Here is a 114,566-nt window from a genome sequence, read left to right as displayed (position 1 = left end):
GCCATGTCCCCGCGCACTTCATCATGGACCAGCGCTTCCGCGACAGGTACCTGTTCCTCGGCACCTTCCCGAAGCAGGCCATCCCGCAGAAGTATTACGACTCCGGGATCATCAAGAAGGCCGACACCCTCGCCGAACTCGCGGACAAGATCGGCGTGCCTGCCGACACGTTGACCGCGACCGTCAACCGGTTCAACAGTTTTGCGCGCGCCGGTCGAGACGAGGACTTCCATCGCGGCGAATCCGCCTACGACCGGTACTACGGCGACCCCACCGTCAAGCCCAACCCGTGCCTGGCCGCGATCGACCAGGGGCCGTTCTACGCGGTCGAAATGGTTCCCGGTGACTTGGGCACCAAGGGCGGGCTCGTCACCGACGAGCACTCCCGAGTGCTGCGCGCCGACGGTGCCCCAGTCGCGGGACTGTATGCGGCAGGCAACAATTCGGCCGCCGTGATGGGTAACAGCTACGCCGGGGCCGGCGCGACGATCGGCCCGGCCATGGTGTTCGGCTACATCGCCGCCAACCATCTTGCCGACGCCGCACCGAAGCACCACTGATGCCACCGACGTTCGAACTATCCCGCCGATTCGGCCGAACAGGAGCATGACATGGACAGAGTGAATGGCAAGACGGTGATCGTGTCCGGTGGCGCGCGCGGCATGGGCGCAGCGTTCGCCCGACGCCTCGTCGCCGAGGGCGCGACTGTCGTGGTCGCGGATGTCCTGCTCGAGGAGGGCAAGGCGGTCGCCGCCGAGCTGGGCGACCGGGCACTGTTCGTTCCGCTGGACGTTACCGACGAAGCCGCGTGGCACGCTGTCGTCGCCGAGGCCGAACGTGCCTTCGGCCCGGTCTCCGGACTCGTCAACAACGCGGGCATCGTGCACGTCGACCCCATCGAGAAGCTCGCCGAGGCCGACTACCGCCGCGTGATCGACGTGAACCAGGTCGGCGTGTTCCTCGGCATGAAAGCCGTCGTGCCGTCGATGCGCCGCGCAGGCGGCGGCTCGATCGTCAACATCTCCTCGATCGGCGGCATCATCGCCTTCAGCAACATCCTGGGCTACGTCGCCTCCAAGTGGGCGGTGCGCGGCATGACCAAGGCCGCGGCGCAGGAGTTCGGCGTCGACGGCATCCGGGTCAATTCCGTGCATCCCGGGGTTGTCGCCACCGAGATGACCGCCACCTCCGAGCGCTCCAACTCGATGGTGCACGACTTGCCGCTGCCGCGTGCCGCCGCGCCCGATGAGCTGGCCAGCCTGGTGCTGTTCCTGATCTCCGACGAGGCAGGCTACTGCACCGGCTCCGAATTCGTCGCCGACGGCGGCTACACCACCAAATGAAGGACACACCCCTGTGAAGAACTTTCAGGACAAGGTCGCCGTCATCACCGGCGCGGGCGCGGGCATCGGGCGGGCCCTGGCAGTGGAGCTGGCTCGCCAAGGCGCGAAACTGGCATTGTCCGGCCGAAATCTGGCCAATGTCACCGAGACTGCCGCGCTGTGCGAGCAGGCGGGCGCCAAGGCCCGCGCTTACAAGCTCGACGTGACCGACCGCGCCGCGTTCTATCAGCACGCCGACGAGGTGCAGGCGGACTTCGGCCCGGCCAACCTGCTGGTCAACAATGCAGGCGTCTCGCTCACCGCCAATGTCGAGGAGCTGAGCTGGGAAGACTTCGAGTGGATCGTCAATATCAACTTCTGGGGCGTGATGTACGGCACCAAAGCCTTTCTGCCGCAGGTCATCGCCTCCGGTGACGGCCACATCGCCAATGTCTCCAGCATGTTCGGCCTCGCGGCCTGCCCCAGTCAAGGCGCTTACAACGCCACGAAGTTCGGTATTCGCGGCTTCACCGACGCGCTGCGCCAGGAAATGAAGATCGCCGGCTACCCGGTGAGCGTGAGCAGTGTCCACCCTGGCATGATCAAGACCGAAATCGCCTGGAAGGCCCGCGCCGGCGGCGACCGCGACCGCGATGCGCTGGCCGCGAACTTCGACAAACTGGCGAAAACAACTCCCGAATCCGCGGCAACCACCATCCTGCGCGGTATCCGCAAGGACAAGGCCAAGATCCTCATCGGTGCCGATGCTCGCGTAATCGACTTGCTGCCAAGGATTTTCGGCTCCGGCTATCAGCGCATCCTCACCGCTCAGATGAAGAAGGAAGTCTCGTAACATCCATGGCGCGCGGCGGTGCGGGTGCGATCAGCGACCGGCACTCCACAGCTGATCTCGACCACAGTGCCGTCCCTTCATCGGAAAACTCGGTTGGTGGATACCGACGCGCATGAGAACTCCGTTGTCCTCGGAAGTCGCCATTGACTCCCCGCAACACAGATTCTGCGCGTCGCCCTGCTGGTTTCCCTGAGTAGTGGACTACCTGTCTTGCACGGCATCAGTGCTGGTCAGAGCATTGCCGCTGCGGCCGCACAGGTAGTTTGACATCACCGGTGCGCGCATGCTGGCTACTCGGCATCTCCCGCCGCGCGTAGGAGCTTGCGACCGAGGTCACGCACCATTTCCACCATCGCCCGCGGCTCTCGCACCTCGAATTCCACACCGAGATGCGCGATCCGCACCGTAGTCCATTCCAGCGAGTCGGCGCCGGTGCGCCGCAGGCAGCTGTGGTCGTCGAGCGTTTCCACTTCCTCGGCTCGGACGCGGAAACGCTCGATCAGCTCCGCCGCCGAAACGTGCGCGATAAACACCACGCGGCGCATCGGACGGAAATGCGCCAGTACGCGAGTGACGAACGCGGCCGAGTCCTCGGCGGGCAATTCTCGCGGCGCGCATTGCACACCGATCGGCTGCGGTCGCTCGATGCGATCCAGTCGGAAGATTCGCCAATCTGCCCGATCGACATCCCAAGCGACCGGACACCAGCGAAATCGGCTGCCGCCGAAGCTACTTTGCACTTCCCGACAGCTTCAGGATGCTGGAGCCGACTTCAGCCGCACAGCCGCCGCTCGCAGCGAGGTGCTCGCCGACCGGCACCGGTTCGTTGTCACTAGCCGCAATGGGACATAGGGGATGTCCACGAATCGCGCACGTCCCCTCCTCCGTTGGTGCCAGGAGGTAAAATCCCGCCACCCCACTGGATGCATTGACCCTTCGCTGAGAGCTTTGCTGGGCCCGCATAGTATGCATACTGTTTCTCGTCCTGGCTGATATTGCTAGGGCTGGTCAACACATATGCATTTGTCAGCGAGGGAGTCCCCACATACGAGGTCTTCCAGGTCACAACACAATTAACGCTACCGTTGTACATCAGGTGGATCGTGCCGTAGCGCAGGGCGTGCTGGTCGATTTCGTGGAATCCCGAACCGCACGCTCCCTCCGGGGTCGTCGCCGCATGTGCGGGTGATTGCGCGACCAGCGACACGGCGGCAGCCGCTATAGCGGTCAGCGCCGCTCGGCTCGCGATCCTGATTGGGGTCATAGCACGTCATCCTTTCCAACGTGGCCCCAGCGTGTCACATATCACGCATACTTCCCAACGGTGGCGATGAGGCCCGATATCGAGTCCACCCGCAAGTAGAGCCGGGTTGTATTTGATCCAGTTTCAGCGCATCGGGCCGCACGGCACCGGGCTGACCGGGCTCGCCGAACCGGCCGACGTCACCAAACAGAACACAGGTTTCCTGGTTGACCAGCTCGAACGCGCGGGCCATGCACGACGCGTCCCAGACCCCGCCGACGGCCGCGCCCGCCTGGTCCGCCGCACCCGTCGCGACACCGAGGCCCACCGGGGTGGGCCCGCGCACGTCTTGCTCACCGGGACGTTCGGTACGCCGATGCCGCCGCAGCGGGCAGGCTGAATTCGCGCCGCCCCGCGATTGTGTCGCGCATCGCAGGGAGCCGCGTCATTCGCCGGGCGATCGGCGGCCGGGATAGTGCCCGGCGGACCGATGGCTGCCCCGAGCTGCCCGCCGAACGTGCGGTGGCTGCCGAGAACGTGCTGACCCAAAGGAGTGACATGACGACCGGAGTGGAGCCTGTGGAGCGACCGGAACTCGCCGCTTTGGAGCGCAACGCACCATCGGTCGCCGACCTCGACGGCGCCTGCACCTTGTCGCGGGAGCGGATCGGTGGGAAGGCGTGGAGCGTGAATCACATGCGGGCGCTCGGTCTTCCGGTGCCGCCTGCCTTCGCGCTCACCACCGATGCATGGGCCGACTTCTCGGTGAGCGGCGTGCTCGACGCGCAGATCTGGGCGGGCGTACGCGCCGGAATCGCGGCACTGGAACGAGGCACGGGCCGAGAGTTCGGCTCCACCGAGCGCCCGCTGTTGGTGTCGGTGCGCTCCGGCGCCGCGGTGAGCATGCCCGGAATGATGGACACGGTGCTCAATCTCGGCATGAACACCGAGGTCGAGCAGGCGCTGACCGCGCAGACGCGAAACCCCGGGTACGCGAGCGATACGCACCGCCGCTTCCTGGCCCAGTACCGCGAGATCGTGCTCGGTGACCCGAACGGCCTGGTGCCCCAGAACCCATGGGAGCAGCTGCGCGGTGCGATCACCGCGGTATTCCGTTCCTGGGATTCCGCGCGCGCCAAGACCTATCGGCGCACCCGCGGCGTATCCGACGAGCTCGGGACCGCGGTCACTGTGCAAGCCATGGTGTTCGGCAATCTCGACGCACTCTCCGGTACCGGCGTGCTGTTCAGCAGAAACCCGAACACCGGCGAGCGGCCGGTCTTCGGCGAGTGGCTGATCGGTGGGCAGGGCGAAGACGTCGTCTCCGGCCGTACCACCCCGCGACCGCTCGACGAGCTGGCGAGCACGCTGCCCGAGGTGCACGCTCAGCTCATCGCGGCAGCCGAACTGCTGGAGCGCGAGGGTCGCGATATCCAGGACATCGAGTTCACCGTCGAGTCCGGCAGGCTCTGGCTGTTGCAGGCGCGGCCCGCAAAACGCTCTGCGCGCGCGGCAGTTCGCGCCGCCGTCGCCATGGCCGACGAGGGGCTGATCGAACCCGCCGAGTCGTTGCGCCGAGTGACCACCGAGCAGTTGCGCACCGTTCTGCGCCCCGCCTCCAGCGACAATGCCGGGCTGCGGCCACTGGCCACCGGCGAGTCCGCTTGTCCTGGGCTCGCATCCGGTGTCGTGGTGACCGATCCCGACGATGCCGAGGCACGGGCCGCTGCGGGTGAGCACGTCATTCTCGTCCGCCCCACCACCAGCCCGGACGACCTGCACGGCATGATCGCCGCGCTGGCCATCGTCACCGAGCTCGGCGGCGCCACCTCCCATGCCGCCCTGGTCAGCCGGGAACTCGGTCGTCCATGCGTAGTCGGTTGCGGCCCAGGCGTTGTCGACTCGCTCGTCGGACGCGTCGTCACCGTCGACGGCGGAGCCGGAACCGTCTGGCCGGGGCAAGTCACCGGCAAGCCGGTCGACGACTCGGTATTCGCGGATGTTGCGCGCCTTGCCGAATGGGCGGGTGTAGAACCGGATCGGCTGCCAGCATTCTTCTCGGGTGAAACCGCAGCTGCCGATGAAACGAACACGGTGACACTGCATTCCGTTGACACCCGGCGCGTATCGGAACTCGGCCTACTGCGCCTGATCGGTATCAAAGGCCGGGTGAAGCCGGAGGCCATCGCGTCCAGCCTCGGCCTCGTCGACGCCGAAGCCGCCTCGCGCAGTGCGGATTTCGTGGCACGCGGGCTATGTGCGGACACACCCGTCGGCGCGCGCCTGACCCCCGAAGGTCGCGAACATCTCACCCAGCTCCTCGAACAAGAGCGGGCCGAGGTGGATCAGAATGTCATCGCCGCGGCCTACGATGAATTCTGCGAATTCAACGCCGAGCTGAAAGAGGTCATTACCGCTTGGCAGATGAAAGACGCGAACACAGTGAACGATCACTCCGACACTGCTTATGACGCAGCGGTATTGGACCAGCTCGTCACCATGCACCGACGCGTCGCTCCCCTGGTCGGACGGATCGGGGCCACGGCACCCCGCCTGATGCGCTACGTCGATCGCCTCGAGCTGGCGGTCGAGCGGATCAACGGTGGCGACCACGCGTGGGTCGCAAGGCCGATCATGGACAGCTACCACACCGTGTGGTTCGAGCTGCACGAAGACCTGATCGGCCTGTGCGGTCTCAGCCGTGCCGACGAGGCCGCGGCGGGCCGCGCCCATTAGCCGACGCGGGGTCGACTCAACCAGCCCGACGCCGGCCGAGCGCACTAGCGAGGATTCGATGTATACCGACAGCGCACAACGGCGATGGGTGGAATTCGCCGAGATCGACAATGTCCGCGATCTCGGCGGGCTTCCGGTGGCGGGCGGTGGCACCACCCGGTTCGGCGTCGTGTTCCGCTCCAGCACGCCACAGCATCTCACCGAGCACGACCTCGGCAGATTGATCGGTCCGGTCGGGCTACGCACGCTGATCGACCTACGACTACCCGACGAGATCGAACGGGAAGGGTACGGCCGACTCGCGGGCGCTGCGGTGCGCCTGGTCAATCTCCCGGTGCGCAAGCAGACCCAGACCAGCGCCACCCCGACCGATCTCGTCCCGGACGGTCGCGAGTACGACCTCGTCGCGCTTTATCGCGAACTGCTCGCAGGCAGTATCGAATCCGTCGTCGCGGCCGCCCGACTGATCGCCGACACCGACCAGCATTCCGTCGTCTTCCATTGCGCCGCAGGCAAAGACCGCACCGGCGTACTCGCCGCCGTCCTGCTCGACGCGGTGGGCGTCCCCGCCGAGGCCATCGCCGCCGACTACGCGCTCACCGGCGAACGCCTCGAGCGCATCCGCGAACGTCTCGACACCCTCCCCTCCTATCACGGTCTGCCCCCGGTGCGCACCGGCATCCTCGCCGTCGACCCGCAGGTGATCACCCGATTCCTGGAGGACCTGCACGCCGGCCACGGCGGCGCCGCGGGGTGGCTGCAAGCCAACGGTTTCACGGACGCGGAACTGACCCGGCTGCGGGCGGTGCTCGTCGAGTCGCGGTGATGGCGGTCGATCTGGCACATCGACCGGGTTGCGGGTGTCGCCGTGCTGTCCGCCGGTGTGGTGGGCCTCGGCCTGGACAGCACGCATTTCACCGGCTCGAACGTCAGCCAGTCGTGGCTGTGGCGCAAGCAGCAACGCGAGCAGCAGCCAGTACAAAATCCTGACTCGCGGGCCGCAAATTTCCCTACCGGGCCGCACCGGGCCGTTCGACGGCATCATGAGGTCTATGGCGACACGCGAAGTGGTGAAGGCGGGCGTGTTCGCGAGGGTGTACGACCCTGGAGCCGGCGAGCCGGCGGCGTGGTACATCAACGACCACACCGTGGTTCGGGACGACGCAGGGCGCTGGCACCTGTTCGGCATCACCCACCCGGAACCCGCGGATCCCTGGCACGAGGTCGAGTTCGCCCACGCCACCGCGCCTGCGCTACACGGGCCGTGGACCAAACATCGACCGGCGCTGACCGTCGATCCGAAGTACGGCGAGACGCATCTGTGGGCGCCGTATGTCGTCGCGGTGCGCGGCAAATATTTCATGTTCTATGCCGGTGGGGGCACCGATCGCACCACGGCCGCGATAAATCTGGCCACCTCGACCGACCTGTTCCACTGGACCCGCGATCCCCGCGGTCCGCTCTTCCGCGACGGCTACGACGCCCGCGATCCGATGGTGCTCCGGGTCGGCGAGAAGTGGATCATGTACTACTGCGCGACGAGTGCACCCGCGGGCGGCCATCACGTGGTCGCCTACCGCACCAGCGGCGACCTCCTGCACTGGAGTGCGCGCCACATCGCCTACACCGACCCCACCAGTGGCACCGAGGCGGGCAACACCGAATCTCCGTTCGTGGTGCCGCACGGCGGTTCGTGGTATCTGTTCATCGGCCCGCGTCCCCACTATGTCGGCACCGACGTGTTCCATAGCGACAATCCCTTCCGCTTCCACATCGGCGGCAAGGTCGGCCACGTCGCGGCCCATGCCGCCGAACTCGTCGCCGACGAGGGCCGCTGGTGGATCACCAGCGCCGGGTGGGCACAGGGTGGCGTGCACCTCGCGCCGGTCACCTTCCCGAGCCCACGCGCGATCAGCGACGTGCCTAGATAACGACCATGGCGAGAGGCCCACTCGGCGACCCTCCAGCATGGATAATCCGATCTGGGCGGGCCTGCGGATATGGAGGCGATCTGAATGGCGCGTATCGGGGTACTCAGCATTTCCGACGGTCGGCCCTATGTGCACGGCGGCATCGCCGAGTTCATCGCGGCAGCCGAGGACCGGCTCGTCTCCGGGCTCACCACGGCCGGGCACGAGGTCATCCGGGGTTCGGAAACGATCAGCACCAATGCGCTCGCCGGGTCGGTGGCGCGTGAGGTCGGCTCCGCCGGGGTGGACCTGACGGTGCTGCACTACGCGGTCTGGGCGTTCCCGCATTTCACCATGTTGGCCGCGGCCGCCACCTCGGGCCCGCTGCTGCTGCTGTCCAATATCGACCCGGTCCAGCCGGGGATGGTCGGGATGTTGGCCGCGGGCGGGGCGTTGGACCAAGTCGGTCGCGCCCACACCCGACTGTGGGGTGATCCGACCGACCCGACGCTGATCGAGGCGATCAGCGTGCAGGCCACCGCGGCGGCCGCGGTGTCCAGTCTGCGCGGGGCGACGTTCGGCCGCTTCGGCGGACGACCGATGGGGATGAACACCGCGGTGGCCAATACCGATCAGTGGCAGCGGCTGTTCGGCATCGACGTCGAAGAGATCGATCAGTGGGAGATCGTGCGACGCGCGGAGCTCGCCGACGCGGGTGAGGCAAAAGCCGCGCGGGAATGGCTGGAGCACCACACCGCAGGTGTGCACTACGACGGCGTGAAGCTGACGCCCGAACTGCTGGAGCGCCAGATCCGCTCGTATCTCGCCGTGCGTGAGCTGATCGACGAGTGGCGGCTGGACTTTTCGGGGATCAAGGGACAACCGGAACTCACGCAATATTTCGCCACCATGGATATCACCGAGGCATTCCTCAACGACCCGTACGACTGGAACGGCCCCAAACAGCCACACGTCTGTGCCACCGAGGCCGATATGGACGGCGCGCTGACCATGCAATTGCTCAAGCAAATAACTGCAGGTCCGGCACTTTTCGCCGATGTGCGGCACTACCACGCCGACCGCGATATCTGGGATCTGTGCAATTCCGGGCAGCACGCCACCTGGTTCGCCGCGCGCAGCGACGACCCGGCCGAAAACCTGGCCAAGGTGCACCTGTACCCCGAGGTGTTCTTCTTCCCTGCGGGCGGCGCCTCGGTGCACCACCTCGCGGCACCCGGTCGAATGACCCTCGCCCGCCTCACGCGCAATAACGGCGACTATCGAATGCAGTTGATGCTCGGCGAGTTCGAGAACTACGACGACGCCACCAACGAGGCCCTCATGAAGCAGTCCACGTGGGAATGGCCACATGCGTTCGCCCGCTTGGACGCGAAGGCCGAGGACTTCCTTTCCCGCTTCGGCGCCAACCACATTCATGCCGTTCCCGGCGATCATCGCGCTACGGTCCGCGCTGCTTGCACGCTGCTCGATATCACTGTCGACGAGTTCACCCGCTGAGCAGCCGTGGACCCGCAGGTTCTCCCCCGCGAGAGGCGGTAGCGCATGTATCTGGGTATCGATATCGGGACCTCCAGCTCCAAAGGGGTGCTGGTGGAACGTGATGGCACCGTGATTGCCAGAGCCGAACGAGCACACGATATTTCGTCGCCGCGCCCGGGTTGGTTCGAGCACGATGCCGAGACCGTGTGGTGGGCTGACTTCGTCGCCATCGCCGGCGAGCTGATGGACATCGCCCATCGCCTCTTCGGCAGCGACAGTCCCCCGGGCAGCCGGACCGGCGTGCACCTGCTCGATGCGCTGGCGGTCAGCGGGATCGGGCCATGCTTGCTGCCGGCCGACGCCGACGGACGTCCACTGCGACCGGCCATTCTGTATGGTGTCGACACCAGGGCAACGGCCGAGATCGCCGAGCTGAATACCGAATTCGGTGCGCAGGCGGTGATGGAGCGGGCGGGCGCACCACTGACGAGTCAAGCCGTCGGCCCGAAGCTGCGCTGGCTGGCCAGGCACGAGCCCGACATCGCGAGCCGCACCGGCATGCTGCTCATGGCGAGTTCTTTTCTCGTGCATCGGCTTACCGGCCGATACGTGCTCGATCACCAATCCGCCAGCCAATGCGTCCCGATGTACGACCTGGGCAAACGCGAGTGGGCGGCCGATTGGGCCGAGGTGGTCGCACCGGGCCTGACGCTGCCCGAACTCGCCTGGCCCACCGAGATCATCGGCCGGGTCTCCACCGCCGCGGCAGCCGCCACCGGCCTGCCCGCAGGTCTACCCGTCACCACCGGCACCATCGACGCCTGGGCCGAAGCCGCCAGCGTCGGTGTCCGGGCACCGGGCGATGCCATGATCATGTACGGCACCACCATGTTCCTGGTGCAAGTGCTCGCCGACCCGCACCCGCACCCAGGCTTGTGGGGCACCTGCGGAACCTGGCCCGGCACTTACACTCTGGCCGCCGGGATGGCGACCTCCGGCGCGGTGACCGACTGGCTGCGCCGCCTGCTCGGCGGTGATTTCGCCGACCTGGTCGCGGCTGCCGCGGAGGTGCCCGCGGGCAGTCGTGGCCTGCTCGTGCTGCCCTACTTCGCGGGTGAACGCACGCCGCTGTTCGATCCGGATGCCAGGGGCGTCATCGCAGGCCTCACCCTCGGGCACGGCCGCGCCGAGCTGTACCGGGCGGCCCTGGAAGGCATCGCCTACGGCGTTCGGCACAACCTGGAGGCAATGGTCGAGGCAGGCGGGCAGGCGCGGCGTTTGGTCGCCGTCGGAGGCGGCACCAAGGGCGGGCTCTGGACGCAGATCGTCGCGGACGTGACCGGTCTGCCACAACAACTCCCGGCCGATACGGTCGGCGCCGCGCTCGGCGATGCGCTGCTCGCGGCGGAAGCCTCGGGCACCGACACCTCCGAGTGGAATCCCGTGATCGGCGTGGTCGAACCCGATCCGGATCGCCACACTACCTACACGTCCTACTATCATCGCTACCGCGAAATGTATGAATCCACCGTGGACATCGCGCACTTCCTCGCGGACGAACAACACCGTGCCGTCCGTCACTCGTAGAACCACCGCACGTGCGAGGACACCATGCCGACACTGACACTCACCCAAGACAATTTCCACAGCACCGTCGCAGGCCATCCCATTGTGCTTGTCGACTGGTGGGCGGGCTGGTGCGGGCCGTGCCGCCAATTCGCGCCGGTCTACGAGGCTTCCTCCAACGTGCATCCCGAAATCGTGCACGGCAAGGTCGACACCGAGTCCGAGCAAGCGCTGACCGCATTGGCGAACGTCGACCGCTTCCCGACGTTGATGGGATTTCGCGAAGGGCTGCTGGTGTTCTCGCAGGCCGGTTTTCTGGCCGCGGCCGGGCTCGAAGAGGTGGTGCAACAGATCCGATGGCTGGACATGGATCAGTTCCGGGCCGCCGCCAACGCGGCGAGTCCCGTTGCCACCGCCGAGCGAATGGCAGGCCACGCGGCCGGCCCCGTCCGATACGGCTGGCCAGGTCTGTGACCTCGCCGGGGTCCGAGCTCTGGCGGCTCGACGCCGCACGCACCCGCTCGATCAGCGCGGAGAATCCGACCGGAGCACCCGGGGCAGGCGCTCGCGCGGTCGAGGGCACCGGAGCCGCCGCGGCCCGGCTGCTCGGCCCCGGCTGGAAGATCTCGCCGTCGATCGAGCTCGCGGTGGACGAAACCGCCACGCTCGCAGAGGTTTCCGGCCCCGGCGTGTTTCGCCACCTGTGGCTGACCACCGAGCGCACCGTGCTTCGGCAACTGATCCTGCGCATGTACTGGGACAACGCACCGGAGCCCGCGATCGAACTGCCGCTGGGCGACTTCTTCTGCAATGGCTGGGACGAGCTGGCACTGGTGAGTTCGGAGATGGTGGTAGTAGCGCCAGCGGGCGGACTGAACAGCTTCTGGCCCATGCCTTTTCGCCACAGCGCGCGCATCACGCTGTACAACGGCAGCGAGCGCTCGGTGCCGTTGTACTACCAGGCCACCTACACCGAGGAAGACGTCCCGAACTCGGCGGGCTATCTGAATGCCCAATGGCGGCACAGTAATCCGCTCGGCGACCCGGCCGTCCACCCGATCCTCGACACCGTATCGGGCCCCGGCCGCTACGTGGGCACCTACCTCGCCATCCAACCCGGCTCGCCCGGCTGGTGGGGCGAAGGAGAACTCAAGTTCTACCTCGACGGTGACACCACCCATCCGACCCTCTGTGGCACCGGCACCGAGGACTACTTCGGCGGCGCCTGGAATTTCGATCTCGATGGCGGCTACCGCTGCTACTCCACGCCCTACCTCGGTCTGCATCAAGTCCTGCCTCCGGACGAGATCTACCAACCGGACCAGCAGTTCGGCATGTACCGCTGGCACGTGCGGGACCCGATCTGCTTCCACCACGACTTACGCGTCACGCTGCAGGCACTCGGCTGGAGCGACGACAAGACCTATCTCCCACTCACGAAAGCGCGGATAGCCAGCACCGCCCTGTGGTACCAGAGCCCTCGAATCGGCTGACGCACCGAACGGTGGCGTCCGCGAGCCGCGGGACGGTTCACCCGAGCGGCGTCTGCGGCCCGGTTCCTAATCGATGTCGTCGATCGACAGATCAGGGATGTCCATCGCCAGCAGCTCGTCTGCCCGCGCAAGCGCCAGGTCCATGCTGGATTGGATGTCGTCGAGGACACCGAAGCCATCGAGCAGACCCTCCAGTTCACGCCGGGTGGTCTCCAGTTCCGCGATCGCGGGGTCGACCGGGAACCACGCGACGCCATCGCGCCACCAGGAGTTGCCGTCGATCCAGGCCCACATGACGTCGCGAACCAGGGCCGCATCGGGGGTGTACAGCTGGCCGAGCTCCTCCCGCGCGCCCGCGCGATGTTCGAGCTCGTAGACGCCGTCGGGCAGCAGCCGCGTCTGGATGTAGTCGTTCTCGCCGCGGCTGACGACGATGAAGGGGCATTCCGGATCGGGCGGGGCGCTGAGCAGGTCGTCCAGCAGCGGGTCCGTCAGCTGCGGCACCGTGGTCCCGTCACCGGTCCGGACGTGCACGTCGGCGTGTATGTCCGGGTCGTCGCTCACTCGCGACAGTCTGCCTCATGCCCGAGATCGGCAGCCCGACCGGACGCGGAAATCGAATGCCCGAAATCCACCGAGCGACGGCAGATCGGGGGCAGAGTATTCGGGATGGCCAAGGTCGCGGGGGTGGACAGCTCCACCCAATCATGCAAGGTCGTCGTCTGCGACGCGGATACCGGCGAGATACTGGTGCAAGCGCACGCACGGCACCCGGCGGGCACGGAAGTGCCCGCCGAATCCTGGTGGCAGGCACTGTGCGCGGCTGGAGACGGCCTCATAGATGACGTCGACGCCATTGCCGTCGCCGGTCAACAACATGGTCTTGTCGCGCTGGATTCCGATGGGCTGCCGATCCGGGATGCGCTGCTGTGGAACGACACCCGATCCGCGGACGCGGCCGAGGACTTGGTCGCCGAACTCGGCGGACCGCAGGCATGGGCCGACGCCGTCGGTAGTGTGCCGCTCGCCGCGTTCACCGTCACAAAGCTGCGCTGGATGGCCGATCACGAACCGGATCTGGCCGACCGAACGCGCCGGATCATGCTTCCGCACGACTATCTGACCTGGCGGCTACACGGCGGGCCCGGCGCGCCGGGGAACGAGCCGACCACCGATCGAGCAGACGCCTCCGGCACCGGCTACTGGTCGCCCGCGACACAGCGCTATCGCGAAGACCTTCTCGCCCTCGCCTTCCGGGGCCGGACACCCGAGGTTCCGCGCGTCGCAGGACCCGCCGAAGCCGTCGGGCGCACGCCCGGCGGTGCGCTGATCGCAGCAGGCACCGGCGACAATGCGGGCGCAGCACTCGGATTGGGTATCGAGGATGGCGACATCGTCATCTCCCTCGGTACCAGCGGCACCGCCTACACCCGTTCCCCCCGTCCCAGTGCCGATGCCACCGGCGCAATCGCCGGATTCGCCGACGCCACCGGCGCTTTCCTCCCGCTGGTGTGCACGCTCAACGCCGCCATGGTCCTCGGGTCCACTGCCGAAATGCTCGGTGTCGACCTCGCCGAACTGGAAAGTCTTGCGCGACAGGCGCCGCAGGGCGCCGAGGGCGTTGTGCTGCTGCCCTACCTGTCCGGCGAACGCACACCGAACCTCCCGCACGCGACAGGCAGCCTGCACGGACTCCGAACGCATTCCATGCGACCGAGTACGATCGCCCGCGCGGCCTTCGAGGGGATGCTCTGCAATATGGCCGAGGCGCTCGACCACCTCCGCGCCTCCGGTGTCCCGGTCCGACGCGTCCTGCTCATCGGCGGGGCCACTCGCTCCCCCCTGGTCGCCGACATCGCAGCCCAGATCTTCGGCGTCACTGTCACGGTTCCCGAACCCACCGAATACGTCGCACTCGGCGCAGCCCGTCAGGCAGCCTGGGCGCTCAGCGGCACAGCGCAGGCCCCGCGCTGGCCCGCGCGCTCGATTGCCGAGATTGCCGCACCCGACAACGGCGACTCCACCGGGGCCCTTATCCGAGCGGAGTATCAGCGAACTCGAGAATCCATATACGGCCGGTAAGCCGATGCGAACCAAGACAAGCCAGTCGGCAGGCGGTGCAGCGCCGTGGCACCGCATCCTGCCGGCCTGTCCTCCACAGCCAAAGACAGTGCACCCAAGTCGGAACACCACGGCGGATCCGATCTGGGTCCCACCAACCGAACCGGATACTTGGGCAGGATGGACCGACGGAGTCGGAGACCACTCGACGTCGTGGCGAACGCTGTCGGTGCGAACCTCAGGTGGCGGCGGTACCGGTCATCGTCGTATCACTGTCACCGTCACGGTGTCCTGTCCGGGGCTGGTGGTGAGTTGAAGTAGCCGGGCATCGGGTACCGACACGACGTCGCCGCCTTGGATTTCGACCTGGTAGCCGTCGGGGTAGTTGCTCTGCGGCAGATAAACCTCGGTGCGGGCTTCACGGGCGAACGGTTGACCGGAATCGGCGCGGCGGGCACTGTATCGGACGGTGAACGTCCCAGTCTCGCTGTCGTAGTGCCATTGCTGCGGGGTGCCTGCGATTGCCTGTGGATATGGCCTGACGAGCGCCGGGTCCATCAGGTTGGGGCCGGTCGGTGGCTCCTGGGGATGGCCAGGTGTCTGATCCTGTGGTTGGGACCAAAACAGCCAGGAAGCCATGTTGTCGTCGAATCTATCGGCGAGACGAGTCAGCCTCGCCCAATCTTTGATCGCGCCGAACTCGGTCACCAGCCCGACAACGCCCTCGGCGGCGGCGCGATCCAATCCGTTGCTCACGCAGGTGTCGATCGGGCCGAAGCAGTAGTCGTGGAAGCTCATCCCCGCGTTCGGATCGCCGGTCGGATTCGGCATCCAGTTCGGTGTACCTAAATCGTTGGTCACCGACGGCTCGTAGAACAGCAGGTGTTTCGGGTCGGCTCGGCGGATGGCGTTCATCACTTTTGCTTGGAACATCGCGAGCGCACCCCTTTCGAACTGGGGGCAGCCCTGTGGAAAGCAGGTCGGGTATTCCCAACCGGGCCACGGCTCATTGATCAGGTCGTAGCCCAGCACGTACGGTTCGTCTGCGAAGCTTTGCGCGACATGCGCCCACATAGCCGCATAGTGTTCCTGCAGTCCGACGCCATCGGGCGCGGCGTGGTCGTGCCAGAAGTTCGCCCACGTTTGATTTTGTGCGGGGCTCGTAAAGTAGACCAACGGAAAGCCGGGGTCGGGCTGCACCGGGAGCCCGTCGGTGAACGTCGCCCAGTCGGGGAACCCGCTCCAACTCGCGCCCACCGATTCGTTGAACGCGTCCTGATGGGAATCGACCAGGCTGTAGATGTTGTACCGGGCCAGCAGCTGCTGGGTTTGCTTGATCTGCGCGATGTAGTTGTCGTCGTAAACGCCGGGCTGCGGCTCGACCGCCTTCCACGCGAAACCCAGCCGCACCGCGTTGAAACCGTTCGCCGCCAGGAACTGTGCGTCATTCTCGCCGAAACCTCCGGCTGCGGGGAAGTACGGCGGATTCTTGTAGACCATATTCACCCCGTGCAAGGTGACCACCCGGCCCAGGTCGTCGGTGAGCCAGCGACCCACGTGCCCCAACTCCGGAGCCGTCGGTGTCGCCGCAGCCGGTGTGGTCAATCCCAGCAGCAGTATGACGAGCCCGAGACACCGTGCTGTCGAGGACATCATGGTCATCGCGCAAACCTTTCGACGAGTATGCGCCGACGACACTTCTCCGGCGCGGACGACTACAGCGAGAAACGCTTCATACACGGCGGCCTTACCGACCGGTCCGCAAGATGTCAGCGCCCGGAGTCGAACCGTCCTGCCGGTATGTCCCGGTACATCTGGTGCGGCAGGACCGGCTGTTTACCCACAGGCATGCCTTGGTCCTGGTGCAGTGGATCAATCCGAACAACACGATGATCGAGACCACGGCGCTGATGCGGAAATGCTATATATCGTCGGCCGGATTCGATCACGACACTCCGCTGCACCGCGACGCGGTCGCATGCCTCGACCAGTGCTCGTCACTACGTGATCCATGGTCACGCCGTCACCGTCGGTCTGGGCCTCCCCCGAACTGTTCGCGGGAGCGGATGGGGGTGGTGCTCGGCGCGCATTCCACTGCGTCAAGTCCCTTCGGTGTCGATCTCGACAACATCGAATTGCGTTCCGACGATAGGGATTTCAGCTATGGCTCCGGTTCGCTCCCGGCGGGCTCGCCAGATCCACGGCTGGTGCCGTGCAGGTGGACGCTGCCTGCAGGGAGCCTGCGTGGCGATACACGCAGCGTTTGCCGCGGATCGATAGACACGAGATGCCGGTGCCAGGCCAAGTGGCCCGACACCGGCATCTCGTGCTTCGACGGCTCAGACTCCAGTGTCTGTACCGCACAGCCGCCCAGCGTGGCTAGCTCAACAGCTTGGTCTTCAGTGCCGCGACGGTTGCCTCGTCGACACCGAGCCCGTCGCTGAGGAAGCTCTCGAACGAGCCGTAGGACTGACGCACCTCGTCGAACGCCGCATCCAGATAGTCACGCTGCACGCCGACAATGGGCTCCCACAATGCACGATCGGCAACCAGCCCCTGTGCGACCAGCGCATCCAGCAGTGCCTTGTTGCCCGCGGCCAGATTGTCGTTGGACTCGAGGAAGTCGTTGTAGATCTGCCCCTTCGGGACATCGAGTGCACTCATCAGGATCGCGGTCATCCAGCCGGTGCGATCCTTGCCCGCGGTGCAGTGATAGAGCACCCCATCCTGCGCAGTGGCGATGTCCTTGAAAGCCGCGGCGAACTGGGCCCGCGCGGTCGGATTCGTGACAAACCAGCGGTAGTAGGTACGCATGATCTCGGCGCCCTTACCGTCACCGAGCGCGTCCTGCTGGGCGGCTGGTCCGGCCTGGATCAGCCGCGACACCATCACGAAGAAGTCGTTGGCCGGATCATAGACAGGCTGCTCGGTGCGGCGAATCGACGCGGGCAGGCGGTCGGGATCGCGGCCGGCCTCGATGGGGCTGCGGAAGTCGATCACCTGACCGATCTTCAGCGAGACCAGCTTCTGCTGTTCGCCGTCATCCAGTTTGGCCAGTGCATCGGTGCGGAAGACGACACCAGTGCGCAGCTTGCTGCCGCCCTTGGCCGGGTAGCCGCCGATGTCCCTGGCATTGGGCGCGTGCGGGAGCCCGAGCGAGCGGTCGTGCTTGCCGGGCGACTGCAGCATCGGGGCCGCTGCGGCCGGAGCCGACAGCACCGGGACCGCGGTGGCCGGGAAAATACCGACCACCGTGGCGGCGGTTGCCACCAGGGCACCGCGTAAGACGCGCGAGAGTGTCACGAGGGGTGTTCCTTTCCACAATGAGCCGGAGAGAATGTTTCCGGCCCAAGCTCTACTGCGCGGCCGCGAGCAGCGTCACGGTGCCTGCGGCACCGTCGACACGAACAAGCTGGCCGTCGGACAGGCTGGTGGTGGCGGTCTTGGTGTCCACCACGCACGGGATGCCGAATTCGCGGGCCACGATCGCGGCATGGGAGGCCGAGCCGCCGATATCGGTGATCACCGCGGCGGCGTAGGCGAACATCGCGGTATGCCCGGTGTCGGTCACCGAGGCCACCAGGATGTCGCCGGGTTCGATGTCGTCGTCGAGCGACAGCACCAGCTTCACCCGGCCCTCCACCACACCCGCGCACACCCCGATACCGGTCAGGCTCTCGTCGGTGCCGAGTGCACCGCCGTCCGCGGCCGGTTCCCAGTGTCCGGCAATGACGTCCGGCATCCGCAGGCCCTGCAGTCTGATGCGTTCGGCGCGCCTGCGCGCGACCTTCTCGGCGACATCGGCCGGGGGGCAGAAGATTTCGTCCAGCGTCAGGTAGCAGACGTCGTCGGTCTCCCGCAATCGCCCGGCGCGGACGAGGCGGTCCGCGCGCTCGCGCACCACGAGTCGCAAGCAATGGGTGATCCGCACGACGCCGTCGCGGGCGCGTTCCCGTGCGACAGTAGCTCCCGCAGCCATCTTCGCGGTGCGACTCGGCGCGGCATCGACGGGTGCGCGTGTGGGCGCGGGCATTTGTGCCGCGCGGGCCGCCGCACTCACCAACAGGGCAGGCCGGTCCCCGAAGGTCGGGTTGATCAGTTCGCATTCACCGGGACCGCGGTGCCCGATCTTCCCGAGTTCCGCATCGAGAGCGGCGGCGAAATCAGGCGAAATCGCCCGTGCCGCTGCGATATCGCCGGCTCGGGCCGCCTCGTAGAGGTCGACATCGACACGGCACAGCTGCGCGAGCCGTTCGACCGCGAGCATGGGCTTCGCCGACTCCAGGCGGTTCAGATCAATGGGCACCTCGCCCGCGTCCTTGCCTCGGGCATGCACGGCGGTGGCAGCGCCGGTCATCATCACCCCGATCGAGGCGGCCTGCCAGGCTTGATGCAGCCGGTCACGCCACAGCAGCGCGCGCACGTGCAGCTGCTCATCGGTCAGTTCACGAATCTGTTCGGCGCTCAACGCCTCTGCATGCGAGGCCGCATTGATCACTTCCGCGGACTTCCGGAAGCGGGTCGCGGTGGTCAGAACGCGGGCGGTCGCGCGCAAGGTCGCCACGGTGCTCGCGAAGCCGGTGGGCATCGGCGGCTTGCCGTGGGGCTGCAAGGCGATCTCGGCGGGGATATTGCCGTAGGCGTCGCGGCGAATGCTCTCCTCGTCCCAGCCCGGCATGTTCTCGGCGGCGAGTACGCCGATCGAGGCGTTGATGTAGACATGATGACCGAGCACGGTGGTGACGCGACTCGTCCAGTGCTCCAAGGCGATTCCGTCGAGGGCGATCATGGTGCCCATGGCCTCGTTGGCGAGGCGGATCGCGCCTGTGTGCAGGTCGATCGTCAGCGGGGTCATCGGGCCGGGCAGCGCTTCGGAGGTATTGGTCGCGGTGTGCACCGGGTAGCGCTCGTCGACCCGATCGTCGAACTCGCCCTCGAGACCCTCGGGTGCGATAGTGGCCAGCCGATGGTTGTCCGAGGTCGCGGCACGTGACGGAATGACGTGTGACGGCAAGGGAATCGCCCCGCGCCGGGTGCGGAATCCACCGCCATCGGGCTTGCGGCCGACCAGCCCGCGCACCAGGTCGGCGATGACCTCGCGAGCGGTCCAGCCGCAGCGGAAGCCCCACTGTTCTTGTGCCGCGGTCGGATCGAGCAGCTCCCGACGGGCCGACCAGCCCGGCACCCAGGCGGAGTAGCGCACGCCCGCCGCGCGCATCATGCCGTGTACTTCGTTCTTCGTGACAACACCGGAGGCGGCGAGCTCCACGATCTCCAGACCCTCGACCCGCAGCCGGTTCGGCAGGGTAGTGGCGGCGATGACCAGGAATCGATCCAGGTCATCGCTGTGTAGCACTTGGAATCCGTCGTCGGATCGCGACCCGAGAATCGGCTCGAGTGCCCGCCGGGTCTCGGACCCGATCCGGCGACCGGCGACCGGCGCGATGCGCACCAGCAGCCCGTCGGCGCCCGATGTCCGCAGGGTCGTCGACACCTCATGCTCCGACATCCGCGCCGAGCGCGCGCCCGTGACAGCCGGAATCACCACGCGCGCATCAGCTTTGCGTGCCGCGGCGGCTATCTGCGCCACCCCCTTGTCGGCCAGATGCACAATGGCCGCACATCCTTCGACGGCTCGGGCACAATCTCCGGCATCGGCAGGATCGCCGGCGATGAACTGCACCCGGGGATCGACGTGGCGATGCCACCGGCGGTCCAGGCCGACCACTTCGTGCCCGGCGGCCAACAGCATGCGCGCCACCCCGCGACCGCTCGGCTCGGTGATTCCGGTGACCAGGACCCGCATCGATATCCTCTCCTCATCGGCGTCGGGATACACAACGTGACGCCGTTCACACACCATCACCAGTGCGCCGCCGGAGGACCGGATTCAGTCCCACTGACCGGGAGGGCCGAGTCGGCTACCGAGATGGTCGATACCGTCGCCCGCCCTGCGGCCGGAAATGTCGGGCCGATGACGGTCCGGAATTCGGTGGCGCCGCGCGCCACCGCTGAGGTGAACCACTACGACATCGAGACCGACGTACTGGTCGTCGGCTACGGCTGTGCCGGTGCGTCAGCGGCGTTCGAGGCGGCGCACACCGGCGCCGACGTGCTGGTGCTCGACCGGGCGGGTGGTGCGGGCGGGGCATCGGCCATGTCCGGCGGTGAGATCTACCTCGGCGGCGGCACTCCGATCCAGCAGGCCTGCGGATTCGACGACAGCCCCGAACAGATGGCGGCCTTCCTGCTTGCCGCGCTCGGGCCGGGCGCCGACGAGCAGAAGATCACGCACTACAGCGAGCACAGCGTGGCGCATTTCCATTGGCTGGTCGATCGTGGCGTGCCGTTCACACCTCGCTTGTGGGATTCGCCCGCGTGGGTGCCGCCCACTGACGACGGACTGATGTGGCTCGGCGAGAACAGCTGGCCGTTCACCGAAATCGCCACCCCGGCACCGCGCGGCCACCGGCCGACGGCGAACGACTTCGGTGGCAGGCTGCTGATGGACACCCTGGTCGATGCGGCCGAATCTGCTGGCGCGACAGCACAATACGACACCTACGTCACCAATCTGATTATCGGCGCGGACGGCGGCGTCGTCGGTGCGGTGGCACGCCGCTACGGCAAAGAGCTCACCATCCGGGCTCGGCGCGGATGCGTGCTGACCACAGGTGGTTTCGTCGACAACGACGACATGCTCGCCGCCAACGCACCACGCTTGCTCGGACACACCAAGGTCAGTGCGGGCACCGACGACGGCAGCGGGATCCGACTGGCGCAGGCTGCGGGCGCTGCGGTTCGGCACATGGCGGCCGGGCAGGTCGGCATCTCACTCGTTCCCGCCTTCGCCGCGCGTGGGATGATCGTCAACGAGCACGGCAGCCGATTCATCAACGAAGACACCTATCCCGGACGCATCGGCCAGGCGGCACTGTTCCGGCAGGACATGAAGGTGTGGGTGGTGCTCGACGAGCAGGGCTACGACGAGGTGCCGGAACGGGAACGCTGGGGCGTTCGTCCGACACATGTCGCCGAATCGGCGGCCGAGCTGGACGACCTGCTCGGCCTGGCACCGGGCGCGCTGACCACCCAGATCCAGCGATACAACGACTTCGCCGCACGCGGCGCAGATCCCGATTTCCACAAGTCCGAACGCTGGCTGCGTCCACTCACCCCGCCGCTGGCCGCGATCGATATCAAAGCCGGCGTCCGCCCACCCGCGGAATCCGGCAACCGCCGCGGCACGGGCGCTTCTGTGTTCACCCTCGGCGGCCTGCATACCACCATCGACGGCCAGGTGCTCGATCTCGACGGTGCACCCATCCCCGGCCTGTTCGCCGCGGGCCGCGCGAGCTCCGGTCTGCACGGCGAGGGCTACATCAGCGGCACCTCCCTCGGCGACGGCACCTTCTTCGGCCGCAAAGCCGGAACAGCCGCGGCCGCGAACATCTGACCGGCCGACACGGTTCCGATCACCGGGACTGTCGCCGTTGCACCGCCCCGGACGCACATAGCGTCAGAGCATGGCGCTTTTCGCGTCGCAGCCAGAACCACAGGAGGACACCCGTCATGACCAACAAGGTGCTCGATCGGGTCCGGGATCTGCTTCCGGCGATCCGGGAGCGAGCCGCGGATACCGACGCGCAGCGGCGCGTTCCCGTGGCGAGCATCAAAGAGCTGACCGAGGCCGGGGTGTACCGGATGTTGCAGCCATCGCGCTTCGGCGGCGACGAGGTCTCGCCCGTCGCGTTCTACGAGGTCATTCGTGCGATCGCCTCCGCGTGCCCGTCCACCGGGTGGGTCTCCTCGGTGCTCGGCGTGCATCCGTGGCAGCTCGCACTGTTCCCGTTGCAGGCACAGGAAGAGGTGTGGGGCGCGGATTCCGACACCTTGATCTCGTCGTCCTACGCCCCGACCGGGCGGCTCACTCCCGTCGAGGGCGGCTACGAGGTCAGCGGCCGGTGGAGTTTCTCCTCCGGATGTGACCACGCGCAATGGGCTTTCCTCGGCGCGCTCGCGCCGGACGAGAACGGCAATCCCCGTGACTACTTGACGATTCTGGTACCGCGCGCGGACTACCTGATCGATGATGTGTGGCATGTCGTCGGCCTGTCCGGCACCGGCAGCAACGACATCGTGATCGAAAAGGCGTTCGTGCCTCACCACCGTGCGTACAGCGCCACCGAGCAGTCTCAGCTGCGCGGACCGGGCCAAGAGGCCAATCCTGCTGCGCTGTACAAGATTCCGTTCGCCGGGGTGTTCTCCAACACCATCACCGCGCCGATCATCGGCGCCGCACAGGGCGCCTATCAGGCGCACATCGAGATGATGCGGGAGCGGGTGCGGCTGTCCTACGGCGGGCAGAAGGTCGCCGAAGACGGTTTCGCGCATGTGCGGGTCGCCCGCGCCGGCTCCGAGATCGATGCCGCGATCCTGCAGATGGAGCGCAATATCTCCGAGCAATTGCGCTATGCCGAAGCGGGCGAGGAGATTCCGGACGAGGTGCGCCTACGCACCCGCCGTGACCAGGTGCGTGGCACCGAACGCGCGATCGCGGCGATCGAGCTGCTGTTCGATAATTCCGGCGGCCATTCGATTCGCAAACCCAATACGATCGAACGGCATTGGCGCGACGCCCATGCGGGCAGCGTGCACGTGATCAACGACGTGGAGCGCGCTTTGGCGATGTTCGGCCGCGGCGAGTTCGGGCTGCCGGTCGAAGATCGGATGGTGTGATGCTCAGCGCCGAGGTGACCAGTCGCCACATCACCGTAGACGGGTTGAAACTCCGCTACCACGAGGCAGGGTCGGGTCCGCCACTGTTGCTGCTGCACGGCTCCGGACCCGGCGTGTCCGGGTGGGCGAACTTCGGCGGCAATCTGCCCGTGCTCGCCGAGCACTTCCGCTGCCTGATCCTCGATCAGCCCGGCTTCGGCGCCAGCGAGCGACCGGAGGTGTACGAGCGCAACTATCTGCGCATTTCCGCCGATGCGGTGATCGGCATGTTGGATCAACTGGAGTTGCCCCGGGTGCACCTGCTCGGCAATTCCATGGGCGGCGCGGTAGCGACGCTGATCGCGCTCGAGCATCCCGATCGCGTCGAGCGCCTCGTCCTCATGGCCCCCGGCGGCGTCGGGGTCAATGTGCTCGGACCCGAGCCGTCGGAGGGAATTCGGAGACTGCTGGAGTTCACCGCGGATCCCACCCGCGAGCGGGTGCTGAGCTGGCTGCGCACCATGGTTTTCGACGAGGCGGTGCTCACCGACGAACTGGTCGACGACCGGCTCGTCGCGGCCTCGGCTCCCGCCGCGATCGCGGCCATCACAGACGCATACCGCACCTTCGCGAACCCGGCGTTCGCCGAACCGATGCCGCTGTGGGCACGGCTGCGGAACCTGCGGCACGAAGTGCTGATGCTATGGGGCCGCGACGACCGGGTCACGCCGGTCGAGGGTGCGCTGCTGCCGTCCCGGCAGCTGCCCAACGCCGACCTGCGGCTGTTCGGCCGGTGCGGGCACTGGGTCCAGATCGAGCGGAAAAAAGCGTTCGAACGCGCGGTCGTCGACTTCCTGAATGCGGGCCTGTAGGCGGCCGTCACCAGCCACGACAGCCGCCACACCGATGCCGCGGCGCCGATCGGCGCCGCGGCATCGGGCCGTTCATTCGCAGGCTGTGTCCGACGGTTTCGGGTTACAGTCGGCCGGTGACGTGGACCGCTCCTGACATCGACCGAGGCAAGACACCACTTATCGCCGATGAGCGTCAGATGCTGCGGGCGTGGCTCGATTTCCACCGTCAGACACTGCTGCTCAAGTGCGCGAGACTCAATTCCGAGCAGCTCAAACAACGGTGTGTCGCACCGTCCTCGCTATCGTTGCTCGGCCTGGTCCGGCACCTGAGCGAGGTGGAAGGCGGATGGTTCCGCACCGGCGCGGGTGGCGAAACGCTGGACTACCTCTACTGCAGCACGGACAATCCTGACGGCGACTTCGACGACATCCTCGAGGCCGACGCTGCCGCGGATTTCGCGGCCTATCATCGTGAAATCGAACTGGCCGATGCCGCTGTCGCCGACCTGCCGCTCGATCACACATTCATTCATCCCCGGCACCCGACCGAGTACAGCCTGCGCTGGGTCTACGTGCACATGATCGAGGAATACGCCCGCCACAACGGCCACGCCGACTTCCTGCGCGAACGTATCGACGGCGCCACCGGCGACTGACCGCGCCGATTCAGCTCGGATTCTGGCTGACCCAGCCCGCGATCTGCGTTCGGGAGGTGAACCCGAGTTTGGTGAGGATGTGGTCGACGTGGCTCTCGGCGGTGCGGATCGAGATGACGAGCTCGCTCGCGATGCCCTTGTTGCTGTAGCCCGCGGCGATCAATCGGGCCACATCCCGCTCCCGTCGGGTGAGCACATCGGCGGCAACGGCTTTCGCCGGCGCGGCGGCCGGTTTGGTCTCGCTGCCCAACGCGTAGTCGATGGCTTCGTCCAGCCCGAGCGCGGCGCCCGCGTCGAAGGCGGTACGGAACTCCTTGTCCCCCATCGCGACACGCACTTGCTCGCGGACCTTGTCCCCGACCGCCTGGGTCATCGCATGCGCTAGCCGCTGGGTGCTGCCGTACCGGACCGTCGACGCCGCGCCCATCAGCCTGGCCGCGCGGATCCGATCACCGTCGGCGGCGGCGACCCACGCCAGTCCGTCGAAGCCGGATGCGGTCCACACGCAACGGTCGAAGAGCCGAAACAGCTCGACCGCCCGCCGCAGCGCACCGATCGCCTTGTCCTGGTTGCCTTTACGCCATTGATCGGTCCCCACCGCCCAGTACCCGAGGCCACCGAGCAGGTGCGAACCGTGCTCGGCGGTCTCGGCGAGGAAGCGCTCCGCGATGGCACCGGCGCGGGCATCTTCGAGCACCAGCGCGCAGACATAGGCGAACGCGAGGCTTTCCATCTCCGCACCGTGATGCGCACATTCGCGGGCCCGATCCGCGGCCGATTCCGCGATATCGAGAGCGCGGCGCGGATCGGCATCAGTGAATGCCAGCAACGCTGACAGCAGCGTGGCCTCCACCAGCACCTCGACCGCATTCAATTCCGTGGCGATCTGGACGCATTCGCCGGCGAATCGCGTTGCCTCGGCAGTGTCGGAGAGCATGGCCGCGATGACCGACGCCGCCGCGAGCGCCCGAGCCCGATCGGTGGTGTGTTCCAGGTCCTTGTCCAGCGCGTCGCGCAGCCAGCGATAGCCCTCGAGCAGGAACCGGTAGTGCTCCCAGAACGGTCGCAGTTCGGTGGCGATCTGCAGCCCGCGATGCGCGCCGTCCGGGTCGGCCAGCGAGAATTGCAGTGCCGCACGCATATTGGCGTGTTCGCGGGTCACATCACGGAACCAGGTGACGTCCTGGCCGCCCCAGTAATCGGTACGTCCGCGTTGGGCGACCCGATAGTAGTAGTCACCATGCCTGATCCGGACCGTGTGCTCATCGCCGTGCGCCGTCAACCGGGCCAACGCGAATTGCCGCAGCGGCTCGAGCATGGTGTACCGGCCGGTGCCGTCACTATCGTGCCGGTGATTGAGCACCGACTTCTCCACCAATCCGGTCAGTGCATCCAGCAGCGCGTCCTGCGGATCGACCAGGCAGACCGCCTCGGCGGCCTCCAGGTCGAAGCCACCGGCGAATACCGCGAGCTGCTCCCACAGGCGCTGCTCATCGGCCGTGCACAGGTCGTAGCTCCACCGAATCGCGGCTTCCAGGGTTTGCTGCCGTTCCGGCGCGGTGCGCAGCCCTGTGGTGAGCAAGCGCATCGCATCGTCCAGCCGCGCGAGCACCTGGTGGGGTGTGAACATTCGCAACCGCAGCGCTGCCAACTCCAGGGCGAGCGGGATCCCCTCCAACCGACGACAGATCGCGGCGAGTGCGCCGCGATTGGCGTCGGTCACCCGGAATTCCGGATTGGCCGCTGCGGCACGTTCGATGAGTAACCGCAGCGCCTCGCTGTCGACAGAACCGGCCTCGACAGCCATATCGGAGCCTTCATCCAGGTCGGGCACCGGCAGCGGAGCCACCGGCATCACCTGTTCCCCGGAAACACCGAGCGGCTCTCGGCTCGTCGCGAGAATCCGCACCTGGGCCGTGGCCGGAATCAGCCGATCGACCAGCGCCGCGCACGCATCGATGAGGTGCTCGCAGTTGTCGAGAATCAGCAGCAGGCTCTTGTCGGCCAGGAACTCCGTCAACCCGGCCAGCGGCACACTCGTGTCATCGCGCAACCCGAGCGCCTGCGCGACGCTGAATGCGACCAGTTCCCCGTCGCTGACGTGCGCCACCTCGACCAGCCACACCCCGTCCGGGAACGCGCGACGCACCGCCTCCCCGACCCGCCTGCTCAGCCGCGTCTTGCCCACCCCGCCCGGCCCGGTCAGCGTGAGCAGCCGCGTGCTGGCCAGCAGCTTCCTGGCCGCGGCAACCTCCGCGGCCCGACCGACGAAGCTCGTCACCTCAGCGGGGAGGTTCCCTGACACGTGCCGCACCACGCTGGATACCTTCGCACGAGCGCCGCCGATATCGGGCATTTTGCCCAAGATGTCGCATACTCGCGACGAGCCTGCAGAGCGTGCGCTCGTCGACTGTGACGGTAGCGGGCGGGGGTCGCCACAGGCCTTCCCGCCCCACGACCGCTACTTCACGCGCCGCCGCGCGAGGATGGCGGCCGCCCGGACAACGGCCGCGAAGGTCGCCTCCAGCACCGAAGCGCTTCTTCCGCAGGACCATTCGGTTCCGCCGTCGACACGGTACTCGAGGTAGGTGATGGCCGTGCCGTCGTTGCCGGAACCGATGGACTGCTGGGTCAGGTTCAGCACCTCGACCCGATGTCCGATGCGCGCAAGCGCCTCGGTGAGAGCCGCCACCGGGCCGATGCCACGATGTTCGGTCCGGTGGATGACATCGCCGACCGCCAGGGTGAATTCGGTGCTCGTGTCAGGACCGTCGCCGCGGGTTCGCCACTCCTTCAGACCGACCGGGCTCGGGTCCACTGCGTCGAGGTAGCTCGCCTCGAACAGGTCATAGAGCTCAGCCGCGGTGATCTCCCGGCCGGTGCCGTCAGTGTGCACCTGCACCCGTCTCGCGAAATCGATCTGCAGACGACGAGGCAGATCCATGCCGTATTCGGCGAGCAGCAGATAGGCGATGCCGCCCTTGCCGGATTGCGAATTGACCCGGATCACGGCGTCGTAGCTGCGGCCGATATCGGCAGGATCGATGGGCAGATAAGGGACCTGCCACTCGAGTTCCCGCTCCGGGACGCCGGTGGCACCCGCCCGCGCGCGATGCTCGGACATCCCCTTCTTGATCGCGTCCTGATGCGTGCCCGAGAACGCGGTGTGCACGAGATCACCCACGTACGGATGCCGTTCATGGACGGGCATCCGGGTGCAGTGCTCGACCGTGCGGCGAACCTCGTCGATATCGGAGAAGTCGATCATCGGATCCACGCCCTGGGCATGCAGATTCAACGCCAGCGTGGCGATGTCGACATTACCGGTGCGCTCGCCGTTGCCGAAGACGCAGCCTTCGACACGTTGCGCCCCGGCCAGCAGGGCCAGTTCGGCGCAGGCGATTGCGGTGCCGCGGTCATTGTGCGGGTGCACCGAAAGAATGACGCTGTCACGCCGCGCCAGATTCCGGTGCATGTACTCGATCTGGTCGGCATACACGTTGGGAGTCGCAGCCTCGACTGTCGCGGGCAGATTCAGGATCACCGGCCGCTGCGGGGTCGCCTCCCACAGCGTGGTCATGCGGTCACAGATGTCGAGCGCGAAGTCGGGTTCGGTCAGGTTGAACACCTCGGGCGAGAACTGGAAACGCACGTTCGGCATGTCGCCCGCGAAGGCGAGTACGTCGCGTCCGCCTGCCAGAATCAACTCCCGCAGTTCGTCACGATCCTTGCCCAGCACCATGTTTCGCCACGTCGGCGCCGTCGCGGTGTACATGTGGACGACCACGTCGTTGCGGATGCCGCGGACCGATTCGACGGTGCGCTCGATCAGATCTCTTCGGGCGGGGGTGAATACGACGATCGCAACGTCCGCCGGTGCGATATCGGTGTCCGCGATCAACCGGACGAAGTCGAAATCGGTCTGCGATGCCGAGGGGTAGCCGACCTCGATCTCCTTGTAGCCCATCGCGACCATCAGTTCGAAGAAGCGCTGCTTGCGAGCCGGATCCATCGGTTCGGCCAGTGCCTGGTTACCGTCACGCAGGTCGACAGGCACCCACAGCGGCGCCTGGGTGAGTCGCGCATTCGGCCATTCACGGTGCGCGAGTGGCACATCCACGCGGTCGTAAACCGTGCGATATCGGTGCGACGGCATCTGGGAATGCCGCTGCCGATTCCACCCGGGGGCAGTAGCGGGCACGTCGCCGGCGGGTGTGGCAATGGTGGGGAAAACGCGGGTACTCATGTTCGGGTCTGCTTCCTGGCTTTCGGCCGTCACACAAAGGAGTGACCGGCCACGACAAAGCCCCACGGCGGGGGGCCGGTCGTTCAGGCCCCGCCGTGGCGGCTAAGGAGAAGCATGGTGCGCGTCATGATGGCTAGACTATACACAACTCCTCAGACAAGTAGAGAGGTTGTGATGGTTACTCCCAGCACGCGGGCGGACGGAGATCCCGGTGCACCGCGCCATCGGACCCCCGATAGTCCGGCCGCTGCGCAGGTGCGACGTCATCCGTTGGCAGCACAGGCCGCTGAACTGCTCCTGGCGCGCATCCGCGACGGCGAGTGGCCGCTCGGTCACCGGTTGCCAGGGGAAACCACCCTCGCCGCCCAACTCGGCGTCGGCCGGTCGACACTGCGTGAGGCCATCCGGGAGCTCGCGGGCAAAGGTGTACTCGACAGCCGCCAAGGCGCGGGTGTCTTCGTCACCGCGCTCGATGTCACCGAGGACTGGGACGTCGTGCTACGCCGCACCACCATCGTCTCGGTGATCGAGGCCCGCATCGCCATCGAGGCCGAGGCCGCCGCACTGGCCGCGCAGCGCCGCACTCCCGCCGATCTGCGCGTGATCCGGCGCGCGCTCGCCGCGCGGGAGACCCGCGGCGGGCCGATCCCCGAGCATGTGGATGCCGATATGGCCTTCCACCGCGCCGTCATCGCCGCCGCGCACAATGACGTACTGACCCAGCTTTTCGATACCTTCCTGCCCCGGCTGCGCACGGCGATGATCGACATGCTCAAGATCCGCCCGGTTGCCTCCGAACCGGCCGACCATGACGCCCACATTCGGCTCACCGATGCGATCGCACACCGAAACTCCACGGCCGCAGCAGCATTCAGCCGCTCCCACCTGTCGACATTGAAGGAGGCGTTCACGTGACCCGCACACCGGTGCTCGAACTGGCGGACGTGACATTCCGCCGCGAGGGCAAACAAATCATCGACGGCATCTCGCTCACCGTGCACGCGGGCGAGCACTGGGCCCTGCTCGGCCCGAACGGCGCGGGCAAGAGCACCCTGCTCGGGTTCTGCGGCGCGGTCACCTTCCCGACTTCCGGCACGGTCCGGGTGCTCGGGGAGCAACTCGGCCGGGTCGAACTGGCGCGCCTGCGCCATGCCATCGGTCACGTCAATCCCCGCCACCCCCTGCAGTACCCGCTCACGATTCGTCAGGTTGTGCTGACCGGCATCACCGCAACCATCGACACCCCGATGCGCTGGACCCCGACCGCTGACGAATTGCGCCGCGCCGACGCCATGATCGACACCATCGGCCTCAAAGGCAAAGCCGAAGACACCTGGCCCACCCTGTCCCAGGGCGAACGCGGTCGCACCCTCATCGCCCGCGCCCTCATCGCGCAGCCGCGCCTGCTGCTGCTCGACGAGCCGTCCACCGGCTTGGACGTGGCGGCCCGCGAACAATTGCTGGAAACCATCGACACCCTCGGCGACACGCACCCCGAGGTCGCCTCGGTGCTGGTCACCCACCACCTCGAGGAACTCCCGAGCACCACCACCCACGCTCTGCTCATCGCGGACGGCCGCACCGTCGCCTACGGCCCCGCCATCGCCACGGTCACCACCGACAACGTCACCGCCGCCTTCGACCACCCGGTCCGAGTCACCTACGACCACGGCCGCTGGACCGCCCGCGCCGCCCACCACACCGGCCCGTGGACAGCGCCGACCGACACCGAGCCCAGCCACTGACGGTCGGCAACCTGCGCCGAACTGGCCGACCGCACCCCGGCTAGTCCGCGAGTGGCAGGATCGGTGCTGTGCCCAGGCCAGCGCAGCGACCGATTCGCGGAAAGTTCCCGGGTGATGTCGATTCCGGCCGTGGCCGTTCGATGCAGTGGAGTGAGGATCGGACGATCCTGACGACGACGAGCAAAGGATGCCGCTATGCGTTACATGATGCTGATCCGCCTCGATAGCTCCACCGCTCCCGCGGAGGTGCCGGACGACGCCATGATGGAAGCCATCGGCAAGGTGATCGAGGACATGACCAAGGCGGGGGCGCTGCTGGACACCGCGGGACTGCACCCGATCGCCGAGGCGACGCGGATCTCGCTGTCCGGCGGAAAGCTCACCGTGCTCGACGGGCCGTTCACCGAGTCCAAAGAGGTGGTCGGCGGATACTTTCTGCTGCAGGCCAAGTCGAAGGCGGAAGCGGTGGAATGGTCGTCGCGCTTCCTCGAGGCCCACGGACCGGACTGGGAGGTCGACGTCGAAATTCGACAGCTCGACGAGCCCGCCTGATCGGACTCCCGCCGATGAGTCGTGAGCAGCCGTCCGGACAGCACCCGGGTCGCGTCGTCGAGGCGGTGTGGCGGATGGAGTGGCCGCGCCTGGTCGCGGGCCTGACGCGCATCGTCGGCGATATCGACACCGCCGAGGAACTGGCACAGGACGCGCTGGTCGCCGCGTTGGAGCAGTGGCCACGCGACGGGGTGCCGCCGAATCCGGGCGGCTGGCTCATGCTCACCGCGAAGCATCGGGCGATCGATCTGGTCCGGCGCAACCAGACCTTCGCGCGCAAGGTCACGCTGCTCGGTCGCGAACTCGCGACCGAGCAGCAGGAGCAGCCGGGCCTGCTGGTGGCGCTGGATCCGGCCCCGGCGATCGAGGACGATCTGCTGCGGATGATCTTCACCGCCTGCCATCCGGTGCTGTCGTCGCAGGCGCGCGTTGCCTTGACGCTGCGCCTGGTCGGCGGCCTGACCACCGAGGAAATCGCGCGGGCGTTCGTGGTCTCGGAATCGACTGTCGCCCAACGCATCGTGCGCGCCAAGCGGACGATCGCCGCACGCCGCATCCCGTATGCGGTACCACACGGTGCAGCGCTGGCCGGCCGCCTCGACTCCGCGCTCGAGGTCATCTATCTGATCTTCAACGAGGGATACTCGGCAACCGCGGGCGCGGATTTGCTCCGCGTCGAGCTGTGCGAAGACGCGCTCCGGTTGGCACGAATGCTCGCCATGCTCATGCCGGAAGAGGCGGAAGCGCACGGTCTCGTCGCGCTGCTGGAACTGCAGGCCTCGCGCTCGCGGGCTCGCATCGGTCCGGCGAAAACCCTGGTCCTGCTGGCAGATCAGGAACGATCCCGCTGGGACCACCTGCTGATCCGCCGCGGCTTCGCCGCCCTCGGCCGCGCCCACGCGATCGATCGGAACCGCGGCCTGCCACCGGGCCGCTACACCCTGCAGGCGGCCATCGCCGCAGTCCACGCCTTGGCGCCCAGCGCCGAGCAGACCGACTGGCGACGTATCGCAGGCTTGTATGCGGTTCTCGCCGAACGGTTCCCATCCCCCATCGTCGAACTCAATCGAGCTGTGGCGGTGAGCAAGGTGCACGGCCCCGCCGCCGGACTCGAACTCGTGGACGCACTGGTCGCGGCCGGCGTGCTCGACAGCTACCACCTGCTGCCCGCCGTCCGGGGCGACCTGCTCGCGCACCTCGGCCGACACCACGAGGCCCGCGCCGAGTTCACCCGCGCCGCAACACTGACCGGCAATGATGCCGAGCGGGCGCTGCTGCTCGGCCGAGTGGCGGAGTGCGAACGGACATCGAGCGAAGGGTCGGATGCCGAGCCGAGCTAGTGCGCCGACATCCCTTTGTGCCGTGCGGCACGCCGGGTGCCGACCACGTCGTGAAACGGGTGGACGGCACCGGCGACAAGGCCGTCTGCACACCTGTCTCGTCTTCGACAGTCCGCCGCGCACGTAAGCCATCGCGGTTCGACACGTCGCGGGGGCGGCTCAGGTCACGCTCGACGAATCGGCTGCCAGGTCCGCGGCGGCTCGGAGGTCAGGAATGCGCCGACTGCGCGGTACACCTCAGCGGGCTTCTCCACGACCAACAGGTGCGAAGCACCGTGCACGACAGCCAGCTCGGAGTTCGGGATCGCGCGGTAGAGCGCGATGGTGTGTTCGAGACTCATCGCGTCATCGTCCGCGACGACGACGAGGGTGCGGCTCGCGATGACCGACAGGTCCTCGACCGTCAGATTCGGCTCCGCGCGCGCCATCCGCTGCAACTTCTCGGCGATAACCCGGAAGTGGGCTTCGCCGTCCGGTGAGACCTCGCCATAGCGGGCCGCGAGGCGCTGCATCGGCTCTTCGTGCGCGAATCCGTCGAGCACGCCGGGCAGCAGGCCGTCGCGATGGAAGTTTCCACTGATCGAGACCAGTTTGCCCACCAGATCGGGGCGCTGTATCGCAACAATAAGTGCGACGATCGCGCCGTCGCTGTAGCCGACCAGATGCGCGGATCGGCCGACGACTTTGTCGAGGAAGGCAATGGTGTCCTGTGCCATCAGCTCGTAGGAGATCGGTCCTTCGACATCCGGCGTCCGCCCATGTCCACGCCGATCCATCCGGTACACGTGGAAGTGTTCGGCGAGGCCTGCCACGGCGGGATCGAACGAGCGTGAGTCCACGAACCCGCCGTGCAGCAGCAACACCGGATCCCCGGCACCGACCTCGTCATACCAGGTCCGAACATCGCCGAGCTGAACAAAATGCGCCATAGCTGGATCATGCCCGAATCTCCCGCCCACCATCCGAGGCGGTCTCGAATCGCGGGCCCCGGCACACCGAGGCCCGCACATCATGCGAGAGCGCGCTGTTCCGCCTCAGCCAGCTTCTTCAACGTCAGCAGCTGCTTGCGCATCATGATCAGGTCACCGAGCGCCAGCGCTCGCGCGACGATCCACGGTGCGCCACAATGCATCCGAACCACGAGACGGGTTCCGCTGCCCTCGGGCCGCACCGCGTAGGTGACGCACACTTTGCCGGTGACCAGCGTGATATGCCTGCCGAGGACGAAGGACACCAGATCGAACTGGGACATGAAACGTTGCCCCACTTCGAGTTCGGTGAGCTCGGGGTCACGGCGGCGCGGGCTGCGGCGGCCCAAGCGGTCGAGCAGATCGTAGCTATAGGGCGCTACGCGAAGCTGACACAGCCAGGCGTAGACCACCTGTGGTGATGCGTCGATGCTGATGGCCCGGTCCGCTTGCACCCCATCGAATTCCAGCGCGTCGCACGGCAGGGGTTGTTCACACTCGGCCTCGGTCGCGCCCCAGACCAACCCGGGGATCATGCTGCCGCCGCTATCTGGCGCAGCAACCGGCGCACGACCACCTGGTGACCGCCGCTCCCGATCACCAGCGCTCGGTAGATCTTGCCGTGCAGGCCGGGGAACTCGCCCCACGACTGCGCCCGGATCCGAGTCCGGCTCGGCCCCTCTTCGTCGAGTTCGAAGATCAGCGCGTAGCGCGAGAACCAGTGCCTGCCCGACAACGCCAGCCGTGCGGGTGCGTCGGCCGCGTCGAGCTGGAATCCCGTCGGCGGATGAGACGGGTCGTCCGGGTCCTTGCACATGACTTTCAGCAGCGCTTTCCATGCCCGATCCCGATTCGCGTCGATCGATCTGGCATGCTCATCAATGTAGGGCAATCGCTCCATATAGAAGGAACGTACTAGTACATGGCGCCACCCCGCAAGCACGACACCGATGTGATCCTCGACGCAGCGCGCACCCTCGTGCTCGCCGACGGCCCCCGAGCGGCCAGTGTCGCGGCGATCGCCGCGGCGAGCGGCGCGCCCGTCGGCACGCTGTACCACCGCTTCGGCAACCGCAACGGCGTTCTCACCGAAGCGTGGTTGCGCGCGCTCACACGCTTTCAGGAGCGCGTTATGGCGGGCGCGGGCGACCGAGACCCGGTCGAGGCAGGGGTGGCGATGGCGGTGGCAGCCGTTCGATTCGGTCGCGAATTGCCGGACGACGCAAAGCTTCTGCTCAACCTGCGTCCGAGCGACCTACTCGACGGCGGCCCCGACGCGGAGTTTCGCGGCCGCCTCGACCGGATGAACGCGCCTTTGTTCGAGCACCTGCGGCGCCTGGCCCGCGACCTCCTCGGCACAGACGGCGACCGGGAGATCGACGCCGTCAGCCGGGCCGTCGTCGATCTCCCCTACGCCGCACTGCGCCGACATGCCCATGCCCGCGAGCTGCCCGATTGGCTCGACACCGACCTCGCCACCGCGGCGCGCACACTGTTGACCTCGTACCGGCGCTGACGCGCAGGAGGAACGATCGCAGCGAAGCCCGGCCCTATCCGGAAACCAGGTCCGGGGTCAGCTCATCGAGCCCACCGATGACATGCGCGGCCAACGCCAGCGCATCCGGCGCGGGCGGGTACTCGGGCCGCGGCGCGGCGATCACCCGCATGCCCGCCGCATGGGCCGCACGCAGTCCGTTGCTCGAATCCTCCACGGCGGCACACTCGGTCGACTTCTGACGCAGAAAGCCCGCGACGGCCACATACACATCCGGTGCGGGCTTGCCCCGATCCACTTCCTCGGTCGAGAACGTGACAGTGAAGAATTCGATCAATCCCGTGCGGCCGAGCACGGTGTCTATGAGGGTGCGCGGCGAGGAACTCGCCACTCCGAGCGGCCAGTGCTCGCTCATCCGCTGCACCGCGGCGACCGCGCCGGGCAGCAATGGCACCTCCTGGTCGTAGTGGCGCGCCATCCGCTCGATCACGTCGTCGGCCACCGTATCGGGTGCCGCACCGACGCCGAGTTCGCCGCTGAGATAGTCCGACCACTCCCCTGTGCTCATGCCCATCAAGCGCTGTTGGGTGTCCGGTAGCCAGCGGCCGCCCTTCTCTGCGACGTACTCGCGCCGCACTTGCTCCCACACCGGCTCGGAATCGATCAGGACGCCGTCCATATCGAAGACAACTGCCGTAATACGCATCGGGACAAAGCCTTTCGCCAGCCACGCCGGAAAGTGGCGATCGAAGAACAATCACCTGACCGACGTCTTTCGGGTTCTTCGGAAGACCTGATGGAGGAGCATCGTAACCGGCAAGCTGAAACACTCGAATTGCGTGCCCCGGAATCGGTGGATCTGCCCACCCCGACGGTACCCGCCGCGGCAGACCCCGCGCGGCGAGCATTCCGCCGGCAACCGATAACGTGTTCTCATGAACGAACAGCAGGCCGGCGACTCGCTACCCGACAAAGAGCATCACGAGGGCGGGTTCCGGCCGATGTCCGAGCTGATCGGCGCACGCGATGAGCAGGATGCCGACATCACCCGGGGCGGCCCGCACTACGGCGAATTCATCGAGCAAGTGCGTAGCCTGATGGATCGCGTGCGGCTGGCCAGCCCGTCCGATGAGCTGGCATTGGAGACGATCGGCGTCCTGAAACAACTCAACGACAAGCTGGACGCGGCCATCGTCGATGAGTGGTCCATACCCGCCTGGACCAGGTTCGATCTGCCCGCCCGCGGAAACATCACGCTCCCGCCTTTCATGATCGACCACGCCGATGCGAGCGGTGTCGACGCCCGTGTCACCTTTCGCACCTTCCACCTCGGCGGCAATAATGCCGCGCACGGCGGGCAAGTGGCCATCGGTTTCGACGATCTGCTCGGCATGGCCGCGGCGGTGCACGCGGGATCGGTGACCAGAACCGCCTCCCTCACCGTGGACTACCGATCCATCACCCCGCTCAACACCGAACTGACGGTCCGGGCCTGGGCCGAGCGCCAGGAGGGCCGCAAGGTTTTCGTACGCGCCACCCTGCACGACGGCGACCGGCTCTGCGCCGAGGCACGCGGCCTGTTCATCGTGCTCAAACCCGGGCAGCCGTGAGCCGATAGTTCGCCGGGTCCGGCTTTGCACACGCGGGCACGCGCCGCAACGGCATCGCGCCGAGACGATGCCGGACCATCTTCCGCGCTACCCGAACACGGACCGAACCGTCGCACGAATCTCGGTGGGACGGAGCAGTATCCGACCCACCGAGTCGCTTACCTGCCGGGGAAGTGCGCGTTGCGATAGTCGGCGAAGCGGGCATCGACCTGATCGGCGGTCAGCCCGAAGTCCGCCAGTGTGTAGCGGTGCGCCGGACGCGCAGCGCCCGAGGTGCTCTCCGAATGCAGCGCCGCCATCGCCGATTCGGCCTCCGCGCTCAATGACAGACCGAAGTGCTGATAGATCGAGCCGACGGTACCGATCGGGTCGGCGACGAAATCGTCGTAGTACACGTCGCAGAACTGCGCGGCATCGTGGTGCTTACGGTCGGCGAGGAACCGGTCCGCCCCCCTGGCCCACAGGTCCAACTGGGTCGCGCCGACGACGGGTCCGCGGAACTTGTCCGACCACCCCGCCGAGGCCTGCTCGTTGAGGCTGCACACCGATCCGATAATGGTGCGCGGATCCCGATGCATCTGGATGACCAGCGCATCCGGGTACGTCGCGAAGATCGCGTCCAGCGCGAACAGATGGCTGGGATTCTTCAACACCCATCGGCGGCCGGCATCCGGCAAGCCGATCAGCTGCAGGTTGCGCCGGTGCCTGCGGTAGGCGCCGGTCCAATCCTGTGTGCGCAACCATTCTGAGTAGCCGGGCAGATAGCCCAGGCATTCGTAGGACACCGACATCGCCGACTGCCGCAGCAACTGCCAGCATTCCTCCACCTGGTCGGCCGAAATATGGTGCACACCCATGAATTCCGGGTGCTCCACGTGATGTTTCTCGAACGCGGCCTCGATCCGCTGGTAGACCGGGTTGTCCGCCCACGTCTCGCGCGGCGGCCGCGGCTGCGGCATCTCGGTCAGCCACATTTCCAGACCCTGGTGCGCCGGGTCCGCGTTGAGCAGCCGGTGCACCGCCGTGGTGCCCGAGCGCGGCAGCCCGGTCACGAAGATGGGCCGTTCGATCGCCACCTCGGCGTGCTCGGGAAACCGCTGCCACGCGGATTCACTGAGCAGTCGTGCGATCAGCGCGCCGCGCAGAAATGCGCGATTCACCTTGTTGCCGAAGGGGGTCAGCTCCGCGTCCTCGGCATAGGACTCGAGCAGTACCTGCAGTCCTTCGCGGTAGCCGTCGTCGCCGAAATCGTCCAGCCCGACGACCTTGGTCGCCGAGGCGTGCAGATCATCGATGGTGCCGACGTCGTCTCTGCCGATCACAGTCATCTCCTCAGAATTGATGCGGGACACCCGCACCGGGTCAGTGGTGGTACTCGCCGCCGTTGACATCCAGGCAGGCTCCGGTGATCGCCCGCGCCAACTGCGAGGCGAAGAACACCACGGCGTCGGCGATCTCATCGGGTTCGGGCAGCTTGCGCAGATCGATGGTTTTCGCCGTCTCGGCGTAGACCTCTTCGGCGGTGATCCCGCGCTGCTCGGCGAGATAGTTGAAATACCACTTCAGGTTGTCGGCCCAGATATAGCCGGGGGCAACGGAATTCACTCGGATACCCTGCGGACCGAGCTCGGTCGCCAGGCTCTGCGCAAGCGCGAGCAGGCTCGCCTTGGCCATCTTGTACGGACCGAAGGTGCGTCGCGAATGCCGCAGCACCGCCGAGTTGATCATCACCACCGACCCCTTCGACTCGGCGAGCGCCGGCACGAACAGACGGGTCAGCCGCAGTGCGGCAAGCACATTCGTCTCGAAGCCGGCCCGAACGTCGTCCAGGTCGACAGTCGCCAGATCGGTGATCGGCGGAATCGCGAATGCGTTGTTCACCAGGGTGTCCACCCGACCGAACGCGCTCTGCGCGGTCTCGACCAGATTGACCACGGCCGCCTCGTCGTTGATGTCGGTCGGCACCACCACCGCGCGCCTGCCGAGTTCGGTGATCTCCTCGGCCACCTCGGTCAGTCGCGACTCGGTGCGCGAGGCGAGCACCACGTCGGCGCCTGCGCGCGCACTCTGCACCGCGATCGCCCGGCCGAGTCCGGGACCGACACCCGAGACCACAACGACCTTGTCCTGCAACAACATCAGCCCAACATCCTTTCCGCCACGGCGACCTGACGCGCCGCGATCCGTGCCCGCCACTGTTGCGGAGTCACCCGCGCCTGTTCGTAGAACGGCAGCCGCTGCGGTAGTTCGTCGAGCGCGACCACCTCCACCGTGGGTCCGTCTTCCGGCTTCATTTCCCGCGCCAGTCGCTGCCAGCGGAACTGTAGGTATCCGCGCGCGTGCCCGGTGCGCTCGATCCAGTTGGCCAGTCCTGGATCCTGTTCGCTGACCACGAGCCGGATCATGCCGTCGGGGTCGACTCGCGCCTGGTCTGCGGTGAGGCTGGTCTGGTGGTTGATGTAGTCCAGCGACAGATACCACATGCTGCCGAGTTGGAAGCCCTGATACGGCGCATCGGATTTCGGCACCGTGATGATCATGACCTGGTCGTCGTCCAGCTCGTAGTGGCCCGCCGAGGAGAATTGCGTCGTGAGGCCGCCCGGGGTGGAACGCGGCTCGGTCATCGTATTGACGGGCAGGTTGAGATAGAACCACTTCGGGAAGGCCAGGAAGGTGTTCAACCGCGACAGCAGCATCTTTCCCGCGACCCCGTAGCGCTTGGTCATCAGATCTTTGGTCAGCGGCGGCGGCGCGTCGCCGATTCGGTCCACCCGCTGGATGCGAACGGTGCCGGGCTTCTCGGTGGCCCAATCGCTGTAGACCTCACGAATCACGAGCATGGCGGAGTCCGGTGCGAGATGCACATAGCCGGGGCACGCCGCACCCGGTCCGAGGCGTAGCTCGTAGGAACCGTCCGCGGCGACCTCGATCGCGCGGTCGTCGAATGCGGTGAGGCTGTCGGGGACCTCGACCGGCGAGTAGTCGCCATTGAGCACCTGGAAACTCAGGTCGCGGGTGCTGCCGCGCTTGCCTGTCACCACATATTCGGCGTCGGGTCGCAGGTAGGAGTGGAAGTAGAGGGTGTCCGGGTTGTCCAGGCCCATTTTCGTGTACGGCCCGGTGGACTGCACGAAGAACGGAAAGTCCCGCTCATAGGCCCAGGCCATCTGGATGGCCGCGCGGATGCTGCCCGCGAGATAGTCGTAGCCCTCGACGAGATCCTGTTCGGTCCGGATGTGTGGTGCGCCGGTGATGATCTGCTCGGCGGCGGCGATGGCGTCCGCGAACGGCTGTGTCAGCAAGTGGCTTCCCGTTGTCTCGAGCGACCGGCGAACAGTCGCTGCTGGTGTTCCAAATATGTACCGGTCTGGTACATTTCTATACGAGCAAGATTAGAACGTGTTCTAGGAGTGGTCAATGGTTGCCCGTAGATCCGCGCCCACCCAGCGGGTGGTCCAAGTGCTGGACTTCTTCGTCGAGCGGCGTGGCAAACGCTTCGGCCTTTCCGAGCTGGCCCGCGAGCTCGACCTGGCGAAACCGACCTGCCTGGGCATTCTCACCGAGCTCAGCGCGGGCGGCTACCTGGTTCGCGACGCGCACACCCGCACCTACGGCCTCGGACCCGCGCTCATCGCGGCGGGCCGGGTCGCCCAGGACAGCTTCGCCATCTCCGCCATCGCGCGCGGCGAGCTGGAGAAACTCACCGCCGAATACCGCACGACCTGCACCGCGTCGGCAGTGGTCGGCGAGCAGATCACGGTACTGGAGAGCACCGGGCCCGGCATGGTCAAGGTCGGCGCCTCCTATCTGTTCGCGCCGCCGGTCGGCCTGATGTACGTGCTATGGGACTCCGACGCGGCCTTCGACGCCTGGCTGGCCAAGCCGCCGACGGTGCCGCTGCAGCAGGATGTGGCCCGGTTGCGCCAGGTCGTCGCGGAGTGCAGGGAGCGCGGATATCTAGTAGAGAGCCTGACCGGCGCGGGTCGCCGCCTGTACTCCCTACTGGCCGGTGTCGCCGCCCGTGACCTGCCCGAAGAGGTGCGCGAACTCGTCGGCGAGCTGGTCACCAGTCTCGGGGAACGAGTCCATCTCGGCACCGATCTGCGACCACGCAAGGAACATCCGGTGAGCTTGCTGGCCGCACCGACCTACGGCGGCGACGGCGGACAGAACATGGTGCTCACCATGTACGTGGGCGCCGCCATTACCGGCGCCGAAATCGTCCGCCGCGGAGCCGCTCTCGTGGCCGCCGCCGATGCGGTGACCGCCGCGTCCGGCGGACGCAAACCCGAGCCGCCCCATTGACCAAGGAGCGAAACGTGTTCTAGTTTTGATTGGTGAGCCAGTACGCAAAGTCGACGGCGAGCACCGAAGTAGGTGCTGCCGGACATAGTCCGTCCGAAACACGCGCACGGCTGGAGCGAACGCGGAGGTACGCCTACGAGCTCCCACATCTGGACGCACTCGAGGCCGAGTCGGCACACATCTTTCGTGAAGTCGCGGCGACGTTCGAGCGGCCGGTGCTGTTGTTCTCCGGCGGCAAGGACTCGGTGGTGATGCTGCACCTCGCGGCCAAAGCCTTCTGGCCCGCGCCGCTGCCGTTCCCTGTCATGCACATCGACACCGGGCACAATTTCGACGAGGTGATCGAATTCCGGGATCGCACGGTCGCGCAACTGGGCCTGCGGCTGGTGGTCGGCAGCGTGCAGGACGACATCGACGCGGGCCGCTCGGTCGAGGAGACCGGGCCGCGCGCTTCTCGCAACCGGCTCCAGACCAACACCCTGCTGCGCTCGATTCGGGAGCACAGATTCGACGCGATATTCGGTGGCGCGCGACGGGATGAGGAGAAGGCCCGCGCCAAGGAGCGTGTGTTCAGCTTCCGCGACGAATACGGTCAGTGGGATCCGCGCAACCAGCGGCCCGAACTGTGGAACCTCTACAACGGGCGCCACCGCCCGGGCGAGCACATCCGGGTGTTCCCGCTGTCGAACTGGACCGAGCTCGATATCTGGCATTACATCGCCGCCGAGCGGATCGAACTGCCGCCGCTGTACTACGCACATCGTCGCTCGGTAGTGCAGCGCGACGGGATGCTCCTCGCGCACACCCGCTTCCTCGAGCTCCTCGACGGCGAGCAGCCCTATGACACCACGGTGCGGTTCCGGACGGTCGGCGACGCGACCTGCACCGGATGCGTGGAATCGACGGCGGCCACCCCCGACGAAGTGGTCGCCGAAGTCGCCGCGACCCGCGTCACCGAGCGCGGCGCCACCCGCGCCGACGATCGCATTTCCGAGGCAGGCATGGAAGACCGCAAACGAGAAGGCTACTTCTGATGACGACGACAACCATGTTGCGCCTCGCCACCGCGGGCAGCGTCGACGACGGCAAATCCACCCTGATCGGGCGGCTGCTCTTCGATTCCAAAACCATCTTCACCGATCAACTCGCCGCCGTGGAGCGCACCAGCCGCGATCGCGGCGACGATTACCCCGATCTGGCACTGCTCACCGACGGCCTGCGCGCCGAACGTGAACAGGGCATCACCATCGATGTGGCGCACCGCTATTTCGCCACGCCCCGACGGAAATTCATCATCGCCGACACACCCGGCCACATCCAGTACACGCGCAATATGGTCACCGGCGCCTCTACCGCGGACCTCGCGTTGATCCTGGTGGATGCCCGCAAGGGCATCGTCGAACAGACCCGACGGCACGCCTTCCTTGCCAGCCTGCTCGGCATTCCGCATCTGGTGCTGTGCGTGAACAAAATGGACCTGGTCGGTTGGTCGCAGGAACGCTACGACGAGATCCACGACGAATTCGCCCAGTTCGCAACCAAACTCGACGTCGCCGACCTCGCCTTCATCCCGATGTCGGCCCTCACCGGCGACAATATCGTGCACCGCAGCACCGCCATGCCGTGGTACGAGGGCTCCCCCCTCTTGCACCACCTGGAAGAGGTCCACATCGCCTCCGATCGCAACCTGATCGATGCGCGTTTCCCCGTGCAGTACGTGACCCGCAGGCATGCCGAGAATTTCCGCGGCTACGCGGGCACCGTCGCGGGCGGGGTGTTCAAACCCGGTGACGAAGTGGCGGTGCTGCCGTCGGGATTCACCAGCACCGTCGCGGCGATCTGGGGGCCGGGCGGCACCCCGGTCGCAGAGGCGTTCCCGCCACAGGCGGTCACCATCCAGCTCACCGACGAAATCGACATCGCGCGTGGCGATCTCATCTGCCGCCCGGCTAACCGGCCGTACGCCGATCGCGACCTCGACGCCATGGTGTGCTGGTTCACCGAGGAGTCCGAGCTGACCCCCGGCGCCACCTACACCATCCGGCACACCACCCGCACCGCCACCGCCGAGATCCGCACCCTCGACTATCGACTCGACGTGAACACGCTGCACCGCGACGAGACAGCGGAGTCCCTGTCGCTCAACGAGATCGGCCGCATTCAGCTGCGCACCCGGCAGCCGCTGTTGTTCGATCCGTACCGCCGCAACCGCACCACCGGCAGTTTCATCCTCGTCGACGAAACCACCAACAACACCGTCGCCGCGGGCATGATCACCGGACCGAGCCTGCCGTCCTCCCGAGTGGTCTGGCACTCCACCGCCGTCGGGCGCGACGAGCGCGCGACCAAGGGCATGACCGTCTGGCTCACCGGGCTCTCCGGCTCCGGGAAGTCCACAGTCGCGGTGGAACTCGAACGCAGGCTGGTCGCGGCGGGCCGCCCCGCCTTCCTGCTGGATGGCGACAATCTGCGTCACGGTCTCAATTCCGACCTGGGTTTCGCCGCGGCGGATCGCGTCGAAAACGTCCGCCGTGTAGGCGAAGTAGCTCGACTGTTCGCCGAAGCCGGTGTGGTGGCGGTGGTTTCCCTGATCAGTCCCTACCAGGCCGATCGCGACAGGGCACGAGCCGCTCATGAAGCCGCGGGCATCGCCTTTGTCGAAGTCTTCGTGGACACGCCGCTGGAGATCTGCGAATCCCGCGATCCGAAGGGGATGTACGCCAAGGCCAGAGCCGGGGAGATCCGCGGCTTCACCGGAATCGACGACCCGTATGACGTACCGGCCGATCCCGAACTGATCTTGCGTCCCGACGACGGGGATCCTGCCGCCATGGCCACCACCATCCTCGCCAAGTTGGCGGATCTGGACTGACGGCCGTATTCCGGTGCCGTTGAGGGGCCGCTACCGGCGGCCTCTCAACGGACGACGCTATCGACGGGGCGATCGCCCTTGCACCACCCAGCTCCAGTCGGGCGCCGAAATCCGCACTGTCCACTCGTGTCGATCACCAACCAACCCCGTGCCTGAACAATCGACGAGGCTAGGCGTCGTACGCCTCCAGTGCGGCGCCGAACCACGCGAACACCGGTGTCAAACTCGGCGGAGGCTGCCAACCGTTGATCGCGGCCAGCAGCTGCCAATAACGCTCGGTCCGAACATCTCCCGCGACGTCGAGGCGCGCTCGCAGCCACTGCCGCAGTGCGGCGTCGTCGGGACGGCCGAACGTTGCGGCATATCGCCGCGCGAGTTCGTCGACGATCGGCTTCGCTTCGTCCGCATCGGGCGCGATGCCCGAGGCGAGGGCTTGCTCGACCCGATCGCGGACCAGCTCGGTCAGTTCGTGATGCAGGCCGGTGGTGTCGCCCTCGGCGCGCTGGGCCGCCTGATACTCGGCCATGCGACGCACGGCAGCACGGAAATCCGTGTCCGTGGTGAGCTCCGCGAGCTCCACCCAGGCTTCGATCTGAGCGGGTTCCGGATCATCGGGCAGTTCCGGCATCGCCGCACGAATCATGTCGACGAACGCCGGATTCGCGTCGACGCTGCCGAAGGTGTCCTCGACGAAATCGCTGATCAGTCGGCGGCGCTCGGCATCGGAGAGCTTGACGAGTTTGTGCATGAGTTCCATCTCCTCGGGGGTCGAGCCCCGCGCGGCAATCGCCTGTAACACCGTGTGCCGCAATCGAAGTGTGCGAATGTGCAGTTCGATCGCCTCGGCATGCGAGGCCGCGACCTCGGGCAGCGACCGCGTCCGATCCAGCACCTGCCGGACCGCCACCAGGTCGACACCCAGATCTCGCAACGTCCGCACCAGCTGTAGTCGGGCCAGCGCGGCAGTGTCGTAGAGCCGATAACCGGCGGGGCTGTGCGTGGTCGGCGGCACGACACCGCTGTCGGAGTAGAACCTGATCGTCTTGACGGAGAGCCCGGTCCGTTCGGCCGTCTCCCCGATCGAGTAAAGCGTGTCGCCGTCCATGCACTCACCTTCACGTCTCCCCCATGTGGAGACTCAAGTCCCACTTTTCGTGGGGAACATGCAACTGTTCGAACGCCTGCCGGTGTTACGCGACAGCCCACCCAACGCACGGGCGAAAGGCAGGCAGCACTCTATGTTGGGCCTGGACCGAGCCGCATAGCGCGGGCCCTGGCGAGATGTCACCATCCCGACGTAGCGGATCTGCGGTTATCGTCGACTGCGCTCGGTAGGGGGTCGTCGTCGGAACAGAACGCTTCGAAGAGCACTGATCATTGCGGATCAGTTCGACGCCTACCCATTGCTCGAACATCCGAACGTTCCTAACACCAAGAGGACCCAATTAGGGGCGATCGAACTCGCCGTCACGAGCTCGAGCGACGAACGCATCCCACTCTCCCGGGGTGAAGACCAGCGCCGGACCTGCCGGGTTCTTGGAGTCACGAACACCGACCATGCCCCCGCCGAGATGGGCGGCCTCGAGACATTCTTGGCCCCCGCCGCTGTGGCTGCTCTTGAACCACTTCGCTCTCGACAGGTCAACGTTCACGGTCAAACTCCCTTGCTATCTCACGTAAGAGATCCCGACTGGGTTGAGCATCCAGCGCGGCTCGGTGGATGATCCCGTGAGCCTCACGGTACCTGTCCAGGTCGGTAAGCCCCTCGAGGAAGATCCCTCCCGTGAACCCTTCCACGAATACGACGCTCGGCTCGGCTGGGTGCCCCTTCTTGTCCAACCCGAAGTCCAGAATCACAAACGGTCCAGTCGACCATCCCACGGGCAAGCCCGCACGAAATCGAAGTATCCGTATTTCGACGTTCTGCCGCGAGCCGAGGTCGGCAAGATGGCGCAGCTGTGCTGCCATTACCTTCGGCGATCCGATCACGGTTCTCGGAACCGACTCGTGTAGCACCGCAGTGAACTTCGCCGGCCGATTGCGCCTCGTAATGATCCCTTGTCGGCGGACGCGAAGCTGGACGCGTCGGTCGATCTCCTCGGATGTATCGTCCGGGAAGTACACCGCGTCCAGACTCCTCGCATAGTCCGCAGTCTGTAACAAGCCAGGAATTACAGATGGCTGGAACATCGCGAGCTCCCATGCAGAGCCTTCCAGACCCATGTAGACGTCGAACGCCGGAGTAATCAACGATCCGAAATCATGCCACCATGATTTCACCGCCGTCTGCTCGGCCAGTGCGAGCAGATCATCCGTTTCGTCCTTGCTGAGCTGGTACTGCTCGCACAGGACCCGGACATCGTGGGTGCGTATCCGTTCGACCTGTCCCGTCTCGAGGCGCTGAAGACCACTCTTGCTCCACTCCATCAGCTTTGCGGCCTCTTCCAACGTCTGCCCGATGGCAAGGCGCGCATCGCGCAAGTGACGGCCGAGCTGGCGGCGCGGCAATGTGCTTCCACGCGCGCTCTTCAGATCCTCTGACATCGATTCCCCCACAGGTCGACCCGAATTCCCAGTCGTAGAAATCGTGCCACCACCAGGGGGCATCATGCTGGGGAATCGCGCAAGTTTTCTGGGATTCCCAGATCCGCCATTCCCACGTTGCACCTGGGTGTGTCCTTTGGTTGCGCCCGCGCAGGAAGGTCTTATCTCCACAACCGGAGCTATCTCACCCCTCAGGGATCGACCACGACTGGGCGCACCCAACTTCACTGCCACGCAAGGATCCCCATGAGCGCGCCCGATGTATCCGAAGACGTTCTGCACCACCTCCACTACCTCAGAACCGTGTGCGGGCTACCGGCCCATGTCGACCGCCGGGGCCGGCTGGCGGTCGTAATCGGCGGCAAGGTCCGTGCGGCGGATATGCCCGAGTATTGGGGATATCGGGTGAAAGCCGCTCTCGCGGAACAAGGTTGGCTCGGACCGGTGCTGTGGCATCCGATGCGTCGGCTGATCTTTCTGACCGGGCCGTATCCGCCCGAGGAGGCCGACAACCATCGCATCAGCTCGGCGCTGTCGAAGACCGGGTCGCTGATCGTCGCCCCGAACGATGTTCTGACGTTGCCTTCGCCAGGTGACGACAGTCGAGGTTGGTTGTCTCCGATTCGAGATCGATTCCGGCCCAACATGATTTCCGTCCTGGCGGCGCTGGTCAAGTGTGATCGCCGGGAGGCACGGTGAGTCCCGTGTTCCTCCTCGAGCCGCAGTGACGACACAGCCTGAGGATCCCGACGTCCAATTGAGGATCGACCTGCACGGCACAATCCTGAACTTCGCCGCCCGCACGACCGCCGCCGAACGATTCCTCGCGGACGAAGCTCGCCACCATTACCTCGATAGCGTGCATGTGCTGCCCAGCGACGGCAGCGACCTACCCCGTCTCCCGTGCGAACGGCTGTACCTCGGGCCGTGAATCCAGCACCGGATTCCCGACTCGAACAGCAAGGGGGGCAACACAACCGAGGCGAGAGAGACTACATGTCATCGGTGCTGCGGCAGCGACCACGCTCGGAAGGAAATCAGGGCCGCCACGTCAGCATGCTGGCCGACGGCGTGCGAACCACGAAAGCCCGCAGCCTCTGCGCTACGGGCCTTCGCCCCGGCCAGGGTCAGCGTGTGAGACTCGCGAAGAACTCGCGGATGTCGCCGATCAGCAGTTCGGGGACCTCGAGGGCCGGGAAGTGGCCGCCGGAGTAGAACTCCGACCAGTGGGTGATGTTGTGTGCCTTCTCGGCGAAGCGACGGATGGCGTAATCGTTGTCTTTGAAGACTGCGACACCGGTGGGGACGGTGCCCTTCGGCTTGGGCGCGAACATCGCGGCGTCGTGGAAGCGCTCGTAGTAGAAATTGGCGACGCTGCGGGCGGTGTCGGTGAACCAGTAGATGCTCACCTCGGTCAGCAGCCGGTCACGGTCGATGGCCTGCTCGGGCAGCTCATGCGACTGATCGACCCACTCCTTGAACTTCTCGATGATCCACCCGAGCTGACCTGCCGGGGAATCGGCGAGCAGCTGCGCGATGGTATTCGGGCGGGAGCCCTTCAGGTTCATGTAGGCCGAGCCGTCGTCCTGGAACTTCTTCATCGCACCGAGCCGCCGCTTCTCCGCGTCGGTGAGCGCCGCCATATCGGCGGGATCACCGGTCGGGAAGGTGACCAGCGCATTGGCATGCACACCGAGTACATGTTCGGCATCGACACGGCCGAGCTGCGGACCGATGAAGGCGCCGTGGTCGCCACCCTGCACGCCGTAGCGGTCGTAGCCGAGCCTGGCCATCAGTTCGGCAAGCGCGGCAGCGATCCGGCCGTCGTTCCAGCCGGCCTCGGTGATCGGCCCGGAGAAACCGTGGCCCGGCAGTGAAGGGATGACCAGGTGGAAGGCGGTCGCATCGTGGTTCCCGTACGTCTTCGGATCGGTCAGCGGACCGATCAGGTCGAGGAAGTCGACCATCGAGCTCGGCCAACCGTGGATCAACAGCAGCGGCGTGGCATTCTCGTCCACCGAGCGGATGTGCAGGAAGTGCACGTTCTGCCCATCGATAGTGGTGGTGAACTGTGGGTAGGCGTTGAGCGCCGCCTCCTGCGCCCGCCAATCGAACTTCTCCACCCAGTAGCCGGCCAGCTCCTTCAGGTAGGAGACGGGCACGCCGCGCTCCCAGCCGGTGCCCGGCAGGTCGTCGATCCAGCGGGTGCGGACCAGTCGGTCGTGCAGCTCGTCGATGGCGGTCTGCGGGATCTCGATGTGGAAGGGGCGGATGTCGTTGTTCGTCATGCCGATAACTCTGCCCGTAACGAGGGTGGCCACGAATCACGAGAATTCGTTATCTTTCGGTGCGGTGCTGTGGCAACGGGTCGTGGTTGTCACAGGCAGGTTGTATCTGTCACCGGGCAGAACCCGCGCTCAGCGGCATGAGAGTGTGTCCGCGAGCAACGCAAACACCAGCGGTCATCGGGGCTAGAGCACGTGGCCGACCGACAACGATTTCCAGCCATTGCCCTCAGTCGGTGCGATCGGCCCAGCCCGTGACCTTCCGGACCTCGGCGATCATTCTGGCGACCAGTGGCTGCCGGGTCCGGTCGGTCCAGACGAGCGCGAGTTCGGAAGCGGCCGCGTCCTTTACGGGCCGCCACTGGATAGTCGATGCCGGGATCCAGCGGCTCAGGGGCTCCGGGGCCAGCCAGACGCCCTTGCCGCGAGCGACTGCCATCAGGCAGTCCTCGACCGTTGCCAGAACTGGACCGCGTAAGGCGGCCGTGCCGTCGGGCCTGGGATCAGCGATCCAGTGGCACAGATTCTCCTCGGACAGAAATATATCCGGGCGAATGACCGGCTCGTCGGCCAATTCGGCGAGGGTCACCGCGTCCTGCTCGGCTAGCCGGTGCCCCGCCGGCAGGGCCACCGCGCGCGGGTCGCTGCGCACGGCGGCGTGGTGGAAACGGTTGTCGCCGAGCGGGAGCCACATGAAGGCGGCGTCGACCTCGCCCGACAGCAACAGCGCCCGCTCCTCGGGTGGGGTTCGCACCGTGGTCAATTCGACTTCGAGCCCGGGCACCGCGGCCTCCATCGCGTCGGCGACCTCGGTGGCGAACAGGGCAGTGGCGTAAGGGCAGCAGGCAATTCGCAGGGTGCCCAGGCGCCCCCTGTCGGCGGCACGCACCTGTTCGGTGAGCTCACCGATGTCGGAGACCACCGCACTGCCGCCACGTTCCAGTTCGTCACCGGCGGGCGTGAGCAGTACCCCACGTGAGGTCCGGACCAGCAGCGTCACGCCCAGCGTGCGTTCGAGCTGCTGGATTTGGGTCGACAGCGTCTGCTGACTGATGTGCAGCCGGGCCGAGGCACGGGTGATGTTCAGTTCCTGGGCCACCACCAGGAACGACTGTAGTTGGCGAATATCCAGGTCGATCACGCGAATCACCGTAGCCGAAAGTGGTTGTGAGTGGCACCGAGAACACCGGTGGCAGGCACCAGAATCTTGTGTTTCCGCTCGCGCGGCCGGCACAGCAGGCTGGAGGCACTCCACCGACTCCGGAAAGGACCGCTCCCGATGACTTCCACACTCTCGACACGCGATCTCGAGGGCAAGGTTGCGATGGTGATCGGTGGCAGCCGCAACCAGGGCTCGGCCTGTGCCGAACTGTTCGCGGCACGCGGCGCGACCACGGTCGTCAGTTACTCCCAGGGCGAGCATGCCGCGGCCAGGACCTTGACCGCACTGGATCGGCACGGCGTGACCGCGGAAGCGATTCGCTCGGACGCCACCCGATCCGCCGATGTGAACGCCCTGTTCGCGGGTGTGGTCGGCCGCCATGGCCGACTCGACATCGTGGTCCACACCGTGGGTGCGGCGGTGGGAAGATCGCTCGCGGACACCACCGATGCGGATTTCGACCTGCTGATCGACCGCAATACCCGCAGTGCGTTCCACACGCTGCGGGCCGCTGCGCGTCATCTCGCCGATCACGGTCACTACGTGGCGCTGACCAGTGCGCTCGCCGCCGACGTGCCCGAGGGGCTGGGGTTGTATTCGGCGGCGAAGGCCGCCGTCGAGCGGCTGGTGCTGGCGGGCGCGCACGAGCTGGCGGCACGGGATATCACCGTCAATGCGGTCGCGCCCGGCCTGGTGACCGATTCCTTCTGCCCCGGTGTGGATCCCGCGACCCTGGTACCCGGTCATCGACGGGGACGCCTGGGCCAGCCGGAGTACACGGCGCGAGTGGTCATGTGGCTCACCAGCTCTGCCGCCGACTGGGTCTCCGGGCAGGTCATCCGCGTCGACGGCGGCCTGAACTGATCTGAACGCTCATCTATCAACGTAAAGATTCACATCAAGGAGTATCGAATGTCTCACGCCGTCCCAGTAGCCGTCGATTCTGCCCCGGAGCGAGTACCGCTGCGGCGCTGGTTCGCCGTCGCGGCTGTCGCGATGGGCACCTTCGCTGTGGTGACATCCGAACAGCTGCCCGTCGGCGTGCTGTCCTCGGTCGGCGGTGCGCTGCACGTCTCCGATGGCGTGGCCGGCCTGATGGTGACGGTGCCCGGCCTGGTTGCCTCCGCCACCGCACCGCTGCTGCCGGTGGCGATCGGGCGGCTGGATCGTCGCGTCGTGCTGCTCGGCCTCATCACCTTGATGGTCGCGGCAAATCTGTTGTCCGCCTTCGCCCCTAGCTTCGCGATCCTGCTCGCCGCACGCTTCCTGGTCGGGATCGCCATCGGCGGATTCTGGGCGCTCGCCGCCGGGATAGCCGTGCGCATGGTGCCCGAAAAGTATGTCCCGCAAGCCACCGCCATCGCCTTCGGCGGAGCCACCGCCGCGAACGTGCTCGGCGTACCGGCCGGAACACTCATCGGCGAACTCGCCGATTGGCGCATCGCTTTCGGAGTTCTCGGCGGCCTGGGCCTGCTGGTGGTCGTGGCGCTGCTGCTGCTGTTGCCGAACATGCCCGCCACCGAACCGGTCCTGCTACGCACTCTGGGCGAACAGTTCGGCAATCCCATCGTACGGGCCGGTGTCCTGGTCACGTTCCTCCTGGTGAGCGGGCACTTCGCCGCATTCACGTTCGTGAGCCCAATCCTGCAGTCCCACAGCGGCATCGACAAGCAGATGATCGGCCCTGCGCTATTGGCCTTCGGCGTCGCGGGCATCATCGGCAACTTCGTCACCGGCGCGGCCGGCGGTCGCGATATCCGCGCCACCCTCATCACCATCAGCACCCTGCTCGCCACGGTGCTGGCACTGGTCGCACTCGCGGGCGGCACTCCGATCACCGGCGTCGCCCTTCTGCTCGCCTGGGGCGCGGCCTTCGGCGGCATTCCGGTCGGTGTGCAGACCTGGATCCTGCGCGCCGCACCGGATTCCACCGAAGCCGCCACCGCACTGAACACCGCCATGTTCAACCTGGCCATCGCGCTGGGCGCCTTGTTCGGCGGCCTCATCGCCGACAACGTGGCGCTGACCGCGGTGCTGTGGTTCGGCGCCGCCCTCAGCAGCCTTGCGGCCCTGGCGGTTTGGCGCACCCCCGCCATCCGACCCTGATCAACGAGCACTACCTACCGGCTCTTCCTCGATTTCCAGCACGGTGGCACCGTGGATTTACGGTGGAGGCTGATGGACCGGGCCTTCGCGGTGGAAAGTGAAAATGACCCCGAGCGTCGAGAGTATCTCGACCTACTGGACGAACACAGGGTGTGGGATGCCTGGTTGATCAGCTCGGCTGCGCTGGTCCAGCTGGTGACCAGTCGGCGACCCGTTGCTGTGAAACGGTGCCGCAGTTCGTCGGCCGCCGAGCCGACAGGTGGCCATCGGCTCGGCGGGCTGCCTGGTCTCCCGCCCCTTCCGATTGAGGCGGGTTCCGGCCGCGGACTGCATTGTCGAACTCGCTTCGCTCATCGATGCTTCCGTTCCGCACATCCCGAAATCTCGGAATCTCCGATTGTCGTTCCGACGATAGCGGCACGTTCGTCGGAGCCCGCGACCCGCTCGGCGCGACACCGGCCGTCACCTCGAACGTTGAACGCCCCGTGGAGGGAGTGACGGCAGGTAGTAGCGAGATCAAGTGGATCGGAGTGGTCCTCACAGACGCCATCCGCGGTTCAGCGCCTTCGGCTGACTCAGCCCAGCCGGTCCGAACCGCGCGGGTCGCGGCATGAGCGGATAGTTCGGGAGCAGCTGAGGTTGCCTGTATCAGCAACCGGATCCGATGGGGTGCAACTATGCTTGCACGGCACTATTCAGCGACTTCGCCCGTTCAGCGGGCCGATCCACGGCGTCAGCTCGCCATGAAGCTGTCCCCGGCGGAGATGCCACCCCTTGTGGACTGAGGGTGGGGTCCGCGTCGATATTCCTCGAGATAGGCGATGCGCCACTGCGGCCAATCCAGGTACTTGTCGCCGGCCTTTTCCCGGTAGCGCCGATACTGGTACCGCTTTGTCCGTACCAGGGACTTCCGCGTGTCGCGGGCCGCTTTCCGAGCTGCCCGCTCGCCTCGTTTGCGTTCCGCGACTGTGAGTTCCATCGGCGGATCAGCGAAGACTCCCGATCGCATCCAGCGCACAGTGGGCCATCCTCGGAGTGAAATGCTGGGTGTTTCTACCCTGCGACTCTACCCTGCGACCCGCTCGATGGTAGGGACCAAGAAGATCAGCTGCTGTCGGGCAATTGCCCTAATCATGTTGTGGAGCAATGCGGAACGAAGAAGGGGCATGTTGCGGCCGACCAAGGACAGAAACCGTCGCGACCGGTGACGGCCGACGGCATGTCGGGGATCGACACCGCGCTGATCCGATCGTCGAAAGCCTGAATCGTCCTACACCCTCAATTCGGCATTTACGTGCGGGCAGGCCGCGGTCCGATCTGCTCGGCTCGACCCGTCAGCGGCGCACAGATAGCCGGCTAATCGGAGATGATCAGCACCTTTGGGCGGAACACGTGGACCGCTGACTTTCTGATGTCTTCACCTCTGCAGTGATCCTGTGTAACAACCTGTTCCGAGGCGCGATGATGCATTCATGAGTCGTACGACAACGCGATCGATCAGCGTCGCAACGATGGCACTCGGTGCCGCACTGCTGCTTGCCGGATGTGGTCCCGCCTCGAACGACAGCACGTCCGCGCCGAGCACCCCGAACAACACGGTCACCTCGGCCAATGCAGTCACCGCGACCACAGCGGCGCCGACATCGGCTCCAGCCCCGGCGACGACCGTCGCGTCCGAGTCCACGACGGCGGCGCCGACATCGGCTCCAGCCCCGGCAACGTCCGTCGCGTCCGAATCCACCACCGCGGCGCCGGGCACCGACACGGATCGGCCCGCCGGCAGCTGGAACCCTTGTGACACTCCCGATTCCGCGCTCGCGAGTGCGGGCTTGAACGTCGCCAGCGAGCAACCGATCTCGAATCCCGGTTTCCCCACCGAGAAGTCCTGCAAATGGAAGACCGCCGACAACGTGCTCGAGTTCTACGTCACGGCCTACGGCATGCCGGCAGGTGAGCTGCGCCAGACCGGTAAGTACGTCGACTTCAGTTCGGTCACGGTGGCAGGCCGTCAATCTCAGCAATTCCGTGCGGCGCAAGACACTCACAAGCTCGGGTGCTACATCGCGGTACCAGCGTCTTTCGGTGGTGACATTTTGCTCTTGGCGTCACGAATCTGGAACCCTCAGGGCGGCACCGACGGATTCAACTCCTGCGACGATGCCCAGCGCATCGCCAACTCCCTGGTCAACCACATACCCTGACGCACTGACGCTCGGGTCCAATGGTCCTGCTCATCTTTGCCCGAAGCCTCTTCTCGGACACACCGACCCACGCCCCGGCCAGTGCCAGTTCCGCTGCGTGAACCTAGGGATCAAAGGGCCTAGATGACCGCCTCAACCCGCAGGCATTACCGGACGTTCCGCGCGGAAGTCAACGGCCCGAGATAGCCTCGGGCCGTTGATATTCGGACTGTCACATCTGGCCGTCAGCAGGGCCGACAGCATCCTCGATCAGGAAATCCAGCTGGGGACTTCGAATATGCCGCTACTTGACCGAGTTGGCCAACTGATCGGCATATGGGGCAGTGAATTTTCCGACAATGGGAAGCTCTGCGCGGACACCGCCGGTGTTGTTCGTCTGGACCATGGCCATGATCCAGACGACGACTGCGAAGACCGTGACTGCGAGTCCGGCGAGGCTGAAGATGATCCCCAGGACTCCGAGGAGCGAGCCGACGATGCTCAGAACAATATTGACCACCGAGACCGCCCCGAAGAAGACGATCGATTGTGAGGCATGGAATTTCACATCGGGATCGTTCTTCCCCACAAAGAGGAAGATGATTCCGGTGAGCCACCCCAGTGCGTACGACAGGATCGCGCTGGTCTTTTTGTCCAACCCGGCGGACTGTGGTTGGTTCGTGGGAGGTTGAGAAGATGTCATGGGGTGAGTAGATGCTGCGCGCGCCACCTACCGATCCCAGGTTTCAGCACGAACCCACAGGTCGCGGGCCAGTCGGCGGCCGGGATCCTGGACGTGGTTCTCTCGAGGAGATGACTGCCGACGACCTCGAAACGCCTGGGGTGATGGCTCATTACACAATCGAGCATCGGCCTCGAATCGATACAGCCACCTGACGCTCACCTGCCCGCGCCGGCCGGTTCGATCGGCGCGGTATGCGGCACGAGAGTGTGTTGCTAGCCGTGGCAATAGACCCGAACAAGCACTGTGTCTTCGGGCAGTGTCTCCAGGTAGTTTTCGATGCCGCCTGGCGGTATCGGGCAGTCGGGCTCGTCCTCGTAGGACGGGTTCTTGTCCCAATCTTTATGTCGGCAAACGCCGCTCGACTCGACCCACCAACCATCCAGGGTGAGCGTCGCGCCACAACCACCCCTCCTGCAGTACCGACCGCCCCAGGCTACCTCTCGGAATCGACGGACCAGATTCCTGACCACTGTGACCAGTTCGCCAGACGAGTGCCCTGTCATCGGCATGTACCTGCGTTCGGTCGACCGCGGCTCCACTGGCGTAACCAACCCACAAGCGGCATTGCCGGATGTTCACACGGGCGTCTCGGAAAGCACCAGGGCCGTATGGCGCTCTGCCCGTTGATCTTCCGAGATACCGCGCTGGCCGGTTCGCTTACTGGTCCTGACAAATGATCGAGGTGATGGCGTCGGGTGTGTCCGATAGCGGGGACCGCCGCGGGTGAACGGATCTCAGTCGACGAGATAGCGCAGCATCACCACGGTGTTGAAGTGCCTGGTCTCGGCCAATCGGAGCCCGATGCGCTTGTCCAGCGATGGGAACAGCGGTGTGCCGCCGCCGAGCATCACGGGTAAGAGGAACAGCTGGTACTCGTCGATGAGCCCGTGGGGCATCAGCGAGGCCGCGAGGCTCGCGCCGCCGACCTCCATGACGCCATCGCCTCCGGCCTTGAGCCTACGGACCTCCTCGACCGCATTCTCACTGACCAGGGTGCTGTTCCAGTGGACCTTGGTGAGCGTCCGGGAGAAGACGACCTTCGGCTTCTCCATCCAGAGCCTGCCGAACTCACGCTCGATCCGCGGCGCGTCGGCGGGCACGTGCGGCCAGTATTCGGCCATCAGCTCGTAGAGGCGCCGGCCGTGCAGCGAGACCTCGATCTCGCGGTAACGGTCGTTGTGGAATTGGTGCAGTTCCTCGTCCGGGTTGGTCCAGTCGATATCGCCGTCGCGGTCGTTGATGTAGCCGTCCAGGGACACGCTGAACCCGTAGATCAGTTTCCTCATGACCGGGTAGACCTCCTACGCTCTCGAAACTCATCGACGCTCATCGGGCAAACTGGTCCTGACAAAAGGTCGAACATGGCGGTAGCAGTTGACGCGGGTGGCGAGGCCGAGGAACGCTGACAGGCACACACTTGGTGCATGGCCAGACCGTGGAACCAATTGCGGAGCCGAGTCACACTATCCGATCTGCCGGTCGACCGGATGCCTACGCAGACCGATACGCGCTACTTCCCCGTCCCGGGCAGCCTGCGTTTCGGATTCATCTCGTACCTCCTGGGCTGAACTATGAGCCCGACGCCGACCTGTCCGAGGAGGCGATAGCCGCCGCCACCACGGAAGCGGAGACGAAACTACCTGGCATGATGGCGGCCTTCGGCCCCGCTGCGCCCGGCATGCACAGCACCGCGAGCATCGATTTCATTGTCTTGCTCGCCGGCGAAGGGCGAATGCACCTCGGCGACGGTGTCGATGTCTCGCTGCCATCCCTTGACCGACGAGGCCGTTCATGCGATCCGGTACCTGTGCGTCGAGAGCGAGGCCGCCTATATCGTCCTCGCCGGAATCCCGCACTTCGTGACCCGGGCAGTCGATTTACGCTGGCCGCGAATCAACTGGATATCCCTTACCCACGTCGCCGACACACTCGACGTGCTGTCGGATTTCGCCGGTCGGCTGGAGGAATACGGGGAACGCGTCCACCTGATGCCGTTTGGATGGAAGGTCGCCTCGCGCGCCGAAATATCGACGCGGCGATGGGATTTGCCTGCCATCGCCGTATCCGCGTCCAGGGAGGTCCACCGGTTCCGCGGACGTTCGCGGTGACGGCGGCAGCGAGCTTCTTCCCATCTCGGTGGCAGGAGCTCTGCGAAGTTGCCACCGTGGCAGGGCCGGTGCATGATCGCGGGGTGGTGAGCGTTCCCGTCTGTGGTGCCTTTGTCGGGCGGGCCGCCGAAGTGTCGGCGTTGCAGAGCGCCTATGCGGACACATCCACCCACACCGTGCTCATCGCCGGGGAGGCAGGGCTCGGCAAATCACGCCTGGTCAGCGAGTTCACCACCCGGCTGGGCACGGATGCGGTCGTGCTGGTCGGCCGATGCCCCGAGTTCTCCAGAGATGGCGTGCCGTACGCGCCGTTCCTTTCGGTGCTGCGTAGCCTCGTCCGAGAGCTCGGCGTGACCAGGTTGGCCGAGCTGTTGCCGGTGGCCAGGCCCGCGCTGTCACGCTGGCTGCCCGAACTGGCCGCACAAGCCGGATCCGCCGACGCCGAGTCCGATCGGATCCGGCTGTTCGGCGAGATCCTCACCGTGCTCGAGCAGCTGGCGCTGACCCGGCCGGTGGTCGTGGTGCTGGAAGATCTGCACTGGTCCGACGATTCGAGTCGGGAGCTGTTGTCGTTCCTGCTCGCCAATCTCGCGCAGCGCGATCTCCTGCTGGTCGGTACCTATCGGCCCGCCGATTCCGAACCGCTGCGCAGGCTCGTCGGGGGGCTGCGCCGCAATCCCGGTGTCCGCCTACTCGATCCGGCACCGCTGACCAGACACGAGGTGGGCAGACAGCTCGCCGCACTGCTCGGCCGCGAGCCGGAGCCCGGGGCGGTAGCGCGAATCTTCGAGCGCAGCAAGGGCATTCCACTGTTCGTCGAGGCGCTGAGCCGCTCGAGCGACAACACCCCGGCCGAACTGTCCGATCTGCTGCTCGACTATCAGGCGAGTCTGCCCCCGGACGCCGAGGCGTTGTTGCGATTGGCAGCCGTAGCAGGGTCACCCGTCCAGCATGCGTTGCTGGAGTCGGCGACCGAACTCGACGAGGCGGCCCTCGAGCGCGCAGTACGGGAACTGATCGACAGACAACTGCTGTTGGCCACCGAGACCGGATACGAATTCCGTCATGTTCTGATTCGCGACGCCGTCTACGATCACCTGCTGCCGATCGAGCGCAAGCGGCTGCACGCGCGGCTGGCCCTGGCACTGCACGCCCGTCGCGATCCGCGGGACGATGACTGGCCGATCGGGCAACTGGCCCACCACGCCTGCGCGGCAGGTGATCTGCCCAGGGCGATCGAGGCGTCGTGGGGCGCCGCAGCGAACGCGGCGAGCATGGGCGCGCACAGCGACCGGCGGCGCCACCTGGATCGAGTGCTCGAACTCTGGGATCGGGTGCCGGAGGCAGCGGTCCTGGTCGCTGCCGATCGGCTCACCGTATTGGAACAGGTGGTCGAGGCCAGTTACCTCGGTGGCATCGTCGACCGCGGGATCGAAGCCGCCGACGAGGCACTCGGCATGGTCGACCCCGATCGTTCACCGCTGCGCGCCGCCCAGCTCCACTACCACCGGGCCGGTTTGAAAAATCAGAGCAGCAATGGCTGTGACGACGATCTGACCGAGGCCCTTGCCCTGCTGCCGGCCCACACACCAACAGTCCTGCGCGGCGAGGTGCTCGCGGAGCTCGCCGCAACACGTGTCTTCCGCGGCGACACCGGCGGTGCCGAACGCGACGCTCGGGCAGCCGTCGAGGTGGCCGAACAGCTCGGCGCTCAGGCGCTTGCCGCCCGCGGCTACGCCTACCTCGGACTCGCCTGCGCCGCTCGATCCGACACGGCCCTAGCCTATTTCGACAAGGCCCATGCCGCCGCCACCGCCGCGGCGGACCCCCAGACGCTGCTCACCGTGGTGTTGTGGGAGTCGGCGACATTGGTCGCGGCGGGCGAGTACACCGTGGCGATCGAGGCGATCCAGCAGGGCATCCGTGCCGCACACGCCACATTCCGCTTCGTGGAGGCCGGGCCCATTCTGCTGGTCAAGTGGACTCAGGCGCTCACCGCGCTCGGCCGGTGGAGCGAGGCTCTCGATCTCATCGACGAATCACTCACCGAGCAACTGCCCCCGCTGAGCAAGGCCGCGTTACTACTGTGCCACGCCAGAATCGCACTGGCACAGGGCAATGCGGCTGCGGCCGCCAGCAGTGCGGACACTGCGGCGAGCCTGCTGAGCGACGGTCCATGGGCGCGCCGATACCAGGTCCAATTGCGCACCATCCAGGCCGATATCGCGATCACGAGCGGTCAACCGCGCCGCGCGGCCGAGATCCTCACTGCCACGCTCCACGCCGACGACATTACTGTGCACCACCACGAAGTGTGGCCATTGCTCGCAGTAACGGCCCGAATCGGCGATATCGCCATCGACGTCGATTCCTTCGCCGCCGCGCTGCCGGTGACGACACCGGTCGACGTCGCCTATCGCGCTGTCGCCACCGCCGCCCGCAGCGAAAGCGCACCGGCTTGGGACGCGGCCGTCTCATCTTGGCGGGCGGTTCGCCAACCTTACGAACTTGCGCGCAGCCTGCTCGGATCCGCTGGAGCCGAACTCGCGGCAGGCAATCGCGCCACCGCCCACACCGCATTACGGGAGGCCGCGGACCTCGCCGGACAGCTCGCGGCGTCGACACTCGCCGACGCCGCGAGCCAGTTGGCCGACCGCGCCGGGCTCGCCATCGACGGCCCGAGTCGAACCGTCACGGCAGCTGCCGCCCGACCGAGCACCTTCGGCCTCACTCCTCGCGAACTCGACGTCCTACGCCTGGTCGCCAAGGGGCTGAGTAACAGGCAAATCGCCGCCGAACTCTTCATCAGCGGTAATACAGCAGGAGTACACGTCTCCCGCATTTTGACCAAGCTGGGGGCCGCGACCCGTACCGAAGCCGCGGCGGCAGCCCTCCGGCACCGTCTCTTCCCCACCGACGAACACTGACTGGGCGATCTGTCGCAGGTCTGTGCCGCTCGCCTGGACCACATGCTCACCGGACGCCCCTGACCTGGACTTACGGCCGTAGGACGGCCGATCCGGTCCTGCGCCCACTGGCGGCGATAATGGGTCACTATGACGGATTCGTTACTGCACGGACAGTTCCCCGAGCTGGCGGACACACTGCCGTTTCTGCGACTCGGCGGCTCGCCCACTCCGGTCGGGGAGTTGAATCTCGGTACCCGAGTGCCGGTGTGGTGCAAGGACGAGAGCGGTTACGGTTCCGGCGGCTGGGGCGGGAACAAGATTCGCAAACTCGAGTGGTTGCTGCCGGAGGCGCAGCGGCGTGGCGCGCGCACCATCCTCACCGTCGGTGGCACGGGAACCAATTGGGGTCTTGCCACGGCTCTGTACGCGCGCGAGCACGGCATCGAGACCGCGCTCGCGTTGGTCGACCAACCGGAGGACGATCATGTGCGCGAGCAGCTACAGCGCTTGAAGTCCTCCGGCGCCACTTTGCATTTCACGCACAGCAAACTGCGCACCGTGCTCTGTGCCCCATGGTTGGTGGTGCGACATATGCGCGGCCGCGCCCTGCCATATCTGCTGCCCGCGGGTGGGTCGTCGCCGATCGGAACGCTCGGCTACGTCGAGGGCGCGCTGGAGCTGGCCGCGCAGATCAGGTCGGGCACGCTCCCCGAGCCGACGTATCTGGTGACCGCTGTCGGATCCGGCGGCACAGCGGCCGGTCTCACCCTGGGCCTGCGCCTGGCCGGATTGCGGACCCGAGTCCTCGGCGTCGTCGTCAACGACACCCTGCCCTTGGACGCGCAACACCTCGTCGAGCTGGCGAAAAGGAGCGAGAACGTACTCCGTTCGCGCGGTGCACAATTCGCGCCGCTCGGACTGCGCCCCGACGATATGACCATCGTCCGCGACTGGATCGGCCCCGGCTACGGCCACGAGACCCCGGCCGCGGTCGCGGCACAAAAGCTCGGGGCGACGGCTGGTCTCGAGCTGGAAACCGTCTACACCGCGAAGGCTTTGGCAGCACTCATCGATCTCGACGCCCGCGGTGCGCTGGGCGACGGCCCGGTCGTGTTCCTCGACACCTACGGACCACGGCACCGGTGACCCTCAGCGTGGCTCCGGGTCCAGTCCCAGGATGACCACCAGCACGTCACGCAACCGGTCGACGTCGCCTCGGATACCCGTCACCGCGTCCTGATACAGAAATGCCTCGATGAGGCGCACCAGCGCATACGCGAATGTGGGGGTGTCCACCCGATTCTCGTAACCTTCTGCGATGGCGGCATCGATCAGATCCGCGACGGTGGCGACGACCTTCGGTTGCACCGGGCCGTCGCTGGTGGTGATTATCCGGCCCGCGGTGGCCTGTTCGGTGGCAATGAAGTATCGATAGGGTTCGTTGCGCGCGAGCCATCGCGCCACCTGGTCCAGCATCCACAGCACTCGGCGCGCACCAGTTCCCACGCTGCGGCTACGCGCCGCCTCGACCAAGTGGTTGAACTCGGACACCATCACCGCGCCGAGCAGTCCGTCCCGGGATCCGAACCAGCGGTAGATGGTCGCCCGCGACAACCCGAGCTCGGCGGCGATCGCCTGCACATCGACACGCTCGGAGGCCAGGAACTGGGCACTGGCGGCGGCGAGCACCTGCTGTTGAGTCGCGGCAGCGGGCCGCCCCACCGGTCGGGCGGCTCCGGATGTGGCGGTCATCGCAACCCCCACACAAATTCGCGACACATGCGTAGTAACGTACCAAATCAACCCGGGTGCGCTTCGTGCCCACCCGGAGCGGCTGCTTGCGGGTCGCCCGGAATGGCCCGCCTGCACTGTTCGTCGACAGGCGGACGGCTGCGCCGAAGCGAGAGGATGTGGTCGTGCGCTCGACATTGATCTCCCGCAGGGACCTGGATTTCCTGCTCTACGAATGGCTGCGAGTCGAGGATCTCACCGCATTGCCGCGATTCACCGAGCACTCCAAGGACACCTTCGACGGCTTCCTCGACCTCTGCGAGGACCTGGCCACCCGGCATTTCGCTCCACACAACAAGCGGGGCGACGCCAACGAGCCGACGTTCGACGGCGAGCGGGTCACCATCATCCCCGAGGTGAAAGCCGCGGTCGAGGCCTTCACCAAGGCGAATCTGATCGGCGCCGCGATGGACGAGGAGATCGGCGGATTACAGCTGCCCGCCACCGTCGAGGCGGCCGGATTCAGCTGGTTCCAGGCGGCCAACGTGGGTACCACGGGCTACCTGTTCCTCACCGTCGGCAATGCCAATCTCCTTGCCGCGCACGGCACCCCGGACCAAATCGATCGTTTCGTCAAACCGATGGTCGAGGGCAGGTTCACCGGCACCATGTGCCTGTCCGAGCCGCAGGCCGGTTCCTCGCTTGCCGACATCGTGACTCGCGCCGAACCCCGATCCGACGGCACCTATCGGCTTTTCGGCTCGAAGATGTGGATCTCCGGCGGCGATCACGAACTGACCGACAATATCGTGCACCTGGTCCTGGCCAAGATCCCCGGCGGCCCTGCAGGCACCAAGGGTATTTCGCTGTTCATCGTGCCCAAATTCCTCGTCGAGGACGACGGATCACTTGGCGGGCGCAATGACGTGGCGCTGGCCGGCCTGAACCACAAGATGGGCTATCGCGGGACCACCAATACGGTGCTGAATTTCGGTGAAGGTAAGCACACACCGGATGGCGAGCCCGGTGCGGTGGGCTACCTCATCGGCGAGCCCCATCGTGGCCTGTCCTACATGTTCCACATGATGAACGAGGCCCGCCTCGGCGTCGGTCTCGGTGCGGCGGCGCTCGGCTACACCGGATACCTGAAATCCCTCGACTACGCTCGCGAGCGCAGACAGGGCCGTCCGGTCACCGCCAAGGACCCGGCAACGCCGCAGGTTCCGATCATCGAACATGCCGATGTGCGGCGAATGCTGTTGGCGCAGAAAGCTTACGTCGAGGGCGCGCTCGCCTTGCTGCTGTACTGCAACCGGCTCGTCGACCTACGACGCACCGCCACCGATCCACAGACCCAACGCGCCAACACACTGCTGCTGGAGATCCTGACCGGTGTCGCCAAGAGTTGGCCCTCGCAGTGGTGTCTGGAGGCGAACAACCTTGCCATCCAGGTCCACGGCGGCTACGGCTACACCCGTGAGTACGACGTCGAACAGCACTACCGCGACAACCGGCTCAACCCCATCCACGAGGGCACCCACGGTATTCAGGGCCTCGATCTATTGGGCCGCAAGGTAGTCCAGCACGACGGCGCCGGACTGCGGCTACTCGCGGGCCGGATCGAGCAGACCGTGATGGCGGCCGCCGAAGCCGGCGACGAATGGACCGAGTTCGGCGGCCAGCTCGACGCCGCCTGGCAACGCTTGCTCACCGTCACCGGGTGGATGTTCGGCTCTGGCGATATCGCCGCGGCAATGGCGAATTCCAGCGTGTACCTCGAGGCTTTCGGCCACATCGTGGTCGCCTGGATCTGGCTAGAGCAAGCACTCGCCGCGCACGGCCGTGCGGGCGACTTCTACGAGGGCAAACGTGCGGCGGCGCGGTACTTCTTCCGCTACGAACTCCCCAGAACCGGACCACAATTGGACCTGCTCGAACTGATGGACCGAACCACCCTCGACATGCACGACGCCTGGTTCTGACCTGTCGAACACCCATCAGCACCAGCCGGTGCCGCGTTGGGTGCCCGCAGGGGTCGCGCTGTGTCCGTGGCGGACAACGAGCGAATCCCCAGCCGAACGGAAGATTTGGACAGTGGAGTTCCCCGTGGACCGATCTGGATTCCACCCGCTCGCCACCGGTCCGCGAGCCGATCCTGACGATCGGCAACCTCCGCCTGAGTCTCGACTCCGGCGACTGAGGTCGCGAGCCCATCCGGGGCACCGTGGCTCGGAGCTGGTGCCCGGCGGGCCCGCTGCCTGCTATTCGAATCTGTGTGATCGGAATCCACATTCCGGCGACGGACTGGCGCAATGCCTCCTCTGGGACCTGTTTGCCCAGGTCAACGCAAGTGCCTGGCGGCGCAATAACATCCCCTGAATTGCGGCGGATTTGCGGCGGGATCCGGGCTGCCGCAGGCCAACTATCGTCCTGTCCATGCAGGTCAGCGATAGGAAGATGGCGGAGGTTGGAGCCGAACCCGTACCCGTACGACGGTTGCGGGCCGACCAGGCGCGCCGGGTGGCCGACGTGCTGCGCCATCAGGTCCATGCGGGCGCGTTCGATGACGTGCTGCCAAGTGAGCAGCAACTGGTTTCGGAGTTCGACGCTTCGCGCAATACCGTGCGTGAGGCATTGGCACTGCTCAAGGACGAGGGCCTGATCGATCGGGTGCCGAAGGTCGGGACCCGAGTGACCAACCGCAAGTTCGATCACGGGCTCGATGCTCTGCTGGGGCTGCAGGAGACGCTGAAGGGGCACGGCACGGTGCGCAACGAGGTGCGCGCGGCCATGCATGTCACCGCGCCCGCCGCGGTCGCGCGGAAGCTGCGACTCGACCCCGGCGAGCGCGTCGTCTACATCGAGCGGCTGCGTTATCTGGCGGATCTGCCGCTGAGCCTGGACCTGACCTACCTCGCGCCGGATATCGGGACCGAGATCCTGAGTCACGACCTGGAGACCAACGATATTTTCGTGCTCATCGAGCAGATCAGCGGGGGCCCGCTCGGTTCCGCCGATCTCGCTCTCGAGGCGATCACCGCCGATGCGCACACGGCGGCAACGCTCGACGCCCCTGCGGGCGCGGCACTGCTGATGCTCGAACGGTTGACCCGCCTCGACGACGGGCGACCTGTCGATCTGGAGTACATCCGGATGCGCGGGGACCGAATCACCATGCGCGGCAACCTGATCCGCAGCACCCCCGAGTGGAAGGTCATCTGATGGCACTGGCGAATCAACGCACCGATATCCCGGTCACCATCGACGAGTCGCTGTGCATCCAGGGCTGCACGCTGTGCGTGGAGATCTGCCCGCTCGATTCGCTGGCGATCAATCCGGAGAACGGCAAGGCCTTCATGCACGTCGACGAATGCTGGTATTGCGGCCCGTGTGCGGCACGCTGCCCCACCGGTGCCGTCACCGTCAATATGCCCTACCTGCTCCGCTGAACCCTGCGCCCGAATCCGGAAGTCACCATGAAGAAACGCCTCGCGCCTCTCGTCCTCGCACTCGCACTCGCCGCCGCGGGCTGCTCGCTGCAGAGCTCCGACAACACCCCGACCGGTACCGTCAAGGTCGTCGTCGGCTACCAGTCCAAGACCATCAATACCGTCACCGCCGGCACGCTGCTGAAGGCCAAGGGCTACTTGGAGCAGCGGCTACAGCAGATCACCGACCATGGCGGTGCCCAGTACCAGGTGGAGTGGCAGGACTACGACACCGGCGCGCCGATCACCGCGCAGATGCTCGCCGAGAAGATCGATATCGGATCGATGGGCGATTATCCGTTGCTGATCAACGGATCTCGGACGCAGGCCAACGAGCGAGCCACGACGGCATTGGTGTCGGTCACCGGGTATCACCCGCGTGGCGCACTCAACATGGTTGTGGTGCCACAGGATTCAACAGTCACGAGCGTCGGCGAGCTGGCCGGGCAGAAGATTTCGGCCAGCGTCGGTTCCGCCGGGCACGGCACCCTGGTACAGGCCCTGTCGCGCGCCGATGTCGATCCGGCCAAGGGCGTGGAGGTGCTCAACCAGCAGCCGCAGATCGGCGCGACCGCCCTGGAATCGCACCAGGTGGGAGCGCTCGCCCAGTTCGTGGCGTGGCCCGGGTTGCTGGTGTTCCAGAACAAGGCAAAACTGCTCTACGACGGCGCCGAACTCGGCGTGCCGACCTTCCACGGCGTGGTAGCCCGTCGCTCATACACCGCCGACCATCCGGAGGTACTGCAAGCGTTCCTCGCCGCACAGCTCGACGCGACCGCGTTCCTACGGGAGCAGCCTTTCGAGGCCGCCAGGATCGTCGCCGACGGCTCCGGACTTCCGCGGGAGGTCGTGTATCTCTACAACGGCCCCGGCGGCACGTCTTTCGATACCACCATCAAGCCGAGCCTGGTCGATGCGCTGAAAGGCGATGTGCAGTACCTGAAATCGATCGGTGAGTTCGCCGAACTCGACATCGACCGATTCGTCGATCCCGCACCACTGCGCAGGGCGTTCGCCGAGACCGCGCAGGGTGACTACGACAAGGCGGTGGCCGCTACCGCGAACCCGAGCCGGATCACCGGCACAGATCCGATCTGCGGTCGCGCCGTGGACAATTCGCCGCAGGCCGCTGAACTGTGGCTCGACGGCGCCGACCGTCCACAGCCCGCCGCCGACCCCACCTGCCTGCTACGGGCGATCCAGGCGGCGAAGGCGCAGGGCAAGGTGATCCGTGCGGCCTATGTCCCGGATGCCGAGCTGGGCACGAGATGGTTTGCCGACAAGTCGATCTGGTTGCGCGAGGGCGACATCTTCTTGCCGTTCACCACGCACGCTGCTGCGCAGCGCTACCGTCAGACGCACACCACCGCGCTGCCGGTCGCCTACGACCAGGCCGTCACGGAGGTCAGGGGATGAGCGAGCGTGTCATGCGCCGTCGTGCGGCACATCCGATGGTGCCGCGCATGCGCGAGGCGCGCAGATGAGCACGGCGGCGGCGGTCGGCCCCGCTGTGGCCGCGGGCGGTGCGGCCGCCACGCCGCCGAAAACCTCCGTGTGGCGCATCCGCCTGATCCAGATTGCGTCCGTGGTGGCCGCGATCGGCTTGTGGCAGCTACTCACCGCCAACAACGTGCGATTCTGGCTGCGTTTCGACACACTGCCCACCGTCACCGACATCATCGCCGAGTTCGGTCAGCAGTTCCAGAAGGACCAGTACTACGTGGACATCGCGCAGTCGCTGATCAGAATTCTCACCGGGTTCGGGCTGGCGGCGGTGCTCGGTGTCCTCGCGGGCATCGGGCTCGGCCGTTCCGGGCTGCTGGCCGCAGTCTTCGGCCCGCTCACCGAATTGGCGCGCCCGATCCCGGCGATCGCGCTGGTGCCGGTCGCGATCCTGCTGTTCCCCAGCGACGAGTCGGGGATCGTCTTCATCACCTTCACCGCCTCACTGTTCCCGGTGCTGGTCAGCACCAGGCACGCGGTGCGGGCGCTGCCGACCGTCTGGGAGGACGCGCTGCGCACCCTGGGCGCCTCGCGGACCGATGTCCTTGTGCGTGTGGTCTTTCCCGGCATCCTGCCCGGTGTCTTCAGTGGTTTGTCGGTCGGCATGGGTGTGGCATGGATCTGCCTCATCTCGGCGGAGATGATTTCCGGCAGGCTCGGCATCGGCTACCGGACCTGGCAGGCCTACACCATCGTCGACTATCCGGCGGTATTCGTCGGAATGATCACCATCGGCATCCTCGGCTTCGGCACCTCCGGACTCGTCGAACTGGCCGGGCGCCGAATCACCCGCTGGCTGCCACGGGAGGCATCGCAATGACGACCACCACGACACCGGCCACCACGGCCTCGACACCCCCTGTCGCGGGAATGCGGCTGGCACTGGACGCCATTCGGATCTCCTACGGCAGCAAGACCGTGATCGAGCACCTCGATCTCACTATCGCGCCGGGCGAAATCCTCGTCGTTGTCGGCAAGTCCGGGTGTGGCAAGTCGACGCTGCTGCGCGCCATCGCCGGACTGCGCGCACCCGAAGCCGGGAGTATCCTGGCCGACGGCACCACTGTCACCGCCCCCTCCGCAGACCGAGCCCTGGTCTTCCAGGACGACGCACTGTTGCCATGGCGCACTGCGCGACAGAACATCGAACTGGCGCTGCAGCTGCGCCGGGTTCCCCGCGCCGAACGCAAAACCACGGCGCAACGCTGGGTCCAGGAGATCGGTCTCACCGGCTACGCCGATTACCTGCCCCGCGACCTGTCGGGCGGCATGCGCCAACGAGTCCAACTGGCGCGCAGCCTCGCGGGCGAGCCACGCTCGGTGCTGATGGACGAACCCTTCGGCGCACTGGATACCCAGACCCGAGCCACCATGCAGCGCTTGCTGATCAACACCTGGCGCGCCCATCCGACCACCATTGTGTTCGTCACCCACGACCTCGACGAGGCGCTGCTGCTCGGCGACCGCATCGCCGTCCTGGGCGGCGGTGCACTGCGCGCTGTCGTCGAGGTGCAGAATCCGCGCGAGGCCGTCGACCGAAGGTCCGTGAAGGCCGAAATCTTGGAGACATTGTGAGTTCAGGCGACACCGCGAACGCGAAAGGGCCCCTGCGGATTCCGGACCTGTCCGATCGGATTCGAATGGACTGCGACGTGCTGGTCATCGGTGGCGGCACCGCGGGCACCATGGCCGCGCTCACCGCGGCGGAGCATGGCGCGAATGTGCTGCTGCTCGAGAAGGCACACGTGCGGCACTCCGGCGCGCTCGCGATGGGTATGGACGGTGTCAACAACGCGGTCATCCCGGGCAAAGCCGAACCGGAGGACTACGTCGCCGAAATCACCAGGGCCAACGATGGAATCGTCAACCAACGCACCATCTATCAGACCGCGACCCGCGGTTTCGCGATGGTGCAGCGGCTCGAGCGTTACGGCGTGAAGTTCGAGAAGGACGAATACGGCGAGTACGCGGTACGCCGTGTGCACCGGTCCGGCTCGTACGTGCTACCGATGCCCGAGGGCAAGGACGTCAAGAAGGCGCTGTATCGCGTGTTGCGCCAGCGCAAGATGCGCGAAAAGATCCGGATCGAGAATCGGCTGATGCCGGTCCGGGTGCTCACCACCGAGGGCCGTGCGGTCGGCGCGGCCGCATTGAACACGCGCACCGGCGAATTCGTCGCGGTAGGTGCCAAGGCAGTGATTCTTGCGACCGGTCCGTCGGGCAGGCTCGGTCTGCCCGCCTCCGGGTACCTCTACGGCACCTACGAGAACCCGACGAATGCGGGCGACGGCTATTCGATGGCCTACCACGCGGGCGCCGAGCTCAGCGGCATCGAATGCTTCCAGATCAACCCGCTGATCAAGGACTACAACGGTCCGGCCTGCGCCTACGTCGCCAACCCGTTCGGCGGCTATCAGGTCAACGCCGCAGGCGAGCGGTTCGTCGACTCCGACTATTGGTCGGGGCAGATGATGTCGGAGGTGAAGCGCGAGATCGAATCCGCGCGTGGGCCCATCTATCTCAAGGTGTCACATCTGCCCGACGAGACGCTGACCACGCTCGAAGGGATCTTGCACACCACCGAACGCCCCACTCGCGGTACTTTTCACGCCAACCGCGGCCACGACTACCGCACCCACGACATCGAGATGCACATCTCCGAAATCGGTTTGTGCGGTGGACATTCCGCTTCCGGTGTCTGGGTCGATGAGCACGCTGGAACCACCGTCCCCGGCCTGTACGCGGCGGGCGATCTGGCCTGCGTGCCGCACAACTACATGATCGGCGCTTTCGTTTTCGGTGACCTGGCAGGCGCGCACGCCGCCGCCACACTTTCCGAGCTCACGGCGCCCGCCGCACTCCCCGAAGCTCAGCTGGCCGAAGCCCATGAGCTGATCTACCGGCCGCTGCGCCAACCGGACGGCCCACCGCAGCCGCAGGTCGAGTACAAATTGCGCCGCTTCGTGAACGACTATGTGGCCCCGCCGAAGACGGCTGCGAAGCTCTCCATCGCGGTCGAGACCTTCGAGCGTATGCGCGGCGAGATCGCCGAAATCGGTGCTCGCTCGCCGCATGAGCTCATGCGCGCGGTCGAGGTGTCGTTTATCCGCGACTGCGCCGAAATGGCGGCACGCAGTTCGCTCACCCGGACCGAATCACGCTGGGGGCTCTACCACGAACGCGCCGACCTGCCCGACCGCGACGACGCCGAGTGGCGCTACCATCTCAACCTACGCAAGAACTCCGATGGCAGCATGGAGTTCCTCAAGCGTCCGGTCGCGCCGTATCTGGTTCCCGTACCCGGTCTCGACGATCTCCCTTCGGCGGACTCCACCGTTGTCCCGGTCCAGCAGCCGGAGTTGGTCGGTGGTCGTGCGCCCGCAGCTGCCCGCCGCACCGTCCGTGATTCGATCGAGCCGCCCTCACCCCGACTTGTGACCCTGCTGGCCTTGGATTCTCCTACGGTGCAAGAACTCTCGACCTACCTCGCTGACGAGGACGCGGGTGTACGGGTGGCTGCGCTTGCGGTGCTGACCGAGAACACTCCGGACGGTTTCGCCACGATCCTGATCGACGCGCTCGATGACGCCGCGGCCTCGGTACGCCGTGCGGCCACCGCCAGCCTGCGTGAACTCGTCGAGGTGCTGCCCGCGGCGGCAGGTCTGTCGGATCGGCTCGATTCGCCCGATCCCGTCGTGCGCGCGACCGTCATCGACCTGCTACGGGCACTGCGCTCCGGTTCGGTAGCACAATTCATTGCTGCACTGACAGATACGGATCACCGAGTGCGCATCGAGGCGGTCCGGGCATTGGTGTCGCTCGACGACTGGCGCGGTGTCGCCTCGGCCGCCGACGACGAGAATCGTGAAGTCCGCATCGCCGTCGCCCACGGCATCGCGGCCATCGCGCACGAGGGTGTCGACACTGTGCGGTCGCTCGCAGCGGACCCCGATCCCCTGGTGCGCGCCGCAGCACTGGCCGCGTTCGCGAGTCTCGGCGTCGCTCCAGGCGACGACTTCCCGATCCTCACGAACGCACTCCAGCATTCCGCATGGCAGGTCCGAGTAGGCGCCGCCCGCGGACTGGCCGGAGCCGACCCTGCCACCGCGGTGCCCGCACTCACCGACGCCCTGCTCGACCCGCACCTCGACGTCCGCAAAGCCGCCGTGCTCGCACTGAGTACGTGGCCCGACGACGGATCCGCGCACGATGCGCTGAAACAGGCCATCGACGACTCCGACGCCGATGTCCGCGCCTATGCCCGGCGCGCGATCGCACAGCAGGCAGCGCACGATGCGTAGGACAGCCTCGAGTCGAGGCGGGCAACTGGCTCCGCACCTCCATCCATTAGCGTGGCTAACGCTTCGTTGAATGACTCGTCATTGATCTCGGTGTCCACAGCAGCCATCGTTGAGGGGTAAGCCCCGCCGCCCGCGCCCACAGATTGCCGTGCGACGGATCACCTGATCTCGACCCCTGGGCAACACAGGATCCAGCGCACCGCCACCCGACGGATGTGCCGATCCCGCATGCCGACGATCGACCGAGGAGTCACATGAGCGGATACTTCGAGCCGCTGACTATCGGCAAGCTGGACTTGCCCAACCGCCTGGTGATGGCGCCGATGAGCCGCAATCGCGCGCCCGGTGGCGTGGTCCCCGCGTTGACCGCGGAGTATTACGCACAGCGCGCGTCCGCGGGCCTGATCATCTCCGAGGCCATCGCGATCAGCGAGATCGCCCAGGGCTCTCACCAGTCTCCCGGGCTGCACACGGCAGCACAGGTACAGGCATGGCGGCCCGTGACCGAAGCCGTACACGCGGCCGGTGGGCGGATCTTCGCCCAGGTGGTGCACTGCGGCAGGATCGGACACTCGAGCCTCTACACCGACGGAGCCCTCCCACTCGCGCCCTCCGCGATCGCGTCCGGGGAGCAGCTGTTCACCGCTGACGGGGCGCTCGATCGCCCCACGCCTCGCGAAATGACGGTCGCGGACATCGCCGAAACGATGGCCGACTTTGTCACCGCCGCCCGCAACGCCGTCGAGGCGGGCTTCGACGGCGTGGAACTGCACGGAGCGAACGGCTTTCTGTTGCACCAGTTCCTGTCCGACACGACCGACCGGCGGACCGACGGGTATGGCGGATCACTGGAGGCTCGTCTGCGGTTCACCGTTGAGGTCGTGCAGGCCGTCAGTTCCGCGATCGGGCCGGAACGAGTCGGCCTCCGGCTCTCACCCGGCATCACCTTCAACGGTATGGCCGAGAACGACACCGCCGAGCTCTACACCGCACTGGTACGGGCGCTGACGCCGATCCCGCTCGCCTATCTCCACGTATTCGAGATTCTCACCCGAGACATCACCGAGCTCATCCGAGCGCAATGGCCTGGGACACTTGTTCTTTGCGCACACCCGACACCGGATTCCTTCCCGAGCCGTCCAGAGATCGGCGCCGAAGCGCTCGGCGGCGGCATCGCCGACGCTATCGCGATGGCAGAACCGTGGCTTGCCAATCCTGATCTGCCCGAACGCATTCGCGCGGGCGGCTCGTACAACATGGCCGATAGAGCCACCTTTTACGGCGGTGATCACCTCGGTTACACCGACTATCCGACGCTGAACGCCTGACCCTTTCCACCCGGACCCGGACCGCACGGCGGTCCGGGTCCCTGCCGCGCGAAAGCATGTGATGCAAGCCCTCGTTCATGATCCCGATGCCCCACATCAATTGAGCCTCGGTACCGCACCCGACCCGAAACCACGTGACACACAAGCGCTGATCCAGGTCGCCGCGATCTCCTTCAATTTCGGCGAGATCGTCTACCGATCACCGCAGACGCTGCCGGGCTATGTTTCCGGGTGGGACGCGGCGGGTGTCCTCGTCCAAGCCGCCCTCGACGGTTCGGGACCGGCCGTCGGTAGCCGCGTGGTGTCCTTCGGCTGGGGCGGCGCATGGGCGGAATTGCGCGCCGTCGACACCACCGAGCTCGCCGTGGTGCCCGACGGCGTGGATCTCTTTGCGGCCAGCGCACTTCCCGTCGCCGGCGTCACCGCACTGCAGGCCTGCCGCAGGCTCGGCGCGGTACTCGGCCGCCGGGTGCTGATCACCGGAGCCTCGGGCGGTGTCGGCCGATTCGCGGTTCAGCTCGCGGCGCTGGCGGGCGCATATGTCATCGCCTCCGTCGGCAGCCCTGCTCGCGGCGAGGGGCTGCGCGAGCTCGGCGCGGACGAGATCGTGCTCGGACCTGCCGCGCTGACCGAACCGGTGTACGGCGTCATCGACAATGTGGGAGGCGGTCAGCTGGCCGAGGCGTTCGACCGTCTCGAAGACGACGGCGTCGTCCTGGCCATCGGCAAAGCCTCCGGTGAGCCGACCCTCATCGATTTCGAGCAGGCCCGCGTCAACACTGCGCGCGGCAGGCTGGAGAATTTCAACGTGAGCACCCCGTTCGGCAAGGATCTCGCCTACCTATTGCGGCTTCTGGAGTCCGGCAAGCTCGACCCGCAAGTCGGCTGGCGCGGCCCGTGGACCCGTGCGTCCGAAGCAGCCGACGAACTCGTGGCCCGCCGGATCCAGGGCAAAGCTGTACTCGACCTCACGTCGACCTGATCGCGCACCGCACCTGCAGATTTCGAGAACCACCCGGCAATCGTGGATTCTGCTCGACCAGGGTGCTTCTAGCCGCGGTCGGCGTCATTGCGTGCGGCGTCGACCGCGGCCACGAACAGGTGCGCCAATTCCTCGATGTACTCCGCACGCGGTAGATCTATTGCGCCGCTGAGCCATTGCGCCGCCGCGTCCGCCTGCCCGCCGACGATGATGTGGGCGGCAAGCAGTAGCCGCGTGCGCTTGCGGCCGACGAAGGGGCCGTGCACGAGCTCCGCCTGTTCGGCGGTGTACTCGGCGAACCGGCGGACCGAGTCTGCCTTGCGCGGCGCGGCGACCTCGCTGCCGATCGCTTCGGTGAACAATCGCGCCCTGCGTGGGTCACCGGTGAAATAGTCGACGAAAACCTCCATCGCGGCACGAGCGCGCAGGAACAGGTCCTCCGGTTGTGCCTCGACCGCCGCGCGCGCCAGGGCGAAGAACTCCTCGAACATCGTGTCGAACAACGCGACGAGCAGATCTTCCCTGCTGCTGAACTGCTCGTAGAAATAGCGCTGGGTCAGCCCCGCCCGCTCACACACCGATGTCATGGTCAGCTTCACGACGCCGTTCGCGCCCACCTCATCGAAGCCCGCCTCGATCAGATCGGCACGACGTTGCGCGAGCCGATCCTCAGCACTGACCCCCCGGAAGGGACGGACCACCGAAGTCATGACCCAATCTTGACACACAGCCATGTCAAGTTCAGACTTTATGCAAAGTTGACATAGATCACAGTCAGCTTCCCCTCGCAGTGGAGGAACCGATGTCGACCTTCCTGATCAGCCCGCCGACCGCGCCACCGAAGAACAGCGGCCTGAAATCCATCGCCGGATCGCGCGGCATGCCGATCATCGGGGAAAGCTACGCAATGCTGCATCACCCGGAAGCGTGGGCACGCGAACGCTACACCCGCTACGGGCCGGTGTCATGGACGACGGGCTTCGGCCGGCAGGTCGTAATCCTGCTCGGTCCCGACGCCTGGGACATTCCGATGGCCAACCGGGACAAGGCATTCGGCAGCGGTCCGGCCTGGGACTACCTGATCGGACCATTCTTCCGGCGCGGCATCATGCTGCTCGATTTCGAGGAGCATCTCTATCACAAGCGGATCATGATGCAGGCCTTCACCCGCTCCCGCTTGACAGGCTATCTCGACGCCATGAACCCGATCATCGAGCGTGGCCTGGCGGACTGGACAGCGGCGGACGCCTTCCGCGCCTACCCGGCCATCAAACAGGTGACCCTCGACATCGCGACAAGAACCTTCATGGGCGCCGCCCTCGGCGACGAATCCGACAGGGTGAATCAGGCTTTCATCGACTGCGTCCGCGGCGGCACCGCCTATCTGCGCTTCCCGGTACCCGGGCTGCGTTGGTCACGCGGCCTGCACGGCCGCAAGGTACTCGAGCAGATGTTGCGAAAGCAGTTGCCCGCCAAACGCGCCGGCAGCGGCGACGATCTGTTCAGCGCACTGTGTCACGCACGCTCCGACGACGGGCGAAGCTTCACCGATGACGATGTGGTCAGCCACATGATCTTCCTGTTGATGGCCGCGCACGATACAACGACCATCACCCTGTCCACGATGATGTACTACCTGGCTGAACATGCGCAGTGGCAGCAGCGTTGCCGCGCCGAGAGTACGGCACTCGGCACCGATGTGCTCGACTACAGCAGTCAGGAACAGCTGACCTCACTCGATCTCGTCATGAAAGAATCGCTACGTCTGCTCGCTCCCCTGCCGAGCATCCCGCGCGCCGCAGTAGCCGACACCGAGGTGCTCGGCCATTTCATCCCGGCGGGCACCTTTGTCACGGTGATGCCGCAGTTCACCCATCACATGCACGAGTATTGGCCCGAACCAGAGCGTTTCGATCCCGGCCGATTCTCCGAGGAACGACGCGAGGACAAGATCCACAAGCACGCATGGGTTCCCTTCGGGGCAGGCGCGCACAAATGTATCGGCCAATACTTCGGTGGCATGCAGGTCAAGGCATTCATGCATCAACTGCTGCAAAAGTTCGAGTGGTCGGTCGAGCCGGGCTACGAATTGCAGTGGGACAGAACATCTCTCCCGCGCCCGAAGGACGGTTTGCAGGTCCGGCTACAGCGACGCTGACCCGGGTCACGCACAGCGGAAGCGGAATTCGGCGACCGGTGTGACACCGGGAACGACGGCAACCTGAACGTGAGTGGGGTCGGCCAACTGGCAGCCGGACGGCACCGCTGTGACCTCTACTCGGTAGCACCCTTCGGGAAGGCTCCGTGTCACCGTCCCGTCACCGCCGGTCGTCACCGTCGCCGATACCGCACCCGTGGCGCACGGCATGACCCCGACCTCCACACCGGTCACTGGTAGCCGATCCAATCCGGTGACCGCCTGCACCTTCACCGCGCCCTCCCCTGGCACCCGCGCGCCCGCCACCGCGCCGCCCACCATCGCTGCCAGCATCGCAACCCCGACTACCGACCCGACGAACATTGTCCTGCGCACCTGGACTCCTTCCTTCGATGAGGACGCCTGTCGCCTCTGCGCCAATATAGGCGCTGGTCAGCGCGATCCGGGGCAGCCGCGCGCCGAACACGTCCCGATGTTCAGCAGGCTCGACTCGGACGAACATCGGGCCCATGAGCGTTCCGGGCATAACGCTGAGCATTCCAGCCATTGGAACACTCACCCACAGTCCCTAGCGTTGACAGCAGACGAACGACAACCGACGGGACAAGTAATGACAATGCAGATCGGCGTAATCCTGCCGACATCCACACCGGATCCGCTGCAACCGATTCTGGGCGATGTCCGGGCGAGTGCGCGGTTCGCCGAAGAGCTCGGAATCGAATCGGTGTGGTCCACAGACCATCTCATCGCCAGCGCGCCGATGCTGGACAGCACCGTGACCCTGGCGACCGCGGCGGCGGTGACCGATCGGATTCGGATCGGCTACAACGTCTTGCTTTTGGCGTTGCGGCCGACCGCCTGGGCTGCCAAGCAGATCAGCTCGTTGCAGTATGTGTCGGACAATCGGCTCCTGCTCGGTGTCGGCACCGGCAATCCCGCGCACGGCGATGTCGGGTGGCGGGCCGCCGGTCTGTCGTTCGAGGATCGCGGACGCCGGACCGATGCGGCATTGCAGATGCTGCCCGGACTCGTCACCGGGCAGCCGACGATATTGCCCGATGGCCTGGAGGTGACGCTGTCGCCCGGTTCGGCGATGCCGCCGGTCCTGGTGGCGGGCAATGGGAATCGAGCACGACGCCGCGCCGCCGCCTACGGCGACGGATGGATCACGCTCCAGACCGAGCCAGATCGGATAGGCGCGGAAATCACCGAGCTAGGGGAACTCGCCGCACAGCACGGGCGACCGACTCCGGCGGTAACCGTTGTCGCACCCGCCCTGTCGGCCGATCCAGGGCACGCCGCCGAGCAGGTGGCCGCCTATGCCGGCGCGGGAGTGCGACGACTGACCCTCGCCCCGACCGGCCCGGACTGGCGACGGGATTACGAGTTCGCCGCGAAATTGATTACCACGCAATAGATCTGGGCAATCAGTCGGCGACGATCACCACCCCGCTGTCCGCTTCGAGCAGTTCCACCGTCCGCGCGGCCGCGGTATCGATGTGCACCCGCGGCTCGGCAGGCGGTTCGGTCTCGTAATACGTTCCGGGTCCATAGAATTGGCCGTATTCGACAACCACACCGTCCGCAGCGAGCACGGCCGCCTCATGATCGCGAATCACCTCACCGCGTCCGGCGGGTGGCTCCCACGCAATGCTCTGTGCGAGAAACCGTTGTGCGCCCGCGGCCCGCGCCGCAGCGAGCAGGTTGCGCGTCCCCTCGGTCCGGATCCGTGCATTCGCGCCCGCCAGCTCCGGCAACAGCGCGGCATCGTCGGGCAGGTCGGTGAGCTGATGCATCACGAGGTCGGGCCGGAATTCGACAACCGCGGCGGTCAGCGCGGCCAGATCGTAGACATCGCAAACCACCGGCCGCGCGCCGGCGGCGCGCACCTGCTCGGCCTTCGACGGTGAACGGGTCATGCCCGCTACCTCGTGTCCTGCCGCGATCAGCAAGGGCAGCAGCCGCACTCCGATGACACCGGTCGCGCCGGCCAGAAAGATCCGCACACGGTCACCCTATCCAGCTCGGTCGAAGCTTCGAGACGTGCGCCCGGGTCGCCGGTGAATGGGTGGCGCGGCCTCGATCAGCCGCTCGTATGCTCGTTACACAGCGGAGTCGATCGAGATGGAGGATCCAATGGCGGATCGGGAAGTCCTGACCTGGGAATTGTTCGGCTCTGCCAGTCGAGAACTGGCGACCGAGATCGCCGAGGACGGATTCGAGCCCGACCTGATCCTCTCGATCGCCCGTGGCGGCCTGTTCGTCGCGGGCGCGCTGGGCTACGCACTCGCTGTGAAGAACCTGCACGTAATGAACGTCGAGTTCTACACCGGCATCGACCAGCGTCTGGACCTGCCGGTCATGCTGCCGCCGGTACCACAGGCCGTCGACCTCGCGGGTGCGACAGTCCTGGTCGCCGACGATGTCGCCGACACCGGCGCCACCCTGAAGCTGGTGCGCGACTTCTGTGCCGACCACGTGGCCGAGGTCCGCTGCGCGGTGATCTACCAGAAGCCGCACTCGGAGGTCGACTGCGACTATGTCTGGCGGCGCACCGACCGCTGGATCAACTTCCCGTGGTCCACCGAACCTCCGGTGGTCAGGCGTCGGGCACAGGTGCTCGACGCTTGACCGGACAGCTCCGACTACCGCTCCGAACGCGTGGCGACGATGGAGTCGAGTCGCTCGCCGAGTGCGTTGACCTCGTCGCGCAACGCGATGACGGTGTCCAGCGGATAGTCGACAGCGGCCAGCACCGACTCGATCATCTCGCGGGCCTGATGCCGCAGGGCCTGCCCCGCGTCGGTCGCGCGCAGTTCCACCGCTCGGCGATCGTGCGCGCTGCGAATGCTCTCGACCAGGCCGTGCGCCTGTAGCCGCTGGATGAGCGGAGAGACCGTGCCGTAGTCGAGGCGTAGTTGCTCACCCAATTCCTTCATCGTGATGGCAGGTCGTTCCCACAGCGCGAGCAGCGCGAGATATTGCGGGTAGGTCACCCCCATCGCGTCGAGGAAAGGCCGATAGACCGCTGTCATCGACCGGGACGTGGAGTACAGGGCAAAACACAGCTGTGCAGCGAGCGAGAGCAGGTCGTGGTCTTCGGCCGCTTCGACACGCACCACGGGCGTGGGATGCGCTTCATCGGGCATTAGGACACTGTATCCCAGCGAATTCGCTGTTCTCGCTGTGCTGTTACGGCGCAATGACGCATGTCGGTGGTGGTTGCGGCGAAGTGGCGGAATGCGCACAGTGTCGCTGGACGGTGTCATCGCAGGACCAGATGGCGACATCATTCGGTCCGCCTCTGATGCAGGGCAGATGCGCTTCCACATCGAGCAGACCCGCCACATCGCACCGCACCTGTGTGGACGCAGCCTGTATCAGGAAATACTGGGGAGGCAGACCGTCCTCGTCTCCTGTCGCCAGTTGACCATCGACATGTGTTGTGGGACTCGTGTGTTTGTCTGTTGGGTGTGATGTCGAAGTTGGTTCGGGTCGGTGTCGGTGTGCTCGGGTGGACCGCGACACTGGCGGGAGGCGCCGGGGTCGCGTTGCACTTCAGTCGGTCGTGGTCTCGGGTGTTGGTCTTGGCGGCTTCGGGCGCGCCGTATCTGATGGGCGCCGCGCTCATTGGGGTTGTGGCGTTTGTAGCCATGCGCCACTGGGTCAGTGCGGGTGTGGCGGTCGTTGTCGTGACCGCGGCAGTCTGGACTGGAGCTCCGCTGTACGTCCATCGCTCGGGCGGCGGCGAAGGACCCGCCGTGATGGTGATGCAGGCCAACCTTCTGTTCGACGGAGCGGATCCCGGGGCACTGGTCGACCAGGTACGCGCGCGGAACATCGGCGTGCTCACCGTCAACGAACTCACCCCGGCGGCGGTCGAGGGTCTCGGCCGTGCAGGGCTCGACCAGATTTTGCCGTACCGGTATCTCTCTCCGGGAAGGACCGCGGCCGGGACGGGAATCTGGAGCGGCTACCCGCTGTCGGAGACCGTTGAGTATGACGGGTTCGTGCTGAACCAGCTCTCGGCAACCGCAGACATTCCGGGCGCCGGGCCTGTTACGGTGTACGCCTTCCATCCGGTGCCCCCGGTGTTCGGCACCCAGGTGTGGGCAGCCGAGTTGTCCCGTCTGCGCGCGATTCTCGAGCAGTCGCCATCGGATCGGCCGGCGATCGTCGGTGGCGACTTCAACGCGACCTACGATCATTGGCAGTACCGCGCAATGTTGTCAGGACGTTTCGGCGATACCGCCGAACAGGCGGGTGCTGGACATCTGGTCACCTATCCGACCGACAAATGGTGGCCGCCTGTGGTCGGCATCGACCATATCCTCGTCGCGGAGGGCTGCGCGGTCGCGGTGGAGACGGTGGACCTACCAGGCGCCGACCACCGCGCCCTGGTAGCCCAGATCCGCCTGGACCGTGAAAGTCAGTAGGGGCCAGGTGTCGCACTCACGAACAATCGTTCACCGATAAGCAGGTAGCCGAAGCCTGCGAAGGCCGGAGCCGTTCACCGGAACGATTCGCGTCACCCCCTCGACCGCCATCACCGACTTCGCGAGAGCGCCTACGTCACCGACGAATCCGAGCATGAAGTCCTGCCCAGTCCAGGTGCCAGCGCGTTCTGCCAGGTTCAACTCGTCGTACAGGTCGTGAATCGCGGATGTGGGACTCCAAACGAGATCTGGCCACTACTGGCCTCCGGAGTCCGTATCGGCCAGGATCACCGAGGGCACCTTCGCAGGGAAGGGATGGCGGCCCGGCGCATCGACCTCGACCGACTCGACGATCGCGGTCTCACCGTCGACCTCGAGTACCTGGACCACCGAAACTCCACCAGGGTGCCGGCAGCACACGATCTCCCACGTTCACCATTGAGCACCTCTCCCGAGCAACCGATCGGTATGTGGAATTATCGCACGTATGTTCGAGTATTGGAGTGATGAGTTCTCCGAACCGCTCCGGCGAGTTGTCGATCCTCCCAAGCAGGTACTCGTCGACCTGAGCCTCGCGCTCGCACCGCAAGGCGCGTTCCGCAAGGACGAGGTATCGCTGCGCATCAAGCAGGCCGGCCTCGACCTCACCGCCGTCGTACCCGGCTGGCTCTACGCATGGGCGCAGTGCACCGACGGCGCCTGGATCGGGTTGATCGGGTTCGCCATTCCCGCAGGCCAGAAAGGAAAAGGGCGAGTCGAGACGAAGCAGTGGTGCGCGAGCCGAGCGATATCCGAGCGAGACAGCCCGAACCGGCGGCGTCGGTAGTCCGAGCGTCTCGCGGCCGTACCTACTCTGGTATTCGGAGAACTTCTTGCACGACTCTGCCCGATCAGCGCCCGGTCTCGCCGGATCCGGGCCATGCCGGCCCCGCCGCGGTGAGCGCGTCCAGAATCCGGCGGACCGCCGCCGGATCCGCATCCACGATGGCAGCCACATCCTCGGCCGGCCACGGCCCGGACCCGTGCCGGGCGACAATGTCGCGGATCGTACGCGTGACCTCCAGATCATGCGCCTGCTCGGCCATCGGGCGCAGCTCGGCCAGCAGCCGATCGAGCCACTCCGCCTCCGCGCCACTTCTGCCGGGTCGGGCTCGTTCGGCGCGCGACACGAGATCGTCGAGCACCACGGCGATATGTCGAATCAGCTCGCCGCGCACCGCATCGCCCTCGGCCGTACCCACCCTTCGAGTGTGCGCCTCAGCGCTTGTCCGTGGCGATGCCGAATCTGCACCGCCTCGACGGACTGGCACATCGCTGCGCCGCCCGCGACCCGTCTCTTCAGAGAAGAAATTCTCTATCGGGGCATCAGCAGATCTGGCCGCGGGTGGCCACCGTGGCTCGCAGCAGGTCGCGCACGAGGTCGTAGTCGATCCACGCCGGGTTCCAGAAGCGCAGACAGCCTTTGCCCGTGTCGTGGACGGCCAGCCGCTGCGCGAAGGCGTCACGAACATCGACGCGCGCCGAATAGATGGAAGATGCACTACTTCTGGTTCGCGAAGGCGACCTCACCGATGCCGCCACCTGGTTGACCGCCGAATTACGTTCGCGCAGTGAGCGATTCGACGACTGTGGCGTGAAGGCGCACCGGGAACCGGCGCAGTGCCACCAAGACCGTCGATCATCCCGAGCCGGACCGGTGGTGCTCGATCGCAATGCACTGTTCGTACCCGACATCGACCGGGCAGTCGTCTACTCGGCGGCACCTGGCAGCCCGGCGACTTCGGCGCTGGGACTGCTGCGTAGCACGGGAACTCAGCACTTCATCGAGCGGCGTGAGGCTACGCCGAGAACTCGTCGGCGAGGGTGTTCCAGAACATGAGCTCGTAATTCTGGAAGAGCCTGGCGTATAGATGCGCCTCACCCGGCTTCAGCCGCCCGGTGTCGAGTCCGGCTTGGATGGCGGCGAGGGCCCGCTGCTCGACCTCGGAGACCTCGGCGGCGAAGAAGTCGAAGAACGCGCACGCGGGGTCGTCGAAGTCGTAGTGGGTGCGCATCGCCTCGGCCACGGTCTTGCAGTAGCGGCTCCATGCGGCGAAATTCGAGTAAATACCCGCTGCCGCGGCGGCGGGTTCGGCGTGCATCGCCAACCAGGCGACATAGGCCGGATATGCCTGGCAGCCCGCCCTCGGCAGCTCCATGCCCTGGTCGGGTCCCACCGCCGCCACCAGCGCGTCCAGCATGCCGTTCGCCTGGCGGGAGCCCTCCGAAGAAGACACTGGCGTGCGGTTCGTCCGACCGCGCCGCCATCGCGTGGAAACTGCGCCAGTCGCTGCTGGTGATGCGCTGCTCCTCCGCCGCTATCGCCGCGAAGACCGCCAGTGGCGCCTTACCTGCCGTGATCAGCGGGATCAAGCGGTTGTCGTCGTCGTGCGGGCCCAACTCCGCCTGGATACCGTCGAGCAGTGCACGGGCGGAAACAGTCATCGGAACCTCCCTGTCAGACGGCTATTTCTGTCTATTCAACCGCCCCGCGACAACGATCGCGGTCATTCGGTTCCGTCGACGCCGGGGAGACTTCGAGTCGGGCGGCGGGCCGCCAGTCAGCTAGACGGTGTTCGTGGAGCCGACCGGCACACTATCGCCGTTTCCTGCCTATCGCACCGTGGAACAGATCGACCACGCACCGATAATGCCGCGGCGCGTGGTCGACAGCGTCCGGCTCGTCAGCCGATCACCGAATTCATGATCGTGCCCGCACTCGTCGCGACGGCACCGCCCGCCATCGCGCTGGCGATCATCTTCGGCGACTGCAGGCCGCCACCGTTCCACTTCTCCCAGGCGAAGCGGCCGCCACCGTAGGTGATCGCGGTGATACCGGACAGCTGGATGAGCCAGGTGAAGTAGCGACCCATTTGCAACAGCTTGTCCGCCATAGGTGGCGCCTCCGGTGTCGGATTGCCGACCTCTGCGAGAACGGTGTCGTGCAGCGCAGCGAGAATCATGCTCACTTTTCAGGCTCCTTATCGCATGCCGGGGTGATGCTGCAGAAGGAAGAGTCAGAGGTACTCCGAAACGCGATGCGCCGCCGAGAAATGCCTCGAATCACCGGCGCGGCGGCGCTATCTGTGGCCGTCGACGCGGCAGTCGGATGCCCTGTCGCGTCCCACTTTCCGCTCGTTTGCTGAAAGAAAACTCTGTGACCTGATCAATTCAACCTCATCAAGATCACCTAGCTGGGGCGACACACCGATTGTACTGTGACTCACCGCATAACGTGCCGCGTTGACCACCCTGGTGACCACACCAGGCACTTGGTGGCCATCCAGCGCAATCGCGCATGCCAAGCGTTCGCCAGGCATATCCTGAGCGGGGAAAATTCGCGGTGAGGAGTCGCTGCACGACGGCGACTCCGTGGAGGGAAAACACTATGCCGGACCGCCAGGATCAGGCCATTGCCGGATTGCCGACCAAGATCGATACGAACGTCGCACACGAGGCCCGCGTCTACGATTACTGGCTCGGCGGCAAGGACAACTACCCGGCCGACCGAGCCCTCGGGGACGCGATCGCCTCCCACATCCCCGCCATCCGCAGCATGGCCCGCGCCAATCGGGCCTTTCTCGGCCGAGCGGTGCGCTACCTCGTCGGCGAGGCAGGCATCGACCAGTTCCTCGATATCGGGACCGGCATCCCGACCGCGGGCAATACCCACGAAGTCGCACAGCGCCTCGATCCCGCCACACGCGTGGTCTATGTCGACAACGACCCGATCGTCCTCGCACACGCCAGGGCGCTGATGTCGAGCACCCAGGAGGGCAAGACTTCGTTCATCCACGCCGACCTGCACGACCCGACATCAATCCTCGCCGATCCCGCCCGCACCGCGACCCTCGACTTCGACCGCCCGGTCGCGATCATGCTGGTCGCGATCATGATGTATTTCCACGACACCGACGACCCGCACGCAGTGATCGGCGCCCTGCTCGACGCCGTCCCTTCCGGCAGTTACCTCGTCATCACCCACCCCACTGCCGATTTCGATGCCCGGGCCATGGCCCGAGTGGTGCACTCCGCGCAACAGGCGGGCATCACCTTCCACCCGCGCAGCGGCGCCGAAACCGAGGGACTGTTCGCCGGAACCGAACTCATCGAACCAGGGGTGGTTCCCGTCGTCACCTGGCGACCGGAATTGACCGGCCGGCTGCCCACCGGGTCGGCGCGGAAACCCGTCGACCCCGAATCCGCCTGGTACTGGGCCGGTATCGGCCGCAAGCCCTGACATCATGTTCCGATGTGCCTGCCGAACCAATCCGCGGCGGCGCGGTGGAACCGCCGAGCGCGGGCAGCGCCTGCACCGCGGCCCCGAGATCGAGCACGGCCTGTGGGTCGCCGAGCGATCGCCCGCTCAGGTGGGTTGTGATGCGAAGCACTCCCAAATAGGTTGTACACAATATAATTGCCCACTACCGTTGTCGCCATGACCGAGCACCTCACCCTCGACGAGCAGATCTGCTTTCCGCTGTACGCGGCGTCACGGGCGATGACCGCGGTTTACCGCCCACAGCTCGAACGCCTGGGCCTGACCTACCCGCAGTACCTGGTGATGCTGGCATTGTGGGAACGCGACGACCGCAGCGTCGGCGATCTCTGCGATGCACTCGCCCTCGACTCCGGAACCCTGTCACCGCTGCTCAAACGACTGGAGGCGGCAGGGATGGTGGCACGGCGACGGTCTGCCGTCGACGAACGTCGCGTCGATATCCAACTGACCGAGCGTGGCCGCGCGTTGCGGGCCGAGGCCGTCGAGATCCCCGCCTGTATGGCCGAGGCCGCGGGCCTGTCCATGGACGAGCTCGCGACACTGCGCGAAATTTTGCGGCGCATGACCGATTCGCTGCTTTCCCATCTCTGAGCTTTCCCATTCCGATCGAAGGAGAACAGGCATGAAGACCCTCTACACCGCAGAGGCACTGGCTACCGGCGACGGGCGCAACGGGCACGCCCGCAGCACCGACGGCAAGATCGATGTGAACCTGTCGATCCCCAAGGAAATGGGCGGCAACGGCGAGGGCACCAATCCCGAACAGCTGTTCGCTGCGGGCTATGCGGCCTGCTTCCACTCGGCACTGCGCCTTGTCGCCAAGCAGACCGAGGCGAACGTCGAGGACTCCGCGGTCGGCGCGAAGGTGAGTATCGGCCCGAACGAGACGGGTGGCTTCGAGCTCGCGGTCACCCTCGAGATTTCGCTGCCGCACCTGAGCATCGACGAGGCGCAGGCACTGGCCGACAAGGCCCACCAGGTGTGCCCGTACTCCAACGCAACCCGGGGCAATATCGCCGTTGCCGTCGTCGTCGCGGAGGACTGATCATGCGCGCTGTAGTCATCGAGCAGTTCGGCGAACCGAAGGATGTACTGACCGCCGCACAACGACCGACACCGGAACCCGGCGCGGGCGAAGTGCGGCTCGAGCTGATCCTCGCGCCGATTCACAATCACGATCTGGCCATCGTCCGCGGGGTGTACGGCTACAAGCCGACGCTGCCCGCAATCCCTGGTACCGAAGCCGTTGGACGGATCGATGCGCTCGGACCAGGCGTGACCGGCCTCGAAATCGGTCAGCGCGTCAGCGTTTCCGGCATTCACGCGGCATGGGCCGAGTACTTCGTCGCCAGGGCCGCACAGGTGGTCCCACTGCCCGATGGCGTCTCGGACGAAACCGCCGCACAGCTGCTGGCGATGCCACTCAGCGCGTTGATGCTGCTGGAAGATCTGCAGGTGTCGCCCGGCGATTGGATTGCTGTCAACGCCGCCAACGGCGCGGTCGGCCGCCTGATGAATGTGCTTGCGCGGCAACGTGGCGTCCACGTGCTCAATCTGGTGCGCGGGTCCGCGTCGGTGCAGGCGTTGCAGGAGTTGGGTTTCGATCCGGCGGTCGACACCGAGACCGATGACTGGGCCGAGCGCGCCGCCGAATCCACTTCGGGCGCACCGATTGTCCGTGCGGTGGACCAGGTCGGCGGGCGCGCGGCCGACGCACTGTTATCGCTGCTCGCACCGAATGGTGAGCTGATCTCCTTCGGTGCGCTGTCCGGACAGCCGCTGATCATCAACCCTGGCGCGATGATCTTCAAACAGGCCGTGGTCAAAGGCTTTTGGGGTTCCAAGCGGGCCGAGAACACCAGCACGGACGATATGCGCCGACTGATCGGCGAGTTGGTCGGGATGGCGGCAGGCGGCGCACTGCGCCTGAACGTCGAGGCGGTGTATCCACTGGAGGCCGCGGCAGATGCGGCAGCGGCCAGCGAAACCCCTGGACGGCACGCGAAGATCGCATTGTCGCCCGCGTCGGTGTAGTCACTACCCGACTCGCACTACAACCTTGCCGAAGTTGCGGCCCTCGAGCATGCCGATGAACGCTGCAGGAGCATGCTCGAGGCCGTCGACCATGTCCTCGCGATAGCGGACCCGATCGTCGGCGATCCACCCGGACATGTCGCGCAGAAAATCTTTGAACATCTCCTTCACGAACTCGCTCTGGATGAAGCCGCGAACGGTGAGGCTCTTGGTCAGAATTCGGCCGTAGAAGCCGGGCAGCCGATCCGGTCCTTCCGGCACGCCGGATGCGTTGTAGTTGGCGATGAGACCGCAGACCGGCACGCGCGCATAGGTATTCAGCAGGGGATAGACCGCATCGGCTACGGCACCGCCGACATTTTCGAAGTAGACATCGACGCCGTCCGGCACGGCTGCCTGCAGTTGCTCCACGAAGTCCGGCGCCCGGTGGTCGATGGCGGCATCGAAGCCGAGCTCGTCGCGCACATACGTGCACTTCTGCGGCCCACCGGCGATCCCCACCGCACGCGCGCCCTTGATCCGGGCGATCTGCCCGACCGCCGATCCGACCGGCCCGCTCGCGGCGGCGACCACCACAGTCTCCCCCGGCGCCGGCTGACCGATCTTCAACAACCCCGAATACGCCGTGAATCCCGGCATCCCCAACACACCGAGCGCCGTCGAGGCAGGCGCTGCGTCCGGATCCAGCTTGCGTACGCTGCCCGCAGGCGCGACATCATGGGACTGCCAGCCCGAATAGGCAAGCACCACATCACCTTTCGAGAGCGCGGGATCGCGCGACTCAATGACCTCGGCGACCGTGCCGCCAATCATCACCCCGCCGATCTCGACCGGCGGCGCGTAGGATTTCGCCGCACTCATCCGTCCCCGCATATACGGATCAAGCGACAAGTACAGTGTCCGCAACAGCACCTCGCCCGCGCGCGGAGCGGGCAGTTCCATCGTCTCGGTACGGAAGTTCGCCGGGGTCGGTGCACCCACCGGACGGGACGCCAGCACGATTCTCGTCGATTCGACCATGCCGTTCACCCTAGTGGGACACCACCTCGACAAGGCCTGTTCGACGCCCACACCAGCATGTATGGCGGCGAGGCAGCCGTCTGATCGGCACCACAGAGCAGAATCAACCCACGGCTCGGCAGGCCGAGCGAAGTCCGTCGCAACCCATGCAGGAGTCGCTCCATCCAGGCGCGCCCGGTTTCAGATCGGGCGGGTGGATATGGCAGCAAGTGGTACCGCCGGTGCGACGCTCACACCTTTCGGACAGTGACACCCTCGGCGGTCAGCGCTGCGATCTCGGCGGCGTCTGCCGACTCATCGGTGATCACCGCATGCAGGGCCGAGACGGGGGCGACGAAAGCGAGGGCGGTCACGGAAAGTTTGGTGGATTCGGCGACGACAACGACACGGCGCGACGAAGCGATGGCGGCGCGCTTGACCGCCGCGTCGTCGAGGTCGTAGGCGGTCAGGCCGTCGGCAGCGGTCAGGCCGCAGCAGCCGAGAACGGCGGTGTCGAAACGCAATGACGCCAACGAGGCCAGAGCCAGCGGACCGGTCATCGCCAGCTCTCCCTGCCGGGGCTTGCCGCCCGGCACCAACAGGGTCAACAGCGGCGCCGCAGTCAGTGCGTTCACCGCGTGGAGGGACAGCGGCAGCACCGTCAGCCGCCGGTCTTCGAGCACCCGGGCCACCTCGAGACATGTCGTGCCGCTGTCGATCACGACGGATTCACCATCGGCGATCAGCTCGGCGACTTCGGCGGCAATACGCTGCTTTATCGCCAGGCCCTCGCGTGCCCGCAACGCGAAGGGCGGCTCCTCGCCGCGCAGCATGAGACTTCGGGCCCCGCCGCGATAACGCTCCAAGACACCTTGACCTGCCAAAGTCTCCAGGTCACGCCGGATGGTCATTTCGGAGGCGCCGGTGAGTTCGGCCAACTCCACCACCCCGAGCCGGCCGGCGTCGCGCACGGCTTCGGCGATCCGTTGCAGTCGATCGGTGCTGGACACACTCACGATTGAACAGAATTCCTGTTTGAAAGTCAATCTTACGAACATCGAAGCTGTGCGATATGTTCGAAATTGTGCAGAGATCGCTACCGGCCGCGCGGATGGCCACCTTCGTATACTTCGCATTGAACGGGTTCATCATCGGCATGTGGGTCGTCCACATCCCCGCCATCGAGCACCGAGTCGGCATCACGCATGCCGCCCTCGGCTGGCTCCTGCTGCTGCTCGGCGCCGGTGCCTGCGCCGGCATGCAGGTCGCGGGTCCACTCGCCGATCGCTTCGGCGCACGCGTCGTTGTCCCGGTCAGCGCGGCGCTGTGCAGTGCAACCGTGGTCCTGCCGGCGTCGGCCACGAATGCCTGGATCTTGGGAGCGGCGCTGCTGGCGCTCGGGTTCGGCAACGGCTGTCTCGATGTCGCCATGAACGCCCACGCCGTCCAGGTCGAGCACGGCTATGAGCGTCCGGTCATGTCCGCATTCCACGCCACCTACTCACTCGGTGGCGTAGTTGCCGCGCTGATCGGCGCGCGCGCACTCAGCTGGGACCTCCACCCGGCGGCAACCCTCGCGACGGCGGCACTGGTCGGCGGCATCGTCGCCGGGCTGGCCGCTCCCGCACTATTGCGCCCCGAAATCCGTGACATCCCCGAAGCTTTCGTACCGGACATGCCGCACGGCACGCCTCGGCGCATCTGGCTGCTCGCCGTACTCGCCCTCATGCTTATGCTGTGTGAAGGCGTCGCCAACGACTGGAGCGCGCTGCATCTGCGAGACGCTCTTGCCGCACCCGCCGCCACCGCCGCCCTCGCCTACGGCGCGTTCGCGACCGCCATGACCGTCGGCAGGCTGCTCGCCGACCGAGTCGCCGCGCGCTTCGGACCGACGGCCATCCTCCGTGCCGGCGCAGCCGTGGCGGCGGTCGGTCTCGCCGCGGTGGCACTGTCCCCGTGGATTGCGCTGACTCTGGCCGGCTGGACGGTGTTCGGCGCCGGGCTGTCCGGCTGTATCCCCCAACTCTTCAGCGCCGCAGGCCATGCCGACCGAAAGGCGGCCGGCGTCAACGTCGCCCGGGTAGCAGGCCTCGGCTATCTCGGCATACTGGCCGGGCCCGCCATCATCGGTCCACTCACCCACTTCGTGCCGCTCGGACTCGCCTTCTTCCTACCCGTCGCGTTCTGCCTCATTGCCGCCGCCTCGGCCGCAATACTGCGGGCCGAGCCCGCGGTGGGGGCGCCTGCGACTCATGCGCCCATGGCCTCTTTGCAGCGTGACTCCAAGTAGCCGACGAACTTCCAGTAGTCCTCGAACACCGGGTTGTGGGTACCGCCGTCGTGGAAGCGTCGGTATAGCTGCTGGACGATGCCCGCAAGCCGGAAGATGCCGTACACCTCGTAGAAGGTCCAATTGTCTACCGGCAGACCGGTTGCGCGCGAATAGTAGTCGATGATCTCGGCTCGGGTCAGCATGCCGGGCACATGGGTCGGCTGGCGTCGGAGCTGCTGGATGACGTCGTCGTCATCGGCTTGCACCCAGTAGGTCAGCGTGGCGCCCAGCTCCATCAGCGGGTCGCCGAGGGTGGCCATTTCCCAATCAAGGATGCCGAGCACATCCAGATCGTCGTCGAAAACGATGTTGTCGAACCGATAGTCGTTGTGGATCAGACAGGTTCCTACGTCGTCGGGCTGATTGGCCGACAACCAAGCCATGACCTCTTCGCAGTCGGGCACGTTCTCGGTGCGCGCCTTGCGGTAGCGGTCCGACCAGCCCTCGATCTGCCTGCGCACATACCCGGAGCCCTTGCCGAGGTCGGTCAACCCGACGGCCTCGACATCCACCTGGTGCAGCTCGATCAGTTTGTCGATCATGTCGATACACAGGCCACGCAACGCGGCAGGTCCGAGTTCGAGTTCGGCGGGGATGTCACGGCGGAGAATGAGGCCCTCGAGCTTTTCCATCACATAGAAGTCCGAGCCGATGACCGACTCGTCGGCACAGAACGCCACCATGGTCGGTACATACGGGAAAACCGGCTTCAGACCGCTTTGCACGCGAAACTCGCGGCGCATATCGTGCGCCGACGCCGCGCGATGCCCACCCGGCGGCCTGCGCAGGATCAGCTCCCGGTCCGGATAGGAAAGTTGGTAGGTCAAATTCGATGCGCCACCGGGGAATTGGCGCACGGTCGGAGTTCCGACCAAGCCGTCCGCTTGCCGCGAGAGCCAGTCGTGCACAGCCGCGATGTCGAAGGCGTCCTCGTCGCGAACCGCGCCCGCGGTGTCGATGAGCTCCTCTTTCATCGGTCGAGGGTCTTGTACTTCGCGAGCTCGATCCGCGAGACGACGCCGAGGTGCACCTCGTCCGGCCCATCCGCCAGCCGCAGCGATCGCGCGCCCGCGAGTGCTCCAGCCAGTGGGAAGTCGTTGGTCAGCCCGCCGGCGCCGTGCAATTGGATCGCCATATCGATCACCTCGTAGGCCATGCTGGGCACTGACGCCTTGATCTGCGAAAGCTCCGAAAGCGCACCGAAAGCGCCCTCGGTGTCCAGCAGCCAGGCAGTGTGTAGGACCTGCAGTCGCGCCTGATTGATCGCGATCCGCGCGCGGGCGATCCTTTCCCGATTTCCGCCGAGGTTGACCAGGGGCTTGCCGAACGCGGTGCGCTCCATCGCGCGCCGGATGCCGATCTCCAGTGCGCGTTCGGCGAGCCCGATGGTGCGCATGCAGTGATGGATGCGCCCGGGGCCGAGGCGCCCCTGCGCGATCTCGAAACCCTTTCCGAGACCGGCGATCACGTTCGCACGCGGTACGCGCACATTATCGAAGCTGACCTCGCCGTGCCCGTAGGGCTCGTCGTGGTAACCGAACACCTCGAGCATCCGCTCGATTTTCATGCCCGGCGTGCCGACCGGCACGATCACCATGGAGTGCCTGGCATGGCGGTGCGCCTCGGGATCGGTCAGGCCCATGAAGATCACGAACTTGCAGTGCGGATGACCGATGCCGGTAGAGAACCATTTATGGCCGTTGATGATGATGTCGCCGCCGTCCGGCACCGCAGTGGCCGCCATATTGGTGGCGTCGGAGGAGGCCACCTCCGGTTCGGTCATACAGAACGCGGACCGGACCTCCCCCGCCAGTAGCGGATCCAGCCACTCGCGCTGCTGGGCCTCGCTACCGTAGTGCACCAGCACCTCGGCGTTGCCGGTGTCGGGCGCATTGCAGTTGAAGACCTCCGAGGCGATGACATGGCGTCCCATCAACTCGGCCAGCGGCGCGTACTCCACATTGCTGAGCGCCGCGCCCTGTCCGGTTGCCTCGGAGTACGCCTTGGGCAGGAAAAAGTTCCACAGACCCTGTTCACGTGCCTTGGTCTTCAGCTCCTCGATCACGGGAAGGACCACCCATGGGTTGTCCAGCTCCCGCAACGTCCGCAGATACTGCTCCTCGACCGGCTCGATCTCCTTGGCGATGAAGTCGGCCACCTTGCGGTGATAATCGGCCGCGCGCGGCGATGCTGCGAAGTCCATGATCCGACACTATGCACTTACTGACCGCTGTTCAATAGCCCCTCGGACTGCGTCTCGGCGGAACCCCTGCCGAGGCCTTGCGAGTCCGGCATAGGGTTTCCCCATGACGACCAACCCGTTGTTCGAGCCCAGCACGCTTCCTTACCAGCTGCCTCCGTTCGCCGAGATCAGCGAGGAGCACTACTTGCCTGCGTTCGAGTGTGGCATGGTCGAGCAACTGGCCGAGATCGCCGCGATCACCTCCGGCGACGATGCGCCAACATTCACCGATACCATTGTGGCACTGGAGCATTCGGGAGAGTTGCTCACCCGCGTTGCCAATGTCTTCTTCAACATGACCGCCTCGGATTCCAGCGCGGGCACCGACGCCATCGAAGCCGAGATCTCCCCGAAGCTGGCTGCGCACCGCGACGCCGTCTATCTCGACCCCGCGCTGTTCGCCCGGGTCGAATCGCTCTACCAACGCCGCAACGAGCTGAGCCTGGAGGCCGAGGAACAGCGACTGCTGGAGCAGTACCACATCCGGTTCGTTCGGGCAGGCGCTCGACTCGACGCTGCGGGACAGGCGCGGTTGCGTGAACTCAACGCCGAGATCGCATCCGCAGCAACCGAATTCGGCCAGAACAACCTGGCCGCGACCAACGCTGCGGCGCTGATCATCGAGACGGTGGACGAACTGGCCGGGCTCAGCCCTGCGGCGGTGGCCGCCGCCGCGGAGAACGCCGGCTCGCTCGGGCACGCGGGAGCGTGGGCGTTGCGTCTCCAGAACTTTTCCAACCAACCCGTGCTCGCCGAGCTGGCCGACCGGGATGTACGACGCAGGGTGATGGTGGCTTCGCTGGGGCGCGGTGTGGGCGAGGACGATCGAAACGGCCACGTCGCCGTCCGCATCGCCACCCTGCGCGCCGAGCGGGCGGCGCTGCTGGGCTACTCCGACCACGCGGCGTACGCGGTGGAGGATCAGACCGCGAAGACCGCGGAAGCGGTCGAAGAGATGCTCGGACGGCTGATCGAGCCCGCGGTGGCCAACGCGGGGCGAGAGGCGGCGGAACTGGCTACCGCGATGCGGGCGACTGCCGCGGCGGCCGATACCGAACTGCGCTCCTGGGACTGGCAGTATTGGTCGGAAAAGGTTCGGGCCGAACGATTCTCCGTCGACGCCGAAGCTCTGCGCCCCTACTTCGAACTCGATCGGGTGTTGCGCGACGGAGTGTTCTTCGCCGCCGAGCAGGTATACGGAATCACCCTGCGCGAGCGCGACGATCTGGCCGGCTACCACCCGGAGGTCAGAGTCTTCGAAGTATTCGACGCCGACGGCACCGCCCTCGGCCTGTTCCTCGGCGACTTCTTCACCCGTCCGTCCAAACGGGGCGGGGCGTGGATGAACGAACTGGTCAGCCAATCGCGACTGCTCGGCACCAAGCCGGTGGTGGTCAACAACCTCAACATCGCCACACCGCCTGCCGGCGAGCCCGCCCTGCTCACCTGGGACAACGTCCGGACGCTCTTTCACGAATTCGGTCACGCACTGCACGGACTGTTCTCGAATGTGTACTACCCGTTCTTCTCCGGCACCGAGGTGCCGCGCGACTTCGTGGAGTTTCCCTCACAGGTGAACGAGATGTGGATGGCCCACCCGCAAGTACTGGCCAACTACGCCGAACACATCGAGACCGGCGCCCCGATGCCCGTCGACCTGGTCGAACGCATGGCCGCCGCCGAGCGCTTCGGCGAAGGCTTCCGCACCGTCGAGTACCTCGGCGCCGCACTGCTGGACTGGGCATGGCACCGCGCCCCCAACCCCGAGGCACTGGCCGATATCGACGCCGAGACCTTCGAAGCGGAGGCGCTGCGCAAAGCGGGCCTGGCGATAGACGCGATTCCGCCGCGCTACCGGACGGGATACTTCGCCCACATCTTCTCCGGCGGCTACGCGGCGGGCTACTACTCCTACATCTGGAGCGAGGTGCTGGACGCGGACACCGTGGACTGGTTCAACGACGGCTCCGCATCCCTCCGCGCGAAAGGCGAGACGTTCCGGCGCGAGTTGCTCTCCCGGGGTGGGTCGGTGGACCCGATGGAAGCGTTCGAATCGTTCCGCGGCCGTGCGCCCGACATCGAGCCGCTGCTGGTGCGGCGGGGACTGGTCGCATGAAGGCTCGACCGTTGGGCTCACCCGCATCGGCGCACAGGGCGCGCCCGAGGCAAGTTCGCGCGGTGGTCGGCACACGACCCACCGCCGCGCGGCCATCTCACAGCGTTCGGGCGATGATTTCCTTCATGATCTCGTTGGTGCCCGCATAGATCATCTGCACTCGGCTGTCGACCCACATGCGGGAGATGGGATATTCCTGCATATAGCCGTATCCGCCGTGTAGCTGGAGGCATTCGCTGGCTACCGACATAGCGCGGTCGGTGGTCCACCACTTCGCCATGGCCACGGTGGGGATGTCGAGTTCTCCGACAATGTGTTTGGCGATGCAGTCGTCGGTGAAGACGCGGGCAACCTTGGCTTCGGTGGCGATCTCGGCGAGTGTGAACTTGGTGTTCTGGAATCCGAAGATATTGCGGCCGAAAGCTTCTCGTTCTTTGGTGTAGCGCAGTGTGTGCTCCAGCGCGGTTTCCATTCCGGCGACCGCGCCGACGGCGATGATGAGACGTTCCTGCGGGAGCTGCTGCATCAACTGGACGAAGCCCTGACCTTCCGCGGTACCTAGGAGGTTCGTCACGGGGATGCGGACTTCTTCGAAGAAGAGTTCGGAGGTGTCCTGGCCTTTTTGACCGATCTTGTTCAGGACGCGACCGCGGCGGAAGCCGTCCCGGTCGGCTTCGACCAGCACCAGGCTGATTCCGTTGGCACCCTGGCTGACATCGGTCTTGACGACGACGATGATCAGGTCGGCCTGGGCGCCATTGGTGATGAAGGTCTTGGAACCACTGACGACATATTCGTCGCCGTCCCTGACAGCCTTGGCCTTCACATTCTGCAGGTCCGAGCCGGTACCCGGTTCGGTCATGGCGATGGCGCCGACCACTTCGCCGCTGGCCATCTTCGGCAGCCACCGCAGCTTCTGCTCCTCGGTGCCGTAGGCGAGCAGATAGTGCGCGACTATGCCGTTGTGCAGGCTCTGGCCCCACGCGGTGTCGACGACCCTGGCCTGCTCCTCGATCAGCACGGCCTCGTGCGCGAAGGTGCCACCACCGCCGCCGTACTCCTCGGGGATGGACAAGCAGAGTAGACCGAGTTCGCCCGCCTTGTTCCACAGGTCGCGATCAACGTGGTGCTGCTCGATGTACTTGTCGACGTTCGGTGCGACTTCCTTCTCGAAGAAGGCGCGGGCGAGGTCTCGCAGCGCGTCGAGATCATCGTTCATCCAACTCGACCGATAGGCGGGCATCGAGTCTCCTTTGGCTCGGCGAACCGCTGGCATGTATTTGTAACCAGCGTTAACTGCTACATGGTGTCAAGCTATTTACTGGGACGGCAAGTCTCGGTAAATTATCCGTAGAGAGATGTACGCCACACCGAGGAGACACCGATGACGCTGTCAACTTCGTCGCAGACCGGAACCCGCAAGCAGGACTACCGCGAGGTCCTACAGACGCTGTCGGAGGGTTCGGTCACCAAGAATTTCGATCCGTACCTCGATATCGACTGGGAGGGTCCCGACTTCGCGATCGACCCGCAGGACCCGCGGTGGATACTCTCGCCGGAGATCGACCCGCTCGGCGCCACCGCGTGGTATCGACAGCTGCCGCGAGCCAGACAGATCGAGATCGGGAAGTGGCGGGTGGCCAACACGATCAAGGTCGGCGCCGCCTTCGAGAGCATCCTGATCCGCGGCCTGATGCAGTACATCATGAAGCTGCCCAACGGGTCTCCGGAGTTCCGCTACTGCCTGCACGAGATGACCGAAGAGTGCAATCACATCCAGATGTTCCAGGAACTGGTCAATCGCATCGGCGTAGACGTGCCGGGGATGCGGCCGTTTTTCCGGGCACTCTCACCGTTCATCGGTGTCGCGGGCGGCTATGCGCATGTCATCCTGGTCATCGGGATTCTCGGCGGCGAGGAGCCGATCGACCACTATCAGAAGGCGTTGATCCGCCAGGGCGGAAATCTCCCGCCCGCGGTGCTGCGCACGATGGAGATCCACATCGCCGAGGAAGCGCGGCACATCTCCTTCGCCAACGAATTCCTCAAGGCGCACATCGAGAAGTTGAATCCGGCCTCGACCGCGGTCTGCGCAGTGGCCTTCCCCCTCGCCATGCGCTGGCTCGCGGGCGAAATCATGTCTCCCCCAAGGTCTTTCGCGACCACCTTCGATGTTCCACGCGAGGTGATGAAGGAGGCATTCTGGCGTAGCCCGCAGGCACGCACGATCCTCGGCAGCTACTTCGGTGACATGCGTTCGCTTGCCGATGAGCTCGGATTGATGAATCCGGTCACCCGGCGTTTGTGGAAGCTGCTGCACATCGATGGCGCACCCTCGCGCTATCGCAGCGAGCCGGAGCGCAGGGTGGCCCGAGCGGTGCGTGAGCGGGTCACAGATCGACCGCGGACGAGCCCGCGTCGGTGAAACCCGCTATCACCGCGGTCAATTCGTCGTCCGGGTCCACCGCCAGGCCGATCGACCGCGCCGCGCCGTCGAGCACATACCAGGCGAATACGGCCAGATCGGCGACGATCTCGGCCCGCGACCGGCTCGGCTGCGGATCCCGAATCCACGTGGCGAGCACACCCTCGACCATCGTCACCACCGCGAACGGCACCGAGGCGAACGGCGCGGGGTCCGCACCGATGATCCGGCCGATCGAGGCGATGAGTTCCTGCGCGGTCTGCGACATGCGCAGTTTCAGACTGCTGACGGCATCAATGCTCGGATCCCCCGTGTCCGTCGGGCCGGTCCGCGCGAACTCGACCAAGCGTGGGTGATCGGACATCCAGTCCGCGACGGCACGAATCGTGCGGGTGAGAATCTCCCGGATCGAGCCGTTGGTCACGTCGAGCTTGACATCGAGCACCTGCGCGAAATCATCGACCAGATAGGACCGGATTCGGCGTTCCAACTCCTCACGACCACTGAACTGGCGATAGACCACCGATTTGGCCAGGCCGGCCCGCTTCGCGATGAGATGCACCGGCACGTCGGTACCGGCCGGAGTCTCCTCGAGCAGCGCGACGGCGGCCTGCAGAATCAGCGTCTGCCGTTCAGAATTGTGCTGCTCCCAGCGTGTGTCGTAGCCACTGATCGCCCCTGGCGTCCGCGACGGCGACGAAGCGATCGACATGCCCGGCAGTCTACTCAGCGGTCATCGGCCACCAGGCCCGATGACGACATCCGCGGCGGCCAACCCGGCACCATGAAATTGAGCTCGGCTAACGAATCCCCCGTGCACACCGATAGGGGAAGGTCGCCTCTCGGTACTCTGCGGAGGCACCGGTCATGCCACCGACGGTCGCCGAAGATCGAATCGCGTCACACCATTGCTGACCACGCTGGCCGCCATCGACCTGCTCGAGGAGTTTCTTTTGGCACGTCTACCACGCACTCACCGCTCATCCGGAACGCGTAACCGCGGCGCACTGCGCACTGCCGCCACCATCGGCGCACTGTTGACCACCCTCGTCTCCGTCGACACCGCAGGCGCCCGGCCGATCGGCCCGTTCGATGTCGGCGGCGCGATCGAAGTCGAATACGACCGAGCGGGCGGTCCCGCCGTCTTCGGCAATCCGGTCGACCCCGAGTCCGACGCCGGACGCGGTGGCCGCTACCAGGCCTTCGAACGCAACGCCTCCATCTACTGGCATCCCGATGTCGGCGCACACCAGATCGGCGGCAGCATCCGGAACAAATGGGGCAACCTCGGCGGGGAAAACGGCCCGCTCGGCTATCCCGTTACCCGGGAAGAATCCACCCCCACCCGGCCCGGCCGCTACAACCACTTCCAAGGCGGCTCCATCTACTGGTCCCTCGGCACCGACGCACACCAGATCGGCGGCGCTATCCGAGACAAGTGGGGAGCCTACGGATGGGAGAGCAGCCCCCTCGGCTTCCCCATTACCGACGAATCCAAGGGGGCGAAGAACGGCCGGTTCAACCTCTTCGGCGGCGGCGCCATCTACTGGTCCCCCGCCACCGGAGCCCACACCGTGTGGGGCGCGATCCGAAACATCTGGGAAGGCTCCGGTGTGGAAGGCGGCCGCTACGGCTACCCCACCAGCGACGAGTACGACTACGAAGGCGGTAAGGCCCAGGACTTCCAAGGTGGCCGAATTACCTGGCGCCCCTGACCTTCACTCCAGGTCGGCAGCAGGGCCTTCCATCGCTCACCCGGCTTGGGCCTCGGGCTGAAATACAGCCCGCCATTGCCATCCAGCGTCCGCTCGGTGATCCAGCGTGCGTCATCCGAGGCGAAGAAGGCGATCGCGTCGGCGATATCCGCACCTTGCCCAACCTGATCGAGCCGTGGTGATGTCGTCCGATGCCGGAGACTGTGTTTACACTGTCGTGCGCCACGAGTTCATTCCCGTGTCCGCGATGCCGGCGGAGTGCCCGTTACTCATCGCGCTCTCCGAACTGCCGGATCGGAACCCCGAGCCATCGGTATGTGGCTGGCCATGAAAATCTGCGTGCGGGACCAATTCGGGTTTTTGGCAAACGAATTCGTGGAAGCCGCCCCCGCCGGCCGAGCCTTCCCTGCCGACCGGCTCGCGCTCATGATGGAGGGCCTTACGCCACCGCGCAGGCTTTCGGCGCGACGTTCCGGGGCACTCGTGCACGCACATTCGTCGAGGCACTGCTCCCCCAGCCGACCCTGCCACGGCATGTCCACCACGAAAAACCGACCGGCCGGAATATGATTCGCCTATCCGATACTCATCCGGTCGACCCGTGGCTACGAATGCGGTAGGTACCTATCGTCGTTTCGGAATGAGGTCATCTATGGGCACACATCGTCGGGTAACACCTCCCTTCTACGCGCGCGCGGCCACCTATGTGGTCGCGAGCGCACTCCCGCTGTCCCTCACCGTAGTCGGCACGGCTTCCGCCGGCGCCGATCACCAACTGCCCACCGGCGCTACGATTGTGCAGACGCCGTACGGGCCGGCGAATATTGGCGATCCCCTCGCGTTGGCGGCAGCATCGTTTGCCATCCCCAGCACGAACGCGCTCGTCGCAACACCCATCGCCGACACCGATACCGTCGATCCGGTGTCACCACCCGCGCCCACGCAGGCGATGACACCGACCGAGGCATTGAACAGCCGCATCCGCATCGGCAACGTCCAGGTCGATCGACCCGAGTGGCTGAACGTCGAACAAGGCGGGCAGATCAACGATGCCGCCGCGGGCACCCAGGCCGGCCTGGCACAGGCCCTCACTTCGGCGGGAATCGAGCCTGCACGTTCGGATCGCGTCGCGGGGCACGTTATCGGCAGCTCCGCGGTCGGGGCTTCGGTCGGGGCTACGGTCGGCTCCGTGGTCGCCAGCCCGATCGCCGTCACCGGTGCGGTCGTCGGTGCAGTCGCGGGCCTCGTCGCCGGACTGCCCTTCGCACCGGCAGGCCTCTTGGTCGTGCCGGTGATAGGTGCCGCGCTGGGCTACGCGTTTGTCGCGGCGCCCTTCACCGCGGTGGGCATGGCCATCGGTACGGCCGTCGGGGCAGTCGTCGGGGCAGTCGCGGGCGCGGTCGCTCCGCTGGACAGTGTCGATGAACAGCCGGCAGTCATGCCCTGATTTCTGCGTCCGGCTCGACGAGTAGCCGGACCAGAACCGCGCCCCGGCACGAACGCCGCAGTCCTGCAATGGTGTTCGCGCCGGGGCGCGGTCATGTCAAGTTGCCGTCGTCGCACAGGCTCGCCGATCGCCACGACGGCCCATGGCGGTCCGAGCCGGAGTCGAAAGCCCAGTGAGATATCGGTCCGACGACCTTCCAATACAGCGCGCCGTTGCGGTCGGAGACCACCTGATACACGTCCGCGGAACCGTCGATGAGCTGACTGCCGACGCAGTAGTCGTTGTAGTCGGTTCCCGGTTGGTGTGCGCCCGCGCTGAAAAGGTGGGTGGGATTCGTGGCAGCACCGGGATTGGGCACTGCGCTCGGCCGGTTCGCGACTGAACCGCGCAACCAATACGGCGCACCATTGGCGGTCCCGCAGCTGAAGCTGCGGCCGCCTGCCACGACGGTCGCACCCGGTGCATGCGAGGTACCCGCCCAGACACAACCGGTGCCCGCCCCGGACGCAGCCGTCCGCGCATCGGCCGCGGCCATCCCGGCACCGAGTTCGAGACCACCCGCGGTGACAACGGCGGTCGCGAGCAGTGTGAGGGCTCTCGTTTTCGACATCTCCCGCATAGTGCCGGCGAGCACAGCGGACCGACGCTGCGCGCTAATGGTGTTCATCGACTTCTCTTTTCGGTCGTTCATCCGTCATCGGCCGAGTCGGCATCGGGCCACGAGTGGCATGCGTCGGCATCGAGCTGTCAGCACCAGTTCGCCATGGGCGGGCATACGGTCCAACCCTTGCCGTCGGGTCGCGCCACGGGCGTCCAACTCCGAGATCCCGCGTCGGGACCGGTGACGTTCTCGGTCGAGGACCGCTGGTTCTGCCGTTGGTGGTACTCCCGCAGGTTCTGCTGATGCTCGTTGTGCCGCAGCGGGTTGGCGTCGTCGTGGTTGTAGCCGTAGGGGTCGATCTTGTGCATGCCGACCGAGTTGCCGCCGCCATCGGCATTGCGCCCGCCGCCCGAGTGGTCCGAGCGAGCCCCGGGATCCGCTGCCACCCCACCGGACGCGACCACCGTTCCCGCGGCAAATGCGCCGATGAGCAAGGCGACCGCCCTCCCCCTCGACATACCGCGCGCGAGATGAGCCAGCTCGGGTCTCGTGGACACCGCACGTCGCTTCATGGCCCCGTTGCCTCTCTGCTCCGATGTGCTCCGGTCGCCGATCCAACAGCGACATATCTACTGAGATTAATAGTAGATGTCGAACCTGAGAAGTGTCAGTAGCGCACATAAACCTACGTAAGTCGGAAATACGTCACGTATATAAGCAGTAGATATGCATATCCAGACGAACGCGACGCCACAGCCGCACACCCCACAACGGCCATCCGCGCCCAGCGGACGCGACGACATCGCAGGCAATGGCGCGACCGCCACGCTGGGCGAGGCGGCACGCGCGCCATCCAGCAAATCCTCGCGATGCCCGCCCCCCGCCCCAGCTCCATGGCGATGGTTTCATACAAACGTCACAAACATGTGTTCTATACAAATGTCTAAAACATATGTACGGTCGTTGTTGCATCGATCCGACCGACCGAAGGGGTCCCATGGCCGACAACCGTTATGTCCGAGGCAATTTCGCGCCCGTGACCGAAGAAGTCACGGCCCACGACCTAGCGGTGACCGGTCGAATACCACCCGAACTGAGCGGCCGATACCTCCGCATCGGCCCGAATCCACTCGGTCTCGAAGACCCCTCGGCCCATATCTGGACACTGGGCGAAGGCATGGTGCACGGGGTGCGGCTGCGCGAGGGCCGCGCCGAGTGGTACCGAAACCGTTGGGTGCGTTCAACTTCGGTAGCCGACCGGCTCGGCGAGCCGCGCCGGGGTGCACCCGTCGACGACCGCATGGACTTCGCACCCAACGTCCAGGTCGCCGGCCACGGCGGCCGCACCTACGCCCTCCTCGAGGGCGGCATCCGCCCGTATGAACTCACCTACGAGCTCGACACCGTAGGCCCCGCCGACCTGGGCGCCACTGCGGAAGGCTTCGCCGCCAATGCCCACAGCAAATACGAGCCGAGCACCGGACTGCTGCACGCACTGACGTTCCGTTACGGCGCGGACTTCGTGCAGCACATCGAGATCGGCCGCCACGGTGAGGTCAATCAGGTGACCAACATTTCGACCCCGTCCATGCCGTACATGCACGACTTCGCCCTCACCGAGAACTACGTACTCATCTACGAATCACCCCTTGTCTTCACGAACGACAGAATCGCCACCGGCGTGCCCTTCGCCTGGAACCCGGCACTGGGGTCCAGAATCGGCGTGCTGGGACGCGCCGGCGGCACGGTTCGCTGGCTCGAACTGGCCCCCGGCAGTGTTGGTCACACCCTCAACGCCTTCGAAGACGGCGCGAAGATCGTCGTCGATGTGATCGTGCATCCCCACGAATACGAACTGACCGATATCGGTGGCAGCCGTCCGATCCTGGAACGCTGGACCATCGACCTGTCGATCGGCACAGTGCGTCAAGACCTGCTGCACGACCGCCCGCAAGATTTCCCGCGTATGGACGGCCGCCGCGCCGGACACCCTTACCGGTACGGGTATTCCGCGGTCACCGAGCTCTACGCCACTGCGAGCGCGATCGACGCCGATCGTCCGGACGCGGGATTCAGCAACGCGCTGCTCAAACACGATCTACGCGACGGCACCACTGAAGCCCACGAATTCGGCCGCGACAGCGCCGTCGGCGAGGCCGTCTTCGTGCCCGCCGCCGGCTCGAGCGCCGAAGACGACGGCTATACCATGGCCTACATCCACGACCCCGATCGTGGCGCTTCCGATCTGGTGATCCTTGCCGCGCAAGACTTCACCGGCGATCCGGTCGCTCGCATCCACCTGCCCGCCCGAGTGCCGCTGGGACTCCACGGCAGCTGGATTCCCGACTTCTGACAGACCACTGAACGACGTGAGGCCGGCCCTCCCGGTGCTCAGCGGCCGGGAGGATGGGAATATGGGCGGTGTTATGAATCAGCCGCCCGCATCCCCGATCACGCGGGCGACGCGTGCCGCGATGTTCGCGGCGATCGGCGTGCTGTTGTCGGCGATCGGGCACGCCGAGGCGTCGGGACATGGTGTGCCTGTCTCCACGCTGATACTGGCGTTCGCCGCCACCGGTTCGGTGGCGTGGGCGGCGGCCGAAAGGCAACGCGGGATCGTCGGCATCGGTGGTGGACTGCTGGTGATGCAGGTGGCGCTGCATCTGTGGTTCGGGGTCCCGGCGCTATCGGGCGGTCACGGCACATCGCACGCCACCGCCGAACTTGCCGGTGCACAGACTGATTCGCTGATCATGCTCGCCGCACACGGCGTCGCGGCGCTGGTCTGCGCGGTGTGGCTGTGGTTGGGTGAGAAGGCATTGTTCGCGCTGTTGGCCGCGCTGTACGCGCGGACACTCGCGCCGCTACTGCTGATGCTCGTCCATCCGGCCGTGGCAGACACCGGGTCCGGCAGGCCGATCGCCGTCGACCACCGGACTTCACCGCTGACCGGTGCCCTCTTGCGTTATGTGATGGCCCGGCGGGGGCCGCCGGTCGGAGTGGTCTTGGCCTGAGAGTCCGTCACGGGCCGCCGGAATAGTTCCGGCGCAGTGACGTGGGATCCGGCAGCCGACGATCCGGTCGGCGCACCATCGGTCCCGCGGACACCAGTGGCGGACGCAGCCGCCGTACTCTCTTCGCCCGACCCGGGCGGCAGTCACGGCGAGCCTTACCGCTCAGCGGCCGTCGCCCGCCCGCGCACCCGTCGGTGTGCCGAGGCATGGTGTGCGGCCGGTCTTTTCGACGCTGCGTGCTGTGGCGTCGCCGAACCGAGATTCTGTGAAATGCATTCGATGCCATCACCGCTGCTACGCAGCGGAACTTCCTTGTTCCTCGCCGCCGGTCGGATATGCCGATATGGGAGCCGATCATGTCCGACGAACAACTGACGGCGCTGGCGCTGGCGGCCGGCAACGGTGATCGACGCGCCTTGGAGGAATTCATCCGCTCGACCCAACGTGACGTGTGGCGATTCGTCGCGCACCTCACCGACATCCAGTCCGCGGACGACCTCACTCAAGAAACCTTCCTGCGCGCCATCGGCAGTCTGCCCAGGTTCGCGGGCCGATCCACCGCGAGAACCTGGCTGTTGTCCATCGCACGGCGGGTGGTCGTCGACCGATTCCGCAGTGCGGCGGCCCGGCCGAAGAACGCGCAACTCGACGACTGGCAATTGGCCCTGGATCAACGCCGCGATCACGACATACCCGATTTCCCAGAGGAGATGGTGATCGCCGATCTGCTACGCGGACTGCCCGAGCAGCGGCGGGAGGCTTTCGTCCTCACCCAGGTGCTCGGCCTGTCCTATGCAGAGGCGGCACAGACGGTGGGATGCCCGGTGGGCACGATCCGCTCCAGAGTCGCGCGGGCTCGAGAAACTCTGATCACCCTGTGGCTGGCGGTAGACGAGCCCACTGCATGCCCCAATGGCGATGTTGTGGAACCGATCGGCGCGCAGGTCCGACTACTGCCGCGAGCGCAATCGCGGCGCGGCCCTGCCGCGGAGATCCTGACGGAGGTGGTGTGATGGGCGGGTTGGACCTGCGATTGACGGGTATGTCCTGCCGCCACGGCCGTGTCGAAGTTGTCAGCGATATCGATCTCGATGTCCCTGCCGGGCAGCGGGTTGCGTTGACGGGCACCAACGGTTCGGGCAAAACGACACTGTTGCGCGCAGTGCTCGGACTGCATGCGGTGGTTCGGGGCGAGATCATGGTCGGCGGGCGCGGCGGGCACAGCGCCGCCGAGCAAACATGGCGGCGGCGAGCCTGCGCGTGGATCCCACAGCGCCCCGCCGCCGGCCGTTTCCCGTTGCTGGCAGGTGAATTGCTGGCCAGTTCGGGCAGCCGTGACGCGGCCGAAGCGATGGCGGGCCGCCTCGGTGTCGGTGCCCTCATAGACCGTCCCCTCGACACGCTTTCGGGCGGACAGTTGCAGCGCATGCACCTGTCGCGCGCGGTCGGGTGTGTGGCGACGGGGGCAGGCGTCGTGCTCGCCGACGAACCGACGGCCGCACTGGATTTCGCCGGACAAGAGGAAGCCGCGGACATTCTTGCCGAACTTCCGGTGACACTCGTGGTCGTCACGCACGACCGGACATTGGCGCGCCGCTGCGACCGGGTGCTCGAGATGGCCGCGGGCCGGTTGCGGGAGGTGTCGTGAACGGACCCGCTCAGCTGGCCGACCTCCTCGGGATGGCGTCGGTGCAGCGCGCCGCGGTTGCGTTGCTGGTCGGGTCGGTCGGGCTACCGGTGATAGGGGTGGTGATCGTCGGGCTCGACATCATCGCGGTCCGGTTCGCGATGATGCATGTCGCGCTACTCGGCGCCGCGATCGGCATGCTGACCGGGCTGGATCCGGCACTGTGCGGGCTAGTCGCCTGCGCGGTGGCGGGGGCCGGGATCAGCCCATTGGCCCGCACGCCGGAAAGCCTCTCCGGGGCAATGGGTTTGCTGATGAGTCTGGCAATCGCGGCGGCACTGCTGGTGCTCTCCATTGCCGGGGTGAACGCGTCGGCGGCGTTCTCGCTGCTGTGGGGTTCCATTCTCGCAGTGCGGGTGCAGGATGTGCTGGTACTCGCGGCGCTGGCCGTGGTTGTGCCTGCGCTGTTCTGGTGGCGACGTCGCGATCTGGCGCTGCTGCTGCACGATCGCGAGCTCGCGCTGGTCTCGGGTGTGCCGGTGCGGCGGCTGACCCTCGTGTTGCTGGTGCTGGTTGCGGTCGCCGTGGCCGGCGGAATTCGGCTCACGGGAGCGCTGCTGGTCGATGCGCTCACCCTGCTCCCGGCACTGGCCGCGCGCCGACTGGGGCACTCGCTCACCGCGATCATCTGCTGGGCCATCGGCATCGGTAGCACGGTCAACCTGATCGGTTTCCTGGTGGCGCTGGCTCTGGACCTGCCACCCGGACCGGTTCTGGTCCTCGCCGCAGGGGCAGCCGCTCTTGCGGCTCATCTCATTCCCGAACGGAGAAACACCGCATGGCACGCTTCTGTGCACTGATCAATGGCCGCGTATCCGCCGCTCTCGCGCTCAGCATAGGTGTGCTGTTGAGCGGCTGTTCCGGTACCGAGGATGAACACGACGACAAACACCATCCGACCGTGGTGGCGACCACCGCGTGGGAGGCCGGATTCGCCAAGGCCGCAGGCATCGACGACGTGCGGGTCATCGTGCCCACCTCCGTACACCACGCGCCCGACTACGACCCCAAGCCCTCCGACCTCACCGCCGTGGCCGAAGCCGACTTCGTGCTGTACGCGCCGTTCGAGCCGTTCGCGGCGAAGATCAGGGAGGCCGCGGGATCGCGTGCGAAGCTGATCGAGGTGAATCTCGACAACTCTGCCGATAAGGTGACCGCTCAGGTGCAGGCGCTCGGCAAGGAGTTCGGTACCGCATCGGCGGCCGAATCCTGGATCTCGGCCTTCAGCACCGAATACGACAGACTCGGCAGGGATGTGCGGGCAGCCTGGCCGGGCGGCAAGCAGCCGACCGTTGTCGCGCAGGTCTTTTCGACCTGGGCCGCTCAGCTGGCCGGAGCACAGGTGGTGGGCACCTATGGGCCGGAGGCAGTGACTCCCGGTCAGCTCGCCGGGCTCGCCGCGAAGAAGCCGGACTTCGTGCTCGACAACGCGCATATGTCCAGCGGGACCGCGCTGCCGGATTCCGGAGCAAAGCAGGTCTCGATCGTCAACTTCCCCGGCCAGGATTACGACCTGCTCGGCGTGTACCGCGACGCGGAAGTCGCGCTGAAGAAGGCGATGTCCGGCTCCTGACCATCGTCGGGTGGACAAATGCGGGGCAGGCACCCGAAGTGCCTGCCCCGCTATCATTTTCGCCGTTTGCGGATCAGCCCATCGATGCGGCGACTCGTGAACGCAGTGCGGCCCGGTCCGGTTTTCCCGCCGGCGTCAGCGGCAAGGTGTCGAGCAACAGCACGGCTTCCGGATGTTTTCCGCGTTCCATGCCATGCGCACGCAAGTGGGCGCAGAGGGCGTCGAGGGCGGGCGCGCACCCCGGCCGTGGCACCACGCAGGCGGCCAACCGCTCCCCCAATACCTGGTGCGGCACACCGACACACACCACGTCGCGCACGTCGGGGTGGGTCGCGAGCAGCTGCTCCACTTCTGCGGGACTGATGTTGGCGCCGCCGCGGATGACGACCTCCTTGAGTCGGCCGACAACATGCAGCCGACCCTCGTGGTCGAGGACACCGAGATCGCCGGTGCGGACCCAGCCGTCGGCCGTGCGGTAGCGTGCGTCCAGTTCGGGGCTGCCGACGTAGCACAGCGGCGTCATCGGGCCGCGGGCCACGATCTCGCCGGTCTCGCCGAGTGGCGCGATCTCGCCGGTGTCGACGCGCGCGATCCGAATCTCGGCGACACGGGGGTCGGGCCGACCGACCAGGACACCGGGACCCGCGGTAGCCGTGTCGGTGTCGCCGAGGTCGGTGTGGCAGTTCACGCCGTCGGCCGAACCATAGAGGTTGACCACCGAGCATCCGAAGCCGCGCTGGGCTTCCTCGGCGGTGGCCCTGTCCAGTTGTGAACCGCCGAGCACCAGCGCCGTCATCGAGGACGTGTTTGCCGTGTCCGCACCATGGTCGAGCATCATGCGGACCATCGTGGGGACGCCGAGGACATGCGTCGGATGGTGTCGAGCGATCGCGTCGAGTGCACCTTGCGGTGTGAAATGGTCCAGCAGAATCAGGGTGCCACCGTGCCGTGCCAGCGTCACCGCGGTGCCGTTGCTGCCGAACGCCGTTGCCAACGGGACAAGGAACAGGCTGCGGGGCGGCTCACCACCGGCCAGCAGCGAGCTCATGAAGTTCCCGCGACCGCCGGCGAGCGCGTTGTGCGAGTAGGCAATCATTTTAGGTTCGGCTTCCGAGCCGGAGGAGACCAGAATGCGCGCGGCGGTGTCGGGATCCGGGCGCGCAGGAACGAACGTCTCACCGTCAGCTTTCATCAGTTCGGCGAAGGAGAGACATCGGTCCGGGACCTCGGTCTTTCCCACCGCGGCGACGAACCGCAGCATGGGCAGCCGATCGAGCAATTCGGACAGTTCGGCAGCGTGGGCGTGATCGCGGAACTCGGTCGCCGCGATGACCGCGACAGCGTCGGCGCGGCGCAGCAGCGATTCGGCCTCGCGAAGCCCACGGCCCGCGGGGAAAGGCAGCGCGACCGCACCGAGTGCGGCGAGGGCCAGGTCGGCGATGACGGCTTCGCGGCAGTTCGGAAGTTGAACTCCGACAACGTCTCCGGGTTGTATGCCTTCGGCGGCAAGCCCCGCAGCGAGCCGTCGGACCAGCGTGTCGAGCCGGGTATAGCAGACCTTGCCCGCCGCGTCGAGGAGCGCGGTCCGGTGCGGATCGAGGCAACGGTGCGCCAGGAAGAGCGAGTACAGGTCGAGGTCGGGGCACGCGCCATCGGCCGCCCAGGAACGGCGTAGCCGGGTCGGGACGAGATCGTATAGTAGCACAGTCATCGGAAACTCCAGGGAGACGAAACAGCCACGGCGCCATACGTATCGGTGGTGAGGGCGGCGGCGAATCGGGGGTCGCGCGGTAGCTCGGCCAGATCGGTGGTGACGGCGGTGGCGTGGATGTCGTTGTCGCGCAACCAGGCAACGGCGTCACCGGTGCCCGAGCCGTGCAGGCGCTCTGCGTGTACGGCGGCCGCGACGGCATGCTCGTCGGACGGTGCGAGCCAGCCGTCCGCGGTCGGCAGTGGGCGCCGGAATCCGGCCGGGCGACGCGGCGACAGCCCTGCCACGGTGCGGGCCACCGCGGGCGCAGTGAGCAGGTCGGCGGCGGCCAGCAGCGACGATTCGACCCGGACACCGCGACCGGTCCGTTCCCTGGTCAGCAGGCCCGCGAGAATGGCTTCGGTGCCCAACATGCCGCCGAGCACGTCCAGCAGCGTCATCAACGACGGCATCGGCGGCTCGTCCGCCGGTCGTGCCGCCGCACCGACTCCCGTACGTGCCTGAACCATGAAATCGGTACCCATCGGCGCGTTCTCGACTCGCCCGGCCCAACCACTGGTGTAGGCATACACCAATCCGGGGTTGGCGGCCGACAAGTCGTCGGCGCCGAGCTCGAGGTGTTCGGCCTTACCCGGCGCCCAGTTGTGCAGGAACACATCGGCCCCGGTGACCAACTCGCGCAGACGCTTTCGATCGGCAGGCGATTTGATGTCGATCTCCACGGCATCCTTACCGCGGTTCAACGCCAGCCACCGGGCCGAGACATCCGAGCACGTAGGCGGCATCCCGCGCAGTGGATCGCCACCCGGCGGCTCGATCCGCACCACATCGGCGCCGAGCAATCCGAGCAGATGTGCCGCGAGCGGCGCCTGCACGCGCCGCCCGGCTTCGAGCACAGTGAAGCCCGCGAGCGGGCGCGCGAGGGTGGCGGCAGATTCGCGCACCGTACGTTCAGCAGACTCCGACAGCGCGAACTGCCACGGAAGGGTGTCCCCTCCCTCGGCGCGCAGCTCGTCACCGCGCTCGGTGAGTGTGTGCAGACGGCAGACATCGGCACCCGATTCGTCGGCCGCCGCGCGCACCTGCGCCCAGGTCCGCGTCGAGGTGGTGCGATGGAGTTCCTCGGGAATCGGGGCACAGGCGGTTGCGTAGCGAAATTGAAAGGGCCGCCAGCCTTTTCGCAAGGCGTCCGGCGGCGCGTCCATGGCGCGCCAGAAGTCCGCCCAGACTGCGACATCAAGTGCCTCGACCTCGAAGTGCACGCCGTCGGCAGTGGTGAACGGTGGACCGCCGGGTGCGAGCGGAGTCGCCTCGTCGTCGTCGGCGCACGCGGCCGCCAAGTATTGCGAGATGGTCAGCAGGGCTGTTCGGTCGGCGGCGACGCCTACCGCAGTCGCCGCGGTGCCGCGGGACTGGGCGATGAGTGCGGCGAGCAGCCCCTGAACAGTGAGGATTCCGGTAGCGGTTGCGACATAGTCGACGGCGAGGCCGCGCGGTGACCCGTCCCGACGGCCGTGCACGAGCATCAGCCCGGCGGCGGCCTGCGCGGTCGCTTCGTCATACACCTGACTGTGGGCGCCGCCCCAGCTCACCTCGGCCGCGGCGTTAGCACCGTCCGGGCCGGTGAGAGTCAGTGCGGCACTCTCCCCCACAACCGGCTCGGCGCCGAGCAGCCGCAGATGTTCGGAGGCCGTCGCGAATGAACCGGGCAGACTCCCGGTCGATACTCGCATACCCCGCAACGGAAGTGGGGCCCCGCGGGTACTGGCTGTCCGCATGGTGCCTGCTGTCATGGCTCTCCTTTTGAACGGTCACGCTGTCGCGGGAACTCGGCGACGGTCGCCACCGACCAATCCCACGGACAACAGCAGTCGGACCGCCGAGCCCTCGGGTTCCGGCCAGCGCGGAGGAGAAACCATGAAGCCGTTCACATCCCAGGGTGCGGCACCGACCGTCGACGGACCCGCCGCTGTCACCCGCACCGATCTCGACCCGGCGGACTTGCGCGAACGCGTCACGGCCTTCGTCGCCGAACAGGTGATGCCACAGGAAGGCACGCTCGACGCGGGCGGCGCGACCGCGGACGCGGCACTGACCGAGCTGAGGGCAAGCGCCAAGGCAGCCGGACTGTGGGCGTTGCCGTTGCCGACCGAATTGGGCGGGCAGGGCCTACCTTTCGCCGACTATGTGCAACTGGCCGAAGCCGAAGGCGCAAGCGATCACGGGCCTGCGGCCCTCGGATCCGCAGCGCTGCTGGATGTGCGCATGCTGCAACAACATTCCCACGAGCGAGTCCGCGACAGCTATCTGAAGCGATTGGTCTCCGGCGAGCTGCGTGCCGCGTACGCGATGACCGAGCCGGAAACCCCCGGCACCGATCCGGCGCTGACGGCCACCCGCGCGACCGCCCAACCGGATGGCTCGTGGAGATTGACCGGACGCAAGTGGTTCGTCAGCGGCGCGGCCGACGCCGGTCTGATCGCGGTGCTCGCCCGCACCGACGGCGCCGCGCCGAGTCGTGAGGGGTTGTCGCTGCTGTTGGTCCCTACCGACAGCCCGGGGTTCCGAATCGTCCGTGAAGTGCCGGTTTTCGGCATCGGCGGCCAGTGGGAGATCACCTTCGACGATGTTCGGGTGCCGGGCGACCATCTGATCGGCGAACCCGGTGCGGCGTTGCGTATCGCGGGGCAACGCCTGCAATTGGGCCGCACGCTGCGTTGTCTGCGTTGGCTGGGGCAGGCGGAGCGCGCATTCGGGTTGATGTGCGATCGGGCGCGCAGCCGCACCCAGTCGCGTGGGCCGCTGGCAGATCGACAACTTGTGCAGCAGCATGTTTTCGAGTCATTGCTCGCCATTCGCAGCACTCGCCCGCTGGTGCACAAGGCGGCCGCACTCATCGAGGCCGGTCACGACGCCCGCACGGAAGCCGGATTGGCCAAGGTCGCCGCGGCACGGACGCTGCAGCAGGTCGCCGACGCGGCAATCCAGGTCTACGGCGCGGCCGGACTCGGTCCCGACACCGCACTCCCGTCGCTGCTGCGTATGGGGCGGATGGCGCGCCTGCTCGACGGTCCCGACGAATTGCACATCGAGGCCGTGGCGAGAAGGGTGCTGCGCTGAGCCGCGTATTCAGGTGTCGAAGGGCGCCACCATTCCGGAGCAGATAGCCAGGGCGAGCGCCAGAAAGTAGTCACCCCAAATGAGTTCGTGCGACGTGGCGAGTCCGCGCTCGAGGTCATAGCAGCCATCGAGAAGCATGCCCGAGGGGCGCGGACCATCCGGACCGCTCACATGCGCCGTGACAAGATGTCGAACGATCTCTACCGCCCTGGCGCGTAGGCGCTCACGGTGCCGACTCGCCGCCGTAGCGGCGAGTTTGAGCAAGGCCACCGCCTCGATGGCAGCTGCCGAGGTGTCGGGCGGGGCGTCCTGGATTGCTTCGGCTGACGGCACCGGGGTTGCCCCGTAGTCCACCAGCCGCTCGGCGACTGCACCGTAGTCGGGATCGATGTAGCACGCCGCATCGGCGAGGGCCAGCAGCAGCCAGGCCCGGCCCCTGCTCCAGCCGGGTCGTGGCTGCGCGCACGCGGTCCATTCGCCTGCGGCCCATGCCCACGCCGGGGTGCCGACCGGCTCGGCTCGCCATCGAGCCACGTGTGTGTCCAGATGCGCGCGGGCCGCTTCCGTGCCCGCTCGCGTATTGGCCGTGGCAAGCAGGGGGACGGTGCCCGGTACTCCGTCGATCCGTGCCAGCCACCTCGAACCACCGAATGCCGAACCCCACGGCAGGATGCCGAGATCCTGATCGAAGGCGTTCAGGCAGGACCGCGCGGCCTCCGCGCGAAGGCTTGCCGCGGCACTGTCACGACCAGGCCCTGCGGCCAATGCCGTGCCGTACCACAGGATCAAACCACGAGCAGCGGCGTCTGCGGTGACCCAATGCTCCAGCTGCGCGGTGACCGTCCGTGCTGCCGACCGGTCCCGCCGCGAGCCTGTGCGCAGCGCCCGTAACCACAGCAGCCCTGCCCAGAACCCACCGGTCCACGAACCACGTGCCGTAGTGACCCATACGCCGGAGGCGCCGTCGGCATACAGCGGGAAACGTTGGTCGACAACGGAATACGTTGACCCGACCCGATCCAGCAGTGCGTCGAGGGCAGCCTCGGCGGTGCTGGCCCCGGTGCGCCATCCGCGATCGCGTTCCACGTCGCACTCGCTCATGCCTGCGCCTCTTCCTACCGCCCTCACGCCTGCGCCGTCCGATCCCGTCGTGCTCGGTCCGGCAACGCCCGACTCCGCTGCCCTCGATCACGCAGCGCCCAGGCCGCCGCGACGCCGGCCGCGGCCGCGAATTCCGCGGCCACCGTCAGCCACCCGTCGCGGTATCCGATCACTGGCAGCAGAAATCCGAAAAGCGGTGGCCCGATGGCGAATCCGGCAAAGAAGCCCGCCGACACCACCGCCGAATCCCGTCCGGCGCGACCGGGTGCGGCGCGTTGGATGACGAGCACCATCGACACCGCATTGCCCGCCATCCCGAACACACCGACCGCTATCACCGCGACCCACACCAAGCCGTTCACCTGTGGTGCGACAGCCAGCAGCACCGCGGCGACCGCCGATCCGGCTGCCAACCCCGCGGGCAGCACCACCGCGACGCCCGGCTTGGCCGCCAGTCGCGCCCATCCGATGCGGCCTGCGATTCCGGCCACGCCGAGCACCGCCACCAGCATTCCGGCGGCGGCGGCGCCGAGTCCGAGCCGTCGCTCCCCGAACAGGGCGAGATAGGTGTTGATCGAGGCCATGCCCGCGCCGAGGAACACCGAGAACACCGCCAGCCATCGCACCACGCCCGCAGTGCGGTTACCCGACTCGGCACCGAAGGCGTTGGCGCCCTGTGGATTCCGTGGCACATCGGCCGGCAAGATCCGCCACACCCACGCAGCGGTCAGCACCGCGATGCCAGCGGCCACCCACACAGCGGATCGCCAGCCCGCCACGGCGGCGAGCGTGGCCAGCGGCAGCCCCGCCGCAATTGCGCCGAGCTGGACACCCGATTGCTTGGTACCGGTCACCCCTGCGCGTCGCGGCGCCGGTATCGCCGCCAATATCGCCTTGTTCGTCGCAGGGTTCGCCAAGGCCTGCGGTGCACCACCGAGACCGACCGCCAGCAACAGCACCCCATATCCCGGTGCGGACGCGATCAACGCGAGCGCGCACGCAACCATCCCGAGCAGAGCGCCGAGGCACCGTCGTGGGCCGAGCAGATCCACCGCCCGGCCGGCGATCGGCGAGAGCAGTGCAGCGGTGCCGAACCCGACCGTCGTGGTGAAACCCAGCATCGCCGAGGACATCCCGAGGTCCGGCACGATCCGTGGACCGAGCGCACCCAACACGAACAACTGCAACATCGAGAAACCCATAGCCGCGGTCAGCACACCGGTCACCGATGCCACCGCCACCCGGTCCGTACGGACGTGCGGGTGTGTCTGCACTACCGCTCTCCTCCCAGCCGCGCCGCCCCATCGACGGCCCCGTACTCGAGTAGTCGGCTGGGAGTGCGTCTCGGTTCCGAATCGAGCCGATCCACTGTGTGCGTTGCGTGCAGGAGTTTCTATCGCGCGATGACGTAGCCGCCGTCCGGACGATGGTCGCGCGAGCGGCGAAGATCGGCGATGGCGAAGGTCCGCTGCACCCAGTCCCTGAGCCGCCAGTTCGTCCAGCGCACGGTCAACGACGCGGCGGCGGATCTGGTCGAGTTCCAGCCGAACCCCCTGCATCAGCGCTCGCCATTGATAGCGCTGACCCCAGCAGGCACCTCGGCCATCACCGCCGCAATCCGGCGCGAACACGCCCTCCCGCGCCGGACCGGCGGCGCACCGACGCCGAAATCCGCTCCTGCCTAGAGGTTCTCGACCAAATGCTCAGCCTCTTCGACGACGTCGACATGAACGGGGTGACCCTCACGGGATGAGGACTGTTTTACCCTTCGCGCCTCCGGTCGACGCGTGCGCCTCGGCAGCATCGACCAGGTCGAACTCCCGCTCGACATGGACGCGCAGCGCTCCGGCTTCGGCGAGACCGGCGAGTTCGGCCAGGTCCGCCGCTGATGGAAGGACGGATACGGTCTCGAAGCGGACACCGTGCCGCTCGGCTTCGGCCGAGGTCAGCCCCGGATTGTGACAGACTGTGGTGACCAGCACACCCCCTGGCTTCAACACGTCGAGGGAGCGCGGTGCATACTCGCCGCCGACCAGGTCGAACACCACATCCACTGGATCGATCGCGGCGGTGAAATCCGTTGCGGTGTAATCGATCAGCTCGTCGGCACCCAACTC

The 114,566-nt window shown here is 66.3% G+C and carries 107 protein-coding genes and 2 pseudogenes (2 of these 109 running past the window's edge); 64 read left to right on the top strand and 45 right to left on the bottom strand.

The features are described 5' to 3' along the window. The 3 genes in view from kstD to AB0M74_RS08870 are tightly spaced (at most 51 nt apart) and all read left to right on the top strand, a layout consistent with a single transcriptional unit that may run on beyond the window. Positions 1-560, top strand: partial view of a 3-oxosteroid 1-dehydrogenase gene (gene kstD / locus AB0M74_RS08880; RefSeq protein WP_364903586.1) — the final stretch only. The gene continues 1,117 nt to the left of window position 1, outside the view; the window shows 560 of its 1,677 coding nt (coding positions 1,118-1,677); its start codon lies beyond the left edge, outside the window; the stop codon is at positions 558-560. Between the two features lie 51 nt (positions 561-611). Beyond that, a complete protein-coding gene (locus AB0M74_RS08875; RefSeq protein WP_364903583.1) occupies positions 612-1,343 on the top strand; it encodes a glucose 1-dehydrogenase in 732 nt (243 codons plus the stop codon). A 13-nt stretch (positions 1,344-1,356) separates the two neighbouring features. Beyond that, on the top strand, positions 1,357-2,175 hold the full coding sequence (locus AB0M74_RS08870) for an SDR family oxidoreductase (protein ID WP_364903580.1): 819 nt from the start codon (positions 1,357-1,359) through the stop codon (positions 2,173-2,175). A 290-nt stretch (positions 2,176-2,465) separates the two neighbouring features. Here the strand turns inward: AB0M74_RS08870 and AB0M74_RS08865 are convergent, their stop codons facing one another. Further along, positions 2,466-2,915 (bottom strand): WYL domain-containing protein, encoded by a 450-nt coding sequence (locus AB0M74_RS08865; protein ID WP_364903577.1) that lies wholly within the window; start codon positions 2,913-2,915, stop codon positions 2,466-2,468. A 645-nt stretch (positions 2,916-3,560) separates the two neighbouring features. Here AB0M74_RS08865 and AB0M74_RS08860 point away from each other — a divergent pair. From AB0M74_RS08860 to AB0M74_RS08825, 8 genes and pseudogenes are all read left to right on the top strand, one after another. Further along, positions 3,561-3,731: pseudogene (locus AB0M74_RS08860) on the top strand (MarR family transcriptional regulator); the annotation flags it as partial. A 245-nt stretch (positions 3,732-3,976) separates the two neighbouring features. After that, the gene (locus AB0M74_RS08855) at positions 3,977-6,154 is read left to right on the top strand and encodes a pyruvate, phosphate dikinase (protein WP_364903574.1); all 2,178 of its coding nucleotides are present in this window, start codon (positions 3,977-3,979) and stop codon (positions 6,152-6,154) included. Between the two features lie 58 nt (positions 6,155-6,212). Then, positions 6,213-6,980: a tyrosine-protein phosphatase gene (locus tag AB0M74_RS08850; protein WP_364903571.1), complete on the top strand. Its 768-nt coding sequence runs from the start codon at positions 6,213-6,215 to the stop codon at positions 6,978-6,980. Positions 6,981-7,206: 226 nt separating this feature from the next. Next, positions 7,207-8,085 carry a glycosyl hydrolase family 32 gene (locus tag AB0M74_RS08845; RefSeq protein ID WP_364903563.1) on the top strand — a complete coding sequence of 293 codons (879 nt, stop codon included), beginning with the start codon at positions 7,207-7,209 and terminating at the stop codon, positions 8,083-8,085. Between the two features lie 84 nt (positions 8,086-8,169). Beyond that, positions 8,170-9,582 (top strand): L-fucose/L-arabinose isomerase family protein, encoded by a 1,413-nt coding sequence (locus AB0M74_RS08840; protein ID WP_364903560.1) that lies wholly within the window; start codon positions 8,170-8,172, stop codon positions 9,580-9,582. A gap of 45 nt (positions 9,583-9,627) precedes the next feature. Next, on the top strand, positions 9,628-11,151 hold the full coding sequence (locus AB0M74_RS08835) for an FGGY-family carbohydrate kinase (protein ID WP_364903557.1): 1,524 nt from the start codon (positions 9,628-9,630) through the stop codon (positions 11,149-11,151). A gap of 24 nt (positions 11,152-11,175) precedes the next feature. Next, positions 11,176-11,604 carry a thioredoxin domain-containing protein gene (locus AB0M74_RS08830; RefSeq protein WP_364903553.1) on the top strand — a complete coding sequence of 143 codons (429 nt, stop codon included), beginning with the start codon at positions 11,176-11,178 and terminating at the stop codon, positions 11,602-11,604. Beyond that, positions 11,601-12,623 (top strand): glycoside hydrolase family 172 protein, encoded by a 1,023-nt coding sequence (locus AB0M74_RS08825; protein ID WP_364903550.1) that lies wholly within the window; start codon positions 11,601-11,603, stop codon positions 12,621-12,623. Before AB0M74_RS08830 ends, AB0M74_RS08825 begins: the two co-directional genes overlap by 4 nt. 66 nt (positions 12,624-12,689) lie before the next feature. On the opposite strand, the gene AB0M74_RS08820 is transcribed toward AB0M74_RS08825, so the two are convergent. Then, positions 12,690-13,187, bottom strand: a complete 498-nt coding sequence (locus tag AB0M74_RS08820) for a hypothetical protein (RefSeq protein ID WP_364903547.1) — start codon at positions 13,185-13,187, stop codon at positions 12,690-12,692. A gap of 105 nt (positions 13,188-13,292) precedes the next feature. Between AB0M74_RS08820 and xylB the strand changes: the two genes are divergently transcribed. Beyond that, positions 13,293-14,705, top strand: coding sequence for a xylulokinase (gene xylB, locus AB0M74_RS08815; RefSeq protein WP_364903544.1), 1,413 nt, complete (start codon positions 13,293-13,295; stop codon positions 14,703-14,705). Positions 14,706-14,942: 237 nt separating this feature from the next. Here the strand turns inward: xylB and AB0M74_RS08810 are convergent, their stop codons facing one another. From AB0M74_RS08810 to AB0M74_RS08800, 3 genes are all read right to left on the bottom strand, one after another. After that, positions 14,943-16,346 carry a cellulase family glycosylhydrolase gene (locus AB0M74_RS08810; protein WP_364903541.1) on the bottom strand — a complete coding sequence of 468 codons (1,404 nt, stop codon included), beginning with the start codon at positions 16,344-16,346 and terminating at the stop codon, positions 14,943-14,945. Positions 16,347-17,063: 717 nt separating this feature from the next. After that, a complete protein-coding gene (locus tag AB0M74_RS08805) occupies positions 17,064-17,987 on the bottom strand; it encodes a tyrosine-protein phosphatase (RefSeq protein WP_364903538.1) in 924 nt (307 codons plus the stop codon). A gap of 52 nt (positions 17,988-18,039) precedes the next feature. Further along, entirely contained in the window at positions 18,040-20,490 is a 2,451-nt protein-coding gene (locus AB0M74_RS08800; RefSeq protein WP_364903535.1) for a PEP-utilizing enzyme, read from the bottom strand. 168 nt (positions 20,491-20,658) lie between these two features. Between AB0M74_RS08800 and AB0M74_RS08795 the strand changes: the two genes are divergently transcribed. The 4 genes from AB0M74_RS08795 to AB0M74_RS08780 all read left to right on the top strand — a co-directional run bounded on the left by AB0M74_RS08795 (position 20,659) and on the right by AB0M74_RS08780 (position 24,912). Next, positions 20,659-22,140, top strand: a complete 1,482-nt coding sequence (locus tag AB0M74_RS08795) for an FAD-dependent oxidoreductase (protein WP_364903678.1) — start codon at positions 20,659-20,661, stop codon at positions 22,138-22,140. Between the two features lie 116 nt (positions 22,141-22,256). Then, positions 22,257-23,423: a 3-hydroxy-9,10-secoandrosta-1,3,5(10)-triene-9,17-dione monooxygenase oxygenase subunit gene (hsaA, locus tag AB0M74_RS08790; protein WP_364903532.1), complete on the top strand. Its 1,167-nt coding sequence runs from the start codon at positions 22,257-22,259 to the stop codon at positions 23,421-23,423. Continuing rightward, positions 23,423-24,274: an alpha/beta fold hydrolase gene (locus tag AB0M74_RS08785; RefSeq protein WP_364903528.1), complete on the top strand. Its 852-nt coding sequence runs from the start codon at positions 23,423-23,425 to the stop codon at positions 24,272-24,274. Before hsaA ends, AB0M74_RS08785 begins: the two co-directional genes overlap by 1 nt. Before the next feature lie 116 nt (positions 24,275-24,390). Next, a complete protein-coding gene (locus AB0M74_RS08780; RefSeq protein WP_364903525.1) occupies positions 24,391-24,912 on the top strand; it encodes a DinB family protein in 522 nt (173 codons plus the stop codon). A gap of 10 nt (positions 24,913-24,922) precedes the next feature. On the opposite strand, the gene AB0M74_RS08775 is transcribed toward AB0M74_RS08780, so the two are convergent. Together AB0M74_RS08775 and AB0M74_RS08770 are read right to left on the bottom strand one after the other, a co-directional pair. Then, positions 24,923-27,268 carry a LuxR C-terminal-related transcriptional regulator gene (locus tag AB0M74_RS08775; RefSeq protein WP_364903522.1) on the bottom strand — a complete coding sequence of 782 codons (2,346 nt, stop codon included), beginning with the start codon at positions 27,266-27,268 and terminating at the stop codon, positions 24,923-24,925. A 105-nt stretch (positions 27,269-27,373) separates the two neighbouring features. Continuing rightward, positions 27,374-29,158, bottom strand: a complete 1,785-nt coding sequence (locus AB0M74_RS08770; RefSeq protein ID WP_364903519.1) for a 2-isopropylmalate synthase — start codon at positions 29,156-29,158, stop codon at positions 27,374-27,376. A 174-nt stretch (positions 29,159-29,332) separates the two neighbouring features. Between AB0M74_RS08770 and AB0M74_RS08765 the strand changes: the two genes are divergently transcribed. The 4 genes from AB0M74_RS08765 (at position 29,333) to AB0M74_RS08750 (ending at position 32,795) form a co-directional block, all read left to right on the top strand. Continuing rightward, positions 29,333-30,073 (top strand): FCD domain-containing protein, encoded by a 741-nt coding sequence (locus AB0M74_RS08765; RefSeq protein WP_364903516.1) that lies wholly within the window; start codon positions 29,333-29,335, stop codon positions 30,071-30,073. Further along, complete coding sequence (locus AB0M74_RS08760; protein ID WP_364903512.1) at positions 30,070-30,903, top strand: ATP-binding cassette domain-containing protein; 834 nt, start codon at positions 30,070-30,072, stop codon at positions 30,901-30,903. Before AB0M74_RS08765 ends, AB0M74_RS08760 begins: the two co-directional genes overlap by 4 nt. A gap of 195 nt (positions 30,904-31,098) precedes the next feature. After that, complete coding sequence (locus AB0M74_RS08755; protein ID WP_364903509.1) at positions 31,099-31,455, top strand: YciI family protein; 357 nt, start codon at positions 31,099-31,101, stop codon at positions 31,453-31,455. Between the two features lie 14 nt (positions 31,456-31,469). Continuing rightward, positions 31,470-32,795, top strand: a complete 1,326-nt coding sequence (locus AB0M74_RS08750; protein WP_364903504.1) for an RNA polymerase sigma factor — start codon at positions 31,470-31,472, stop codon at positions 32,793-32,795. A 164-nt stretch (positions 32,796-32,959) separates the two neighbouring features. Here AB0M74_RS08750 and AB0M74_RS08745 read toward each other — a convergent pair whose 3' ends face one another. From AB0M74_RS08745 to AB0M74_RS08735, 3 genes are all read right to left on the bottom strand, one after another. Further along, positions 32,960-33,724, bottom strand: a complete 765-nt coding sequence (locus AB0M74_RS08745) for an alpha/beta hydrolase (RefSeq protein WP_364903501.1) — start codon at positions 33,722-33,724, stop codon at positions 32,960-32,962. An 80-nt stretch (positions 33,725-33,804) separates the two neighbouring features. Beyond that, positions 33,805-34,299 (bottom strand): hypothetical protein, encoded by a 495-nt coding sequence (locus AB0M74_RS08740; RefSeq protein WP_364903500.1) that lies wholly within the window; start codon positions 34,297-34,299, stop codon positions 33,805-33,807. After that, entirely contained in the window at positions 34,296-34,664 is a 369-nt protein-coding gene (locus tag AB0M74_RS08735; RefSeq protein WP_364903497.1) for a hypothetical protein, read from the bottom strand. The genes AB0M74_RS08740 and AB0M74_RS08735 overlap by 4 nt, the downstream gene beginning before the upstream one ends. A gap of 21 nt (positions 34,665-34,685) precedes the next feature. On the opposite strand from AB0M74_RS08735, the gene AB0M74_RS08730 reads away from it, so the two are divergent. Then, entirely contained in the window at positions 34,686-35,279 is a 594-nt protein-coding gene (locus AB0M74_RS08730) for a TetR family transcriptional regulator (RefSeq protein ID WP_364903494.1), read from the top strand. Positions 35,280-35,313: 34 nt separating this feature from the next. Here the strand turns inward: AB0M74_RS08730 and AB0M74_RS08725 are convergent, their stop codons facing one another. Further along, positions 35,314-35,964 carry an HAD family phosphatase gene (locus tag AB0M74_RS08725; protein WP_364903491.1) on the bottom strand — a complete coding sequence of 217 codons (651 nt, stop codon included), beginning with the start codon at positions 35,962-35,964 and terminating at the stop codon, positions 35,314-35,316. A 229-nt stretch (positions 35,965-36,193) separates the two neighbouring features. On the opposite strand from AB0M74_RS08725, the gene AB0M74_RS08720 reads away from it, so the two are divergent. After that, positions 36,194-36,868: a PaaI family thioesterase gene (locus AB0M74_RS08720; RefSeq protein WP_364903488.1), complete on the top strand. Its 675-nt coding sequence runs from the start codon at positions 36,194-36,196 to the stop codon at positions 36,866-36,868. 158 nt (positions 36,869-37,026) lie between these two features. Here the strand turns inward: AB0M74_RS08720 and AB0M74_RS08715 are convergent, their stop codons facing one another. The 3 genes from AB0M74_RS08715 to AB0M74_RS08705 are packed head-to-tail and all read right to left on the bottom strand — an operon-like array spanning position 37,027 to position 40,170. Beyond that, the gene (locus tag AB0M74_RS08715) at positions 37,027-38,196 is read right to left on the bottom strand and encodes a sulfotransferase (RefSeq protein WP_364903486.1); all 1,170 of its coding nucleotides are present in this window, start codon (positions 38,194-38,196) and stop codon (positions 37,027-37,029) included. Between the two features lie 34 nt (positions 38,197-38,230). Next, a complete protein-coding gene (locus AB0M74_RS08710; protein WP_364903483.1) occupies positions 38,231-39,007 on the bottom strand; it encodes an SDR family oxidoreductase in 777 nt (258 codons plus the stop codon). Then, positions 39,007-40,170: a hypothetical protein gene (locus tag AB0M74_RS08705; protein ID WP_364903481.1), complete on the bottom strand. Its 1,164-nt coding sequence runs from the start codon at positions 40,168-40,170 to the stop codon at positions 39,007-39,009. Before AB0M74_RS08705 ends, AB0M74_RS08710 begins: the two co-directional genes overlap by 1 nt. 115 nt (positions 40,171-40,285) lie before the next feature. Between AB0M74_RS08705 and AB0M74_RS08700 the strand changes: the two genes are divergently transcribed. The 3 genes from AB0M74_RS08700 to cysC all read left to right on the top strand — a co-directional run bounded on the left by AB0M74_RS08700 (position 40,286) and on the right by cysC (position 44,045). Further along, entirely contained in the window at positions 40,286-41,173 is an 888-nt protein-coding gene (locus tag AB0M74_RS08700) for a helix-turn-helix domain-containing protein (protein ID WP_364903478.1), read from the top strand. Between the two features lie 110 nt (positions 41,174-41,283). Further along, positions 41,284-42,207: a sulfate adenylyltransferase subunit CysD gene (gene cysD / locus AB0M74_RS08695; RefSeq protein ID WP_364903675.1), complete on the top strand. Its 924-nt coding sequence runs from the start codon at positions 41,284-41,286 to the stop codon at positions 42,205-42,207. Continuing rightward, the gene (gene cysC / locus AB0M74_RS08690; protein ID WP_364903475.1) at positions 42,207-44,045 is read left to right on the top strand and encodes an adenylyl-sulfate kinase; all 1,839 of its coding nucleotides are present in this window, start codon (positions 42,207-42,209) and stop codon (positions 44,043-44,045) included. The genes cysD and cysC overlap by 1 nt, the downstream gene beginning before the upstream one ends. Positions 44,046-44,214: 169 nt before the next feature. On the opposite strand, the gene AB0M74_RS08685 is transcribed toward cysC, so the two are convergent. The 3 genes from AB0M74_RS08685 to AB0M74_RS08675 all read right to left on the bottom strand — a co-directional run bounded on the left by AB0M74_RS08685 (position 44,215) and on the right by AB0M74_RS08675 (position 46,589). After that, positions 44,215-45,150 carry a MerR family transcriptional regulator gene (locus AB0M74_RS08685; protein WP_364903473.1) on the bottom strand — a complete coding sequence of 312 codons (936 nt, stop codon included), beginning with the start codon at positions 45,148-45,150 and terminating at the stop codon, positions 44,215-44,217. Between the two features lie 340 nt (positions 45,151-45,490). Further along, positions 45,491-45,697 (bottom strand): DUF397 domain-containing protein, encoded by a 207-nt coding sequence (locus AB0M74_RS08680; protein WP_364903470.1) that lies wholly within the window; start codon positions 45,695-45,697, stop codon positions 45,491-45,493. After that, positions 45,687-46,589: a helix-turn-helix transcriptional regulator gene (locus tag AB0M74_RS08675; protein WP_364903468.1), complete on the bottom strand. Its 903-nt coding sequence runs from the start codon at positions 46,587-46,589 to the stop codon at positions 45,687-45,689. Before AB0M74_RS08675 ends, AB0M74_RS08680 begins: the two co-directional genes overlap by 11 nt. Before the next feature lie 246 nt (positions 46,590-46,835). On the opposite strand from AB0M74_RS08675, the gene AB0M74_RS08670 reads away from it, so the two are divergent. Both AB0M74_RS08670 and AB0M74_RS08665 read left to right on the top strand, forming a co-directional pair. Continuing rightward, the gene (locus AB0M74_RS08670) at positions 46,836-47,288 is read left to right on the top strand and encodes a hypothetical protein (RefSeq protein ID WP_364903466.1); all 453 of its coding nucleotides are present in this window, start codon (positions 46,836-46,838) and stop codon (positions 47,286-47,288) included. A gap of 25 nt (positions 47,289-47,313) precedes the next feature. After that, positions 47,314-47,520: a hypothetical protein gene (locus AB0M74_RS08665; RefSeq protein ID WP_364903464.1), complete on the top strand. Its 207-nt coding sequence runs from the start codon at positions 47,314-47,316 to the stop codon at positions 47,518-47,520. Positions 47,521-47,716: 196 nt separating this feature from the next. Here AB0M74_RS08665 and AB0M74_RS08660 read toward each other — a convergent pair whose 3' ends face one another. Further along, positions 47,717-48,877, bottom strand: coding sequence for an epoxide hydrolase family protein (locus tag AB0M74_RS08660; RefSeq protein ID WP_364903461.1), 1,161 nt, complete (start codon positions 48,875-48,877; stop codon positions 47,717-47,719). Between the two features lie 226 nt (positions 48,878-49,103). Then, positions 49,104-50,015 (bottom strand): LysR family transcriptional regulator, encoded by a 912-nt coding sequence (locus AB0M74_RS08655; RefSeq protein ID WP_364903458.1) that lies wholly within the window; start codon positions 50,013-50,015, stop codon positions 49,104-49,106. Between the two features lie 138 nt (positions 50,016-50,153). On the opposite strand from AB0M74_RS08655, the gene AB0M74_RS08650 reads away from it, so the two are divergent. Both AB0M74_RS08650 and AB0M74_RS08645 read left to right on the top strand, forming a co-directional pair. Further along, the gene (locus AB0M74_RS08650) at positions 50,154-50,900 is read left to right on the top strand and encodes an SDR family oxidoreductase (protein ID WP_364903455.1); all 747 of its coding nucleotides are present in this window, start codon (positions 50,154-50,156) and stop codon (positions 50,898-50,900) included. A gap of 48 nt (positions 50,901-50,948) precedes the next feature. Then, a complete protein-coding gene (locus AB0M74_RS08645; protein WP_364903452.1) occupies positions 50,949-52,142 on the top strand; it encodes an MFS transporter in 1,194 nt (397 codons plus the stop codon). A gap of 733 nt (positions 52,143-52,875) precedes the next feature. Here AB0M74_RS08645 and AB0M74_RS08640 read toward each other — a convergent pair. Continuing rightward, positions 52,876-53,151: a hypothetical protein gene (locus AB0M74_RS08640; RefSeq protein WP_364903449.1), complete on the bottom strand. Its 276-nt coding sequence runs from the start codon at positions 53,149-53,151 to the stop codon at positions 52,876-52,878. A gap of 463 nt (positions 53,152-53,614) precedes the next feature. On the opposite strand from AB0M74_RS08640, the gene AB0M74_RS08635 reads away from it, so the two are divergent. Continuing rightward, a complete protein-coding gene (locus AB0M74_RS08635) occupies positions 53,615-54,343 on the top strand; it encodes a DUF3558 domain-containing protein (protein WP_364903445.1) in 729 nt (242 codons plus the stop codon). A 283-nt stretch (positions 54,344-54,626) separates the two neighbouring features. Here the strand turns inward: AB0M74_RS08635 and AB0M74_RS08630 are convergent, their stop codons facing one another. Next, the gene (locus AB0M74_RS08630) at positions 54,627-54,980 is read right to left on the bottom strand and encodes a DUF4870 domain-containing protein (protein ID WP_364903443.1); all 354 of its coding nucleotides are present in this window, start codon (positions 54,978-54,980) and stop codon (positions 54,627-54,629) included. An 821-nt stretch (positions 54,981-55,801) separates the two neighbouring features. Further along, entirely contained in the window at positions 55,802-56,353 is a 552-nt protein-coding gene (locus AB0M74_RS08625; protein ID WP_364903441.1) for a dihydrofolate reductase family protein, read from the bottom strand. 486 nt (positions 56,354-56,839) lie between these two features. On the opposite strand from AB0M74_RS08625, the gene AB0M74_RS08620 reads away from it, so the two are divergent. From AB0M74_RS08620 to AB0M74_RS08610, 3 genes are all read left to right on the top strand, one after another. Then, the gene (locus AB0M74_RS08620) at positions 56,840-57,175 is read left to right on the top strand and encodes a hypothetical protein (protein ID WP_364903439.1); all 336 of its coding nucleotides are present in this window, start codon (positions 56,840-56,842) and stop codon (positions 57,173-57,175) included. An 83-nt stretch (positions 57,176-57,258) separates the two neighbouring features. Then, on the top strand, positions 57,259-60,102 hold the full coding sequence (locus AB0M74_RS08615; RefSeq protein WP_364903436.1) for an AAA family ATPase: 2,844 nt from the start codon (positions 57,259-57,261) through the stop codon (positions 60,100-60,102). A 129-nt stretch (positions 60,103-60,231) separates the two neighbouring features. Continuing rightward, the gene (locus AB0M74_RS08610; RefSeq protein ID WP_364903433.1) at positions 60,232-61,230 is read left to right on the top strand and encodes a pyridoxal-phosphate dependent enzyme; all 999 of its coding nucleotides are present in this window, start codon (positions 60,232-60,234) and stop codon (positions 61,228-61,230) included. A 3-nt stretch (positions 61,231-61,233) separates the two neighbouring features. Here the strand turns inward: AB0M74_RS08610 and AB0M74_RS08605 are convergent, their stop codons facing one another. Next, positions 61,234-61,836 (bottom strand): QsdR family transcriptional regulator, encoded by a 603-nt coding sequence (locus AB0M74_RS08605; RefSeq protein WP_364903430.1) that lies wholly within the window; start codon positions 61,834-61,836, stop codon positions 61,234-61,236. Between the two features lie 164 nt (positions 61,837-62,000). On the opposite strand from AB0M74_RS08605, the gene AB0M74_RS08600 reads away from it, so the two are divergent. The 9 genes from AB0M74_RS08600 (at position 62,001) to AB0M74_RS08560 (ending at position 73,417) form a co-directional block, all read left to right on the top strand. Next, entirely contained in the window at positions 62,001-63,797 is a 1,797-nt protein-coding gene (locus AB0M74_RS08600) for an acyl-CoA dehydrogenase (protein ID WP_364903427.1), read from the top strand. A 454-nt stretch (positions 63,798-64,251) separates the two neighbouring features. Next, positions 64,252-65,037, top strand: a complete 786-nt coding sequence (locus AB0M74_RS08595; RefSeq protein WP_364903424.1) for a GntR family transcriptional regulator — start codon at positions 64,252-64,254, stop codon at positions 65,035-65,037. Continuing rightward, positions 65,037-65,264 carry a ferredoxin family protein gene (locus AB0M74_RS08590; RefSeq protein WP_040689749.1) on the top strand — a complete coding sequence of 76 codons (228 nt, stop codon included), beginning with the start codon at positions 65,037-65,039 and terminating at the stop codon, positions 65,262-65,264. The genes AB0M74_RS08595 and AB0M74_RS08590 overlap by 1 nt, the downstream gene beginning before the upstream one ends. A gap of 27 nt (positions 65,265-65,291) precedes the next feature. After that, positions 65,292-66,719, top strand: coding sequence for an ABC transporter substrate-binding protein (locus AB0M74_RS08585; RefSeq protein WP_364903421.1), 1,428 nt, complete (start codon positions 65,292-65,294; stop codon positions 66,717-66,719). A gap of 64 nt (positions 66,720-66,783) precedes the next feature. Continuing rightward, complete coding sequence (locus AB0M74_RS08580; RefSeq protein WP_364903417.1) at positions 66,784-67,626, top strand: ABC transporter permease; 843 nt, start codon at positions 66,784-66,786, stop codon at positions 67,624-67,626. Further along, positions 67,623-68,381 (top strand): ABC transporter ATP-binding protein, encoded by a 759-nt coding sequence (locus AB0M74_RS08575; protein WP_364903414.1) that lies wholly within the window; start codon positions 67,623-67,625, stop codon positions 68,379-68,381. The genes AB0M74_RS08580 and AB0M74_RS08575 overlap by 4 nt, the downstream gene beginning before the upstream one ends. Before the next feature lie 32 nt (positions 68,382-68,413). Next, positions 68,414-71,107, top strand: a complete 2,694-nt coding sequence (locus AB0M74_RS08570) for a fumarate reductase/succinate dehydrogenase flavoprotein subunit (RefSeq protein ID WP_364903672.1) — start codon at positions 68,414-68,416, stop codon at positions 71,105-71,107. Positions 71,108-71,361: 254 nt separating this feature from the next. Beyond that, positions 71,362-72,435, top strand: coding sequence for an alkene reductase (locus AB0M74_RS08565; RefSeq protein WP_364903411.1), 1,074 nt, complete (start codon positions 71,362-71,364; stop codon positions 72,433-72,435). 61 nt (positions 72,436-72,496) lie between these two features. Beyond that, positions 72,497-73,417 (top strand): zinc-binding dehydrogenase, encoded by a 921-nt coding sequence (locus AB0M74_RS08560; protein ID WP_364903408.1) that lies wholly within the window; start codon positions 72,497-72,499, stop codon positions 73,415-73,417. A gap of 68 nt (positions 73,418-73,485) precedes the next feature. Here the strand turns inward: AB0M74_RS08560 and AB0M74_RS08555 are convergent, their stop codons facing one another. After that, positions 73,486-74,127, bottom strand: coding sequence for a TetR/AcrR family transcriptional regulator (locus AB0M74_RS08555; RefSeq protein ID WP_364903407.1), 642 nt, complete (start codon positions 74,125-74,127; stop codon positions 73,486-73,488). Between the two features lie 92 nt (positions 74,128-74,219). Between AB0M74_RS08555 and AB0M74_RS08550 the strand changes: the two genes are divergently transcribed. Beyond that, positions 74,220-75,575 carry a cytochrome P450 gene (locus tag AB0M74_RS08550; protein WP_364903403.1) on the top strand — a complete coding sequence of 452 codons (1,356 nt, stop codon included), beginning with the start codon at positions 74,220-74,222 and terminating at the stop codon, positions 75,573-75,575. Positions 75,576-75,581: 6 nt separating this feature from the next. Here the strand turns inward: AB0M74_RS08550 and AB0M74_RS08545 are convergent, their stop codons facing one another. Beyond that, on the bottom strand, positions 75,582-75,950 hold the full coding sequence (locus tag AB0M74_RS08545; protein ID WP_364903401.1) for a SpaA isopeptide-forming pilin-related protein: 369 nt from the start codon (positions 75,948-75,950) through the stop codon (positions 75,582-75,584). A 235-nt stretch (positions 75,951-76,185) separates the two neighbouring features. Here AB0M74_RS08545 and AB0M74_RS08540 point away from each other — a divergent pair, with 235 nt between their 5' ends. Further along, a complete protein-coding gene (locus AB0M74_RS08540) occupies positions 76,186-76,992 on the top strand; it encodes an LLM class flavin-dependent oxidoreductase (RefSeq protein WP_364903398.1) in 807 nt (268 codons plus the stop codon). A gap of 10 nt (positions 76,993-77,002) precedes the next feature. Here AB0M74_RS08540 and AB0M74_RS08535 read toward each other — a convergent pair whose 3' ends face one another. Then, positions 77,003-77,581: an NAD-dependent epimerase/dehydratase family protein gene (locus tag AB0M74_RS08535; protein ID WP_364903395.1), complete on the bottom strand. Its 579-nt coding sequence runs from the start codon at positions 77,579-77,581 to the stop codon at positions 77,003-77,005. Between the two features lie 130 nt (positions 77,582-77,711). Between AB0M74_RS08535 and AB0M74_RS08530 the strand changes: the two genes are divergently transcribed. Next, positions 77,712-78,206, top strand: coding sequence for a phosphoribosyltransferase (locus AB0M74_RS08530; RefSeq protein ID WP_364903393.1), 495 nt, complete (start codon positions 77,712-77,714; stop codon positions 78,204-78,206). Between the two features lie 14 nt (positions 78,207-78,220). On the opposite strand, the gene AB0M74_RS08525 is transcribed toward AB0M74_RS08530, so the two are convergent. Beyond that, positions 78,221-78,724 carry a MarR family transcriptional regulator gene (locus AB0M74_RS08525; RefSeq protein ID WP_364903390.1) on the bottom strand — a complete coding sequence of 168 codons (504 nt, stop codon included), beginning with the start codon at positions 78,722-78,724 and terminating at the stop codon, positions 78,221-78,223. Positions 78,725-79,051: 327 nt separating this feature from the next. Between AB0M74_RS08525 and AB0M74_RS08520 the strand changes: the two genes are divergently transcribed. Then, positions 79,052-80,011: an endonuclease/exonuclease/phosphatase family protein gene (locus tag AB0M74_RS08520; protein ID WP_364903387.1), complete on the top strand. Its 960-nt coding sequence runs from the start codon at positions 79,052-79,054 to the stop codon at positions 80,009-80,011. Positions 80,012-80,266: 255 nt separating this feature from the next. On the opposite strand, the gene AB0M74_RS08515 is transcribed toward AB0M74_RS08520, so the two are convergent. Further along, positions 80,267-80,401, bottom strand: coding sequence for a hypothetical protein (locus AB0M74_RS08515; protein WP_364903385.1), 135 nt, complete (start codon positions 80,399-80,401; stop codon positions 80,267-80,269). A 97-nt stretch (positions 80,402-80,498) separates the two neighbouring features. On the opposite strand from AB0M74_RS08515, the gene AB0M74_RS08510 reads away from it, so the two are divergent. Then, positions 80,499-80,837: a hypothetical protein gene (locus tag AB0M74_RS08510; RefSeq protein WP_364903382.1), complete on the top strand. Its 339-nt coding sequence runs from the start codon at positions 80,499-80,501 to the stop codon at positions 80,835-80,837. A gap of 64 nt (positions 80,838-80,901) precedes the next feature. Here the strand turns inward: AB0M74_RS08510 and AB0M74_RS08505 are convergent, their stop codons facing one another. The 4 genes from AB0M74_RS08505 to AB0M74_RS08490 all read right to left on the bottom strand — a co-directional run bounded on the left by AB0M74_RS08505 (position 80,902) and on the right by AB0M74_RS08490 (position 83,013). Then, positions 80,902-81,252 (bottom strand): hypothetical protein, encoded by a 351-nt coding sequence (locus AB0M74_RS08505; RefSeq protein WP_364903379.1) that lies wholly within the window; start codon positions 81,250-81,252, stop codon positions 80,902-80,904. 124 nt (positions 81,253-81,376) lie between these two features. Beyond that, positions 81,377-81,580: a hypothetical protein gene (locus AB0M74_RS08500; protein ID WP_364903376.1), complete on the bottom strand. Its 204-nt coding sequence runs from the start codon at positions 81,578-81,580 to the stop codon at positions 81,377-81,379. A 269-nt stretch (positions 81,581-81,849) separates the two neighbouring features. Then, the gene (locus tag AB0M74_RS08495; RefSeq protein WP_364903374.1) at positions 81,850-82,287 is read right to left on the bottom strand and encodes a hypothetical protein; all 438 of its coding nucleotides are present in this window, start codon (positions 82,285-82,287) and stop codon (positions 81,850-81,852) included. A gap of 447 nt (positions 82,288-82,734) precedes the next feature. Then, positions 82,735-83,013: a hypothetical protein gene (locus AB0M74_RS08490; protein WP_364903669.1), complete on the bottom strand. Its 279-nt coding sequence runs from the start codon at positions 83,011-83,013 to the stop codon at positions 82,735-82,737. A 425-nt stretch (positions 83,014-83,438) separates the two neighbouring features. On the opposite strand from AB0M74_RS08490, the gene AB0M74_RS08485 reads away from it, so the two are divergent. The 4 genes from AB0M74_RS08485 to AB0M74_RS08470 all read left to right on the top strand — a co-directional run bounded on the left by AB0M74_RS08485 (position 83,439) and on the right by AB0M74_RS08470 (position 86,366). Further along, on the top strand, positions 83,439-84,290 hold the full coding sequence (locus tag AB0M74_RS08485; protein ID WP_364903371.1) for an SAM-dependent methyltransferase: 852 nt from the start codon (positions 83,439-83,441) through the stop codon (positions 84,288-84,290). A 198-nt stretch (positions 84,291-84,488) separates the two neighbouring features. Further along, on the top strand, positions 84,489-84,923 hold the full coding sequence (locus AB0M74_RS08480) for a MarR family transcriptional regulator (RefSeq protein ID WP_364903368.1): 435 nt from the start codon (positions 84,489-84,491) through the stop codon (positions 84,921-84,923). Positions 84,924-84,954: 31 nt separating this feature from the next. Further along, positions 84,955-85,377 (top strand): organic hydroperoxide resistance protein, encoded by a 423-nt coding sequence (locus AB0M74_RS08475; RefSeq protein WP_364903365.1) that lies wholly within the window; start codon positions 84,955-84,957, stop codon positions 85,375-85,377. Positions 85,378-85,379: 2 nt separating this feature from the next. Further along, complete coding sequence (locus AB0M74_RS08470; RefSeq protein ID WP_364903362.1) at positions 85,380-86,366, top strand: zinc-binding dehydrogenase; 987 nt, start codon at positions 85,380-85,382, stop codon at positions 86,364-86,366. 3 nt (positions 86,367-86,369) lie between these two features. On the opposite strand, the gene AB0M74_RS08465 is transcribed toward AB0M74_RS08470, so the two are convergent. Beyond that, positions 86,370-87,386 carry an NADP-dependent oxidoreductase gene (locus AB0M74_RS08465; protein WP_364903359.1) on the bottom strand — a complete coding sequence of 339 codons (1,017 nt, stop codon included), beginning with the start codon at positions 87,384-87,386 and terminating at the stop codon, positions 86,370-86,372. A 230-nt stretch (positions 87,387-87,616) separates the two neighbouring features. Then, on the bottom strand, positions 87,617-88,375 hold the full coding sequence (locus tag AB0M74_RS08460) for a DeoR/GlpR family DNA-binding transcription regulator (protein ID WP_364903356.1): 759 nt from the start codon (positions 88,373-88,375) through the stop codon (positions 87,617-87,619). 101 nt (positions 88,376-88,476) lie between these two features. On the opposite strand from AB0M74_RS08460, the gene AB0M74_RS08455 reads away from it, so the two are divergent. After that, complete coding sequence (locus AB0M74_RS08455; protein ID WP_364903353.1) at positions 88,477-89,655, top strand: MFS transporter; 1,179 nt, start codon at positions 88,477-88,479, stop codon at positions 89,653-89,655. On the opposite strand, the gene AB0M74_RS08450 is transcribed toward AB0M74_RS08455, so the two are convergent. Next, a complete protein-coding gene (locus tag AB0M74_RS08450) occupies positions 89,616-90,671 on the bottom strand; it encodes a phosphotransferase family protein (RefSeq protein ID WP_364903350.1) in 1,056 nt (351 codons plus the stop codon). The two genes, AB0M74_RS08455 and AB0M74_RS08450, sit on opposite strands and share 40 nt — an antisense overlap. After that, a complete protein-coding gene (locus AB0M74_RS08445; protein ID WP_364903347.1) occupies positions 90,668-91,900 on the bottom strand; it encodes an acyl-CoA dehydrogenase family protein in 1,233 nt (410 codons plus the stop codon). Before AB0M74_RS08445 ends, AB0M74_RS08450 begins: the two co-directional genes overlap by 4 nt. Before the next feature lie 103 nt (positions 91,901-92,003). On the opposite strand from AB0M74_RS08445, the gene AB0M74_RS08440 reads away from it, so the two are divergent. Beyond that, entirely contained in the window at positions 92,004-94,055 is a 2,052-nt protein-coding gene (locus AB0M74_RS08440) for a M3 family metallopeptidase (RefSeq protein ID WP_364903344.1), read from the top strand. Positions 94,056-94,152: 97 nt separating this feature from the next. On the opposite strand, the gene AB0M74_RS08435 is transcribed toward AB0M74_RS08440, so the two are convergent. Continuing rightward, a complete protein-coding gene (locus AB0M74_RS08435; protein ID WP_364903341.1) occupies positions 94,153-95,298 on the bottom strand; it encodes an acyl-CoA dehydrogenase family protein in 1,146 nt (381 codons plus the stop codon). A 141-nt stretch (positions 95,299-95,439) separates the two neighbouring features. Between AB0M74_RS08435 and AB0M74_RS08430 the strand changes: the two genes are divergently transcribed. Continuing rightward, on the top strand, positions 95,440-96,480 hold the full coding sequence (locus tag AB0M74_RS08430) for a diiron oxygenase (RefSeq protein WP_364903338.1): 1,041 nt from the start codon (positions 95,440-95,442) through the stop codon (positions 96,478-96,480). Here AB0M74_RS08430 and AB0M74_RS08425 read toward each other — a convergent pair. Further along, the gene (locus AB0M74_RS08425) at positions 96,446-97,192 is read right to left on the bottom strand and encodes a TetR/AcrR family transcriptional regulator (protein WP_364903335.1); all 747 of its coding nucleotides are present in this window, start codon (positions 97,190-97,192) and stop codon (positions 96,446-96,448) included. The two genes, AB0M74_RS08430 and AB0M74_RS08425, sit on opposite strands and share 35 nt — an antisense overlap. Positions 97,193-97,388: 196 nt before the next feature. Here AB0M74_RS08425 and AB0M74_RS08420 point away from each other — a divergent pair, with 196 nt between their 5' ends. Continuing rightward, the gene (locus AB0M74_RS08420) at positions 97,389-98,195 is read left to right on the top strand and encodes a hypothetical protein (protein ID WP_364903332.1); all 807 of its coding nucleotides are present in this window, start codon (positions 97,389-97,391) and stop codon (positions 98,193-98,195) included. 652 nt (positions 98,196-98,847) lie between these two features. After that, positions 98,848-99,642 (top strand): hypothetical protein, encoded by a 795-nt coding sequence (locus AB0M74_RS08415; RefSeq protein WP_364903329.1) that lies wholly within the window; start codon positions 98,848-98,850, stop codon positions 99,640-99,642. Positions 99,643-99,733: 91 nt separating this feature from the next. Here AB0M74_RS08415 and AB0M74_RS08410 read toward each other — a convergent pair whose 3' ends face one another. Next, entirely contained in the window at positions 99,734-100,309 is a 576-nt protein-coding gene (locus tag AB0M74_RS08410; RefSeq protein ID WP_364903328.1) for a hypothetical protein, read from the bottom strand. An 80-nt stretch (positions 100,310-100,389) separates the two neighbouring features. Continuing rightward, the gene (locus tag AB0M74_RS08405) at positions 100,390-100,815 is read right to left on the bottom strand and encodes a hypothetical protein (RefSeq protein WP_364903325.1); all 426 of its coding nucleotides are present in this window, start codon (positions 100,813-100,815) and stop codon (positions 100,390-100,392) included. A 425-nt stretch (positions 100,816-101,240) separates the two neighbouring features. On the opposite strand from AB0M74_RS08405, the gene AB0M74_RS08400 reads away from it, so the two are divergent. The 6 genes and pseudogenes from AB0M74_RS08400 (at position 101,241) to AB0M74_RS08375 (ending at position 106,517) form a co-directional block, all read left to right on the top strand. After that, complete coding sequence (locus tag AB0M74_RS08400; RefSeq protein ID WP_364903322.1) at positions 101,241-102,596, top strand: carotenoid oxygenase family protein; 1,356 nt, start codon at positions 101,241-101,243, stop codon at positions 102,594-102,596. 61 nt (positions 102,597-102,657) lie between these two features. After that, the gene (locus AB0M74_RS08395; RefSeq protein ID WP_364903319.1) at positions 102,658-103,257 is read left to right on the top strand and encodes a hypothetical protein; all 600 of its coding nucleotides are present in this window, start codon (positions 102,658-102,660) and stop codon (positions 103,255-103,257) included. 356 nt (positions 103,258-103,613) lie between these two features. Further along, positions 103,614-104,129: pseudogene (locus AB0M74_RS08390) on the top strand (sigma-70 family RNA polymerase sigma factor); the annotation flags it as partial. 140 nt (positions 104,130-104,269) lie between these two features. Continuing rightward, positions 104,270-104,905 (top strand): ABC transporter ATP-binding protein, encoded by a 636-nt coding sequence (locus AB0M74_RS08385; RefSeq protein WP_364903317.1) that lies wholly within the window; start codon positions 104,270-104,272, stop codon positions 104,903-104,905. Then, complete coding sequence (locus AB0M74_RS08380) at positions 104,902-105,744, top strand: metal ABC transporter permease (protein ID WP_364903314.1); 843 nt, start codon at positions 104,902-104,904, stop codon at positions 105,742-105,744. Before AB0M74_RS08385 ends, AB0M74_RS08380 begins: the two co-directional genes overlap by 4 nt. After that, entirely contained in the window at positions 105,723-106,517 is a 795-nt protein-coding gene (locus AB0M74_RS08375) for a zinc ABC transporter substrate-binding protein (RefSeq protein ID WP_364903312.1), read from the top strand. The genes AB0M74_RS08380 and AB0M74_RS08375 overlap by 22 nt, the downstream gene beginning before the upstream one ends. Positions 106,518-106,590: 73 nt before the next feature. Here AB0M74_RS08375 and AB0M74_RS08370 read toward each other — a convergent pair whose 3' ends face one another. Together AB0M74_RS08370 and AB0M74_RS08365 are read right to left on the bottom strand one after the other, a co-directional pair. Further along, entirely contained in the window at positions 106,591-108,228 is a 1,638-nt protein-coding gene (locus AB0M74_RS08370) for a class I adenylate-forming enzyme family protein (RefSeq protein ID WP_364903310.1), read from the bottom strand. After that, positions 108,225-110,021, bottom strand: coding sequence for a CoA transferase (locus tag AB0M74_RS08365; RefSeq protein ID WP_364903307.1), 1,797 nt, complete (start codon positions 110,019-110,021; stop codon positions 108,225-108,227). The genes AB0M74_RS08370 and AB0M74_RS08365 overlap by 4 nt, the downstream gene beginning before the upstream one ends. Positions 110,022-110,145: 124 nt before the next feature. Between AB0M74_RS08365 and AB0M74_RS08360 the strand changes: the two genes are divergently transcribed. Further along, complete coding sequence (locus AB0M74_RS08360; RefSeq protein ID WP_364903304.1) at positions 110,146-111,348, top strand: acyl-CoA dehydrogenase family protein; 1,203 nt, start codon at positions 110,146-110,148, stop codon at positions 111,346-111,348. A 9-nt stretch (positions 111,349-111,357) separates the two neighbouring features. Here the strand turns inward: AB0M74_RS08360 and AB0M74_RS08355 are convergent, their stop codons facing one another. Continuing rightward, positions 111,358-112,449, bottom strand: a complete 1,092-nt coding sequence (locus tag AB0M74_RS08355) for a hypothetical protein (RefSeq protein ID WP_364903301.1) — start codon at positions 112,447-112,449, stop codon at positions 111,358-111,360. 23 nt (positions 112,450-112,472) lie between these two features. Next, on the bottom strand, positions 112,473-113,723 hold the full coding sequence (locus AB0M74_RS08350) for an MFS transporter (RefSeq protein ID WP_364903298.1): 1,251 nt from the start codon (positions 113,721-113,723) through the stop codon (positions 112,473-112,475). 180 nt (positions 113,724-113,903) lie between these two features. Between AB0M74_RS08350 and AB0M74_RS08345 the strand changes: the two genes are divergently transcribed. Beyond that, a complete protein-coding gene (locus tag AB0M74_RS08345; protein ID WP_364903296.1) occupies positions 113,904-114,134 on the top strand; it encodes a hypothetical protein in 231 nt (76 codons plus the stop codon). 57 nt (positions 114,135-114,191) lie between these two features. On the opposite strand, the gene AB0M74_RS08340 is transcribed toward AB0M74_RS08345, so the two are convergent. Continuing rightward, positions 114,192-114,566: the 3' end of an NADP-dependent oxidoreductase gene (locus AB0M74_RS08340; RefSeq protein WP_364903293.1), read on the bottom strand. It continues 552 nt past the right edge of the window; 375 of the gene's 927 nt are visible here — the last part of the coding sequence; its start codon lies off the right edge, out of view; the stop codon is at positions 114,192-114,194.

The sequence above is a fragment of the Nocardia sp. NPDC051463 genome (genome assembly GCF_040681975.1).
Lineage (GTDB): Bacteria > Actinomycetota > Actinomycetes > Mycobacteriales > Mycobacteriaceae > Nocardia.
The sequence above is the reverse complement of the archived record's forward strand: the minus strand, read 5'-3'. Positions and strand labels throughout refer to the sequence as shown.

Bases quoted from the DNA above. Each gene is read 5' to 3' on its own strand.
- AB0M74_RS08850 (WP_364903571.1), top strand. From the start codon at position 6,213: ATGTATACCGACAGCGCACAACGGCGATGGGTGGAATTCGCCGAGATC.
- AB0M74_RS08685 (WP_364903473.1), bottom strand. From the start codon at position 45,150: ATGGACGGCGACACGCTTTACTCGATCGGGGAGACGGCCGAACGGACC.
- AB0M74_RS08610 (WP_364903433.1), top strand. From the start codon at position 60,232: ATGACGGATTCGTTACTGCACGGACAGTTCCCCGAGCTGGCGGACACA.
- AB0M74_RS08425 (WP_364903335.1), bottom strand. From the start codon at position 97,192: ATGTCGATCGCTTCGTCGCCGTCGCGGACGCCAGGGGCGATCAGTGGC.
- AB0M74_RS08530 (WP_364903393.1), top strand. From the start codon at position 77,712: ATGGCGGATCGGGAAGTCCTGACCTGGGAATTGTTCGGCTCTGCCAGT.
- AB0M74_RS08485 (WP_364903371.1), top strand. From the start codon at position 83,439: ATGCCGGACCGCCAGGATCAGGCCATTGCCGGATTGCCGACCAAGATC.
- AB0M74_RS08670 (WP_364903466.1), top strand. From the start codon at position 46,836: ATGAGCGCGCCCGATGTATCCGAAGACGTTCTGCACCACCTCCACTAC.
- cysC (WP_364903475.1), top strand. From the start codon at position 42,207: ATGACGACGACAACCATGTTGCGCCTCGCCACCGCGGGCAGCGTCGAC.
- AB0M74_RS08385 (WP_364903317.1), top strand. From the start codon at position 104,270: ATGGGCGGGTTGGACCTGCGATTGACGGGTATGTCCTGCCGCCACGGC.
- AB0M74_RS08675 (WP_364903468.1), bottom strand. From the start codon at position 46,589: ATGTCAGAGGATCTGAAGAGCGCGCGTGGAAGCACATTGCCGCGCCGC.
- AB0M74_RS08710 (WP_364903483.1), bottom strand. From the start codon at position 39,007: ATGTTGTTGCAGGACAAGGTCGTTGTGGTCTCGGGTGTCGGTCCCGGA.
- AB0M74_RS08375 (WP_364903312.1), top strand. From the start codon at position 105,723: ATGGCACGCTTCTGTGCACTGATCAATGGCCGCGTATCCGCCGCTCTC.
- AB0M74_RS08430 (WP_364903338.1), top strand. From the start codon at position 95,440: ATGACGCTGTCAACTTCGTCGCAGACCGGAACCCGCAAGCAGGACTAC.
- AB0M74_RS08370 (WP_364903310.1), bottom strand. From the start codon at position 108,228: ATGACTGTGCTACTATACGATCTCGTCCCGACCCGGCTACGCCGTTCC.
- AB0M74_RS08415 (WP_364903329.1), top strand. From the start codon at position 98,848: ATGGGCACACATCGTCGGGTAACACCTCCCTTCTACGCGCGCGCGGCC.
- AB0M74_RS08565 (WP_364903411.1), top strand. From the start codon at position 71,362: ATGAGCGGATACTTCGAGCCGCTGACTATCGGCAAGCTGGACTTGCCC.
- AB0M74_RS08745 (WP_364903501.1), bottom strand. From the start codon at position 33,724: ATGGCGCATTTTGTTCAGCTCGGCGATGTTCGGACCTGGTATGACGAG.
- AB0M74_RS08770 (WP_364903519.1), bottom strand. From the start codon at position 29,158: ATGAGTACCCGCGTTTTCCCCACCATTGCCACACCCGCCGGCGACGTG.
- AB0M74_RS08470 (WP_364903362.1), top strand. From the start codon at position 85,380: ATGCGCGCTGTAGTCATCGAGCAGTTCGGCGAACCGAAGGATGTACTG.
- AB0M74_RS08660 (WP_364903461.1), bottom strand. From the start codon at position 48,877: ATGACGAACAACGACATCCGCCCCTTCCACATCGAGATCCCGCAGACC.
- AB0M74_RS08785 (WP_364903528.1), top strand. From the start codon at position 23,423: ATGCTCAGCGCCGAGGTGACCAGTCGCCACATCACCGTAGACGGGTTG.
- AB0M74_RS08720 (WP_364903488.1), top strand. From the start codon at position 36,194: ATGAACGAACAGCAGGCCGGCGACTCGCTACCCGACAAAGAGCATCAC.
- AB0M74_RS08450 (WP_364903350.1), bottom strand. From the start codon at position 90,671: ATGAAAGAGGAGCTCATCGACACCGCGGGCGCGGTTCGCGACGAGGAC.
- AB0M74_RS08645 (WP_364903452.1), top strand. From the start codon at position 50,949: ATGTCTCACGCCGTCCCAGTAGCCGTCGATTCTGCCCCGGAGCGAGTA.
- AB0M74_RS08755 (WP_364903509.1), top strand. From the start codon at position 31,099: ATGCGTTACATGATGCTGATCCGCCTCGATAGCTCCACCGCTCCCGCG.
- AB0M74_RS08550 (WP_364903403.1), top strand. From the start codon at position 74,220: ATGTCGACCTTCCTGATCAGCCCGCCGACCGCGCCACCGAAGAACAGC.
- AB0M74_RS08575 (WP_364903414.1), top strand. From the start codon at position 67,623: ATGACGACCACCACGACACCGGCCACCACGGCCTCGACACCCCCTGTC.
- AB0M74_RS08540 (WP_364903398.1), top strand. From the start codon at position 76,186: ATGACAATGCAGATCGGCGTAATCCTGCCGACATCCACACCGGATCCG.
- AB0M74_RS08795 (WP_364903678.1), top strand. From the start codon at position 20,659: ATGACGGTCCGGAATTCGGTGGCGCCGCGCGCCACCGCTGAGGTGAAC.
- AB0M74_RS08650 (WP_364903455.1), top strand. From the start codon at position 50,154: ATGACTTCCACACTCTCGACACGCGATCTCGAGGGCAAGGTTGCGATG.
- AB0M74_RS08725 (WP_364903491.1), bottom strand. From the start codon at position 35,964: ATGCGTATTACGGCAGTTGTCTTCGATATGGACGGCGTCCTGATCGAT.
- AB0M74_RS08775 (WP_364903522.1), bottom strand. From the start codon at position 27,268: ATGCCCGATATCGGCGGCGCTCGTGCGAAGGTATCCAGCGTGGTGCGG.
- AB0M74_RS08400 (WP_364903322.1), top strand. From the start codon at position 101,241: ATGGCCGACAACCGTTATGTCCGAGGCAATTTCGCGCCCGTGACCGAA.
- AB0M74_RS08580 (WP_364903417.1), top strand. From the start codon at position 66,784: ATGAGCACGGCGGCGGCGGTCGGCCCCGCTGTGGCCGCGGGCGGTGCG.
- AB0M74_RS08875 (WP_364903583.1), top strand. From the start codon at position 612: ATGGACAGAGTGAATGGCAAGACGGTGATCGTGTCCGGTGGCGCGCGC.
- AB0M74_RS08355 (WP_364903301.1), bottom strand. From the start codon at position 112,449: ATGAGCGAGTGCGACGTGGAACGCGATCGCGGATGGCGCACCGGGGCC.
- AB0M74_RS08465 (WP_364903359.1), bottom strand. From the start codon at position 87,386: ATGGTCGAATCGACGAGAATCGTGCTGGCGTCCCGTCCGGTGGGTGCA.
- AB0M74_RS08750 (WP_364903504.1), top strand. From the start codon at position 31,470: ATGAGTCGTGAGCAGCCGTCCGGACAGCACCCGGGTCGCGTCGTCGAG.
- AB0M74_RS08455 (WP_364903353.1), top strand. From the start codon at position 88,477: ATGGCCACCTTCGTATACTTCGCATTGAACGGGTTCATCATCGGCATG.
- xylB (WP_364903544.1), top strand. From the start codon at position 13,293: ATGGCCAAGGTCGCGGGGGTGGACAGCTCCACCCAATCATGCAAGGTC.
- AB0M74_RS08840 (WP_364903560.1), top strand. From the start codon at position 8,170: ATGGCGCGTATCGGGGTACTCAGCATTTCCGACGGTCGGCCCTATGTG.
- AB0M74_RS08640 (WP_364903449.1), bottom strand. From the start codon at position 53,151: ATGCGATCGGGAGTCTTCGCTGATCCGCCGATGGAACTCACAGTCGCG.
- AB0M74_RS08605 (WP_364903430.1), bottom strand. From the start codon at position 61,836: ATGACCGCCACATCCGGAGCCGCCCGACCGGTGGGGCGGCCCGCTGCC.
- AB0M74_RS08735 (WP_364903497.1), bottom strand. From the start codon at position 34,664: ATGGAGCGATTGCCCTACATTGATGAGCATGCCAGATCGATCGACGCG.
- AB0M74_RS08765 (WP_364903516.1), top strand. From the start codon at position 29,333: ATGGTTACTCCCAGCACGCGGGCGGACGGAGATCCCGGTGCACCGCGC.
- AB0M74_RS08445 (WP_364903347.1), bottom strand. From the start codon at position 91,900: ATGGACTTCGCAGCATCGCCGCGCGCGGCCGATTATCACCGCAAGGTG.
- AB0M74_RS08475 (WP_364903365.1), top strand. From the start codon at position 84,955: ATGAAGACCCTCTACACCGCAGAGGCACTGGCTACCGGCGACGGGCGC.
- AB0M74_RS08440 (WP_364903344.1), top strand. From the start codon at position 92,004: ATGACGACCAACCCGTTGTTCGAGCCCAGCACGCTTCCTTACCAGCTG.
- AB0M74_RS08800 (WP_364903535.1), bottom strand. From the start codon at position 20,490: ATGCGGGTCCTGGTCACCGGAATCACCGAGCCGAGCGGTCGCGGGGTG.
- AB0M74_RS08345 (WP_364903296.1), top strand. From the start codon at position 113,904: ATGGCGAAGGTCCGCTGCACCCAGTCCCTGAGCCGCCAGTTCGTCCAG.
- AB0M74_RS08625 (WP_364903441.1), bottom strand. From the start codon at position 56,353: ATGAGGAAACTGATCTACGGGTTCAGCGTGTCCCTGGACGGCTACATC.
- AB0M74_RS08715 (WP_364903486.1), bottom strand. From the start codon at position 38,196: ATGACTGTGATCGGCAGAGACGACGTCGGCACCATCGATGATCTGCAC.
- AB0M74_RS08700 (WP_364903478.1), top strand. From the start codon at position 40,286: ATGGTTGCCCGTAGATCCGCGCCCACCCAGCGGGTGGTCCAAGTGCTG.
- AB0M74_RS08845 (WP_364903563.1), top strand. From the start codon at position 7,207: ATGGCGACACGCGAAGTGGTGAAGGCGGGCGTGTTCGCGAGGGTGTAC.
- AB0M74_RS08405 (WP_364903325.1), bottom strand. From the start codon at position 100,815: ATGAAGCGACGTGCGGTGTCCACGAGACCCGAGCTGGCTCATCTCGCG.
- AB0M74_RS08360 (WP_364903304.1), top strand. From the start codon at position 110,146: ATGAAGCCGTTCACATCCCAGGGTGCGGCACCGACCGTCGACGGACCC.
- AB0M74_RS08555 (WP_364903407.1), bottom strand. From the start codon at position 74,127: ATGACTTCGGTGGTCCGTCCCTTCCGGGGGGTCAGTGCTGAGGATCGG.
- AB0M74_RS08520 (WP_364903387.1), top strand. From the start codon at position 79,052: ATGTCGAAGTTGGTTCGGGTCGGTGTCGGTGTGCTCGGGTGGACCGCG.
- AB0M74_RS08810 (WP_364903541.1), bottom strand. From the start codon at position 16,346: ATGACCATGATGTCCTCGACAGCACGGTGTCTCGGGCTCGTCATACTG.
- AB0M74_RS08635 (WP_364903445.1), top strand. From the start codon at position 53,615: ATGAGTCGTACGACAACGCGATCGATCAGCGTCGCAACGATGGCACTC.
- AB0M74_RS08740 (WP_364903500.1), bottom strand. From the start codon at position 34,299: ATGATCCCCGGGTTGGTCTGGGGCGCGACCGAGGCCGAGTGTGAACAA.
- AB0M74_RS08395 (WP_364903319.1), top strand. From the start codon at position 102,658: ATGGGCGGTGTTATGAATCAGCCGCCCGCATCCCCGATCACGCGGGCG.
- AB0M74_RS08480 (WP_364903368.1), top strand. From the start codon at position 84,489: ATGACCGAGCACCTCACCCTCGACGAGCAGATCTGCTTTCCGCTGTAC.
- AB0M74_RS08490 (WP_364903669.1), bottom strand. From the start codon at position 83,013: ATGATTCTCGCTGCGCTGCACGACACCGTTCTCGCAGAGGTCGGCAAT.
- hsaA (WP_364903532.1), top strand. From the start codon at position 22,257: ATGACCAACAAGGTGCTCGATCGGGTCCGGGATCTGCTTCCGGCGATC.
- AB0M74_RS08510 (WP_364903382.1), top strand. From the start codon at position 80,499: ATGTTCGAGTATTGGAGTGATGAGTTCTCCGAACCGCTCCGGCGAGTT.
- AB0M74_RS08560 (WP_364903408.1), top strand. From the start codon at position 72,497: ATGCAAGCCCTCGTTCATGATCCCGATGCCCCACATCAATTGAGCCTC.
- AB0M74_RS08590 (WP_040689749.1), top strand. From the start codon at position 65,037: ATGGCACTGGCGAATCAACGCACCGATATCCCGGTCACCATCGACGAG.
- AB0M74_RS08855 (WP_364903574.1), top strand. From the start codon at position 3,977: ATGACGACCGGAGTGGAGCCTGTGGAGCGACCGGAACTCGCCGCTTTG.
- AB0M74_RS08830 (WP_364903553.1), top strand. From the start codon at position 11,176: ATGCCGACACTGACACTCACCCAAGACAATTTCCACAGCACCGTCGCA.
- AB0M74_RS08410 (WP_364903328.1), bottom strand. From the start codon at position 100,309: ATGAACACCATTAGCGCGCAGCGTCGGTCCGCTGTGCTCGCCGGCACT.
- AB0M74_RS08365 (WP_364903307.1), bottom strand. From the start codon at position 110,021: ATGACAGCAGGCACCATGCGGACAGCCAGTACCCGCGGGGCCCCACTT.
- AB0M74_RS08730 (WP_364903494.1), top strand. From the start codon at position 34,686: ATGGCGCCACCCCGCAAGCACGACACCGATGTGATCCTCGACGCAGCG.
- AB0M74_RS08595 (WP_364903424.1), top strand. From the start codon at position 64,252: ATGCAGGTCAGCGATAGGAAGATGGCGGAGGTTGGAGCCGAACCCGTA.
- AB0M74_RS08435 (WP_364903341.1), bottom strand. From the start codon at position 95,298: ATGCCCGCCTATCGGTCGAGTTGGATGAACGATGATCTCGACGCGCTG.
- AB0M74_RS08525 (WP_364903390.1), bottom strand. From the start codon at position 78,724: ATGCCCGATGAAGCGCATCCCACGCCCGTGGTGCGTGTCGAAGCGGCC.
- AB0M74_RS08585 (WP_364903421.1), top strand. From the start codon at position 65,292: ATGAAGAAACGCCTCGCGCCTCTCGTCCTCGCACTCGCACTCGCCGCC.
- AB0M74_RS08835 (WP_364903557.1), top strand. From the start codon at position 9,628: ATGTATCTGGGTATCGATATCGGGACCTCCAGCTCCAAAGGGGTGCTG.